Annotated in this window: 107 protein-coding genes and 4 pseudogenes (1 of these 111 running past the window's edge); 77 read left to right on the top strand and 34 right to left on the bottom strand. The window is 50.8% G+C overall.

Annotation, left to right across the window (positions count from 1 at the left end):
- The 8 genes and pseudogenes from FDX11_RS00330 to FDX11_RS00365 form a co-directional block, all read left to right on the top strand.
- Window positions 1-60, top strand: partial view of a type I restriction endonuclease subunit R gene (locus FDX11_RS00330; RefSeq protein WP_137397295.1) — the final stretch only. The gene continues 3,225 nt to the left of window position 1, outside the view; the window shows 60 of its 3,285 coding nt (coding positions 3,226-3,285); its start codon lies off the left edge, out of view; it ends in the stop codon at window positions 58-60.
- The gene (locus FDX11_RS00335; protein ID WP_001290574.1) at window positions 57-812 is read left to right on the top strand and encodes a M48 family metallopeptidase; all 756 of its coding nucleotides are present in this window, start codon (window positions 57-59) and stop codon (window positions 810-812) included. Before FDX11_RS00330 ends, FDX11_RS00335 begins: the two co-directional genes overlap by 4 nt.
- Window positions 813-898: 86 nt before the next feature.
- A pseudogene (locus FDX11_RS25605) lies at window positions 899-1,533 on the top strand (IS1-like element IS1A family transposase); the annotation flags it as partial.
- Between the two features lie 14 nt (window positions 1,534-1,547).
- Window positions 1,548-1,727: pseudogene (locus FDX11_RS25610) on the top strand (IS1 family transposase); the annotation flags it as partial.
- Window positions 1,728-1,915: 188 nt separating this feature from the next.
- Window positions 1,916-1,984 carry a hypothetical protein gene (locus FDX11_RS25680; protein WP_353653208.1) on the top strand — a complete coding sequence of 23 codons (69 nt, stop codon included), beginning with the start codon at window positions 1,916-1,918 and terminating at the stop codon, window positions 1,982-1,984.
- Window positions 1,971-2,900, top strand: a complete 930-nt coding sequence (locus FDX11_RS00355) for a DNA-processing protein DprA (protein WP_045896958.1) — start codon at window positions 1,971-1,973, stop codon at window positions 2,898-2,900. The genes FDX11_RS25680 and FDX11_RS00355 overlap by 14 nt, the downstream gene beginning before the upstream one ends.
- A complete protein-coding gene (locus FDX11_RS00360) occupies window positions 2,897-7,573 on the top strand; it encodes a RecQ family ATP-dependent DNA helicase (protein WP_137397261.1) in 4,677 nt (1,558 codons plus the stop codon). Before FDX11_RS00355 ends, FDX11_RS00360 begins: the two co-directional genes overlap by 4 nt.
- A complete protein-coding gene (locus FDX11_RS00365; RefSeq protein WP_032469931.1) occupies window positions 7,570-8,058 on the top strand; it encodes a hypothetical protein in 489 nt (162 codons plus the stop codon). Before FDX11_RS00360 ends, FDX11_RS00365 begins: the two co-directional genes overlap by 4 nt.
- A 186-nt stretch (window positions 8,059-8,244) precedes the next feature.
- Here FDX11_RS00365 and FDX11_RS25685 read toward each other — a convergent pair whose 3' ends face one another.
- From FDX11_RS25685 to FDX11_RS25690, 4 genes are all read right to left on the bottom strand, one after another.
- A complete protein-coding gene (locus FDX11_RS25685) occupies window positions 8,245-8,373 on the bottom strand; it encodes a transposase (protein WP_097761820.1) in 129 nt (42 codons plus the stop codon).
- A 10-nt stretch (window positions 8,374-8,383) separates the two neighbouring features.
- The gene (locus FDX11_RS25315) at window positions 8,384-8,782 is read right to left on the bottom strand and encodes a hypothetical protein (RefSeq protein ID WP_244590913.1); all 399 of its coding nucleotides are present in this window, start codon (window positions 8,780-8,782) and stop codon (window positions 8,384-8,386) included.
- Between the two features lie 60 nt (window positions 8,783-8,842).
- A protein-coding gene (locus FDX11_RS00385) for an IS3 family transposase (protein WP_201304748.1) occupies window positions 8,843-9,978 on the bottom strand; the annotation gives its coding sequence in 2 pieces (ribosomal slippage) (window positions 8,843-9,732 and window positions 9,732-9,978; 1,137 coding nt in all).
- Window positions 9,979-10,473: 495 nt separating this feature from the next.
- Window positions 10,474-10,818, bottom strand: a complete 345-nt coding sequence (locus FDX11_RS25690) for a hypothetical protein (protein WP_137397262.1) — start codon at window positions 10,816-10,818, stop codon at window positions 10,474-10,476.
- A 204-nt stretch (window positions 10,819-11,022) separates the two neighbouring features.
- Between FDX11_RS25690 and FDX11_RS00400 the strand changes: the two genes are divergently transcribed.
- The 6 genes from FDX11_RS00400 to FDX11_RS00425 all read left to right on the top strand — a co-directional run bounded on the left by FDX11_RS00400 (window position 11,023) and on the right by FDX11_RS00425 (window position 15,008).
- A complete protein-coding gene (locus tag FDX11_RS00400) occupies window positions 11,023-11,712 on the top strand; it encodes a DUF1571 domain-containing protein (RefSeq protein WP_137397263.1) in 690 nt (229 codons plus the stop codon).
- Between the two features lie 12 nt (window positions 11,713-11,724).
- Window positions 11,725-12,195 (top strand): SRPBCC family protein, encoded by a 471-nt coding sequence (locus FDX11_RS00405; RefSeq protein ID WP_137397264.1) that lies wholly within the window; start codon window positions 11,725-11,727, stop codon window positions 12,193-12,195.
- Between the two features lie 208 nt (window positions 12,196-12,403).
- Window positions 12,404-13,546, top strand: a complete 1,143-nt coding sequence (locus tag FDX11_RS00410) for a transglutaminase-like domain-containing protein (protein WP_137397265.1) — start codon at window positions 12,404-12,406, stop codon at window positions 13,544-13,546.
- A 108-nt stretch (window positions 13,547-13,654) separates the two neighbouring features.
- Entirely contained in the window at window positions 13,655-13,855 is a 201-nt protein-coding gene (locus FDX11_RS25320; RefSeq protein ID WP_249360704.1) for a hypothetical protein, read from the top strand.
- Window positions 13,852-14,133, top strand: a complete 282-nt coding sequence (locus FDX11_RS00420) for a heavy-metal-associated domain-containing protein (protein WP_003833910.1) — start codon at window positions 13,852-13,854, stop codon at window positions 14,131-14,133. The genes FDX11_RS25320 and FDX11_RS00420 overlap by 4 nt, the downstream gene beginning before the upstream one ends.
- A gap of 209 nt (window positions 14,134-14,342) precedes the next feature.
- A complete protein-coding gene (locus FDX11_RS00425; protein WP_137397266.1) occupies window positions 14,343-15,008 on the top strand; it encodes a YecA family protein in 666 nt (221 codons plus the stop codon).
- Between the two features lie 26 nt (window positions 15,009-15,034).
- Here FDX11_RS00425 and tyrP read toward each other — a convergent pair whose 3' ends face one another.
- Window positions 15,035-16,246 carry a tyrosine transporter TyrP gene (tyrP, locus tag FDX11_RS00430; RefSeq protein WP_079939952.1) on the bottom strand — a complete coding sequence of 404 codons (1,212 nt, stop codon included), beginning with the start codon at window positions 16,244-16,246 and terminating at the stop codon, window positions 15,035-15,037.
- Between the two features lie 225 nt (window positions 16,247-16,471).
- Here tyrP and FDX11_RS00435 point away from each other — a divergent pair, with 225 nt between their 5' ends.
- Window positions 16,472-16,711 carry a YecH family metal-binding protein gene (locus tag FDX11_RS00435; RefSeq protein WP_003034586.1) on the top strand — a complete coding sequence of 80 codons (240 nt, stop codon included), beginning with the start codon at window positions 16,472-16,474 and terminating at the stop codon, window positions 16,709-16,711.
- Window positions 16,712-16,756: 45 nt separating this feature from the next.
- Here the strand turns inward: FDX11_RS00435 and ftnA are convergent, their stop codons facing one another.
- Together ftnA and yecR are read right to left on the bottom strand one after the other, a co-directional pair.
- Window positions 16,757-17,254, bottom strand: a complete 498-nt coding sequence (gene ftnA, locus FDX11_RS00440) for a non-heme ferritin (protein WP_079939951.1) — start codon at window positions 17,252-17,254, stop codon at window positions 16,757-16,759.
- A gap of 194 nt (window positions 17,255-17,448) precedes the next feature.
- A complete protein-coding gene (gene yecR, locus FDX11_RS00445) occupies window positions 17,449-17,784 on the bottom strand; it encodes a YecR family lipoprotein (RefSeq protein WP_137397267.1) in 336 nt (111 codons plus the stop codon).
- A gap of 267 nt (window positions 17,785-18,051) precedes the next feature.
- Between yecR and FDX11_RS00450 the strand changes: the two genes are divergently transcribed.
- On the top strand, window positions 18,052-18,690 hold the full coding sequence (locus FDX11_RS00450) for an RpiB/LacA/LacB family sugar-phosphate isomerase (RefSeq protein WP_003034591.1): 639 nt from the start codon (window positions 18,052-18,054) through the stop codon (window positions 18,688-18,690).
- 33 nt (window positions 18,691-18,723) lie between these two features.
- Here FDX11_RS00450 and FDX11_RS00455 read toward each other — a convergent pair whose 3' ends face one another.
- Entirely contained in the window at window positions 18,724-20,145 is a 1,422-nt protein-coding gene (locus FDX11_RS00455) for an MFS transporter (RefSeq protein WP_137397268.1), read from the bottom strand.
- Window positions 20,146-20,274: 129 nt separating this feature from the next.
- Here FDX11_RS00455 and FDX11_RS00460 point away from each other — a divergent pair, with 129 nt between their 5' ends.
- The gene (locus FDX11_RS00460) at window positions 20,275-20,526 is read left to right on the top strand and encodes a DUF2766 family protein (protein ID WP_137397269.1); all 252 of its coding nucleotides are present in this window, start codon (window positions 20,275-20,277) and stop codon (window positions 20,524-20,526) included.
- A gap of 139 nt (window positions 20,527-20,665) precedes the next feature.
- Here the strand turns inward: FDX11_RS00460 and FDX11_RS00465 are convergent, their stop codons facing one another.
- Window positions 20,666-21,169, bottom strand: a complete 504-nt coding sequence (locus tag FDX11_RS00465; protein ID WP_003034597.1) for a non-heme ferritin-like protein — start codon at window positions 21,167-21,169, stop codon at window positions 20,666-20,668.
- Between the two features lie 553 nt (window positions 21,170-21,722).
- On the opposite strand from FDX11_RS00465, the gene FDX11_RS00470 reads away from it, so the two are divergent.
- The 6 genes from FDX11_RS00470 to otsA all read left to right on the top strand — a co-directional run bounded on the left by FDX11_RS00470 (window position 21,723) and on the right by otsA (window position 28,608).
- Entirely contained in the window at window positions 21,723-22,280 is a 558-nt protein-coding gene (locus FDX11_RS00470; protein WP_137397270.1) for a DJ-1/PfpI family protein, read from the top strand.
- Window positions 22,281-22,595: 315 nt separating this feature from the next.
- Window positions 22,596-23,585, top strand: coding sequence for an arabinose ABC transporter substrate-binding protein (locus FDX11_RS00475; RefSeq protein WP_079939946.1), 990 nt, complete (start codon window positions 22,596-22,598; stop codon window positions 23,583-23,585).
- A gap of 132 nt (window positions 23,586-23,717) precedes the next feature.
- A complete protein-coding gene (gene araG / locus FDX11_RS00480; protein WP_137397271.1) occupies window positions 23,718-25,232 on the top strand; it encodes an arabinose ABC transporter ATP-binding protein AraG in 1,515 nt (504 codons plus the stop codon).
- A 14-nt stretch (window positions 25,233-25,246) separates the two neighbouring features.
- Window positions 25,247-26,233, top strand: coding sequence for an L-arabinose ABC transporter permease AraH (gene araH / locus FDX11_RS00485; RefSeq protein ID WP_137397296.1), 987 nt, complete (start codon window positions 25,247-25,249; stop codon window positions 26,231-26,233).
- A 175-nt stretch (window positions 26,234-26,408) separates the two neighbouring features.
- On the top strand, window positions 26,409-27,212 hold the full coding sequence (otsB, locus tag FDX11_RS00490) for a trehalose-phosphatase (RefSeq protein ID WP_137397272.1): 804 nt from the start codon (window positions 26,409-26,411) through the stop codon (window positions 27,210-27,212).
- Window positions 27,187-28,608 (top strand): alpha,alpha-trehalose-phosphate synthase, encoded by a 1,422-nt coding sequence (gene otsA, locus FDX11_RS00495; protein ID WP_123267402.1) that lies wholly within the window; start codon window positions 27,187-27,189, stop codon window positions 28,606-28,608. Before otsB ends, otsA begins: the two co-directional genes overlap by 26 nt.
- A gap of 17 nt (window positions 28,609-28,625) precedes the next feature.
- Here otsA and uspC read toward each other — a convergent pair whose 3' ends face one another.
- Window positions 28,626-29,054, bottom strand: a complete 429-nt coding sequence (gene uspC / locus FDX11_RS00500) for a universal stress protein UspC (protein WP_123267401.1) — start codon at window positions 29,052-29,054, stop codon at window positions 28,626-28,628.
- 793 nt (window positions 29,055-29,847) lie between these two features.
- Between uspC and flhD the strand changes: the two genes are divergently transcribed.
- From flhD to cheW, 6 genes are all read left to right on the top strand, one after another.
- Window positions 29,848-30,189: a flagellar transcriptional regulator FlhD gene (gene flhD, locus FDX11_RS00510; RefSeq protein WP_003034622.1), complete on the top strand. Its 342-nt coding sequence runs from the start codon at window positions 29,848-29,850 to the stop codon at window positions 30,187-30,189.
- A complete protein-coding gene (gene flhC, locus FDX11_RS00515) occupies window positions 30,186-30,770 on the top strand; it encodes a flagellar transcriptional regulator FlhC (protein ID WP_008785071.1) in 585 nt (194 codons plus the stop codon). Before flhD ends, flhC begins: the two co-directional genes overlap by 4 nt.
- Window positions 30,771-30,894: 124 nt before the next feature.
- Entirely contained in the window at window positions 30,895-31,782 is an 888-nt protein-coding gene (gene motA / locus FDX11_RS00520; RefSeq protein ID WP_016153442.1) for a flagellar motor stator protein MotA, read from the top strand.
- Window positions 31,779-32,708 carry a flagellar motor protein MotB gene (gene motB / locus FDX11_RS00525; RefSeq protein WP_123267400.1) on the top strand — a complete coding sequence of 310 codons (930 nt, stop codon included), beginning with the start codon at window positions 31,779-31,781 and terminating at the stop codon, window positions 32,706-32,708. The genes motA and motB overlap by 4 nt, the downstream gene beginning before the upstream one ends.
- A gap of 4 nt (window positions 32,709-32,712) precedes the next feature.
- On the top strand, window positions 32,713-34,749 hold the full coding sequence (gene cheA, locus FDX11_RS00530; RefSeq protein ID WP_137397273.1) for a chemotaxis protein CheA: 2,037 nt from the start codon (window positions 32,713-32,715) through the stop codon (window positions 34,747-34,749).
- A 20-nt stretch (window positions 34,750-34,769) separates the two neighbouring features.
- Window positions 34,770-35,273, top strand: a complete 504-nt coding sequence (gene cheW, locus FDX11_RS00535) for a chemotaxis protein CheW (protein WP_003034638.1) — start codon at window positions 34,770-34,772, stop codon at window positions 35,271-35,273.
- A 76-nt stretch (window positions 35,274-35,349) separates the two neighbouring features.
- Here the strand turns inward: cheW and FDX11_RS00540 are convergent, their stop codons facing one another.
- Window positions 35,350-36,609, bottom strand: a complete 1,260-nt coding sequence (locus FDX11_RS00540) for a dicarboxylate/amino acid:cation symporter (RefSeq protein WP_003833882.1) — start codon at window positions 36,607-36,609, stop codon at window positions 35,350-35,352.
- A 407-nt stretch (window positions 36,610-37,016) separates the two neighbouring features.
- Between FDX11_RS00540 and tar the strand changes: the two genes are divergently transcribed.
- The 11 genes from tar (at window position 37,017) to FDX11_RS00595 (ending at window position 50,078) form a co-directional block, all read left to right on the top strand.
- Entirely contained in the window at window positions 37,017-38,672 is a 1,656-nt protein-coding gene (gene tar / locus FDX11_RS00545; protein ID WP_123267398.1) for a methyl-accepting chemotaxis protein II, read from the top strand.
- A 43-nt stretch (window positions 38,673-38,715) separates the two neighbouring features.
- Window positions 38,716-40,317 carry a methyl-accepting chemotaxis protein IV gene (gene tap / locus FDX11_RS00550; RefSeq protein WP_137397274.1) on the top strand — a complete coding sequence of 534 codons (1,602 nt, stop codon included), beginning with the start codon at window positions 38,716-38,718 and terminating at the stop codon, window positions 40,315-40,317.
- A 19-nt stretch (window positions 40,318-40,336) separates the two neighbouring features.
- Window positions 40,337-41,209, top strand: coding sequence for a protein-glutamate O-methyltransferase CheR (gene cheR, locus FDX11_RS00555; protein ID WP_003833874.1), 873 nt, complete (start codon window positions 40,337-40,339; stop codon window positions 41,207-41,209).
- Entirely contained in the window at window positions 41,206-42,255 is a 1,050-nt protein-coding gene (locus FDX11_RS00560; protein ID WP_003833872.1) for a chemotaxis response regulator protein-glutamate methylesterase, read from the top strand. The genes cheR and FDX11_RS00560 overlap by 4 nt, the downstream gene beginning before the upstream one ends.
- Window positions 42,256-42,272: 17 nt before the next feature.
- A complete protein-coding gene (gene cheY, locus FDX11_RS00565) occupies window positions 42,273-42,662 on the top strand; it encodes a chemotaxis response regulator CheY (protein ID WP_003034656.1) in 390 nt (129 codons plus the stop codon).
- Window positions 42,663-42,672: 10 nt separating this feature from the next.
- Window positions 42,673-43,317 carry a protein phosphatase CheZ gene (gene cheZ / locus FDX11_RS00570; protein ID WP_003034659.1) on the top strand — a complete coding sequence of 215 codons (645 nt, stop codon included), beginning with the start codon at window positions 42,673-42,675 and terminating at the stop codon, window positions 43,315-43,317.
- Window positions 43,318-43,475: 158 nt separating this feature from the next.
- Window positions 43,476-44,627 (top strand): flagellar biosynthesis protein FlhB, encoded by a 1,152-nt coding sequence (flhB, locus tag FDX11_RS00575; protein WP_079939875.1) that lies wholly within the window; start codon window positions 43,476-43,478, stop codon window positions 44,625-44,627.
- On the top strand, window positions 44,620-46,698 hold the full coding sequence (gene flhA, locus FDX11_RS00580) for a flagellar biosynthesis protein FlhA (protein WP_003034666.1): 2,079 nt from the start codon (window positions 44,620-44,622) through the stop codon (window positions 46,696-46,698). The genes flhB and flhA overlap by 8 nt, the downstream gene beginning before the upstream one ends.
- Window positions 46,698-47,090 (top strand): flagellar protein FlhE, encoded by a 393-nt coding sequence (flhe, locus tag FDX11_RS00585; RefSeq protein WP_061381096.1) that lies wholly within the window; start codon window positions 46,698-46,700, stop codon window positions 47,088-47,090. The genes flhA and flhe overlap by 1 nt, the downstream gene beginning before the upstream one ends.
- A gap of 261 nt (window positions 47,091-47,351) precedes the next feature.
- Window positions 47,352-48,938 carry an MFS transporter gene (locus tag FDX11_RS00590; RefSeq protein ID WP_137397275.1) on the top strand — a complete coding sequence of 529 codons (1,587 nt, stop codon included), beginning with the start codon at window positions 47,352-47,354 and terminating at the stop codon, window positions 48,936-48,938.
- Window positions 48,939-50,078 (top strand): glycoside hydrolase family 105 protein, encoded by a 1,140-nt coding sequence (locus FDX11_RS00595; RefSeq protein WP_137397276.1) that lies wholly within the window; start codon window positions 48,939-48,941, stop codon window positions 50,076-50,078.
- On the opposite strand, the pseudogene mrdA reads toward FDX11_RS00595, so the two are convergent.
- Both mrdA and argS read right to left on the bottom strand, forming a co-directional pair.
- A pseudogene (mrdA, locus tag FDX11_RS00600) lies at window positions 50,050-51,961 on the bottom strand (penicillin-binding protein 2). The gene FDX11_RS00595 and the pseudogene mrdA overlap by 29 nt on opposite strands.
- Before the next feature lie 182 nt (window positions 51,962-52,143).
- Window positions 52,144-53,877 carry an arginine--tRNA ligase gene (argS, locus tag FDX11_RS00605; RefSeq protein WP_079223710.1) on the bottom strand — a complete coding sequence of 578 codons (1,734 nt, stop codon included), beginning with the start codon at window positions 53,875-53,877 and terminating at the stop codon, window positions 52,144-52,146.
- A 238-nt stretch (window positions 53,878-54,115) separates the two neighbouring features.
- On the opposite strand from argS, the gene FDX11_RS00610 reads away from it, so the two are divergent.
- Window positions 54,116-54,682 (top strand): VOC family protein, encoded by a 567-nt coding sequence (locus FDX11_RS00610; RefSeq protein WP_042307793.1) that lies wholly within the window; start codon window positions 54,116-54,118, stop codon window positions 54,680-54,682.
- Between the two features lie 2 nt (window positions 54,683-54,684).
- Window positions 54,685-55,431: a copper homeostasis protein CutC gene (cutC, locus tag FDX11_RS00615; protein ID WP_061381099.1), complete on the top strand. Its 747-nt coding sequence runs from the start codon at window positions 54,685-54,687 to the stop codon at window positions 55,429-55,431.
- A 235-nt stretch (window positions 55,432-55,666) separates the two neighbouring features.
- On the opposite strand, the gene cmoB is transcribed toward cutC, so the two are convergent.
- From cmoB to FDX11_RS00720, 21 genes and pseudogenes are all read right to left on the bottom strand, one after another.
- A complete protein-coding gene (cmoB, locus tag FDX11_RS00620; RefSeq protein WP_038641441.1) occupies window positions 55,667-56,635 on the bottom strand; it encodes a tRNA 5-methoxyuridine(34)/uridine 5-oxyacetic acid(34) synthase CmoB in 969 nt (322 codons plus the stop codon).
- Entirely contained in the window at window positions 56,632-57,375 is a 744-nt protein-coding gene (cmoA, locus tag FDX11_RS00625) for a carboxy-S-adenosyl-L-methionine synthase CmoA (RefSeq protein ID WP_042307799.1), read from the bottom strand. Before cmoA ends, cmoB begins: the two co-directional genes overlap by 4 nt.
- Window positions 57,376-57,415: 40 nt before the next feature.
- Window positions 57,416-57,811, bottom strand: coding sequence for an MAPEG family protein (locus tag FDX11_RS00630; RefSeq protein ID WP_003833847.1), 396 nt, complete (start codon window positions 57,809-57,811; stop codon window positions 57,416-57,418).
- Between the two features lie 51 nt (window positions 57,812-57,862).
- Window positions 57,863-58,636 (bottom strand): DUF72 domain-containing protein, encoded by a 774-nt coding sequence (locus FDX11_RS00635; RefSeq protein ID WP_137397277.1) that lies wholly within the window; start codon window positions 58,634-58,636, stop codon window positions 57,863-57,865.
- Window positions 58,615-59,928, bottom strand: a complete 1,314-nt coding sequence (locus tag FDX11_RS00640) for a site-specific integrase (RefSeq protein ID WP_047400034.1) — start codon at window positions 59,926-59,928, stop codon at window positions 58,615-58,617. The genes FDX11_RS00635 and FDX11_RS00640 overlap by 22 nt, the downstream gene beginning before the upstream one ends.
- A gap of 55 nt (window positions 59,929-59,983) precedes the next feature.
- Complete coding sequence (locus FDX11_RS00645) at window positions 59,984-60,220, bottom strand: excisionase family protein (RefSeq protein WP_019077032.1); 237 nt, start codon at window positions 60,218-60,220, stop codon at window positions 59,984-59,986.
- A 148-nt stretch (window positions 60,221-60,368) separates the two neighbouring features.
- Window positions 60,369-60,731, bottom strand: coding sequence for a hypothetical protein (locus FDX11_RS00650; protein ID WP_023063003.1), 363 nt, complete (start codon window positions 60,729-60,731; stop codon window positions 60,369-60,371).
- Window positions 60,731-60,901, bottom strand: a pseudogene (locus FDX11_RS25325) (ATPase); the annotation flags it as partial. The gene FDX11_RS00650 and the pseudogene FDX11_RS25325, both read right to left, overlap by 1 nt.
- A 287-nt stretch (window positions 60,902-61,188) precedes the next feature.
- On the bottom strand, window positions 61,189-61,401 hold the full coding sequence (locus FDX11_RS25215) for a hypothetical protein (RefSeq protein WP_071701002.1): 213 nt from the start codon (window positions 61,399-61,401) through the stop codon (window positions 61,189-61,191).
- Window positions 61,398-61,622, bottom strand: coding sequence for a hypothetical protein (locus FDX11_RS00665; RefSeq protein ID WP_047400042.1), 225 nt, complete (start codon window positions 61,620-61,622; stop codon window positions 61,398-61,400). The genes FDX11_RS25215 and FDX11_RS00665 overlap by 4 nt, the downstream gene beginning before the upstream one ends.
- Window positions 61,619-62,185 (bottom strand): hypothetical protein, encoded by a 567-nt coding sequence (locus FDX11_RS00670; RefSeq protein WP_016150517.1) that lies wholly within the window; start codon window positions 62,183-62,185, stop codon window positions 61,619-61,621. The genes FDX11_RS00665 and FDX11_RS00670 overlap by 4 nt, the downstream gene beginning before the upstream one ends.
- Window positions 62,182-63,012 carry a Bro-N domain-containing protein gene (locus FDX11_RS00675; protein ID WP_016150516.1) on the bottom strand — a complete coding sequence of 277 codons (831 nt, stop codon included), beginning with the start codon at window positions 63,010-63,012 and terminating at the stop codon, window positions 62,182-62,184. Before FDX11_RS00675 ends, FDX11_RS00670 begins: the two co-directional genes overlap by 4 nt.
- Window positions 63,013-63,023: 11 nt before the next feature.
- Complete coding sequence (locus FDX11_RS00680; RefSeq protein ID WP_016150515.1) at window positions 63,024-63,602, bottom strand: hypothetical protein; 579 nt, start codon at window positions 63,600-63,602, stop codon at window positions 63,024-63,026.
- On the bottom strand, window positions 63,599-64,021 hold the full coding sequence (locus FDX11_RS00685) for a hypothetical protein (protein ID WP_016150514.1): 423 nt from the start codon (window positions 64,019-64,021) through the stop codon (window positions 63,599-63,601). Before FDX11_RS00685 ends, FDX11_RS00680 begins: the two co-directional genes overlap by 4 nt.
- A complete protein-coding gene (locus FDX11_RS00690; RefSeq protein WP_080100509.1) occupies window positions 64,014-64,244 on the bottom strand; it encodes a hypothetical protein in 231 nt (76 codons plus the stop codon). The genes FDX11_RS00685 and FDX11_RS00690 overlap by 8 nt, the downstream gene beginning before the upstream one ends.
- Window positions 64,244-64,600 carry a hypothetical protein gene (locus FDX11_RS00695; protein WP_032948002.1) on the bottom strand — a complete coding sequence of 119 codons (357 nt, stop codon included), beginning with the start codon at window positions 64,598-64,600 and terminating at the stop codon, window positions 64,244-64,246. The genes FDX11_RS00690 and FDX11_RS00695 overlap by 1 nt, the downstream gene beginning before the upstream one ends.
- Window positions 64,601-64,699: 99 nt before the next feature.
- On the bottom strand, window positions 64,700-64,993 hold the full coding sequence (locus tag FDX11_RS00700; protein WP_137397278.1) for a hypothetical protein: 294 nt from the start codon (window positions 64,991-64,993) through the stop codon (window positions 64,700-64,702).
- Window positions 64,994-65,054: 61 nt separating this feature from the next.
- Window positions 65,055-65,480 carry a hypothetical protein gene (locus tag FDX11_RS00705; RefSeq protein WP_016150509.1) on the bottom strand — a complete coding sequence of 142 codons (426 nt, stop codon included), beginning with the start codon at window positions 65,478-65,480 and terminating at the stop codon, window positions 65,055-65,057.
- Window positions 65,477-65,668, bottom strand: a complete 192-nt coding sequence (locus FDX11_RS00710; RefSeq protein WP_016150508.1) for a hypothetical protein — start codon at window positions 65,666-65,668, stop codon at window positions 65,477-65,479. Before FDX11_RS00710 ends, FDX11_RS00705 begins: the two co-directional genes overlap by 4 nt.
- Complete coding sequence (locus FDX11_RS00715; RefSeq protein ID WP_016150507.1) at window positions 65,665-65,868, bottom strand: hypothetical protein; 204 nt, start codon at window positions 65,866-65,868, stop codon at window positions 65,665-65,667. The genes FDX11_RS00710 and FDX11_RS00715 overlap by 4 nt, the downstream gene beginning before the upstream one ends.
- A gap of 280 nt (window positions 65,869-66,148) precedes the next feature.
- On the bottom strand, window positions 66,149-66,856 hold the full coding sequence (locus FDX11_RS00720) for a helix-turn-helix transcriptional regulator (protein WP_016150506.1): 708 nt from the start codon (window positions 66,854-66,856) through the stop codon (window positions 66,149-66,151).
- A 114-nt stretch (window positions 66,857-66,970) separates the two neighbouring features.
- On the opposite strand from FDX11_RS00720, the gene FDX11_RS25695 reads away from it, so the two are divergent.
- The 35 genes from FDX11_RS25695 to FDX11_RS00890 all read left to right on the top strand — a co-directional run.
- The gene (locus FDX11_RS25695) at window positions 66,971-67,189 is read left to right on the top strand and encodes a carph-isopro domain-containing protein (protein ID WP_032948000.1); all 219 of its coding nucleotides are present in this window, start codon (window positions 66,971-66,973) and stop codon (window positions 67,187-67,189) included.
- A 1-nt stretch (window position 67,190) separates the two neighbouring features.
- Window positions 67,191-67,400 carry a DUF4222 domain-containing protein gene (locus tag FDX11_RS00730; protein ID WP_016150505.1) on the top strand — a complete coding sequence of 70 codons (210 nt, stop codon included), beginning with the start codon at window positions 67,191-67,193 and terminating at the stop codon, window positions 67,398-67,400.
- A complete protein-coding gene (locus FDX11_RS25220) occupies window positions 67,393-68,415 on the top strand; it encodes a hypothetical protein (protein WP_016150504.1) in 1,023 nt (340 codons plus the stop codon). The genes FDX11_RS00730 and FDX11_RS25220 overlap by 8 nt, the downstream gene beginning before the upstream one ends.
- 106 nt (window positions 68,416-68,521) lie before the next feature.
- On the top strand, window positions 68,522-70,393 hold the full coding sequence (locus FDX11_RS00740) for a toprim domain-containing protein (RefSeq protein WP_137397279.1): 1,872 nt from the start codon (window positions 68,522-68,524) through the stop codon (window positions 70,391-70,393).
- A 2-nt stretch (window positions 70,394-70,395) separates the two neighbouring features.
- Entirely contained in the window at window positions 70,396-70,719 is a 324-nt protein-coding gene (locus FDX11_RS00745) for a hypothetical protein (protein ID WP_071701013.1), read from the top strand.
- The gene (locus FDX11_RS00750) at window positions 70,716-71,498 is read left to right on the top strand and encodes an antitermination protein (protein WP_137397280.1); all 783 of its coding nucleotides are present in this window, start codon (window positions 70,716-70,718) and stop codon (window positions 71,496-71,498) included. The genes FDX11_RS00745 and FDX11_RS00750 overlap by 4 nt, the downstream gene beginning before the upstream one ends.
- Window positions 71,499-71,692: 194 nt before the next feature.
- Window positions 71,693-71,887, top strand: coding sequence for a hypothetical protein (locus FDX11_RS00755; protein WP_137397281.1), 195 nt, complete (start codon window positions 71,693-71,695; stop codon window positions 71,885-71,887).
- A 174-nt stretch (window positions 71,888-72,061) separates the two neighbouring features.
- The gene (locus FDX11_RS00760) at window positions 72,062-72,391 is read left to right on the top strand and encodes a phage holin, lambda family (RefSeq protein WP_099530457.1); all 330 of its coding nucleotides are present in this window, start codon (window positions 72,062-72,064) and stop codon (window positions 72,389-72,391) included.
- Window positions 72,378-72,797: a structural protein gene (locus FDX11_RS00765; protein ID WP_057064503.1), complete on the top strand. Its 420-nt coding sequence runs from the start codon at window positions 72,378-72,380 to the stop codon at window positions 72,795-72,797. The genes FDX11_RS00760 and FDX11_RS00765 overlap by 14 nt, the downstream gene beginning before the upstream one ends.
- 2 nt (window positions 72,798-72,799) lie before the next feature.
- Window positions 72,800-73,330, top strand: coding sequence for a DUF2514 domain-containing protein (locus FDX11_RS00770; protein WP_137397282.1), 531 nt, complete (start codon window positions 72,800-72,802; stop codon window positions 73,328-73,330).
- Window positions 73,327-73,776, top strand: a complete 450-nt coding sequence (locus tag FDX11_RS00775) for a hypothetical protein (protein ID WP_137397283.1) — start codon at window positions 73,327-73,329, stop codon at window positions 73,774-73,776. The genes FDX11_RS00770 and FDX11_RS00775 overlap by 4 nt, the downstream gene beginning before the upstream one ends.
- Before the next feature lie 53 nt (window positions 73,777-73,829).
- On the top strand, window positions 73,830-74,078 hold the full coding sequence (locus FDX11_RS00780) for a hypothetical protein (RefSeq protein ID WP_249360705.1): 249 nt from the start codon (window positions 73,830-73,832) through the stop codon (window positions 74,076-74,078).
- Between the two features lie 59 nt (window positions 74,079-74,137).
- Window positions 74,138-74,347: a hypothetical protein gene (locus FDX11_RS00785; RefSeq protein ID WP_137397284.1), complete on the top strand. Its 210-nt coding sequence runs from the start codon at window positions 74,138-74,140 to the stop codon at window positions 74,345-74,347.
- Between the two features lie 146 nt (window positions 74,348-74,493).
- Entirely contained in the window at window positions 74,494-74,784 is a 291-nt protein-coding gene (locus FDX11_RS00790) for an HNH endonuclease (protein ID WP_137370986.1), read from the top strand.
- A 12-nt stretch (window positions 74,785-74,796) separates the two neighbouring features.
- Entirely contained in the window at window positions 74,797-75,006 is a 210-nt protein-coding gene (locus tag FDX11_RS00795) for a serine acetyltransferase (RefSeq protein WP_137370987.1), read from the top strand.
- A 120-nt stretch (window positions 75,007-75,126) separates the two neighbouring features.
- Window positions 75,127-75,561, top strand: coding sequence for a hypothetical protein (locus FDX11_RS00800; protein ID WP_097475620.1), 435 nt, complete (start codon window positions 75,127-75,129; stop codon window positions 75,559-75,561).
- 9 nt (window positions 75,562-75,570) lie between these two features.
- Entirely contained in the window at window positions 75,571-77,103 is a 1,533-nt protein-coding gene (locus FDX11_RS00805) for a terminase large subunit (RefSeq protein WP_137397285.1), read from the top strand.
- Window positions 77,104-77,105: 2 nt separating this feature from the next.
- Window positions 77,106-78,383: a phage portal protein gene (locus FDX11_RS00810; protein WP_137397286.1), complete on the top strand. Its 1,278-nt coding sequence runs from the start codon at window positions 77,106-77,108 to the stop codon at window positions 78,381-78,383.
- Window positions 78,384-78,400: 17 nt separating this feature from the next.
- Window positions 78,401-79,069 (top strand): HK97 family phage prohead protease, encoded by a 669-nt coding sequence (locus FDX11_RS00815; protein WP_234625718.1) that lies wholly within the window; start codon window positions 78,401-78,403, stop codon window positions 79,067-79,069.
- 11 nt (window positions 79,070-79,080) lie between these two features.
- Window positions 79,081-80,244 (top strand): phage major capsid protein, encoded by a 1,164-nt coding sequence (locus FDX11_RS00820; RefSeq protein ID WP_097475624.1) that lies wholly within the window; start codon window positions 79,081-79,083, stop codon window positions 80,242-80,244.
- 36 nt (window positions 80,245-80,280) lie between these two features.
- On the top strand, window positions 80,281-80,523 hold the full coding sequence (locus tag FDX11_RS00825) for a hypothetical protein (protein WP_137370991.1): 243 nt from the start codon (window positions 80,281-80,283) through the stop codon (window positions 80,521-80,523).
- Complete coding sequence (locus tag FDX11_RS00830; RefSeq protein WP_249360706.1) at window positions 80,492-80,797, top strand: head-tail connector protein; 306 nt, start codon at window positions 80,492-80,494, stop codon at window positions 80,795-80,797. Before FDX11_RS00825 ends, FDX11_RS00830 begins: the two co-directional genes overlap by 32 nt.
- A gap of 60 nt (window positions 80,798-80,857) precedes the next feature.
- A complete protein-coding gene (locus tag FDX11_RS25050) occupies window positions 80,858-81,043 on the top strand; it encodes a hypothetical protein (RefSeq protein WP_157921312.1) in 186 nt (61 codons plus the stop codon).
- 2 nt (window positions 81,044-81,045) lie between these two features.
- Window positions 81,046-81,378 (top strand): phage head closure protein, encoded by a 333-nt coding sequence (locus tag FDX11_RS00835; protein WP_137370993.1) that lies wholly within the window; start codon window positions 81,046-81,048, stop codon window positions 81,376-81,378.
- Window positions 81,371-81,856, top strand: coding sequence for an HK97-gp10 family putative phage morphogenesis protein (locus FDX11_RS00840; RefSeq protein ID WP_137349862.1), 486 nt, complete (start codon window positions 81,371-81,373; stop codon window positions 81,854-81,856). Before FDX11_RS00835 ends, FDX11_RS00840 begins: the two co-directional genes overlap by 8 nt.
- Window positions 81,853-82,218, top strand: a complete 366-nt coding sequence (locus FDX11_RS00845; protein ID WP_137397287.1) for a DUF3168 domain-containing protein — start codon at window positions 81,853-81,855, stop codon at window positions 82,216-82,218. Before FDX11_RS00840 ends, FDX11_RS00845 begins: the two co-directional genes overlap by 4 nt.
- 50 nt (window positions 82,219-82,268) lie before the next feature.
- On the top strand, window positions 82,269-82,769 hold the full coding sequence (locus FDX11_RS00850; protein ID WP_137370995.1) for a phage tail tube protein: 501 nt from the start codon (window positions 82,269-82,271) through the stop codon (window positions 82,767-82,769).
- A gap of 38 nt (window positions 82,770-82,807) precedes the next feature.
- A complete protein-coding gene (locus FDX11_RS00855; RefSeq protein ID WP_137397288.1) occupies window positions 82,808-83,293 on the top strand; it encodes a phage tail assembly chaperone family protein, TAC in 486 nt (161 codons plus the stop codon).
- 195 nt (window positions 83,294-83,488) lie between these two features.
- Window positions 83,489-85,909, top strand: a complete 2,421-nt coding sequence (locus tag FDX11_RS00860; RefSeq protein ID WP_137397289.1) for a phage tail tape measure protein — start codon at window positions 83,489-83,491, stop codon at window positions 85,907-85,909.
- Window positions 85,909-86,247, top strand: a complete 339-nt coding sequence (locus tag FDX11_RS00865; RefSeq protein ID WP_104651402.1) for a phage tail protein — start codon at window positions 85,909-85,911, stop codon at window positions 86,245-86,247. The genes FDX11_RS00860 and FDX11_RS00865 overlap by 1 nt, the downstream gene beginning before the upstream one ends.
- Complete coding sequence (locus tag FDX11_RS00870) at window positions 86,244-86,999, top strand: phage minor tail protein L (protein WP_137397290.1); 756 nt, start codon at window positions 86,244-86,246, stop codon at window positions 86,997-86,999. The genes FDX11_RS00865 and FDX11_RS00870 overlap by 4 nt, the downstream gene beginning before the upstream one ends.
- 1 nt (window position 87,000) lies before the next feature.
- The gene (locus FDX11_RS00875) at window positions 87,001-87,711 is read left to right on the top strand and encodes a C40 family peptidase (protein ID WP_137397291.1); all 711 of its coding nucleotides are present in this window, start codon (window positions 87,001-87,003) and stop codon (window positions 87,709-87,711) included.
- Between the two features lie 29 nt (window positions 87,712-87,740).
- Window positions 87,741-88,154 (top strand): hypothetical protein, encoded by a 414-nt coding sequence (locus FDX11_RS00880; RefSeq protein WP_024262609.1) that lies wholly within the window; start codon window positions 87,741-87,743, stop codon window positions 88,152-88,154.
- Between the two features lie 58 nt (window positions 88,155-88,212).
- Complete coding sequence (locus FDX11_RS00885) at window positions 88,213-88,803, top strand: tail assembly protein (RefSeq protein WP_137397292.1); 591 nt, start codon at window positions 88,213-88,215, stop codon at window positions 88,801-88,803.
- 54 nt (window positions 88,804-88,857) lie between these two features.
- Window positions 88,858-91,709 (top strand): host specificity protein J (locus FDX11_RS00890; RefSeq protein ID WP_137397293.1); only part of this gene is annotated, 2,852 nt, incomplete at its 3' end.

Below are 91,709 nucleotides of genomic sequence, written 5' to 3' on the forward strand. Positions count from 1 at the left end.
GTAAACCGTATTGTGGAAACCATCATCCAGATACTGCGCGTTGGTTTGATGAAATCATGAGTGAAAAAGAATCGCCATCAATGAAAGCGTTACGCATTGTCTATGGTGATGAGGTCATCGTCGTACAGTGTGTTCCGCGTCAGGTCGTAAAGGGCAGGGTGCTCATCAAGGTTTATCCGGACTGCCGGGTTGTGGCCTCTGTACCGCCTGAAACACCGGAGCACGAGGTATTGTCTGCGCTGAAAAAACGTGGGCGCTGGATATACCAGCAACTGCGTGATTTCAGGGAGCAACAGACACACATTGTTCCGCGTCAGTATGTCAGCGGAGAAAGCCATTATTATCTCGGTAAGCAATATCAGTTGAAAGTGACAGAAGACGCTACTGTGCCGCAACGAGTGAAAATGTTGCGTGGGCGTCTGGAAGTGACTGTCAGACACAAATCGGCAGAAAAGATTAAAGCCTTGCTGGCTGAATGGTATCGGGAACGTGCCAGAGATGTTTTTCAGCGCAGGCTTGATTTACTGATTCCGCAGACCCTTTGGGTCAGTGAGCGTCCTCCGATACGTCTGCGGGCGATGCAAACGCAATGGGGCAACTGTTCAGCAAAAGGCTGTCTGACCCTGAATCCATGGCTGGTTAAGGCATCCTCAGAATGTATCGATTATGTTTTGCTACATGAGTTATGCCATGTGGCTGAGCACAACCACAGCGAGGAGTTTTACCGTCTGATGGGGCAGGTTATGCCGGGCTGGGAAAAGGTTAAGAAGCGACTGGATGGTATGGCTGGGATGTTGTTGGCAGATATGTAGTTTCTAACTTATTCCAATGGGCTCATTTGTCGGTGATGCTGCCAACTTACTGATTTAGTGTATGATGGTGTTTTTGAGGTGCTCCAGTGGCTTCTGTTTCTATCAGCTGTCCCTCCCGTTCAGCTACTGACGGGGTGGTGCGTAACGGCAAAAGCACTGCCGGACATCAGCGCTATCTCTGCTCTCACTGCCGTAAAACATGGCAACTGCAGTTCACTTACACCGCTTCTCAACCCGGTACGCACCAGAAAATCATTGATATGGCCATGAATGGCGTTGGATGCCGGGCAACAGCCCGCATTATGGGCGTTGGCCTCAACACGATTTTACGTCACTTAAAAAACTCAGGCCGCAGTCGGTAACCTCGCGCATACAGCCGGGCAGTGACGTCATCGTCTGCGCGGAAATGGACGAACAGTGGGGATACGTCGGGGCTAAATCGCACCAGCGCTGGCTGTTTTACGCGTATGACAGGCTCCGGAAGACGGTTGTTGCGCACGTATTCGGTGAACGCACTATGGCGACGCTGGGGCGTCTTATGAGCCTGCTGTCACCCTTTGACGTGGTGATATGGATGACGGATGGCTGGCCGCTGTATGAATCACGCCTGAAGGGAAAGCTGCACGTTATCAGCAAGCGTTACACTCAGCGCATTGAGCGACATAATCTGAATCTGAGACAACATCTGGCAAGGCTGGGACGGAAGTCACTGTCGTTCTCAAAATCGGTGGAGCCCGCCTGAAGGGAAAGCTGCACGTAATCAGCAAGCGATATACGCAGCGAATTGAGCGGCATAACCTGAATCTGAGGCAGCACCTGGCACGGCTGGGACGGAAGTCGCTGTCGTTCTCAAAATCGGTGGAGCTGCATGACAAAGTCATCGGGCATTATCTGAACATAAAACACTATCAATAAGTTGGAGTCATTACCATGGTGGGTTACCACCAAACGAATCAGAAAACCGATACTGGAAAAACTCTAACGCGGTGGCCAGTTTTAGTTGACCACAACACTTGCCGTGGGGTATATCTACTTATAGAGATTGACTTTATTGTGTTTTCGGTCGAATACAAGTAAATTTGTGGTTAATGGACTAGAATTTGTTGTGTTTTTGGAGTGGATGTGAACATAGTAGATGCTCTTGTTGTCAAGAGGCTAATGAACGTTGGTGATGAAACTGTTCTGTCCATCTTAAAGTTTTCAGCGTATAGCGGAGTGGCAACACTCGAAGAACTGGCACACCACTCCTCCAATCTAAAAATATCAAACGGTAAATCTCGAGCAACTCTCGAAAGCTTCTTAGATACTGCGAACTTCCAAGCTCTCAGGGTCGAAGTACAAGCTGAGATTGATTCGTTCAAAAATAAAGGTGTTGAGATTGTTCTCTTCGGTACGAAAACCTATCCAATTGCGTTATACGGTCTCCCGAAACCTCCTCCTTTTCTATACTGCAAAGGCAATCTGAACCTCTTAGATAATAGGCTTTCATTAGCGGTTGTAGGCACTCGTGAAAACACCCCCAAGGGGGAAACCATAACGATTAAAACTATTCAAAAGTTTGCGACTTATGGCTTCACGATAGTCAGTGGACTTGCACTGGGTATCGATACAATTGCTCATCGCGCGGCATTAGACGCCAAAACACCAACGATTTCTGTTCTTGTCGATGTGGAGTCTATTTCTCCCGCAAGTAATCGGGAACTCGCTAAGGAAATATTGGACGAGGGCGGACTTCTAGTTGCAGAGAATGCACCAGGAACCAAAGCAATACCTGCGTTCTTTGCTAAGCGAGACAGGATACAAGCAGGTTTATCTACTGCCGTCTTTGCTATTGAAACTTCGATAGATGGTGGGACGATGCACGCAGTCAAATCTGCTATCTCTATGATGCGTCCTGTCTTCGTTCCTGACGCACATAAAGCTAAGTATCCAGATCTTACTATCAAGGCAATTTCAGGAACTCAACAGCTAGTTAACGAAGGGAGGGCGATACCCTACACGAGCGAATCTTATGAAGATATTCGTCTTCAATTAGAAGATATCGCGAGTTCATTTAGGTCGTTGAAAGCAAAAGGTGGCCTGCTGTGATAAAGGTCATCGTCCTCGATCTTGATGACACGCTTATTGATACATCAAGCCTCGAACCACTTCGGTCAGCTGGCCGATGGAGAGACATACCCAGGTACTTTAATGGTTGTGTCATCTATCAGGACGTTGTCGGCCTTGTTACAACGGCTCGGTCGGTTGGAATCAAGGTTGCTATCTTCTCGAATGCGCCTTCGAACTACGTTCAGGGGCTACTCAAACACTTCAGTATCACTGTTGATTATGTAGTAGCCTACCATGATGTAACGCAGCATAAGCCGAGCCCTGAGGGCGTTACTCGTATTCTCGAGTACTTCGGTGTTAGCGCCGACGAGTCAATTTATTTAGGAGATAGTAACCTAGATCGAGACGCTGCTTCCAATGCAGGAGTTGAGTTTTTCTCAGTAGATTGGGGTTCTGCCTCGGAGATCGATTCGTCACATAAGGGAATAAGCGGTCTCACCGAGCTTATTGGAAAAAACTCGACGCGGAGCTCTGCAAGAACTGGACGTTCTGAGTTAATACAATCTGGGAATAAACTTCATCTGGGATTCTATTTAGATGGTATCAAACAGGAAGTTTGGTCTTTCAAAGATAACAAGAATACTTCTGTTCGCCGCTGGGTTAACAAGACTGTTGAGCTAGCTCCTTCATTCCCAGCCATAGATATAGTTGTTCGAGCGTTAGGTCACGCTGAGCTTAGGGCTGAAGATGGCGATAAAGCATTAGATACCTTGGGCAAATCGCTGGCTGTTGCTTTAGGGGCTTCTTACCAACCTAAGATATTAGAGAAAGATCACGTATTAGATAAATCGACTAATTGCACTGCAGCACAAAGACTCCACCAGGTCAGAGGTGCCTATAAAGCCGATTTTGATTCAATAGAAGCTAATTCAAATCCGACATTTCTGATCGTTGACGACGTATTAACTTCGGGGGCTACAACTGATGAGATAACACGCTGTCTATCTCAAGCTTTTCCGAATTCAAGTATTTACATTTTTACGTTGGTTAAAACTCTCTATAGATTGGAGCTAGGCACTGACAGCCAAGAACAACAACACAATAACCAACTGTTTTCAGATTTGTACAACCCAATCATCGACTCGCTGGCGGACGAAAGTGAACTATCTAGACATGTCAGGTCGAAGTCTAGTAGCAGGCTTGTAAGCAAGAAGTTTTCTGCTAACTACGCGAGAACCAACCATAACTTCATTTTCCACAATCTTCTCCAGTATTCTATCTCGTCTGAAACGGCGTCTGGACAGCTATTTGCAGCAATTCAAGTTCTTAAGAATATGCTTCAGAGAGGGAAGCCAACAATAGCCTCGCGGAAACTGAGGAAGGCATTTGGCATTGAACTGGAGAAGAGCGGTCTTAATACATCAGCTCAGGCTCTTGTGTCAGATAAGCCAGTTTTTTGGAATAGATTGATTCGAGGCAACAAGCATTCTGGGTACTACCCAGCGAAAAGGTTTTTTGATGAGCTGATTCCAAAGTATTTCGGTGAGTACATTTTTGTAAAACAACTAATGCTCCCTGAAGTTCAGATTTACGATATGACTCAGGTCTACGTTGAACAATTCCAGAACCGACAGGTAGATTTTTACATTCCTCAAGTTGGTTTAATTATTGAGATAGATGGTCAACAGCACCAAAATTCTCAGCATTTAGATGAGATGAGGGATGCGTTTACTGAAACCTTGGGACTGAAGACAGTTCGTTTCACTGTTCAAGAAGTGGCATCTGAGAATCAGTCATTTATCAGTAAGATAAATTCGATTATTTCTCAAATTCAGATCGTTGATAGTCTAGAGCGAAATGGTGTCCTAACGCCTCCTAATGGTATTTCTTTATTGAATTACCAAGAGGCTTATGAAAATGGAGTCGATGTTACTGACTCGCGATTGAGGCTGACCTCGGCGTTGCGTTTCCAGATACTGTTATTAGAGCTTCTTGAACGAGGTCAGATCAGACTAGGGGAGTTGAAAAAACTATTCATAGTCAATCGTGATGGAACTGATTTTGCTGAAGCGGCACTGGACGACCTGAACGATTTGTTATCGAATATCTTTCGTCTCATCGGCATTGAAGAAAAGCGAATTGAGGTTGCGCTGATCGAATCAGATGAGCTTCCGAGCGAACGGTCTGGTGAAAATATATTCATCGACTTCAGCTTACTGGAGCGTTATGACGATTCCTTTCAAGTTAACCAAGACGTCATATATTCACGTACGGATTACTTCGATTTCTATCGAAACTTCGAAGATTCTGATGCTGTTTCAATAGAAACCAGTCAATTGATTGACTATGACTTTTTCGAGCTTTCATGTAGTAACCCCATTACCTACAAGCTAGATCTTAGCCCAGGCAGCGAGCAGCGAGAGTCGCTGAGATACTTCCTCAGCAACCTGTTTCTACCATACCTAGAGGATGTAGATTTCAGGGAAGGGCAGGTTGGTATCATAGGATCTGCACTTTCGAAAAACGGCACAATAGGATTGCTGCCTACAGGTTCGGGTAAGTCGATTTGTTACCAGCTGTCTGCGGTCCTGCAACCAGCCGTTAGCTTTGTCGTGTGCCCGATAAAAAGTTTGATGTATGACCAGAAAGCAGATTTGGATAGCATCGGCTTCACTCGAAGCAATTTTATTACAAGTGATTTGAAGGCAGGAGAGAAGGCCAAAGTTCAGAGAGATTTCGGACGTGGTAAGTACTTCTTCGTTTTCATATCGCCTGAGCGATTCCAAACCCATGCGTTTAGAAAAGAGATGTTGGCTATCGGACTAGATCTCTCATTTGCCTACGCGGTGATCGATGAAGCTCACTGTTTGTCTGAGTGGGGACATGATTTCAGGACTTCTTATCTGAACCTGGCAAATACAATCGAACGGTTTGCTCCTAGTGCAAGTTATATAGGCCTAACGGCAACAGCATCAGTTAACGTCTTAAAGGATATTCAAACAGAGTTTGATATCCCCGATGATTTTGTCCGTACCCCAATGGACTTCACTCGCGAGGAACTCTCATTCCACGTTATCGACGATAAAGGCCTTAAAGGTGATGCAGTCGTCAAGCTTGTTTCTGAAATGGAGGGTAAATGGAATTCCGATCGGGAAGACGGCAATAAGGCGGGGATCATATTCACACCTACCGTCAACGGAGCTAAGGGTTGTCATAGCTTAGCGGGCCGAATTTCAACACTCTTGAAGATGGATGTTAGATATTTTTCGGGGTCGGCTCCGAAAATGGGTGGATTGCAGGGAGAGGCTTTCGATAGGTATAAGCGCCAAGTTCAAGACGAATTTAAAGAAAATAAATACCGCCTACTTACTGCCACTAAGGCATTCGGAATGGGCGTGAATAAGGGGAATATTGCCTATACGATTCACTTCGGAATACCTGGGTCGATGGAGGCCTTGTATCAGGAAGCAGGCAGGGCCGGGCGAGATAAAAAACTGTTCAAGGAAGTACCCGCAGATTGCTATGTGCTTCTCACAAAAGAGCCCAATTCAGCTATTCTCGACAAGATTTGGGACGCTAGCACGAACGTCAAAGATCTGAAGGAGTACGTGAAGTCATTGAGTCGCGATAGCGACCTGAACACAAATCTATTCCTGATGACAAACGGCTTGGACACAATCAATGATGAGTTCAAGTTGATGGCAAATGTATACGAATTCTTTAAGTACAATCAGGAACACAACACGGTGATCATTACTGCCAGGCAGTTTGGTACGGAAAAGTTTAAATTGGAAAAGGCTATCTACCGTCTTTCTCAATTAGGTATTGTCTCTGACTGGGTAATCGAAGACTTTTTTAATGGAACGCTCTATGTCGAGTTCCAGTGCCTATCGGAAGAAGGCCTGGAAAAGAAAATTGAGCATACCGTCAGAAAGTATGATCCTGAGTTTAAGCTCGCTGATGTGTTCAGTAGTGATAACCAGTACTACAAAATTCTCTGCGACAAGCTGAGAAAAGGGTCTATCGATAAATCGCAATTTATCTTTCTTGTTCTTTTACTTTGGTCCTATGACCATTTTGTCTACAACCGCCGCCAGTCACAGAAGAACGTTTATGAACACTGTAGTTCATTTGCTGAAGGCAGGATGGATGGCAAAGAATTTAAGGAGAAGTTGGAGGGTTATTTCAGACACGACAAGTCGAGCCAACTTTTGCTCTATATGGCTGAGAATTCTGCATCGGCGAAGTTATGGCCATCAGTTTTTTTTGAAACTGATGAAGAAGAGGGCACGGAACATCTAGTAGGCAGCGAGAAGATGACGATCCTACGAGGTCAGATTTCTCGATTCCTAGAGTCATACAAAGATAATGCATTCTTGAACTACTTGAGTGGTGTGCTGCGACTAGCTTCCGATGAGTTTGATGATGCAGATGGAGAGCGAAGAATGGCATCGTCATTTGATCGGTTGATCAGTGATAATAGGGATGAAGCACTAGAGCTGGTCCGAAAAACTATGCAGCTAAAGCCAATGTTCTCTGAAAATGCGCGAAGCCGCTTTGCTCGTTTGGTCCATGAGAAATTTGATGATTTGGATTTTCTTGAGGAGGTAAATGAAGAGCTAGGAGATCCGTTCTCCTATCACACTTTGTTAGCTCCACTAGCAATTAGACTTGAAAAACTTACCAGCCTATACAAGGGGATTAATTGGTGAATGACATACAGAAACTACACCGGGTAATCGATTCACTCGAAGAGCAATCGACGCAAGTGGCAGAGTTTAATGGCCTGTTGAGCGCCGTCAACGATGCAAGAACTGAGATAGAGGCAGCGAAATCAACGCTCGCAAGTCTAGCTTATGAACAGGCTGAATTGGTTACGAAGAACTCGAATAAATTTGAAGAGTTTGACGGTCGCCTTACGTCACTGAATGATCTTCTAGGCCAGATCAAAGATGAACAGTTGAAACTAAGGCGTGAGGTTGCAGCCTTGAAGTTTGTAACACCTGATCAGTTTGAACAAGGCTGCACAGCAATTGATAGCCGCATTGCTAAACAATTAGCGGAATTGAAAAGCAAGTTAGAGGCAGCGGTGGAGTCTCAGCAAAGATCGATAAGCGGGCTACGAACCATAGTTGTTTTAGGTATCTTGGTGTTGGCTGGAGGTGTCGGATTCTTGGCTATGAATATGGTTCTTTAATTTTTAGATTGTCATTCAGTTTTTAATTGTAATCAATAAGTTGGAATACAGAATCGAGCCAAGCTTTGAACTTTGCTAAGATAGGCAATACTTTTTCTTGTCGAAGTTGGTAGCGTTCATCTGGGGTTAGGTTTTTACTTTTCGCCTATTGTGCCAATGCGTAGAGTTTGCCGATATAACTTTTTGCTATATTCGCTCGGCCTTTAACGCGCTTTTCTGATTTAACGCATTTTCATATTTACGTCTAGCATGTGCCCAGCAACCAACAGGGAATATCCCGTCAATATTGTCGTAAGCACTGTAACCATCACACAATCAGAATTTTTCAAAATCCACGAACTTCAAGCGATACCTCATCCATAGTTTTTATGTTTAAACTGCTATAAATGCACAGGTTCACATACAACAAGTCATCATTATCGATTTGATTTATTTCGTCGAGTATTGATTCATGTTTCCAGCCAAATATTGGTATTTGATGTCGTTGTTTCCAATTTTTTATATATTTAGCTCCGATTTTAGGTGTTATAGCTACATCCACAGTAAAACGTACTCTGGTTGTCTTGGTAAATTTCTCGGGCAAATCGTTTTGCCTGACTGAACGATGTGGGGTGTTCTGCAAATGCAGGGATAGGGAAGGTGCGAATAAGCAGGTCATTTCTTCCCAAGCTGACTCGCTGATTAAAATTTCGCGGATCTGGGCCGATTTTTTTCCCGCAAACACATCGAATCAGCCTATTTAGGCTATTTGGACTGACCCCACGCCCGTAGACAAATTCTGTCCTCACGACGAGGCCTGTTCGAAGGCCTCCGGACTGACGCCGCCGAGGTGACTGTGGCGCCGGGCCCGGTTGTAGAACACTTCAATGTAATCGAAGATATCCGCCCGGGCTAGATCCCGGGTTTTGTATATTCTCTTCCTGATGCGCTCTTTTTTCAGTGAACTGAAGAACGATTCGGCCACCGCATTATCCCAGCAGTTGCCACGCCGGCTCATGCTCGGGACCAGGTTATTAGCCCGGCAGAAGCGCTGCCAGTCGTCACTGCCGTACTGGCTTCCCTGGTCTGAGTGCACGATGACCTCGCCGTCGGGTTTACGTCGCCAGACCGCCATCATCAGTGCATCCAGCGCCAGTTCGCGTGAGAGAGTGGGCTTCATCGACCAGCCCACCACGTTACGGGCGAAGAGATCGATAACCACCGCCAGATACAGCCAGCCCTGCCAGGTGCGGATATAAGTAATGTCGGTGACCCAGACCTGATTGGCCCGGACAACAGTAAACTGCCGCTGCACGCGATTAGGGGCAACCACTGAAGGTCTGCCAGCGATACGACGCGGCGCTTTATAGCCGCGCACGGCTTTAATCCGGTTCAGTTGCATAATACGGCCCACCCGGTTTTTACCGCAGGTTTCCCCGATTTCGTTCAGGTCGCCATGAACCCGCCGGTAACCGTATACGCCTCCGCTCAGTGAATAGGAGTCACGGATAAGCGTCAGCAGACGCTGATTATCTTTATCACGTGCCGAGACCGGGTTATGCAGCCACGCGTAGAACCCGGCCCGGGCGACATCCAGTACCCGACACATTGTCATCACACCCCATACAGTGCGGTGCTCATTGATAAAGCGGTACTTCAGTCGGGCTCCCTTGCAAAGTACCGCGCGGCCTTTTTCAGGATATCCCGTTCTTCTTCGGTACGTTTTAGCTGCGCCCGTAGTTTCAGGATCTCGCTTTTGGCTTCCAGTAAATCCCGGGCATGCTGCTCGCTGTTATCCGGTTTGATAGCCCGTAGCCACTTGTAGAGGCTGTGGGCAGAAACGCCCAGACGGTCAGATACTTCGGCAACGGAATAACCGCGTTCCGTTATCTGTCGGACGGCTTCTTCCTTAAATTCAGGTGTAAATCGTGGTGTGCCCATATGCTCCCCCTATACTCAAACTATAGGGCAGGATCGTCTACCGGGGTGGGGTCAGTCCATTACTAACTGACAGTTGTACCGAATACTGGGGGCAGGTCAAGCTCTTTAGCTTGTGTGGCAACAACCTCCTTTACAGGACCAGGTAGACGATTACCCTGTGCTGTTTCTGTGCTCAACGCAATCTACGGCTATCCATTTTCTGCCAGTGGTTGCAAAGACGACCATTCAACGGCAGCAAAGTTTCGCAATGCACTGCTATGTAACTCATTGATCCTACGTAGAATTTAAAATCCCTCGGCGTTCGCGCTGTGTGGGTTCAAGTCCCACTCCGGGTACCATGGGAAAGAACAGAATAATCAAAGCAATAAGCAGTGTCGTGAAACCACCTCCGGGTGGTTTTTTTGTGCCTGTTTTTTAAAAGCCATAGATACCTTGCGTCAGGTAGCCTGCCAGAAACGCAAACTGCCCTCTATATACTCACTATTGCTAATCAATCTATCGCCGAATCGGTGCGTTAAACATAAAGCCCCCTCGGGCTGGGTTGTTGATAAACCCATCGCGGGCGGGATTGTAGTTGTGGTCCTGGAAACCATTCATCAGGATGGGATCGCCAAAGCCATCCTGTATCGCCAGCTGTCTGTGGATTCGGTTTCGTGCCCTGAGCGTGAAAGCGAAATCATCCGTCCCGCCAATGATGATCACGCCATTACCAGCTCGAAGTGCCGTGCTTAACTCTTGCTCTCTGACGGCCTGGTTTTGTAACGCACTGGCTGTGGCAGACGATGACGCCAGCATCAGTAATATGAGAACGGCGCATGAAAATACCGATGGCAGTTTCATGATTAATACCTATTAAAAGTATGGCTATTAAAGTATAGCTTTATGTTGTCATCTCAACTGAAAACATAACCAATAATGTAAACCTTCTGTCCATACTGAGTCTGAGGGGCCGGAAGAGCCGTGCCATGCAGTTAAGAACTATAATAAAACCAGTCGACAGGTGATGACTTCTGTTTGCAGACAGGGCTGGTTCAGGGGGCTGTTATGAACATTTCATCTTTTCCGATAGTTATGTTCGCAGCATTGCTCACCTTGAGTTGTTCAGCATGTTCGGTGGAAAAAGGGGGTATCTTTTCGCAGAATGTCAGGGATACGGATCCCATAGCATTTTCTCAACAGTCATTTAATAATCTGACGTCTTATCAGGTCATGATGCGCTCCTCGTCGCCATCCGGTGAAAGCAAAATTATTCTCTATAGCTTTCAACAGGCTGGCTATGTGCGGATGGATTTCACCCAACCGCATTCAGGTGCGGTACTTATCTTTAATCCTGTCAGCGGTAAAGTGACGTTATGGCCATTTGGTGTGGGTACGTTGCCCATTTTGCACCTGTCGCCTACTAATTCATTGATCCAGGATGAGCGTGGTCATCGGGTGGATCGCTCTGATATCGGCGTGTTGTTGGGCAATATTCGTCATCTGCAACGTGAAGGGGCAACGACCACTATTGGTAAGGAAAACCTTGCAGGACGGGCGACGACGCACGTATCTGTGGTTGGGCCTGGAACAATGGCGGTTGATGGTGTTCACCGCTATGACGTCTGGCTGGATAATTATCACGGACTCCCTGCCAAAGTGATCAGCTATGCGCCAGATGGGCAGCGATTAGAAACCGTGTTTCTGGATACTATGGTCATTAACATCCGTTTTCCTGCCAATTTCTTCTCGCCTTGAGGAGCCCGCTCTATGGCTGACTATCAGTTTTTCACCGTCTGGCGGGTTGAGGCTTCAATTCAGGAAGTATGGGATGTTTTATCTCATCCCGATCAGTGGCCTGAATGGTGGGGAAGTCTGGAACGCATCGTTGAGATTAAAAAAGGTGATATACAGGGCATTGGGGCGCTGCATCGTTATACCTGGAAAGGAGCGCTTCCTTATCGCTTAACCTTTGACATCAATGTGTTGAATATTTTGCCTTGCTCACTGCTTGTAGGGCAAGCCAGTGGAGCGGTTGAAGGGCGAGGCGTGTGGTCTTTTTCTGCCAATGGTGCAGAGACTATCGTCAGATATGACTGGAATGTGCGTACCACGATCCGCTGGATGAATTATCTTGCCCCGCTGGCAGCACCTGTATTTCGCTGGAATCACGATATGGTCATGCGCGAGGGGGCCAGAGGGCTAGCCCGTAAGCTGGCAACGAATGTCTATATTTTCTGAACTCGCCCTCACGGCTGTACTTTTTGCCTGTCTATGGCTTACTATCTGTCGCGCAGTTTCTTATTTCATTCACAGTTAACAGGTCTGTTATTGATGAATAACCTCCATCGGCTCACCTTTTTATGTCAGCGTCTGTCTGCTGTGATGATCGCATACGGTTTTTACCTTCTTAGCCGTAGCCCAACTCTTACAACATGGACAGACAGCAATGCAACGTCGACAATTTATCAAAAATAGCGTTCTCCTTTCCGCCGCCGGTTTAGTCGGTCCTGCGGTTATTAGCCAGACGGTTCACGCCGCTGAGCCATCCGTTGCACCCGTCGCGCGTCGGCGCTTTGTGTTATCCCAGACTTATAAACTTAACCCTCCTAAGGGATCGAGCGGCGTAGTGAAACTGTGGATCCCGCTTCCGGTAGACACCGCGTTTCAACAAATGACGGCCCTTGCCTTCAGCGGAAACTACAAGCAGGCGTACGTTACCACTAATAATACTTATGGCGCGAAAACGCTGTTTGCCACCTGGCCTGACTCGCAGGGCGAACTGTTGATTAACGTTGATATCGACATTGAAACCGCCGACTGGGAACCGCTGAAGCAGGACGCGTTGAAAACCTGGCAAGCGCCGGAGCAGATTATTTATCCGCTGGATGTAAAACCGTACCTGCTGCCGACGACACATACCCCAGTTGATGGGCAGGTTCTGGAAACCGCGCGTAAAATTACCGGTAATGAGCAGGATCCGCTGAAAAAAGCGCGCCTGATTTACGAGTGGGTGAGTAGCCATATGGAGCGCGATAACGACGTTATCGGCTGCGGCACGGGGGATGTGGCGGAGATCTTAAAAAGCGGTAAGCTCAAAGGAAAATGCACCGACATGAGCTCTGTTTTTGTGGCTCTGGCACGGGCCAGCGGCATCCCGGCGCGGGAACTGTTCGGCATCCGTCTGGGCAAAGCCAATAAGCTCGAACGTTACTCGAAAAGTGCTTTTGGCAAAGCAGACAGTGCAGGGGTTGCCGATGTGAGCGGCGGACAACATTGCCGCGCCGAATTCTATCTGGCCGGTTACGGCTGGTTACCGTGCGATCCTGCTGATGTGACCAAAATGCGTCTGGCAGAGAAAAAATCGCATCAGGATGCCGATGTCCAGGCGGTAAACACTTACCTGTTTGGTAACTGGGAAATGAACTGGGTTGGATTTAACTACGGGCGTGATTTCGAGCTGTATCCGGCAACGGAGCAGGGCGCGATGAACAACTTTGGCTATCCTTACGCTGAAGTCGATGGCGACCCGATCAATTTCTACGATCCTAAAGCGTTCTCCTACAGCTATGTCGCCACAGAACAACGCTAAAGGGGCGGGACTCACCCTGTTGACGGCCGCTGCGGCTGCCGTCCGCTGCTCTATCTGTTGTTTGGTATTTCGGCGGCGAGCTTTGCTGTCTTCACCCGGTTCGAGTTCTTGCGAATTCCCCTGATGCTGGTGTCATTGGGCTTATTACTGCGCGTTTTCTGGCTGCTCTATTTTTCCAAACGACTGTGGTGCTCCGGGTGGTTAACGCTGAAGCAAGCGCGCATTCTCTACTGGTGCGCGCTGGCGTTGATTTTGCCGGTGCTATTTTATCCAACGCTCGTTGCCTGGTTTTATGAGGTATTTGAATGAAAATCTTCACATTAGTTGCATGCTTGTTGCTGCCGCTGTGGGCTCAGGCGGCTAACCAAAAAGTGGTGCTGGATATACAAAATATGACCTGCTCGCTGTGCGTTATTTCGGTCAATCAGGCGCTACGTGAAACCGACGGTGTGATTAAAGCCAAATCCTCCCTAAAAACCCGACAAGCAGAAGCGATTGTACCGGAAGGTTTCCCAACCGATACTTTACTTAACGCGGTGGCGAAAACGGGCTATACCGCAACGCTCAACCGTATTGAACAACAGTAAACCACCTGCGGGTGGTTTTATTGTTTTTTCCCGGTATGATGCCCGGCGGCTTAGTGTTCTCTTTTGTGCGTTAACTTCCGGAATTCCCCTCGTTTCCTGTTAACCTGAACAGGCGGCAGCTGTATGCCGCATATGCCCATTTGTATCTGTTATCCCTCCAGCCATGTAGGATGATCACAGGCAAGATTTTTTGACTAAGGAAAAGCGTTATGAAAACGGGACCATTAAACGAGAGCGAACTGGAATGGCTGGATGATGTACTGACTAAGTACAATACGGACAAGGCTATTCTGGATGTGTCAGAACTGGATGGTTTGCTGACGGCGGTGCTGAGTTCACCGTATGAAATTGAACCAGAGCAGTGGCTGGTCGCGATTTGGGGCGGCGCGCAGTATGTCCCTCGCTGGTCCTCCGAAAAAGAAATGACGCGTTTCATGAACCTGGCGTTTCAACATATGGCGGATACGGCCGATCGTCTGGATGAATATCCTGAGCAGTTTGAGCCGCTGTTTGGTTTGCGTAAAATTGACGAGCATGAACTGACCATCGTTGAAGAGTGGTGTTTCGGTTATATGCGCGGCGTCGCACTGTCAGACTGGTCTGCGTTACCGGACACGCTAAAACCAGCACTTGAGGCTATTGCGCTGCACGGTACGGAAGAGAACTTTGCGGTGGTTGAGAAACTAACGCCGGAAGCATTTGAAGAGAGCGTGGACGCCATCCGCTTGGCTGCGCTGGACCTGCATGCTTACTGGATGGCGCATCCTCAGGAAACGCCGGTCAAAGTACCAGTGAAGGTGGATGCCAAAGTAGGGCGTAATGACCCTTGCCCGTGTGGCAGCGGCAAGAAATATAAGCAGTGCTGTTTGCATTAACAGAAAGGGGCGAAAGCCCCTTTGTTTTAACCCACTTCCGGTAGTAATCCTGCTGCAATAGAAAACTGTACTGCTATCACCACAATGCCGCACAAAAATACCAGTGCCAGCGCCGGAGCACCGCCTGTTACGCGGTAGTTGGCCTGCGGATTATGTTTTCTGCTCTGCCAGGCCAGCATCGAAGGAATGAGCAGCGCCAGCACCGCCAGGGCAACGCCCGCATACCCCAGCGCCATGACAAAGCCACGCGGATAGAACAGCGCGAATGCCAGCGGCGGCAGGAAGGTCACCACGCCGGTTTGCATTCTTCCCGCTACGGTATTGCGGCGCTGGAAGAGATCGGCCAGGTAGTCAAATAATCCCAATGCAACGCCGAGGAAAGAGGTTGCCAGCGCGAGGTCGGCAAACAGATGCACCGCCAGTTCGACGTGCGGCGAAGCCACGACTTCACGCAATGCCTGCAATAAGCCGTTTAAGCCTGCGTGGTTGGCTAAAAGCCCCATGAACGTTGTCGAGTTAATGCTGCCAAGCGTCGCCAGTTGCCAGAAGATATAGGCGACCAGCGGAATAGCGCTACCCGTAATAAACACCCAACGCAGTTTACGAATGTTGCCGTTCATATAGCTGACGATACTGGGAACACTGCCGTGAAAACCGAATGAGGTGAAGATGACCGGGATCGCGGAGAGCGCCAGCCCCTGTTGCAGCGGCAGCGTAAGCAGGTTCACTTTATGAATATGCGGCATTAACAGAGCCAGCATCGCCACCAGGAAGATTATCTTGGCACTGAATAGCAGACGGTTGAACAGATCGACCAGCGAGGTCCCAACACAAACCACGCCACCGGCAACAAAGGTGAACAGCAGTACGCCTGTTGTCGGGGATATATTTGTTCCAGTCCAGTCGCTGATGCTGGAGGCCAGCAGTTCACCTGCGCCACTGATATACGCTGCCGTCAGGGCATACATTAAAAACATCATGCTAAAGCCCGTTACCCATTGCCCGTAACGGCCAAGATAACGTTTTGCCAGCGTACCCAGCCCGGTGTCTGCCGGGACATGTTGATACACTTCAAGCAGCAACAGTGCGGTGTAGCACATCAGTGCCCAAAGACTGACTAACAACACCAGCGTGACGCTAAACCCCACGCCTGCCGCAGCCAACGGCATTGCCAACATACCGGCACCAATCGTGGTTCCCGCCACGATAAAAATACTACCCAGGGTTCTGTTTTTCACGCTTTCCTCTGTCCCAGAGATAATCAACGGTTATATCTGCGGCGCAGGTTAAGGCAAAACGCTATTTTCGTCAAATCACCGTTACAATGACTGTACATTAATATTTACAGCATTTTGACCATTAAGATGTATAACAAATGACATTTATCTGCGGAAAAACCTGCGTTAGCGCAAAGCGGCGCCGTGCGGTTCACATTAGGCTACGGACTTTATTAAGGAGGTTGTATGGAATCTATTCACGGTCACGAAGTGCTTAACATGATGATTGAATCTGGTGAGCAGTATTCAAATGCCAGCCTTGAAGCGGCGATTACGGCACGTTTCGGCGAGCAGGCGCGTTTTCACACTTGTTCTGCGGCGGATATGACGGCAGGCGAGTTGGTGGCGTTTTTAGCGGCGAAGGGAAAGTTTATTGCAAAAGAAGACGGCTTCTCTACGCACGAAAGCAAGATCTGCCGTCACTGATTTTAATGGGTAATGATGGCGGGTTGCCTTCATTACCCCAAAATATTAATTCTGTGTATCAAGCGTAGCCAGTTCTTTATCGATGAAATAAAGACCTTCGCCGCTTTTTCCTGCCAACGACAGCTTATCAATAACAGATTTAAATAATTTCTCTTCTTCATGCTGCTCGGCAACATACCATTGCAGGAAATTAAAGGTTGGATAATCCTGATGGGTCATTGCCGCGTGTGCCAGCTCATTAATTTTCTGGGTGATCAGCTGCTCGTGTTCGTAAGTAACACGGAACAGTTCGTCCAGAGACGCATATTCAGCAAAGGGTGAAGAAACGGTATTAATACGCGGCAAGCTGCCGGTATCGGTCAGGTAGTCGAACAGACGCTGCATGTGCGTCATCTCTTCCTGGGCGTGACGGCGCAAAAACGCGGCGGCACCTTCGAAGCTGTGATAGCTGCACCACGCGCTCATCTGTTGGTAGAGCAGAGATGAATATAATTCAAGGTTCATTTGCTCATTCAGTTGGTCGATCATTTCTGCTTTCAGCATGGTTCTGCTCCACAAACGTTATTATATATTGACGTGGCGTCACTATAATTTGTTATTTAATTATTTGCAAAAGGTAAAATAATAAATTTATTTATTAAAAATACGAATGGGAATAAAACGCATTAACGCTATTAAACAGAGGATATAAATAATAAAAGGACAGAAGACCAGCAATAATGTGCTGGTCGGAAATATTAATAACTCAAGGAAGGCGACTGGGGTACCGCGACGCCGTGGCACTGCCACGCGAGCGTAATTTTGGTATTCAAACATAAAGAACCGGCATATACGCTACAGGTTGACACCGGCTGACCAAACGCTTCTGCGCTGGCATAGCCCAGGCGCTGACACTCTTTGGTGGCTGTCCCTTGGGTAACATAGCTATCGGTACGTGCCGTTTGTAACATGGCCTGATTATAAGTCAGGCGAACCACACCAGTGATGGCGCTGGCTTCGCTGACCTGTGCCTGTTTTGTAATTGTGCATCCTGTCAGCACGAGCGGCAAAAGCGCCAGGATAAAAGTCTTCATGAGATCGCTCTGAAAGTTCGAAGATACACTATCATGGCATACAGAGGCCCTCATCAATGGCTTGAATAGCCCGAAGATCACCTGCGATTAATCACAACGAGGTCATTTGTTTGAGGCAATTCTGAACTGTTCAGACAAGAATGTGAGCGCAACTTTGTTTTTTAAAACCAAATTTCATTAAATTTGAAAGTGTAATTGCAAAATAGTAATGTGGCTGAATGTTATGACTTTCAGCGGGCTACCGCGGCGCATTCAGGAGAGTACAGAATGAAAATTGCATTGATGATGGAAAACAGTCAGGCAAGCAAAAATGCCATCATCCATAACGAGCTTAAAGCCGTTGCGGATGAGAAGGGTTTTCCGGTCTATAACGTTGGGATGAGCGACGAAAATGATCATCATCTGACCTACATCCATTTAGGAATTATGGCCAGCATCCTGCTTAATTCCAAAGCTGTAGACTTTGTTGTTACAGGCTGCGGTACGGGCCAGGGGGCAATGATGTCACTAAATATTCATCCGGGTGTGGTGTGTGGTTATTGCCTCGATCCTGCAGATGCGTTCTTGTTCTCTCAGATCAACAACGGCAACGCGCTTTCTCTGGCATTCGCCAAAGGTTTTGGCTGGGGTGCTGAGCTGAATGTGCGCTATATGTTTGAAAAAGCGTTCACCGGGCGTAACGGCGAAGGCTACCCACCGGAGCGGAAAGAGCCTCAGGTGCGTAACGCCGGTATTCTGAATCAGGTGAAAGCGGCTGTGGTAAAAGAAAATTATCTGGACACGCTGCGCGCGATCGATCCTGAACTGGTAAAAACCGCTGTATCAGGCCCGCGCTTCCAGCAGTGCTTCTTTGAAAACTGCCAGGACAAAGCAATCGAAGCGTTTGTACGCGAGGTGATTGGCTAAATCCTGTTGGCCCGGCGGCGTTCACCCTCCGGGCTACCTGTTCTTATTCGATACTGCGCTTCCTGCATCACGGGTGAGCCGCAGCGTATCCACCATACCTACCAGACAAATAATGGCAATAGCGACAAAGGCCAGCCGGAAACTGATCCCCGGAATATTGCCCAATGCCAGCCTTTCACTGACCACATCGCCAATGCGGATGCCAATAGCGGCTAAAGAAATGCCTAATCCCACCGCTAATTGTGTCGCCGTACTGAACAGCGTATTCGCGTAGCTCATTTGTGCCGCGGGGACGTCCGCGAAGGCAAGCGTGCTGACGCCGGTAAACTGAATTGAGCGGAACACGCCGCCCAGATACAACACCAACAAAATAACCCACACGGGGGTTTGCGGCGTAATTAATGCACAGGCCAGCAGCGCCAGGACGTTAAGCGCACCGTTAATCAACAGCAGTTTCTTAAAGCCCAGCCAGCGTATCAACGGTGTGGTGGCAGGTTTAATTGTCAGATTGCCGACAAATACCGCCAGCACCAGCGAACCCGCGTGAAAAGCGTTCATGCCAAAACCTACCTGAAACATTAACGGCAGCAGAAACGGCACGGCGCTGATAGAGGCACGAAACAGCGAACCGCCATACATGGTGACGCGAAAAGTAGGGACGTTCATGGCATCAAGGCGAATCATTGGCCAGGCGGTGTGACGAAAATGATATAGGGCAAACAGAAAGGTCACTGTTCCTAGCGCCAAAAGTCCGGCGGTCAGCCAGCCCTGAGGCTGTTGGGTTCCCAGTAACTCCATGGCATACACCAGGCTTACCATCGCAACAGAGGTTGCGATAAATCCAGTTATATCAAATGGGCGGCGCTCGTCGTCATGAATATCCGGGATAAAACGTAGCGCCAGCGCAATCGCCAGTATTCCAAGCGGTGCATTAATGAAAAAAATCCAACGCCAGTTGGCATAGCTGGTAATGAATCCGCCAAGGGGAGGGCCAATGATGGGCGCGACTAACGCGGGCCAGGTCAGGGTCGCAATAGCGGTGATCAACTGATGTTTAGGCGTGGTGCGCAATACCGCGAGTCGGCCAACAGGAACCATTAGCGCGCCACCTACACCCTGTAAGATTCGCATGGCGACAAAGCTCTCAAGGCTTTCGGAAAAACCGCATAAAACCGAGGCGAGAGTAAATATCGCCAGCGCCAGGGTAAACACTTTTCGGGCGCCGAAGCGATCCGCAATCCAGCCGCTGGCGGGAATCAGCACCGCGAGGGTGATCAGATAGGCGCTGATACCTATGTTCAGGTCAACCGCCTGTACGCCAAAACTTTTCGCCATGTCGGGCAGAGCGGTGGCAATCACCGTGCCGTCAATAAACTCCATAAAGAAAGCCCCGGCAACAAGTAATGCAGCCGGGGATAGACCGCGTTTGTTCTCAACCGCTAAATGTTCACTCATGTTGTGCTTGCCATCTCAAAAGAAACTGACTGGAACTTTTTTTATTTTCAGCGCATTCGTAATGCCTGCGCGGCTATCGTTTCGTTCGTTGAATGGGTACTATGACGACCTTTCTAAAAGGAGCTCACTATGTCCCAAACACTGAATGCCGATCAGGAACTGCTCTCGGACGTTGTTGCCTGTCAGCTGGTTATCAAGCAGATTCTGGATGTTCTTGATGTTATTGCCCCAGTAGAAGTTCGGGAAAAAATGTCCAGCCAGCTGAAAAGCATCGATTTCTCCAGCCATCCTGCAGGCACCGATCCGGTCACTATGCGCGCAATACAAAAAGCGGTTGCCTTGATCGAGTTGAAATTCACGCCGCAGAATGAATCTCACTAAAATAAACCGTTGTTTCAGGTTTTAGAAAGGTTTTTTTGCGCCTCGTAGAATGAGAGGCGTGAGCGTAGAGATAATTTAGCGCCAGCCGGATAAGGTGCGTCGCATCGTTATCCGGCATTAACATGATGAAAATTGAAGATTAGTGATGTTGATAGTTCACGACGTTCAGCAGGTGCTTATCGGTTTGTGCCATGCACAGTCCCGCACGTTTAGCGCTGCGGACTTCATCAAGAATCGTCTGTAACAGCACGCCATCCTGCTGCTGCTCTTTTTCCAGATCGTGGAGAAAATCAATGGTTGTTGCATCATTCAAGGCTTCTGCTTCATTGGTTAAGCGAGATAGCTTGCTGTAACGCTGTTGGTATTCATCCAGCGTTTTCTGAAACAGTTCTTCAAGGGAAGTTAGTTCATCACCCGGAACATCGATAGCCTTGACGATGGGGTTAGCCCCGGCACTTTTCATAAAATTAAACATACGCATCATTTGAGTCACGTTACCTTGCGCCTGGGTGCGTAGAAAGGTTGCGGTGCCAGTCAGGCTGTGTTCGTAGCACCATTCACTGAGATGCAGGTAAAGATTCGATGCGTAGAACTCGAGGTTCATTTGTGTGTTGAGTTTATGAACAATTCCAACTGCAGCCATATCAATATCCTTATTTCCAGAAAGGGGGATGTACGTTACTTACGTCAGTGCAACGGGCTGCCGCTACACTTTACCTCTACGTACAATTAAAACTGTTAGCAGAATAAATCCGTTCCGCCGGTCCTTTAGTGATCACGAATTATATTCGCTCCCGATCGAGATTCAGCATAACGCCTGTCCCAACATAAGAAAATCCTTAAATCTGCGTATTTATGAATTTTTACATATTGTCATAGCAATATTAGTGATTTTTCTGCTTGTGCATATAAGTCATGTGAATGTAAGAGGTTGATATTTATATAATTAAAGCGAAATATTGATATTGAAATGGTGTTTCATATCACGAAATTGAATTTCACAATCAGGTATTGTCTGTCACCAGATGATTATCTGCTCTTAGGATGAAGAAATTTCACCATTGAGATGTGTGGTTGAACGTTATCTGCTGACTAATTTTTTGCGCCAGATCAGTTTTGTGGAAATTAATAAAGTTAAGCACCTGAATGATTCGGTATTTATTGTTAGGTGTATTTGGAAAAATCGAGGAGTGTGTATGAAAAAGGTTGCCGTGCTACTGGCACCTGGTTTTGAAGAGGCGGAAGCCATTGTTACCATTGATATTCTGCGCCGCCTGCAGATCGAAGTTGAAACACTGGCCTGCGCCGAGTCCCGTGCGGTGGTGAGTTACCATGACGTGCCGATGGTGACGGACAGCACGCTGGCTGTGCGCCAGACGGATCTTTACGATGCCGTTGTGTTACCCGGCGGGCCGCAGGGCAGCGTTAATCTTGCCGCCAGTGAGGCTGTCATCCAGTTTATCGCTCGCCATGACGAGGCAGGAAAACTCATTTGCCCGGTGTGTTCTGCGGCTGCGCGCGTGCTGGGTGGCAACGGCCTGCTGAAGGGGCGTCACTACGTGTGTTCGGGGGATCTGTGGCAAAACGTCACGGATGGGGAATATATCGATGCGCCGGTTGTGGAAGATGGCAACCTGATTAGCGGTAAAGGGTTAGGGCATATTTTCGATTTTGCTTTCACGCTTGCGGCGCGTCTATTGGGAGATGACCTTCCGGTTCGCGACCACGCTGACCACATTTATTACCGATGGTAATCATTCTCCCGAATGCTTCGGTATTCGGGAACAAGGATTCGTTGGCTGACCTTATGGACTAATCTGCTACCTCTCTTTTTTCCCGTCGACAAAATCGCGTTTTTTTATGTCATTTCCCGCTGAATTTATGTACGCAATTACTGTAATTCTGTGGTGTGATGCCGCTCTCTTATGGAGAATCAATTTCCCGCTAAAAATACTCTCAGCACTGGCATTAATCTTATCAATAAAAGGTAATGCCTTGTTTTACGTCCGAATTACAAAAAATCGTCTGATTTTACCCTACATAAAAGAACGTTAAAGCTGGAGTTAACCATGCACAAATTCACTAAAGCGCTGGCTGCCATCGGTCTGGCTGCCATTATGTCACAATCCGCTATCGCTGAATCCATGAAGCTCGGTTTCCTGGTCAAACAGCCGGAAGAACCGTGGTTCCAGACGGAATGGAAATTTGCCGATAAAGCCGGTAAAGACCTTGGTTTTGAGGTGATTAAAATTGCCGTTCCGGATGGCGAGAAAACCCTGAACGCCATCGACAGCCTGGCTGCAAGTGGAGCAAAAGGGTTTGTGATTTGCACGCCAGATCCAAAACTGGGGCCAGCCATTATGGCTAAAGCGCGTGGCTACGATATGAAAGTCATTGCCGTCGATGATCAGTTTGCCAACGCGAAAGGTAAGCCGATGGATACCGTACCGCTGGTGATGATGGCGGCAACCAAAATTGGTGAGCGCCAGGGTCAGGAGCTGTACAAGGAGATGCAAAAACGCGGTTGGGATGTGAAATCCTCCGCCGTAATGGCCATTACCGCCAACGAACTGGATACCGCACGTCGTCGTACTTCTGGCTCAATGGAAGCACTTAAAGCCGCAGGCTTCCCGGAAAAACAGATTTACCAGGTCCCAACAAAATCGAATGACATCCCCGGCGCATTCGACGCCGCCAACTCCATGCTGGTTCAGCATCCTGAAGTCAAAAACTGGCTGATTGTCGGCATGAACGACAACACCGTGCTGGGTGGCGTACGTGCGACCGAAGGGCAGGGCTTCAAAGCGCCAAACGTGATTGGTATCGGGATTAACGGCGTTGACGCGGTTAGCGAACTGTCTAAAGGCGAAGCGACTGGGTTCTACGGCTCACTGCTGCCAAGCCCGGACGTGCACGGCTACAAATCCAGTGAAATGCTCTACAACTGGGTAACGAAAGGTGCAGAGCCACCGGCATTCACTGAAGTGACAGATGTGGTGCTGATTACCCGCGATAACTTCAAAGAAGAGCTGGCGAAGAAAGGCTTAGGCGGTAAGTAACAGAAATGCTGCCATGTTGCAGGCCGGAGAAGGCGAAGCCGCCATCCGGCGCAATGCCCGGTGGCGCTGTGCTTACCGGGCCTACGTCCGGCGGTTTTCCTGGCCGGCAAAATCCTGACTCACGGAGACGTTATGCAACAGTCTACCCCGTATCTATCATTTCGCGGCATTGGCAAAACGTTCCCGGGCGTTAAGGCGCTGACGGATATCAGTTTCGACTGCTATGCCGGACAGGTGCATGCGCTGATGGGCGAAAACGGCGCCGGGAAATCAACACTCTTAAAAATTCTCAGCGGTAACTATGCGCCAACGACGGGATCTTTGACGATCCGCGGACAGGAGGTTTCGTTCGCGGATACCACTGCCGCACTCAATGCCGGTGTCGCCATTATTTATCAGGAACTTCATCTCGTCCCGGAAATGACCGTTGCCGAGAATATTTATTTAGGGCAGTTACCGCACAAAGGCGGGATTGTGAACCGCTCGCTGCTGAACTATGAAGCAGGAATCCAGCTGAAGCATCTGGGAATGGATATTGATCCCGATACCCCATTGAAATACCTCTCCATTGGTCAGTGGCAGATGGTGGAGATTGCAAAAGCGCTGGCGCGAAACGCCAAAATTATCGCCTTTGATGAACCCACCAGCTCCTTGTCGGCTCGCGAGATTGAGAATTTATTTCGCGTCATCCGTGAGCTGCGCAACGAAGGACGCATCATTCTGTACGTTTCGCACCGTATGGAGGAGATTTTTGCCCTCAGCGATGCCATTACCGTGTTTAAAGATGGTCATTACGTCAAAACGTTCACGGATATGCAGCAGGTTGATCATGATGCGCTGGTGCAGGCGATGGTCGGGCGCGACCTCGGAGATATCTATGGTTGGAAATCCAGGCCGTATGGCACAGAGCGTCTGCGGCTGCATGAAGTCAAAGCTCCAGGCGTGCGTACGCCAATCAGTTTATCTGTGCGAAGCGGTGAAATTGTCGGGCTATTTGGTCTGGTGGGGGCCGGACGTAGCGAATTAATGAAAGGGTTGTTCGGCGGTACGCGTATCTCGGCGGGCCAGGTATTTATTGATGAACAGCCTATCGATATCCGTAAACCAAGCCATGCCATTGCAGCAGGGATGATGCTGTGCCCGGAGGATCGCAAAGCCGAAGGGATCATTCCGGTCCATTCAGTGCGCAACAACATCAACATTAGTGCACGGCGTAAGCATGTTCTGGGGGGATGCGTGATCAACAACGGCTGGGAAGAGACCAATGCCGATCACCATATTCGTTCACTCAACATCAAAACGCCGGGTGCAGAGCAACTGATCATGAACCTCTCCGGCGGTAATCAACAGAAGGCTATCCTTGGTCGTTGGTTATCGGAAGAGATGAAAGTGATTTTGTTGGATGAGCCTACACGCGGCATTGATGTGGGCGCCAAGCATGAAATTTACAACGTGATTTATGCCCTCGCAGCGCGCGGTGTGGCCGTATTGTTTGCTTCCAGTGACCTGCCGGAAGTGCTCGGTGTCGCCGACCGTATTGTGGTGATGAGAGAAGGCGAAATTGCCGGTGAGTTACTTCATGAACAGGCGGATGAGCGCCAGGCGTTGAGCCTTGCTATGCCTAAAGTCAGCCAGGCTGTAGCCTGAATAAGGAGAGTATGATGTCTTCCGTTTCTACATCGGGTTCTGGCGCAGAGAAGTCGGCGCTAAATCTGGGCCGCATTTGGGATCAATACGGCATGCTGGTGGTGTTCGCCGTGCTGTTCCTGGTTTGTTCCCTCTTTGTGCCAAACTTCGCTACTTTCATCAACATGAAGGGGTTAGGGCTGGCGGTATCGATGTCGGGTATGGTTGCCTGCGGGATGCTGTTTTGCCTGGCATCCGGTGATTTCGACCTGTCTGTCGCATCTGTGATTGCCTGTGCTGGTGTTACCACTGCCGTGGTCATTAACATGACCGAAAGTCTGTGGATTGGCGTGGCTGCCGGGCTGCTGCTCGGTATTCTGTGTGGTCTGGTGAATGGGTTCGTGATTGCGCGGTTAAAAATTAACGCCCTGATCACTACTCTTGCGACAATGCAGATTGTACGTGGTCTGGCCTATATTATCTCCGACGGCAAGGCAGTCGGAATTGAAGACGAGCGTTTCTTCACACTCGGCTATGCTAACTGGTTTGGTCTGCCGGCGCCTATCTGGATCACAGTGGTTTGTTTTATTGTCTTTGGCTTACTGCTGAACAAAACCACGTTTGGGCGTAATACGCTGGCCATTGGGGGCAATGAAGAGGCGGCACGCCTGGCTGGGGTTCCGGTTGTTCGTACCAAGATTATTATCTTTATTCTATCCGGTCTGGTCTCCGCCATTGCCGGGATTATCCTCGCATCGCGTATGACCAGCGGCCAGCCCATGACCTCAATCGGTTATGAGTTGATCGTGATTTCAGCCTGCGTGCTAGGGGGCGTTTCGCTTAAAGGCGGCATCGGAAAAATCTCATATGTGGTGGCCGGGGTGCTGATCCTGGGTACAGTTGAGAATGCGATGAACCTGCTGAATATCTCTCCGTTCGCGCAGTATGTAGTACGCGGCCTCATCCTGCTGGCGGCGGTGATCTTCGACCGTTACAAGCAAAAAGCGAAGCGTACCGTTTGATGATTTAAACCCCAACTTTTTAGTCTAGCTTCTGCCCATCGCCAGCCGCTACCCGGCTGGCGATTGTTTTTCCAAATGGCGAGCATGGTCACACTGTCTATACTTATATCCGTCATACATCATCTATACGCCGCGATCCGCGTGGCGTTCTGACCATGATGAGGAGGATAACCGGGTGACAGCATCACTGATCTTACCCCCTGAACAATCTGCAAACTGTGCTTATTTTTTTGATCTCGATGGGACACTTGCTGAGATTAAACCCTTTCCCGACCAGGTCGTTGTCCCTAAGACAATCCTGCAATGTTTACATCAGTTAGCGACGCATAATGCGGATGCGCTGGCATTGATTTCAGGGCGCTCAATGGCTGAGCTTGACGCACTCACTACTCCGTTTCGTTTTCCGCTTGCCGGAGTGCATGGGGCAGAACGCCGTGATATCAATGGTCAAACGCACATAGTACATCTGCCTGAAGGTATCGAGCGTGAAGCCGGGGCGTTATTACACGCAGCGTTGGTGACGTTACCGGGGACAACGCTGGAAACCAAAGGCATGGCGTTCGCGTTGCACTATCGCCAGGCACCCGAACACGAAGCGGCGCTGATTACCCTGGCTGAACACATCACGCGTAGATGGCCGCAACTTGCTCTGCAGCACGGAAAATGTGTCGTGGAAATAAAGCCTAAGGGCAGCAATAAAGGCGACGCGATAGCTGCATTTATGCAGGAAGCGCCTTTTGCAGGCCGGATCCCTGTGTTTTTCGGTGATGACCTGACAGATGAAACAGGATTTGCTGTGGTTAACCGCGCTGGTGGTATTTCCGTAAAGGTGGGGATCGGGCCGACGCAGGCGACATGGCGTTTGGATGGCGTGAGTGATGTCTGGCGCTGGCTGGAGCAAATTAACTCTTCGCAGCAAGAATCGAAAGCAACGAATAACAGAAGAGGTGGCTATGAGTCGTTTAGTCGTAGTATCTAATCGTATCGCCTCACCAGATGATAAAGGGAGCGCGGGTGGGCTCGCGGTCGGTGTACTGGGCGCGTTAAAAGCTGCTGGTGGTTTGTGGTTTGGCTGGAGTGGTGATACAGGTAATGAAGATAAACCGTTAAAAAAGGTCACGCGTGGCAATATCACCTGGGCCTCGTTTAATTTGAGTGAGCAAGATTACGAAGAGTATTACTGCCAGTTTTCAAATGCCGTTTTATGGCCTGCGTTTCACTATCGCCTCGATTTGGTACAGTTTCAGCGCTCTGCCTGGGAAGGCTACCAACGGGTTAATGCCTTACTGGTGGATAAACTTCTGCCGCTGCTTGGCGATGACGATATTATCTGGGTTCATGATTACCATCTGTTGCCGTTTGCCTGCGAGTTACGTAAGCGAGGCGTGAGTAATCGCATCGGTTTTTTCCTGCATATTCCTTTTCCGACGCCGGAAATTTTTAATGCGCTCCCCCCACATCAGGCGCTGCTTGAGCAGATGTGTGATTTCGATTTACTCGGTTTCCAGACCGAAAACGATCGTCAGGCTTTTCTGGACTGTCTCGCAGCCCAGACTCGGGTGTCCACGCATAAAGATAAGCACCACCAGGCATGGGGAAAAGCGTTTCGCACTCAGGTCTATCCCATCGGTATTGAACCTGATGAGATTGCACGACAGGCGTCCGGACCGCTGCCGCCAAAACTGGCACAGCTAAAAGCGGAGCTTAAAAATGTGCAGAATATTTTCTCCGTGGAGCGTCTGGATTACTCCAAAGGCTTGCCGGAGCGCTTTCAGGCCTATGAGGCTTTACTGGAACATTATCCGCAGCACCACGGTAAAATTCGCTATACGCAAATAGCGCCGACTTCGCGTGAAGAGGTGCAGGCTTATCAGGATATTCGCCACCAACTGGAAACAGAAGCAGGGCGAATCAACGGCAAATATGGGCAACTAGGCTGGACGCCGCTTTACTATCTGAACCAGTACTTTGATCGTAAATTGCTGATGAAGATCTTCCGCTACTCTGACGTAGGATTGGTGACCCCGTTGCGCGATGGTATGAACCTGGTGGCAAAAGAGTTTGTGGCCGCACAGGATCCTGCTAATCCTGGTGTGTTGGTGTTATCGCAATTTGCCGGGGCGGCGAATGAGTTAACTTCCGCGCTTATTGTTAATCCTTATGATCGGGATGAAGTGGCAGGCGCATTAAACCAGGCGCTGACGATGCCACTTGCTGAGCGTATTTCCCGCCACGCTGAGATGCTTGAAACGATCATTAAAAATGATATCGACAGCTGGCAGGCGCAGTTCATTTGCGATCTGGAAAAAGTGTCCCTACGCCAGAGTAAACAGCCATTGCCAGGTAACGTTTCTTCCTGCTCTAAACTGGCGTGACCTTCAAAAAATGAAGATCAATCTCCAGCCAGCGGAACTAACAGAACGTCCACCTGGCTGGCTCCGACCACGCTTTTCGCTGAACAGGACGCGCGCGAAAAAAAACTGTGGTTATGGTTGCCGTAAATGACCAGATCAACAGCGTGTTTACGGCAGACATCCAGGATATGTTCATTCAGAGCCCCATAGGTAATGAAGGTATGTTCAATGGGGTATTCTGCTTCTTTGCTGAGCTTGTCGATAAAATCCTGAGTCTCCTCCTGCATCACTTCACGCAGGTCTTCCAGCATGGGGGCAGCAAACTGGTTATACAGTTCGGGGTCTGAGACCAGTGTAATCAGGCTAATTCGGGCGTTGACAGGGCGAGCGATAGAAACCGCCTTGGCTAACAACTGCTGACTTTCAGGGGTGGCGGCAACAGCAACAAGAATGTGCGAATAGCTCATAACTCGCTCCTTTTTTTCAAGAATTATGAGAGGATTTTTCAGCTTTACTCAGCTTACTCCATACTGCAACGTTTCCTTCCTTCATAGTGTGAATGTCATCGTGATTATTCATTAATTATTCTTATAAATAGAATAATCGATTCATATTGGTTGCAGATATGTTCAGGTAACTTAAGTAAAACTCACTGCTAATGAAAACAATGTGTTAATAAAAAACAAACATATTTTAACATTTAAGCGGTTATCACTGTCTGGTATTAATTAATCAACCTTATTATTTAAGTCTTTGTTTACAAAGCATTTAATTAAAATGGTGTTTTGCATTAAATATGTGATCCAACTCGCTATTTCACGACGTGATATTAACGTTTGTGAACAAAATACTATTCGCTTTTAATGAAAGAATATTCGTACGCCAGGAATTGAAATGAACAATGCGGGGTCAAAAAATAAGCAAAGTAAAAGCCGCGCTGATGGATTTATGTTAAGTGTTTGGCTGGTTTATGTGATCTCGATCACATATTCTTTAATTTCGCAGCATAGCTCCGTTGTATGTGTAACTGACGGCGGGTAGAGTTGCGTCGAATTAGGAAAAATCTTAGACATTTGTAAGAATTGATGTGAGCTTGTAAGGGACGCTGCCTTCTTAAAAGGGAATGTTTAGACAACGCGTAAGTGTCGTCACGCTGCTATGTATTTGACCTTTTGCTTTTTTTTACCGGGCCTTCCCGGTGACATCACGGGGTGCGGTTTTGCCGCATGAAAACAATGTTGGTTATTATGGATGCAAATAATGCATACATCCGAGTTGCTGAAACACATTTATGACATCAATTTGTCATATTTATTGCTTGCACAGCGTTTGATCGTTCAGGACAAAGCATCTGCGATGTTTCGCCTTGGTATCAGCGAGGAAATGGCGGACACGTTGGCAACATTAACACTTCCTCAAATGGTCAAACTGGCCGAAACAAACCAACTGGTATGTCATTTCCGTTTCGACGATCACCAGACTGTTACTCGCCTGACGCAAGACTCCCGCGTTGACGATCTTCAGCAAATTCATACCGGTATCATGCTTTCAACACGCCTGTTAAGCGACATTGATGATGCAGCACGTAAGAAAAGGGCTTGATGATGAGCGAAAAAAGCATTGTTCAGGAAGCGCGTGATATCCAGTTAGCAATGGAATTAATCACATTGGGCGCCCGTTTGCAAATGCTGGAAAGCGAAACGCAATTAAGCCGTGGTCGACTTATCAAGCTGTACAAAGAATTACGCGGTAGCCCTCCGCCAAAAGGGATGCTGCCGTTCTCCACCGACTGGTTTATGACGTGGGAACAAAACATTCATGCTTCAATGTTTTGCAACGCATGGCAATTCCTGCTCAAAACCGGTTTGTGCAGCGGCGTGGATGCCGTGATCAAAGCGTACCGTTTATATCTTGAGCAGTGCCCGCAGCCGGAAGAGGGGCCGCTGCTGGCGCTAACTCGCGCATGGACGCTGGTTCGTTTTGTCGACAGCGGATTGCTGGAGTTGTCCCAATGCAATTGCTGCGGTGGGAATTTTATCACCCACGCACACCAACCCGCAGGTAGCTTTGCCTGCAGTTTATGTCAGCCGCCATCACGGGCCGTAAAAAGACGTAAACTTTCCCAGAATGCTGCCGATATTATTCCACAACTGCTGGATGAACAGATCGAACAGGCTGTTTAACTGATACGGTGTGGATAAACACTCCAGCAGCGGTAAGCGATTACCGCTGCTTTTTTTTGTCCTGACCTTACGTTAATTGCCCGACTGCGCATCCTGTCATAGTCAATTGCGAAAGGATGATGTCGTGCTTATCTTATTAGGTTACCTGGTTGTTATTGGTACAGTTTTCGGCGGTTACATGATGACCGGCGGACACCTTGGGGCACTCTATCAACCGGCTGAGCTGGTGATTATCGGTGGCGCGGGTATTGGGGCATTCATCGTCGGCAATAACGGGAAAGCCATCAAAGGGACGATGAAAGCGATCCCGATGCTTTTTCGTCGTTCAAAATACACCAAAGCGATGTATATGGATCTGCTGGCGCTGCTGTATCGCCTGATGGCCAAGTCACGTCAGCAGGGCATGTTCTCGCTTGAACGCGACATCGAAAACCCCAAAGAGAGCGAAATCTTCGCTAGCTATCCGCGCATTCTTGCGGATGCCGTAATGCTTGATTTCATTGTCGATTATCTGCGTTTGATCATCAGCGGCAATATGAATACGTTTGAAATTGAAGCGCTGATGGACGAAGAAATTGAGACTCACGAAAGTGAGGCCGAAGTTCCGGCTAACAGTCTGGCAATGGTGGGTGATTCATTACCGGCGTTCGGCATTGTGGCGGCGGTCATGGGGGTTGTCCATGCGCTGGCTTCTGCCGATCGTCCGGCGGCTGAGCTGGGTTCGCTGATTGCGCATGCGATGGTAGGGACGTTCCTCGGTATTTTACTGGCCTATGGATTTATTTCTCCGCTTGCCAGCGTTCTGCGGCAGAAAAGCGCTGAAACAACCAAAATGATGCAGTGCGTGAAGATAACGCTGCTCTCCAATCTGAATGGTTACGCGCCGCCAATTGCCGTCGAGTTTGGTCGTAAGACTCTGTATTCCAGCGAACGACCATCGTTTATCGAGCTGGAAGAGCATGTTCGTGCGGTGAGAAATCCAACTGCGCAGCAGACGACCGAGGACGCATGAAAAATCAGGCCCATCCCATTATCGTTGTAAAGCGACGCAAACATAAAGGTCACGGTGGTGGGGCGCATGGTTCGTGGAAAATCGCCTACGCCGATTTTATGACCGCGATGATGGCCTTCTTTCTGGTGATGTGGCTCATTTCTATTTCCAGCCCTAAAGAATTGATCCAGATTGCCGAATATTTCCGTACGCCGCTGGCCACAGCAGTGACCGGGGGAAATCGTATTTCGAATAGCCAAAGCCCGATTCCAGGCGGCGGGGATGATTACACCCAGCAGCAGGGCGAGGTGAACAAGCAGCCGAATATTGATGACCTGCGAAAACGTATGGAACAAAGCCGCTTGAGCAAACTTCGCGGCGATCTCGATCAATTGATTGAATCCGATCCCAAACTGCGAGCGCTGCGTCCGCATTTAAAGATTGATTTAGTTCAGGAAGGGCTGCGGATACAGATTATCGACAGTCAGAATCGCCCGATGTTTAAGACCGGTAGCGCTGAAGTTGAGCCGTACATGCGCGATATCCTGCGCGCGATTGCTCCGGTGCTCAACGGGATCCCTAACCGGATTAGCCTTTCCGGTCACACGGATGATTACCCTTACGCGAATGGTGAGAAAGGGTACAGCAACTGGGAATTGTCCGCCGATCGCGCAAATGCATCGCGTCGCGAGCTGGTTAGCGGCGGTCTGGATGATGGAAAAGTATTACGTGTGGTAGGTATGGCCGCCACGATGCGTCTGAGCGATCGCGGTCCCGAAGACGCTATCAACCGCCGTATTAGCCTGCTGGTTCTCAATAAGCAGGCAGAAGAGGCCATTTTGCATGAAAACGCTGAAAGCCAGAATGAGCCGGTAAGTGTCTTACAACGGCCAGCGGAACTCCCGCCGGTAAGCGTTCCCACATCGCCACCAGCCAATCCGAGGTGATAGCGTGAGCATGGATATTAGCGATTTTTATCAGACATTTTTTGATGAAGCTGACGAACTGTTGGCTGATATGGAGCAACACCTTCTTGATTTGGTTCCTGAAGCCCCGGATTCCGAACAGCTGAATGCCATTTTTCGTGCAGCGCACTCGATTAAAGGCGGGGCGGGCACCTTCGGCTTTACCATTTTGCAGGAAACGACCCATCTGATGGAAAACCTGCTGGATGAAGCGCGGCGTGGCGAGATGCAGCTCAATGCCGACATTATCAACCTGTTTTTGGAAACGAAAGATATTATGCAGGAACAGCTCGACGCCTATAAAAGCTCAGTGGAGCCTGATGCCGAAAGTTTTGAGTACATCTGCCAGGCATTACGGCAGTTAGCGCTCGAAGCGAAAGGTGAAACCGCACCGGCAGTAGTCAACTCAGCAAAACTGAGCGTTGTTGACAGCGCCGCGATGCAGGAAGAGGCGGTTGCAAAGCCAGAATCCGCCAGTGAAGAGAGTAAAAAACGCATTACTCTCTCGCGTCTGAAAGCCAGCGAAGTGGATTTACTGGAAGAGGAACTGGGGAATCTGGCGACCTTAACCGATGTGGTAAAAGGTAGCGACACGTTATCAGCAACGCTTGATGGCAACCTTGCAGAAGATGACATCATCGCGGTGCTCTGCTTTGTCATTGAAGCTGACCAAATTGAATTCGAAACCGTCAGTGCAGCGCCTGTGGCAGTTGAACCTGAAGAGGTGGCTGTTGTCACTGAGCCGCAGCCGGTTGCTGTGGCACCTGCGGTGAAAGCTACCGCCAGTGAAGCACCACATAGCCGCGTGGAACGTGAAAAACCAGCCCGCGCCAGCGAGTCGACGAGTATCCGCGTAGCGGTTGAAAAGGTTGATCAGCTTATTAACCTGGTCGGTGAGTTGGTGATCACGCAGTCGATGCTGGCCCAGCGCTCTAACGAACTGGATCCTGTCAATCATGGCGATCTCATCACCAGTATGGGTCAGTTACAACGTAACGCCCGAGATTTGCAAGAGTCGGTGATGTCGATTCGTATGATGCCAATGGAGTATGTGTTCAGCCGTTTCCCTCGTCTGGTGCGCGATCTGGCCGGTAAGCTGGGTAAACAGGTCGAGCTGACGCAGGTAGGTAGCTCAACCGAACTCGATAAGAGCCTGATTGAACGCATCATTGATCCGTTGACGCACCTGGTGCGTAACAGTCTCGACCATGGTATCGAGCTGCCGGAAAAACGCCTTGAATCCGGCAAAAGCCCAATTGGCAATCTGACGCTTTCCGCGGAGCATCAGGGCGGGAATATTTGTATTGAAGTGACCGATGATGGCGCTGGCCTGAACCGCGAACGTATCCTGGCTAAAGCTGTCTCTCAGGGCATGCCGATCCACGAAAACATGAGCGATGACGAAGTGGGTATGTTGATCTTCGCGCCAGGCTTTTCGACCGCCGAACAGGTGACGGATGTTTCCGGACGCGGCGTGGGTATGGATGTGGTAAAGCGAAATATCCAGGAGATGGGCGGCCATGTTGAGATCCAGTCTAAACAGGGACAGGGGACTACTATTCGCATTCTGCTGCCGCTGACGCTGGCGATCCTCGACGGGATGTCCGTGCGCGTGGCGGATGAGGTCTTCATTCTGCCACTGAATGCCGTGATGGAATCGCTGCAACCGCGCGAAGAAGATCTCCATCCACTGGCCGGAGGAGAGCGCGTGCTGGAAGTGCGTGGCGAATATTTACCGCTGGTTGAGCTGTGGAAAGTCTTCGAGGTTGAAGGCGCAAAAACAGAAGCAACTCAGGGCATTGTAGTGATTTTACAAAGTGCAGGACGTCGCTATGCGCTGCTGGTCGATCAGTTAATTGGCCAACACCAGGTGGTGGTCAAAAACCTGGAAAGCAACTACCGCAAAGTACCAGGTATTTCTGCTGCAACGATCCTCGGCGACGGCAGCGTCGCGCTGATTGTCGATGTCTCTGCATTGCAGGGGTTAAACCGCGAACAACGTGTGGCGATCACAGCCGCCTGATTGAGTGAGAAGGGAATAATATGACCGGTATGAGTAATGTAACTAAACTGGCCGGCGAACCGTCAGGTCAGGAATTCCTCGTGTTTACGCTGGGGGATGAAGAGTACGGTATCGATATCCTGAAAGTGCAGGAAATCCGTGGTTATGATCAGGTAACGCGCATCGCTAACACACCTGCGTTTATCAAAGGTGTCACGAACCTGCGTGGTGTGATTGTGCCTATCGTCGACCTGCGCGTGAAATTTAGCCAGAGCGATGTGGATTACAACGAAAACACCGTGGTGATTGTGCTGAATCTGGGTCAGCGGGTGGTTGGGATTGTGGTAGACGGCGTCTCGGATGTCCTGTCGCTGACGACGGATCAAATCCGTCCGGCACCAGAGTTTGCGGTCACGCTGTCGACGGAATATTTGACGGGATTGGGTGCGCTGGGTGACCGGATGCTGATTCTGGTCAACATTGAGAAGCTGCTGAACAGCGAAGAAATGGCGCTGCTGGATATTGCCGCTTCCCACGTCGCATAATCGCCATAACTCATCCGGCCTACAATGATTGCTGTTGTAGGCCGGATTAGCGTAGCGTATCCGGCAGATTTCCCTCTTACGCTTCCCGCTCAACCAGCTCCGGTTCTTCTTCCAGTAAACCTTCATCCTGCGCCAGCATCGCCGTTGCAATCCCGTTACCTAATACGTTGATTGCTGAACGTCCCATATCCAGGAAGTGGTCAATTCCCATCAGTAACAGGATCCCGGCGACCGGAATATTAAAGCTCGGGATGGTTGCAGCCAGCACCACCAGTGCTGAACGCGGCACACCGGCAATCCCTTTGGACGCCAGCATCAGCGTCAGCATCAGGACGGTGATTTCTGCGAAGGAGAGGTGAATATTATAGGCCTGCGCGATAAACATGGAGGCAAATGAACAGTAGACCATGGAACCAACCAGGTTAAACGAATAACCGATAGGCAGCACGAATGACACGATGTTGGGTGAGCAGCCAAATTTAGTTAATTGCTCCAGCGTTTTCGGATAAGCGGCCTCAGAGCTGCTGGTAGTGAATGCGACCAGAACCGGGTCTTTCAGCATGCTTACCAGGCGAAATACCTCTTTTTTCAGCATGACATAACCCACCGCCAGCAGAACCAGGCAGGTCAGTAAAATCGCCACATAGTAGCCGCCGATAAACGACGCATAGTTAAGCAGGATCCCCAGCCCCTGGGTGGAGATGACGGAAGAGATGGCGGCAAAAATAGCCAGCGGTGCAACGTACATCACGTAGCCGGTCACTTTCAGCATAATGTGGGAAACCACATCCAGCGCCGCAACCAGCGGGGCGTTGAATTTCTCACCAAGGGATGCGCCACCAATACCGAAGAACATCGAGAACACCACAATTTGCAGGATCTCATTGTTAGCCATCGCTTCGGCGATACTGGTTGGAATGGTATGCGTCAGAAAACCTTTCAGGCTCATGCCGCCCACGGCGAGACCCGTGTCGGTGGCTTCCAGTGGGATCGCCAGGTTCAGCCCGCTGCCGGGTTGCTCAAGGGAAACCACAAACAGACCGACCAGAATAGACAATATAGAAGAGCTGATAAACCAGATCATCGCTTTCCCGCCCACACGACCGATGGTGGACGTTTCCCCCAGACGCATAATACCAACGGTCAGGGTGCTGAATACTAAAGGCGCGATCACCATCTTAATCAGACGTAAAAAGATGTCGGTGAGAAGCGTAATATTATCGGCCCAGGCGGTTACAACGCCGGGGGAGGCATAAGAGTGGATCACCGCACCCGACAGGATCCCCGCCAGCATGAAGATCACGATAAACAACGTGAGTTTGTTTGCATTTGCCACTAAAAAGCCCTCAGTAAGGATTTAACATTTATTGATCGGTTACTCATTTTTTATACTTATTAAGTGGTAACGAAGTATTCATCATATAAATTGGATTAAAGCGTAAGCGGATACAACTTTTTTTAATTTTTTATCCATTTTGTTGTGGTATTTACAAAGTGATTGTGTGATCTCAATCACACAAAAAAGCGTGTTTCAGCCAATCTGACCGTGCTCACCGATGAATATAAATGTTATTTGCATGATAATTATGGTGTTTTTATGTGAATGATTTGTGGTTGTTGCGCACCCGTTTTTACCTTCCCCTCGCCAGGCTTCACATCCCTTCAGGATTTCCTTTTCGCAAACGTAAAGTTATCTCAGCCACTGCCGATAACGTTGATAACTCGTTTTCAGGAAGGTGCCTTATGTTTAACCGTATCCGCGTTGTCACAATGCTGATGATGGTGCTGGGGGTTTTCGCACTGCTACAGCTTGTTTCCGGTGGTCTGTTGTTTTCTTCATTGCAGCAGAATCAGCAAAGTTTTGTTATTTCTAACGATCTTCGACAGCAGCAAAGTGAACTCACCTCAACATGGGATCTGATGCTGCAAACACGAATCAATTTAAGCCGTTCTTCTGCGCGCATGATGATGGATGCGTCTAACCAGCAAAGCAGCGCCAAAAACGATCTGCTGAAGAATGCGAAAGCATCGCTGGCACAGGCTGAAACGCATTACGCAAAATTTAAAAACATCACACCGTTGCCGGAAATGGCAGAAGCCAGCGGCAACGTTGAGGAAAAATATCAGCAGTACCATGCGGCCCTGGCTGAACTGGTTCAGTTTCTGGAAAGCGGCAATATGGACGCCTACTTTGCGCAGCCTACGCAGGGAATGCAAAACGCGCTCGGCGAGGCGCTGGGCAAGTACGCCAGCGTTAGCGAAAAGCTTTACGTTCAGGCATTTGATCAAAGCGCGCGGGATTACCATTTCGCCCAATGGCAGCTTGGCGTGCTGGCCGTCGTGCTGGTACTGATTCTGGTGGTGGTCTGGTACGGCATCCGTCATACCCTGCTTAATCCTCTTTCCCGCGTTATTGCCCATATTCGGGAAATCGCCAGCGGTAACCTGACCGCAACTCTCACCGTTAGCGGTCGTAACGAAATCGGCGAGTTGGCCAGTACGGTTGATCATATGCAGCGCTCGCTGACGGAAACCGTCACCCTGGTGCGTGAAGGCTCTGATGCGATTTATTCCGGTACCAGCGAAATTGCCAGCGGAAACACCGATCTTTCATCTCGTACGGAACAGCAGGCGTCTGCGCTGGAAGAGACCGCAGCCAGCATGGAACAGCTGACCGCAACCGTGAAGCAAAACGCGGACAACGCGCGTCAGGCCTCGCAACTGGCGAAAAGCGCGTCTGACACCGCGCAGCATGGCGGCAAAGTGGTTGATAGTGTGGTGAACACCATGCACGAAATCGCCGATAGCTCGAAGAAAATCGCCGACATCATCAGCGTCATCGATGGTATTGCCTTTCAGACCAACATTCTCGCACTGAACGCGGCGGTTGAAGCAGCACGCGCCGGTGAGCAAGGCCGCGGCTTTGCCGTGGTGGCGGGCGAAGTGCGTAATCTGGCAAGCCGCAGTGCGCAGGCGGCAAAAGAGATCAAAGCGTTGATTGAAGATTCCGTTTCCCGGGTTGATACCGGTTCTGTACTGGTGGAAAGCGCAGGGGAAACGATGAACGACATCGTCAATGCCGTGACGCGGGTGACCGATATCATGGGTGAGATTGCCTCAGCCTCCGACGAGCAAAGCCGGGGGATTGATCAGGTTGCGCTCGCGGTCTCTGAAATGGATCGCGTTACGCAGCAGAACGCCTCTTTGGTACAGGAGTCAGCTGCCGCAGCGGCCGCTCTTGAAGAACAGGCCAGTCGCCTGACGCAGTCGGTATCGACTTTCCGTCTTGCGTCACGTCCAGCCTCGACAAAACCACGCGATACACGATTACCAGCGGCCCCGAGCGCATCCTATCCGCGCCAGAGCATTGAACAAGATACGAATTGGGAAACATTTTGACTGATAGTTAAACCGCGGCCAGTGCCGCCCGATGGGAGCGTTGATGTTTAATCGTATTCGAATTTCGACCACGCTGTTTTTGATTTTAATCCTCTGCGGTGTTTTGCAGATTGGCAGTAATGGCTTGTCCTTCTGGGCATTTCGGGACGGTTTTCAGAACCTGAATCAGGTCGAACGGAGTAATCAGCAACGCGCTGCGCTGGCACAAACCCGCGCTGTGTTATTACAGGCCAGTACGGCCCTTAATAAGGCAGGGACGCTGACCGCCCTGAGCTATCCGCCAGAGGACATCAAAACGTTGATGACCCTCGCGCGAGATAGCCTGGCGCAGTCTGAATTGATGTTTAAACGCTTTATGGCGACGTCGGATTCTACGGAACAAGGAAAGGCGCTGTTTGGTGCAACGGAGAATAGTTTCAGCCAGTGGCACAGTGCTCTCACGCATCAGGCCACCTGGCTTGAAAATAATCAGTTGTCAGATTTTCTGACCGCGCCGGTGCAGGCGGCTCAGGATGCTTTTGATGCGAATGTGAATGCGTGGCAGAGCAACATTGACAGCGTGTTGCAAACGGCAGGGGAGCAGAGTCAGCGCAATTATCACATGTCGGGGGTGATTTTCGCCACCATGGTGGTACTGGCGGCACTGCTCACCAGCGGTGCGCTGTTCTGGTCGCGCAAGATGATCGTTCAGCCGCTGGCGATTATTTGCAGCCATTTCGACAGTATTGCCGCGGGAAATCTGGCACGACCGGTAGCGGTTTATGGGCGCAATGAGATCTCGGCTATTTTTGCCAGCCTGCAGAAGATGCAAAAGGCGTTACGCGAAACGGTAAGTGACGTTCGTCAGGGCAGCGCAGCCATGCATAGCGGTATTTCAGAAATCGCGATGGGCAATAACGATTTATCTTCGCGAACCGAACAGCAGGCGGCCGCGCTGGCACAAACGGCAGCCAGCATGGAACAACTGACCGCCACAGTCGGCCAGAACGCTGATAACGCGCGTCAGGCGTCAGGAATTGCCAAAAGTGCAGCAGACACAGCGCATAAAGGTGGCGAGCAGACGTCCCGGGTTGCCAGCACCATGCATGAGATTTCCGCCAGCTCGCAGAAAATTGGCGACATTATCGGGGTGATTGACAGCATTGCCTTTCAGACCAATATCCTGGCGCTGAATGCCGCAGTAGAGGCTGCCCGAGCGGGGGAACAGGGGCGCGGTTTTGCCGTTGTTGCTGGAGAAGTGCGCAATCTGGCCAGCCGGAGCGCACAGGCAGCAAAGGAAATTAAGGGACTGATTGAGGAGTCTGTCACCCGGGTTCAGCAGGGATCGCAACTGGTGGATATGGCGGCGCGCACGATGACAGAAATTGTCAGCTCCGTTACCCGGGTGAACGACATCATGGGGGAGATTGCCTCGGCGTCCGATGAACAACGCAGAGGCATTGAACAGGTGGCGCAGGCCGTCAGCCAGATGGACTCCGTGACGCAGCAAAACGCCGGGCTGGTTGAAGAGGCCGCATCCGCCACCGGACAACTCGCCACGCAGGCCGATCATCTTTCTGCCTGTGTCGCATTTTTTAAGCTTGAAGAGCAAAACGTAGCAAAACAAGAGTTGGCGCAGCCGCAGGTTGTGCCCGTTGTATCCTGAATGTGATTGAGAAGGCGCTATGACATCATCTCTGCCCTCCGGGCAAACGTCATTATTGTTACAGATGACACAGCGCCTCGCGCTGTCTGACGCGCATTTTCGTCGGATATGTCAATTAATCTACCAGCGTGCGGGGATCGTACTGGCCGACCATAAACGGGACATGGTGTATAACCGCCTGGTCCGCCGTCTGCGAACCCTGGGACTGGATGACTTTGGTCGCTATCTCAGCATGCTGGAAGCTAACCAGAACAGTGCTGAGTGGCAGGCTTTTATTAACTCTCTGACCACCAACCTGACCGCGTTTTTTCGCGAAGGGCATCATTTTCCGGTGCTGTCAGATCATGCTCGTCGGCGCAACGGTGAATACCGCGTCTGGAGCGCGGCGGCGTCAACCGGAGAAGAACCCTACAGCATTGCGATTACGCTTGCCGATACCTTAGGTATGGCACCGGGCCGCTGGCGTGTTTTTGCCAGCGACATTGATACCGAAGTGCTGGAAAAGGCCAGAAACGGCATTTACCGCCTCGATGAGCTAAAGACGCTGTCACCCCAGCAGCTGCAGCGTTATTTCATGCGCGGCACCGGACCGCATGAAGGGCTGGTACGTGTTCGGCAGGAACTGGCAGGTCATGTTGAGTTTTCCAGCGTGAACTTACTGGATAAGCAGTACAACGTGCCAGGCCCTTTTGATGCCATATTTTGCCGTAACGTGATGATCTATTTCGATAAAACGACGCAGCAGGACATTTTGCACCGTTTTGTTCCTCTTCTTAAACCCGATGGGCTGCTGTTTGCAGGTCATTCAGAAAACTTTAGCAACCTCGTGCGCGAGTTTAGCCTGCGTGGACAGACCGTGTATGCGCATGCGCCAGGTAAGGATAAAGCATGAGTAAAATCAGGGTGTTGTCGGTAGATGATTCTGCATTGATGCGCCAAATCATGACCGAAATTATTAACAGCCACAGTGATATGGAAATGGTGGCGACGGCGCCGGATCCGTTAGTCGCCCGGGATTTAATCAAAAAATACAATCCCGATGTCCTGACGCTGGATGTGGAAATGCCGCGCATGGACGGCCTCGACTTTCTTGAGAAGTTGATGCGCCTGCGTCCGATGCCGGTGGTGATGGTTTCTTCACTGACCGGTAAAGGTTCAGAGGTCACGCTACGGGCCCTGGAGCTGGGGGCGATTGATTTTGTCACCAAACCGCAACTGGGGATCCGCGAAGGAATGCTGGCGTATAGCGAGATGATTGCGGAGAAAATCCGCACCGCATCGCGGGCAAAACTGGCGGCCCATAAGCCCATGGCGGCACCGACGACTTTGAAAGCGGGGCCGTTACTCAGTTCGGAAAAACTGCTGGTGATTGGCGCCTCAACCGGAGGAACAGAGGCAATTCGCCATGTACTCCAGCCATTGCCGCTTTCAAGTCCCGGTATTCTTATTACCCAGCATATGCCGCCTGGATTTACCCGTTCGTTCGCCGAACGTCTGAACAAACTGTGTCAGATAACCGTGAAAGAAGCAGAAGACGGAGAGCGCGTACTCCCGGGGCATGCATATATCGCGCCGGGTGACAAGCATATGGAACTGGCGCGCAGCGGCGCGAACTATCAAATCAAAATTCATGACGGTCCGCCGGTTAATCGGCATCGACCCTCAGTGGATGTGCTGTTCCATTCGGTGGCGAAACATGCGGGGCGCAATGCCGTCGGGGTGATCCTGACCGGTATGGGCAACGATGGCGCAGCCGGAATGTTAGCGATGAACCAGGCGGGAGCCTGGACCATTGCGCAAAACGAAGCAAGTTGTGTGGTGTTCGGCATGCCGCGCGAGGCCATCAATATGGGTGGCGTAAGCGAAGTGGTCGATCTTAGCCAGGTGAGCCAGCAAATGCTGGTGAAAATTAGTGCCGGACAGGCAATACGTATTTGAATCAGGAGTTTATTTTTATGGCGGATAAAGAGCTTAAGTTTTTGGTTGTGGATGACTTTTCCACCATGCGTCGTATCGTGCGTAACTTGCTCAAAGAGCTGGGATTCAACAATGTTGAAGAAGCTGAGGACGGCGTGGATGCGCTGAACAAGCTACAGGCTGGGGGTTTCGGTTTTGTTATTTCTGACTGGAACATGCCGAACATGGATGGGCTGGAACTGCTGAAAACCATCCGTGCCGATGGCGGGATGGCTTCTCTGCCGGTACTGATGGTCACGGCAGAAGCCAAAAAAGAGAACATCATTGCGGCAGCACAGGCAGGTGCCAGTGGCTATGTCGTGAAACCGTTCACAGCGGCGACGCTGGAAGAAAAACTGAATAAAATCTTTGAGAAACTGGGCATGTGAGGGTGTGATGATGATGCAACCACAAATTAAACCTGCTGACGAGCACTCTGCAGGGGACATCATCGCGCGCATCGGCAGTTTGACCCGAATGCTGCGCGACAGCTTGCGTGAACTGGGGCTGGATCAGGCCATTGCCGAAGCGGCAGAAGCGATTCCCGATGCCCGCGATCGTCTCGATTACGTTGTACAGATGACCGCTCAGGCGGCAGAGCGCGCGCTGAACAGTGTAGAAGCTTCGCAGCCGCATCAGGACGCGATGGAAAAAGGTGCCAAAGACCTGACCAAACGCTGGGATGAATGGTTCGAAAATCCGATCGAACTGTCCGACGCTCGAGAACTGGTCACCGATACCCGTCAATTCCTTGGTGATGTGCCCGGACATACCAGCTTTACCAATGCCCAGTTGCTGGACATCATGATGGCGCAGGATTTCCAGGATCTCACCGGACAGGTCATCAAGCGCATGATGGATGTTATCCAGGAAATTGAACGTCAGCTGCTGATGGTTCTGTTGGAAAACATTCCGGAACAGGGCGCTCGTCCAAAACGTGAAAACGAAAGCTTGCTTAACGGCCCGCAGGTTGACGCCTCGAAAGCTGGCGTAGTGGCAAGTCAGGATCAGGTTGACGACCTGCTGGATAGCCTCGGGTTCTGATGAGTATTTGCCGGATGTGAGGCGTGGACCTCTCATCCGGCTTACGCGCAATTCTGCTTAAAGCCATAAATCCCGTCTTTTTTACCGCTTACTCTTCCCATTGCTGGATAGCTGTTCTGGCATCATTCTCGCCTATATCTTTATCCAGGGTCTGATGCGTGGCAGAAGAAAGCGACGACGACAAAACAGAAGCCCCCACACCCCACCGACTTGAAAAAGCACGGGAAGAAGGGCAGATCCCCCGATCCAAAGAGCTGACCTCACTACTTATTTTGCTGGTGGGTGTGTGCATTATCTGGATTGGTGGGGAGTCGCTTGCCCGCAGACTGGCTGGCATGCTGTCGACCGGATTACGTTTTGACCACAGTATGGTCAACGACCCGAATCTGATCCTGAGCCAAATCATCCTGCTGATTAAAGACGCGATGATTGCGCTGTTGCCGTTGATTACCGGCGTCGTTCTGGTGGCACTAATCTCCCCGGTGATGCTTGGTGGCTTGATTTTCAGCGGTAAATCCCTGCAACCCAAATTCTCTAAGCTGAATCCGTTACCGGGCATTAAGCGCATGTTTTCCGCGCAAACCGGCGCAGAACTGCTCAAAGCGATACTGAAGTCCACGTTAGTGGGAAGCGTGGCCGGATTTTATCTCTGGCATAACTGGCCGGCGATGATGCGTCTGATGGCGGAGTCACCGATTACGGCGATGGGCAACGCCCTGGATTTAGTCGGTATGTGTGCACTACTGGTGGTGCTTGGCGTCATTCCGATGGTGGGGTTCGACGTCTTTTTCCAGATCTATAGCCATCTGAAAAAACTGCGTATGTCGCGTCAGGATATCCGCGATGAATTTAAGCAAAGCGAAGGTGACCCGCACGTTAAGGGCAAAATTCGTCAAATGCAGCGCGCGGCCGCTCAGCGTCGTATGATGGCGGATGTACCAAAAGCAGACGTTATTGTCACTAACCCTACGCACTACTCAGTGGCGTTGAAGTATGACGAGAACAAAATGAGTGCCCCGAAAGTTGTCGCTAAGGGGGCCGGACTGGTTGCGCTGCGCATTCGTGAAATTGGCGCAGAGCACCGTGTTCCTACGTTAGAAGCGCCACCACTGGCGCGTGCGCTCTATCGCCATGCTGAAATAGGTCAGCAAATACCGGGTCAATTGTATGCCGCCGTTGCCGAAGTACTGGCATGGGTATGGCAGCTAAAACGCTGGCGTCTGGCTGGCGGCAAGCGTCCACCACAACCTGAAAACCTTCCGGTGCCTGAAGCACTGGATTTCATGAACGAGAAGAATACTGATGGCTAATCTGGTCGCGATGCTGCGTCTGCCCAGCAACCTGAAATCCACGCAATGGCAAATCCTTGCCGGACCGATCCTCATCCTGCTGATCCTGTCGATGATGGTGCTGCCGCTGCCGGCTTTCGTCCTCGATTTGCTGTTCACCTTTAACATTGCGCTGTCGATCATGGTGCTGCTGGTGGCGATGTTCACCCAGCGTACGCTGGAGTTTGCCGCATTCCCGACGATTTTGCTGTTTACCACATTATTACGTCTGGCCCTGAACGTCGCGTCGACCCGTATCATTTTGATGGAAGGACACACCGGCGCGGCGGCGGCGGGGAAGGTGGTTGAAGCCTTTGGTCACTTCCTGGTGGGCGGTAACTTCGCGATCGGTATCGTGGTCTTCGTGATTCTTGTCATCATTAACTTTATGGTAATCACTAAAGGTGCAGGACGTATCGCCGAGGTAGGCGCGCGCTTTGTACTGGACGGAATGCCCGGCAAGCAGATGGCGATTGATGCGGATTTGAATGCCGGTCTGATTGGCGAAGATGAAGCCAAAAAACGACGCTCGGAAGTGACCCAGGAAGCGGATTTTTACGGCTCAATGGACGGTGCGAGTAAATTCGTCCGTGGAGACGCCATCGCCGGTATTTTGATCATGGTGATCAACGTAGTCGGCGGTCTGTTAGTTGGGGTGTTGCAGCATGGTATGAGCATGGGCAGCGCTGCGGAAAGTTATACCCTGCTGACCATCGGTGACGGGCTGGTGGCACAAATTCCTGCGCTGGTTATCTCTACCGCGGCGGGCGTTATCGTGACCCGCGTGAGTACCGACCAGGACGTAGGTGAACAGATGGTGACCCAACTGTTCAGCAACCCCAGCGTTATGCTGCTCAGTGCGGCGGTACTTGGACTTTTGGGCCTGGTTCCGGGCATGCCGAACCTGGTGTTTCTGATGTTTACTGCCGCATTACTGGGCCTGGCCTGGTGGATGCGCGGTCGTGAGCAAAAAGCGCCGGATGAACCGCAGCCGGTGAAAATGCCGGAAAACAACTCCGTGGTGGAAGCCACGTGGAACGACGTGCAGTTGGAAGATTCGCTGGGCATGGAGGTAGGTTACCGCCTGATCCCAATGGTGGATTTTCAACAAGATGGTGAGTTGCTGGGGCGAATTCGCAGTATTCGTAAGAAATTTGCCCAGGATATGGGCTTCCTGCCGCCGGTGGTACATATCCGTGACAACATGGATCTGCAGCCGGCCCGCTATCGAATTTTGATGAAAGGGGTGGAAATTGGCAGCGGTGACGCCTATCCGGGACGCTGGCTGGCCATTAACCCAGGTACTGCCGCCGGGTCGCTGCCGGGTGAGAAAACGGTCGATCCGGCTTTCGGACTGGACGCTATCTGGATTGAGAGCGCATTGAAGGAACAGGCGCAGATTCAGGGCTTTACGGTGGTTGAAGCCAGTACCGTTGTCGCTACGCATCTGAATCACCTGATTGGTCAGTTTGCCGCGGAGCTGTTCGGGCGCCAGGAAGCGCAACAGCTCCTGGACCGCGTCTCACAGGAGATGCCAAAGCTAACCGAAGATCTGGTCCCTGGGGTTGTGACGCTGACCACACTGCACAAAGTACTGCAGAACTTACTGGACGAAAAAGTACCGATTCGCGATATGCGCACCATTCTCGAAACGCTGGCTGAACATGCGCCGCTGCAAAACGATCCGCATGAGCTTACTGCGGTAGTCCGTGTTGCGCTGGGGCGCGCCATCACCCAGCAATGGTTCCCGGGTAATGAAGAGGTTCAGGTTATTGGCCTGGATACCCCGCTTGAACGTCTGCTGCTGCAAGCATTACAGGGCGGCGGCGGTCTGGAGCCTGGTCTGGCGGACCGGCTGCTGGCCCAAACCCAGGAAGCGCTCTCCCGCCAGGAAATGTTGGGCGCGCCGCCGGTATTGCTGGTTAATCACGCGTTACGTCCGTTACTGGCACGCTTTTTACGTCGCAGCATTCCGCAGTTGGTGGTGTTATCGAACATGGAGCTTTCTGATAACCGCCATATCCGCATGACGGCGACTATTGGAGGTAAATAATGCGTAACTTACTGTGGCTGTTGTTGTTTCCTCTGGCGGTACAGGCAGCCGGAGAAGGGGCATGGCAGGCAAGCGGGATGGGGATCACCTTAAACCACCGTGGTCAGTCAGCGTCGTCTGCACCTCTGGTTCCGAGCCAACCAGTCTCGGGTTTGATGACCTTAGTGGCGTGGCGCTATGAGCTTAATGGCCCAACTCCTGCAGGGTTACGTGTGCGTTTATGCTCTCAGTCTCGTTGTGTCGAGCTGGACGGGCAAAGTGGCACCACCAACGGGTTCAATAATGTTCCTGCCATTGAACCTATGCATTTTGTCTGGGAAGTTCCTGGCGGCGGTCGCCTGATCCCCGCCTTACAAGTACAGAGCAATCAGGTGATTGTGAACTATCGTTAACGCCTCTCTTCATTAGGCCAGCAGCAGAAACTGCTGGCTGCTTCGCAATTTTAGCCCTCCGCTTTGATTAAAAAGAAACGCTGTTTTATAAAATTGGTGACATACGTTGCCGGACTCTTTGTGCTGTTGCCATTTCGCGAACATCCCTGGCAGAAACAGAAAGGTTTCACTTGCTGTTAGCTTTTACTGTGACCCTGAAAGGACGCCCAATATCAATGCGAGGATTGCGGGGCCTCCCAATAATGTGCAGGGGTAACGGCAATGAAGACACGTAAAATCGGATTGGTTAACTATTTTGCCTACGGTTCGGGGGATTTTTTAGGCGCAGGCACCACGGCATTAACCGCCGCCTGGCTGCTCTATTTTTACACTACGTTTTGTGGTCTGACGCCTATCGAGGCGACCTTCATTTTTGCCACCGCCAGGGTGCTGGATGCCGTGGTTAGCCCGTTAATGGGTTTTTTAACCGATAACTTTGGTTCCACCTGGCTCGGTAAACGCTTCGGGCGACGTAAGTTTTTTATTCTGTTGGGGATCCCCTGCGTCTTTAGCTACTCGCTGATGTGGGTGGGTGACATGGGATTCTGGTATTACCTGCTGACCTATCTGATTTTTGACGTGGTCTACACCATGATTCTGGTGCCTTATGAAACGCTGGTGCCCGAAATGACCGATGACTTTAAACAGAAAACCAAGTTTTCTGGCGCACGTATTTCGATGGCGCAAATGTCAGCTATTCTGGCCTCGTTCTTACCCGGCGTTCTGCTAACGCTGTTTGGCAAAGATAACCCGGTGTCTTTTTTCTATGCCAGCCTGGTGTTCTCTGTGCTGTGCGCGCTGATGCTGACTTTCGTCTGGTTCTTTACCTGGGAGCGCCCACGTGCTGAGTGGACTGAAGCCGCGCTGCGAGCCGAAGAAGAGAAGAAAAAGCTGACCTTTAGCCAAAGCATGAACCGCCTGTTCGTTGAACTGAGTTCAACACTGCGCATCCGTATCTTCCGTCAGCATTTAGGAATGTATCTCGGCGGCTATATAGCGCAGGACGTTTTTAACGCCGTCTTTACTTACTATGTGGTGTTTGTGCTGATGCAGGAAGCCTCGATGACGTCAAACCTGCTGGGAACGATGGCTATCTTCCAGTTTATTGCCGTTATCGCCATGATCCCATTGTGTATCCGCTTTGGACCCGCGCCATCATACCGGATGGTCGTTGTCCTGTTTGGCGCGAGTTCTCTCTCTTATGCGCTGCTTTACTATGCCGGGTTAAGCGATGTTTATTCTCTGTTGCTGCTGGTCTCTGCCATTGCGGGCCTGGGACGCGGCGGGATCAATTATGTTCCCTGGAATACCTATACCTATATTGCCGATGTTGATGAAGTGATTACCGGCCAGCGCCGGGAAGGAATTTTCGCTGGCATCATGACGTTAACGCGTAAGGCGTCCCAGGCGGGAGCGGTGATGCTGGTAGGGATTGTCATGCAGATGTCCGGTTTTGTCTCCGGTCACAACGTACAACCCGCGGCGGTCAGCCATACCATTCTGTTAATTCTGAGCTGCGGTACGCTAATTGTTCTGGCGCTGGGTTTCCTGGTTTCCCTGCGCTTCAAACTGAACCTGCAAACCCACAGCACCCTACGTGAAGAGACCGCAAAAATGCGTGAGTCCGGGCGGCCTGTGCTGGAAGGACTTTCCGCTGAGGGACGCGCCACCGTAGAGATGCTGTCCGGCATGCCATATGAATCACTTTGGGGTAACAACAATATTGGTTACCTGAATCGTAATAAACCAGCGGCACCGAAACTGGAAAAGGGCGCCGCATTGAATTCGACATTGACAGAGGTGAAGTAAATGATTGTTTACCCGGTTAAATACAGCCCATTGTTGCGCCAACCAGACCATTTTATTGCCAGGGATGAATTAAAAGCGTTGATCAAAAAGGTGACGCATAACCTGGTCAATATTCATGACGAGACCGGCGAGTTCTTGCTACGTCTGGACGATGGACGCGTTATTGATACCAAAGGTTGGGCGGGATGGGAGTGGACGCACGGCGTCGGCTTGTATGGGATGTATCAGTATTATCAGCAAACCGGCGATGAAACGATGCGCGATATCATCGACAGCTGGTTTGCCGATCGTTTTGCCGAAGGTGCAACCACCAAAAACGTCAACACGATGGCACCGTTTTTAACGTTGGCATATCGCTATGAAGAGACGCGTAACCCCGCGTATCTGCCGTGGCTCGACAGCTGGGCGGAGTGGGCAATGCATGAGATGCCGCGTACCAGATTCGGCGGTATGCAGCACATTACGCTGGCGGAAGAGAATCACCAGCAAATGTGGGATGACACGCTGATGATGACGGTTTTGCCACTGGCGAAAATCGGCAAGTTGCTCAACCGTCCAGAATATATTGAAGAAGCAACCTATCAGTTCCTGCTGCATGTGCAGAACCTGATGGATAAAGAGACGGGGCTGTGGTTCCACGGCTGGAGTTATGAAGGACAGCATAATTTTGCCAACGCTCGCTGGGCGCGTGGCAACAGCTGGTTAACTATCGTGATCCCGGACTTCCTCGAACTGCTCGATTTACCAGAAAAAAGTGCCGTTCGCCGCTATCTGGTGCAGGTTCTGCACGCGCAAATCGCGGCGCTGGCTAAGTGCCAGGATGAAAGTGGATTGTGGCACACGCTGCTGGACGATTCGCAGTCGTATCTGGAAGCGTCAGCCACCGCCGGATTTGCGTATGGGATCCTCAAAGCGGTACGTAAACGCTATGTCGGCCACGAGTATGCTGCGGTGGCCGAAAAAGCCATCAGAGGCATTGTGCAACATATCTCACCAGAAGGAGAATTGTTGCACACCTCGTTTGGTACCGGAATGGGGCACAATCTCGATTTTTACCGCAATATCCCGCGGACCTCCATGCCATATGGACAGGCAATGGCGATACTGTGCCTTACCGAATACTTGCGTAAGTATTTTTGAACTCGTTGGCAGATGCCGCTAACGGACCTGCTTGTTGGGGCACCTCTGTTTGCGCGGCATTATCCTGCGGCGCAAACAGATGATCCATGATTTGCCGCATGACCGGCGCGGCGGTTACGCCGTCGCTGCGCCACGGCGACTTTCGGGTTCTTATAGGGCGCAAACGCGGTATAAAACACATGGTCGCGCAAACGGACCGGAATCATTTTCGCATTGTAGGTCTGATTTTCTTTCAGGCTGAAGACCTGTGATGTGCCACTTTTCGCCGCAATGCCGTAAGGTGCGGTGTGAAAGAACTTATACCCGGTGCCGTTTGGTTCATTTGCCATGCCGAACATCGCCTGACGCACCAGCCCCCAGTAGGGTGACGATGCAGAGGCGATTTGCGACGGTGCTTCAGGAGCCTGGTACGGTGTGTGGGTTTTGCCGCTTTCTTCATCAAGTAGCAGGTGAGGGGCGATGACTTTGCCGTTGTTAATCAGTGCTACCATAGCCTTTACCATCTGGATTGGCGTGGCAATCCAGTAGCCCTGGCCGATACCGACAGAAATGGTATCCCCTTGATACCATGCTTTTTTATGTACTTTCTGCTTCCATTCGCGGCTCGGGAGCAGGCCGTTATACTCCTCATCAAGATCGATACCGGTCGGTTTACCGTAACCAAACTGGCTGAGCATGCTGTTAATCCGGTCGATCCCCATCATATACGCCACCTGATAGAAGAAGGTATCGGCGGATTCTTCAATCGCTTTGGTGACGTCCAGCATACCGTGACCGGTTTTTTTCCAGTCACGATAATGCCGCTCGGTGCCGGGGAGCGTCCAGGTGGGGGCACCGAAGAAACTGGTCTGCGGAGTGATGACTCCGTCCAGTAAAGCAGACATCGCCATGTAAGGTTTGACCGTGGAGGCGGGAGGATACAGCCCCTGCGTGACGCGGTTGATTAAAGGCAGGTCTTTATCCTGCAGCAGCTTGTTATAGTCCTGATAGCTGATGCCTTTGACAAACGGATTGGGGTCATAGCTGGGGTTTGAGACCATCGCCAGCACGGAACCGTCGTGCGGATCTTCCACCAGTACTGCCGCACGCTGGCCCGCCAGAAGACTCTCAATGTATTGCTGTAAATGTAAATCCAGCGTCAGATGGATATCTTTTCCGGCAACGGGCGGCACATCCTTGATCAAGCGGACGATGCGTCCGTGGTTATCGACTTCCACCTCCTGATAGCCGGTTTTTCCATGCAGTTCGTTTTCGTAATAGTGCTCAATACCCTGCTTGCCGATGTTGTGATCGGCGGCGTAGTTTTCTGCCAGACCTTTTTTATCCAGTGCTTTCAGATCGTTGTCGTTGATTTTTGAAACATAGCCAAGGACATGCGCCAGTGCGGCCCCATAGGGGTACTGGCGGTCTTCATAGCTATTGATATTGACGCCACTGAAATGAAACTGGTTAACCGAGAAACGGGCGATTTCTACATCGGTCAGCGCATTTTTTAGCACTACCGGGCGATAACGGCTGCTGGATTTTAGCTCATGGCGGAACTGGTCAATGTCATCCGGGGTGAGGTCAACGATCGGCGTTAACTGCCTGATTAGGGCATCCATATCGCTGATTTTATAAGGTGTAACGGAAATGTCGTACCAGGTTACGTTGCGCACCAGCGGGATGCCGTTGCGATCGTAAATCATGCCTCGCGTTGGGGCGACTGGCAGCATTTTGATGTCGTTTGCATCCGACCGGGTGGTGTAATACTGGTGCTGACGGATTTGTAGGTTGTAGAGATTGTAAATCAGGATGCCAAAACAGATGACCACCACGCCAAAGGCCACTATTACACGCCGCTGGAAGAGTTTTTCTTCCGCCTCAAAATCTCTGAATGTCATTGACCCGTACCCGATTAATTCGCCGCCTAATGATACGGAGGCTCAAACGGGATGACAGGCCAAATATGTTCCATATCTCTACGGAAATGTGTCATTCCTTGTGAGTTGTTACAGATAGCCTGTTACGGAAATAAAAAAGGCCTGAGTCCGCGTTACAGACTCAGGCCTCAATCCTTGCGAACTTACATGCGTTCTACGGTTTCGATACCCAGCGTATCCAGACCCAGCTTCAGGGTTTTCGCCGTCAGCTGCGCCAGCTTCAGACGGCTGTTACGAATCTCTTCGTTCTCAGCGCTGAGGATAGGGCAATGCTCGTAGAAGCCGGAGAACAGACCCGCTACATCGTACAGGTAGGCACACATCACGTGCGGAGTACCTTCACGGGCAACAACGGTGAGCGTTTCTTCAAACTGCAGAAGACGAGCGGCCAGTTGGGCCTCGCGATCTTCACGGATAATGACCTGCGCATTTGCCAGCGCGTTCTCGTCGATATCCGCTTTACGGAACACGGACAGTACGCGGGTGTAGGCATACTGCATGTACGGCGCGGTGTTGCCTTCGAACGCCAGCATATTGTCCCAGTCGAAGATGTAGTCAGTGGTACGGTTTTTGGACAAGTCCGCATATTTCACCGCGCCGATACCGACCGCATTCGCCAGCTTTTCCAGCTCATCGGCAGGCATATCCGGGTTCTTCTCAGCCACCAGACGACGCGCGCGTTCCAGCGCTTCATCCAGCAGATCGGCCAGTTTAACCGTACCGCCCGCGCGGGTTTTGAACGGCTTACCGTCTTTACCCAGCATCATACCGAACATGTGGTGTTCCAGCGGCACGGAATCCGGCACATAGCCAGCTTTACGGACGATGGTCCAGGCCTGCATTAAGTGCTGATGCTGACGGGAATCGATGTAATAGAGAACGCGGTCGGCATGCAGCGTTTCGTAACGATATTTGGCGCAGGCAATGTCGGTGGTGGTGTAGAGATAGCCGCCATCTTTTTTCTGAATGATAACGCCCATCGGTTCGCCTTCCTTGTTCTTATACTCATCAAGGAATACGACGGTAGCGCCTTCGCTCTCAACGGCCAGGCCCTTAGCTTTCAAATCGGCCACGATACCTGGCAGCATCGGGTTGTACAGGCTTTCACCCATGACGTCGTCACGGGTCAGCGTGACGTTCAGGCGATCGTAAGTTAACTGGTTCTGCGACATGGTAATGTCGACCAGTTTGCGCCACATCTCACGGAAATATTCGTCGCCGCCTTGCAGTTTAACAACATAGCTACGGGCGCGTTCTGCGAAGGCTTCATCTTCGTCGTAATGCTTTTTCGCGTCACGGTAGAAACCTTCAAGGTCAGCCAGCGCCATCTCTCCGGCGTTTTCTTGCTGCTGTTTTTCCAGCCATGCGATCAGCATACCGAACTGAGTACCCCAGTCGCCGACGTGATTAGCACGAATAACATTGTGGCCGAGGAACTCCAGTGTACGCACCGCAGCGTCACCGATGATGGTGGAACGCAGGTGACCCACGTGCATCTCTTTCGCCACGTTAGGCGCGGAGTAGTCAACAACAACGGTTTGTTTAGCCGGTTGAGTTACGCCCAGACGATCGGAGGCCAGCGCCTGCTGAACATGCTGCGCCAGAAATGCCGGATCGAGAAAAATATTGATAAAGCCCGGGCCAGCAATTTCAACCTTGCTGGCAATCCCGTTGAGATCCAGATGAGTCAGCACCTGCTCAGCCAGTTGTCGCGGCGCCATACCCAGTTTTTTAGCGACAGCCATCATGCCGTTGGCCTGATAGTCACCGAACTGTATTTTTGCTGACTGACGAACCTGCGGTTCGCAATCTGCAGGCGCGCCTGCAGCAATCATGGCCTGACTGACTTTTTCTGAGAGAAGAGCCTGAATATTCACCGGAATACCTTACATTTATGAAGCGGGATAAAATTCACCGCGCCAGTTTAAGAATTTAGGGCGGGAGTATACTGCAAATGCCCGTTGTCGTCAGCATCGCGAGTACTGTGCGCTGTCGGAAATGAAAGCAACGCAATTACGTATAATTATGCATATTGCGTTCGAAAAAAACAGCGGTTGGATGGCGCAGCGCAACAGAGTAAATTAGCGGCTTTGAACATGGATATGAGCTTTTATTATGGCGAACTGGCAAACAGTTGCAGAACTGCATGATATTTCCGCAGATTTACCGCATTTCGCGCAGGCGTTAACGGAACTTTCCACCCGTCTTGGTCTGGATGTCACACCGCTTGAAGCCGATCACATTTCTTTGCGTTGTCATCAAAATACTACCGCAGAGCGCTGGCGTCGTGGATTTGAGCAGTGCGGTGAATTATTGTCAGAGAACATCATCAATGGCAGACCCATTTGCCTGTTCAAACTCCATGAGCCGGTTTGCGTCCTGCACTGGACATTTTCTATCGTAGAGCTGCCGTGGCCGGGAGAAAAGCGTTATCCACATGAAGGTTGGGAACATATTGAGATTGTCCTGCCGGGAGATGCGGAGACGCTGAATGCTCGAGCGTTGGCGCTGCTTTCCGATCAAGGCCTGAGTCAGCCGGGCATCTTTGTGAAAACCAGCTCACCGAAAGGAGAACGGGAGCGCTTACCGAATCCTACGCTGGCGGTCAGCGATGGCAGTGTGACGATAAAGTTTCATCCGTGGTCGATTGAAACCATTGTGGCAAGTGAGCGACAGGAGTGAACATGGCCTTACTGGAAGTTTGCTGTTACAGCATGGAATGCGCGCTTACGGCGCAGCAAAACGGCGCGGATCGCATTGAGCTTTGCGCGGCGCCCAAAGAAGGGGGCTTAACGCCGTCACTGGGCGTATTGCGTTCGGTTCGCCAGCATGTGGCTATTCCCGTCAACCCTATTATCCGCCCACGTGGAGGGGATTTTTGTTATACCGACGGTGAATTCGCGGCAATGCTGGATGATATTGCGATGGTCAGAGAACTGGGATTTCCAGGGCTGGTGACCGGTATTTTAGATGTGGATGGCAATGTCGATATGCCGCGCATGGAAAAAATAATGGCTGCTGCCGGTCCGCTGAATGTCACTTTTCATCGGGCGTTTGATATGTGCGCTAACCCACTCAATGCGCTACAAAAACTCTCTCAATTGGGCATCGCCAGGGTACTGACTTCCGGGCAAAAATCAGATGCAGTGCAAGGTTTAACAAAAATAATGGAACTTATTGCGCTGGCGGGTGCTCCAATCATTATGGCCGGAGCGGGGGTTCGCGCCTCGAATTTGTCCCTGTTCCTGGATGCTGGAGTGCAGGAAGTCCATAGTTCTGCCGGAGTATGGCTGGCTTCCCCAATGCGTTATCGCAATTCGGGGTTGTCGATGTCTTCGGATACGCAGGCGGATGAGTATTCTCGCTATGCGGTAGACGGAGCGGCGGTTGCTGAAATGAAAGCAATCATGGCACGCCATCAGGCCAGCTGATTTTTACCGTTGCATCATGTCGCCCAATATGATGCTTGCTCGTACCAGGCCCCTGCAATTTCAACAGGGGCCTTTTTTTCTCCTTCATATTTCAAGCCGCAGCAGCGTTAGCCGCCTCGCGCACCCCGGTCACGTAGTTATCTACGCTCCCGGGGATTTGCTGCGTTGCCGCCTTGCTGCAACTTGAACTATTTTGGAGAAACGGTGCTATACGTAACGGTCATTCGGCAATCCATTACGGCTTACGCGCAATCAATACCGCACGTAATGGGGCGGGGTAGCCTTCTACCGTTTTACTGTGGTCGTTCGGGTCGAGGAAATCGGCCAGCGATTCGGTTATCATCCACTCGGTGCGACGCTGCTCTTCGGTAGTGGTGACGCAGACATCGGCGATGCGTACATCAACAAATCCGCATTTTTCCAGCCAGTTTTTTAGCGCCAACGCAGACGGGATAAAATAGACGTTACGCATCTGCGCGTAGCGGTCACCCGGCACCAGTACGGTATTTTCATCACCCTCGACTACCAGCGTTTCCAGTACCAGTTCACCCTCTTTAACCAACTGATCTTTCAACTGCCACAGGTGTTCCAGCGGGGAACGTCGATGATACAGCACGCCCATGGAAAACACGGTATCAAAGGCGTTGAGCGCCGGAAGCTGTTCAATACCCAGCGGCAGCAGATGCGCACGCTGATCGTTGCCCAGCAGTTTACGCACCGCTTCAAACTGGCACAGGAACAATTGCGTAGGATCGATGCCCACCGCCAGGTGCGCCCCCGCGCCAATCATACGCCACATGTGATATCCGCTGCCGCAGCCGACATCGAGAATGGTACGCCCGGTAAGATCCGATAAATGCGGCAGGACGCGATCCCATTTCCAGTCTGAGCGCCATTCGGTATCGATATTGACGCCGTACAGCGAGTATGGCCCTTTCCGCCATGGCATCAGGTTCCGCATCAGAGTGTCGATGCGTTTGAGTTGACCGTCGCTGAGCGGTTGCTCGCTTTCTGCGGTGACGCTATGCAGTAAGTCCAGACGATACGGCGTTAACTCTGGCAAAAACTCCACCGCATTCGACCACTGCTTAAATAAGCCATGCTGATCGCGCTGCCAGGCAGCGATTTGCGCCGGAAGCGTTTCCAGCCAATGGGAAAGGTGATTTTTGGCAATCAGTTGATAAAAGTTACCAAAGTCGATCATGCGCTGACCTCAGCTTTCAGCGCCACCAGGGAACCAAAGTTGAAGCACTGGAACCACAATTCGCTGTGCTCAAAACCAGCCTGATGCAGGCGCGCTTTGTGTGTTTCTACGGAGTCGGTCAACATCACGTTCTCCAGCATGCTGCGCTTCTGGCTGATTTCCAGTTCGCTATAGCCGTTTGCGCGTTTGAAGTCGTGGTGCATGTTGAACAGCAGCTCGCCAACTTGAGCGTCTTCGAAACTGAATTTTTCCGACAGCACCAGCGCGCCACCGGGATTCAGTCCCTGATAAATCTTATCCAACAATGCCTGGCGCTCAGCTGGCTCAAGGAACTGCAGGGTAAAATTCAGCACCACCATCGAGGCGTTTTCGAGAGTAATGTCGCGAATATCGCCTTCGATGACTTCAACCGGAGTAGGGGCCTTATAAGCGTCAATATGGCGACGGCAGCGCTCCACCATCGCCGGGGAATTATCAATGGCAATAATTTTGCAATTCTCGTGATGAATATTGCGACGCACTGAGAGCGTCGCCGCGCCCAGAGAGCAGCCGAGATCGTAGACCTGCGTGTTGGGTTGGACGAAACGTTCGGCCAGCATGCCAATCATCGAAATGATATTGGAGTAGCCGGGAACGGAACGCTGGATCATATCCGGGAAGACTTCAGCTACCCGTTCATCAAAGGTCCAGTCACCCAGACTGGCGATAGGCGCAGAAAAAAGCGTGTCGCGGTGAGACATAACGTAAAAATCCGGGAAAAATAAAGTGGCGTATTGTGCGCTAATGCAGGGAGAAAACCAACTCCCAGGGCATATACCAAAGATTCGCCAGCACCATTAGCAACAGCGAACACCAGGTCGCGCTCATGCCTGAACGCCGCCAGCGGAAAAGCCGGTGGTGGAATCCGTAATAATGCATCAGTCGTCCGGCAATCAACATCAGTCCGCAAATATGCACCATCCACGTTTCTGCGCCGTTCATTTCCATAAATAACAACAGCACTAACGCGACAGGAATATACTCCACCGCATTACCATGAATACGGATAGCGCTTTGCAGTTCGCTAAAACCACCGTCACCATAAGCAACGCGGTACTGCATACGCAGGCGAACGACGTCAAATGAGAACTTTATTAACAATAACGCACCCAATACGGCATAAAGCGCGCTTACCATACAAACTCCCTTTAAAATGGCAGATGGCACTCTCTATGATAGGTGGCAATTTCAGAAAAGAGAAGATTGCTGTGGAATAGACGGTGCTGATCCGATCTCTGGCAGGGCGTTACGTAAATCCGCCCATAACGTGTCTACAAGCTCCGGGGCCTGCGCGATATCCGGCGTATGCAAAAATAAATACGGCGTCGTGGACTGTTGCCACAGCGCCAGTTTGGTTAACCAAACTGCAAATAACTGTCGGTTTTGTGCCATATCATCGCTACCGATAAAACGCACCATCGGATGATTGGCTGTTACCACTGCATGAACCGGAACCTTTGGTTTCTTACGCTGAGCTTCTCGTACCGCTTCAGTATGCGGGATGGCGGCATGCACCGGGCGACTGTCTAAAATCACCCGGTTTACACCTCGCTCATGCAGGCCGCGATTCAGTTGCTGCTCGGCTTCGCCTTTGGCAAAGAAATCCGGATGGCGAACTTCGACACCGTAGGTAAAAGATTTGGGGAGCGCATCAAGAAACGGCCACAGAGCGGACAGGTCGCGTGGGGCAAAGGTGGCGGGTAATTGCAACCAGTATTGCCCGATGCGCGCTTCCAGCGGCGACATGCGCGTTAAAAATTCCTGTACCAAATCATCACAGTTACGCAACGCGGCCTGATGTGAAATGGTGGCCGGAAACTTAAAACAAAATCGAAACGCATCGGTGGTTTGTGCATGCCAGCGGGTGACAATCTCGGCTTTTGGCAGCGCATACAGCGTGGTATTGCCCTCCACACAGTTAACATGACGGGCGTTAGGGGTTAACTTACTGATTTTAATAATCCTCTACTGCTAGTTTGTGGTCTATGGGGCATCAATGGGGCAAAATCACCCAGCTTCTGATTCAGCATTGCGATCTGCTCTGCGTTATTGTCTGCCATCCATGCGCCGTACACATTGAAAACCATTTGCGCACTAGCGTGCCCCATCTGACTGGCTATAAAGCTTGGATTGGCGCCAGCGGCCAGTGACCAGCACGCGTAAGTGTGGCGCGACTGGTAAGCTTTTCGATGCCTGATCCCCGCCTTTTTTAACCCTGCGTCCCACGAGTCACCAAACGAATCAACCTTGTAGATAACCCCCACATCCTTACTTCGACGGACTATCTTAGGGTTAAAGACAAATGTACAGCTGTGCTGCGTTGTTCGACCATATTCACGCAATTGCACGTTGATGTGATACTGCTGCCCGAGTCTAGTCATTTCCATCTGATTCCTTAACGCATCGATGGCTGGCTGAATGAGGTGTATCACTCTATCCGTACTGGCGTCCGTTTTCGGTAGTGTGAACTCGCCCAGTTTTGTATAATTACGGCGAATTGTTATTGTACCCGCTTCAAGGTCTATATCTTCCCATGCCAGGGAAACCAGTTCTCCGTGACGAACACCTGTGTACACCGCCAGTGACCACATGTTTTTCGTCTGCTGATGCCGGCACGCATCTATCAGACGGATGAATTCATCACGGCTGAGCGGATCTGGCTCCACCCTGGCCCTTTTTAATGGCTTTATTCCATCAAAGGGATTTGCCTTTATGTACCCATTATCGGCGGCGAACTGGAACATTCCGGCGATAGTCGTCATGTAGTAATTGACGGTGACCGCGCTCCGGCCCTTAACAGGGATCCTGCCCTTTGCCGCGCACTGATAACCCATCAAAAGCTCTTTCCTGATGTACAGCAACTCTTCTTTCTCAATCGCTGTCACTAGTCGGGTAGCCCCGATCAGCGGTACAACAACTGCCACGACCGACTCGTACCGTTTGTGCGCGTTCGCGCTGATTTCCATCTTTTTCAGATCCAGCCACTTCTCTTCGAGTTCTTTCACTGTGATTTCTTTCTTGCCCAACCCAAAAATTTTAAGGTTAGGTGAATCTGGAAACCGTTCAGCATAATCAAAGCTTCCCGTGCGGATGGCAAAGCATACCGACACCCGCAGTTCCCCGGCGATCTTCCTGTTCTTAGCGGTGTCAGGGACACCGAGGTTTTCCCTGACGCGCTTACCTTTAAAATTAAACCAGATGCGCAGACTGCCACCGTGGTTTTCGACGCCTGTTGGATATGTGATTTTATCCATTAATACCTCCAGACGCCCAAGAGCGATACGAGCTTACCTTTTTCATGGCATCAAATCATCCTGGCTGCTTGCTTTTCATTGAAGCGACCCAGGCATCTACAGCCTTTCTGTTATACATGCACTCACTGGAAGGTTTTGGATTCCCGTCAGGTGATACGTGGATATACTCCCTCCCAACCATCCAGCACTCTTTTCTGGCCCGGAGGATGGTACCGGGCTTGAGCCCGGTCACCGCGATCAGAACACTTTCACAAACCCAATCGTTAGGAGCTAACTGAATAACATTGCTCATATACCCGCCTCACACCACGTTCAGGCCACGGCAGTGGCACCACGTTTCGAACATTCGTTTAACCACTTCCCGGCAGTAGAATCCTTCCTGATCCCTCGAGAGGTCGTAGCGGTTTCCGTACCGCTGACGAACCCAGATTTCAAATGCCTTATTCAATTGATCCCTCCAATTTTTCATCAACCCGACGAACGCAACGCTCAAACGACGACGGCGTAACAATCTTTTTCAACTCAGCAACCAGGTAATCGTTGTGTCGCTGGTGGAGTTGCATGTTGTTTTCTTTTTCAATCTGGCGGAGAACAGCAAGACGGGCTGTGATGATGCGACGCTTCGCTTTTACAACCCGTAAGGCATTCTCTGCCTTTTTGCGCCACGCACTCCATTCACTACTACTGTTTGAGTTGGACAACTGGTCTTCAATGCTCAGTTGTGTTTCTTCAGCGATTACCAGTTGCTGGAGGCAGTCATTTACAGAGTTCAGATTGTCTGTATTGATAAATGATTTTTGCATCACTTCACCTCCACACCGATCCCTGCGATAACACAGGCTCGTTCTATAGCTTCTTTTACCCAGCGCTTATAGCTTTCCGGATGGAATACCTCGCTTTTCCCGGTACCGCTCCAGAACGCTTTTGACGTAATATCTGGCAGGGTGATGGTCAACGGTTTACCAGAAGTGACATCGCTAACCACTCTCTCCCAGCGGTCGCCAGTCTGCGATTCAAGACGCTGAATTAACTCCCCAATACTTAAAGGGGCGATCAACTGCTGGCGTAAGCGCTGAATCTCCTCAGCCATGTAGTAGCCTGTTTTGCTCCAGGTATCCACATCATCACCGACCATTTCTGGTTCCATGGTCGCCATCAGAACGGCGTCGTGATAGTTCTGGCTGCCACTGGTAATCGCAACAGCGTAGGTGTCACTGTTTTCGCGCTTATGGATAAGCACGACAGGGTTAGTGATTTTGCTCATTCCGCTGTCTCCCGCTCAGCTTCGATGATGGCATCTACAGCCATCACCAGGGTTTTGGCGAGGTCGTCGTAATCCTGCCATGCATCATTGCTAAAAAAATTCGTGAGCATTACTGGCGCTATCTGCACAACGAGGTGCTGGCGATAGGTCATGCCACGGGGAGTATCGATGCGCGGGCATGGGTAAGCTGAATGCTGGTCTTTGCTCATCGTGTCGCCTCTCGTTGAATTGTCTTGTAGGCTCGCAACATATCGCGAGATTTTCCGGACAAAACCGTCTTCATGAAGAACATTCCACTACGGTTTGCAACTATTCCTGGTGTGCAGAGCAGCGTGGCGTCTACCACGCGGTTATGTTTACGGAACTCAAACACAGTGCTGGTGATCACGATGTTCGCTACGGCGCCATAGTCCTGATATTCGATTTTCATGCCAGATGCTCCTCAATAATTTTGAAAGCATCATCACGGCATGGCATCACGACGAACTCAGGATTACCGTATGCAGTGTTGATCACTGGATCGAACTGAATGCGAACCGCTCCAGCCTCACCGGAAGGGCGTAACTGGATGGGAATAAACTTCCGCTCGCGACCAAACATCTTTTCCGGATAACTGAGGTATTCAGCCTGGATAACCGGATTGATACTGAAATCCACTTTTTTCGGGATGACGCGTTCCATATCAGGAAAGCGACCATCAACAAGTTTGATGCCGGTGATCGAAATCCGGCGTTCGAATGCGTCGCGGTGAATGGCAAACGCTTCTTTGTTAAATACCAGTTCAGTGGTTTCCGCTTTCGCCGGAACCGGCCCTTCAAACTGGACGATGATGTTTTTCTTCGTCCGGATGCCGTGCTCCATGCGCAGGGCTACATGCCCGTTAGTCGACTCGATATATTTCGGAGTGATGTGCACACCATTCAGGTAGTAACGGACATCATTTTTTGCTGCGCATACCAGAGCTGCGCGAATAAGTTTCGACTGGAGGATCATGCTTCCACCTCCACGAAGATCTCTTTCGGATCCTTACGCAGAACGAAGCCACCAAATTCAGGATGTTGCCAGCGCTTGCGTTTACCGCTTGGGCGAACGGATTCTTCCAGCAGCACCTGAAATGCGTGAATGAACGATTCATGATGTACGCACAGCCCACGAACTCCCGGCAACTGTCTGGAGGGCAGGTTTGCGAACTGAACAAGACGACGGCACGAAGGATCGGACAGACTGGTTTCCCATGACACTTTGTGTACCGGAACGAATTCGGCATCGGTATTCACGAATTCAGTCGAACTAATGCGCCGTTGTGGTAGAGAGGAAGATACAGGCGAAGCAGCAACCAGGTTGGCGCCACTCACTTCCATTACTGCTTTCATCGTCGCTGATGCGGTTGCTTCGGCCACAACGCGGGCCAGTGAAAGAATGTCATGGTTCATGCTGATTTCTTGCTGGTGTGATTTAGCTACTGGCACTTCTTTGCTGTATGTGCCTGTGGTCATGATGGCAGGGAGTACATCCTCACAAACCCAGTCCTGTACGCGTTCAGCCGATGGAAGCTGGCTTCGCAGGATAAGGCGGAACAAGTCGGCCTGACCCGCCAGCTGAGTACCGCGCGGTTTTTCACCAAAACCCAATTCTAACGATTCGTTATAATCAAGTTTAATCAACGCCTTGCAGTGGTCTTTCAGGGCTTTTGCCGGGTTCGTATAACCGAGGGATTTAGCCAGTTCTACAGCGTCAAATGCTGGCCTTCCCTCATAAAGAATTCCGCTCATCGAAAAATTGAGTTCTTCTGAGCTAAAGGTCATAAGTTGTTTATTCATCGTTATTTCCCTCAGTGCATAACTGGCATTTCTGGCATGCCGTTGGCGTTAATCTCTCCGATGTAGTCATCGTGAAGCATCTCAAGTCCTTTTCGCCCAAAGGGTGACATCCTGAATCCGCACCCAGGATCCGCAATCACCATGTCCTGATACATGCGAAGGGCTAGGGCTGAACCCTCGCAAACGCCATATTTCTCTATGGCGATGCTTTCCACATGGTTAGCGAGAGAAAAACGCAGTGGACCGGGGTAGATACTCAAATTTCCTTTCTTACCCGAATAAATAACTGCGATATCAACGCCGCCGTCACCGTTAGGAACCTCAACCATGCCGTTCTTATCCTTCTCTTCATTGATGAATACTGTTGCCACCAGCCAGCGCCAAAGGGTGAGTTGTTTCTCTGCGGTCAAAGTTATCCAGCCCGCCATCGCTGCTTCCCATATGCAGGCCAACATTCGCATCCCCTTAGAGTTCCTTAGGTCATATCGACCATTGTCCAGCCCACTGATCACCACTTGATAACCGATAGTTCGACGGCCAATTTTTATGCCAATTGATGTTGCTTCCGGGATGATTTTGTTATCTCTCATCGGATCCCCTCCGGCTTGCAAGCCTGCAGCTCATCGACCTCTTTGGTGTATCGGTCGTGCATTGAGTCCCATTTCTCACACCATTTCGTCATGTCACGCTTAATGGCCAGAATGCGACGAAGACGTCGAACACAGCGCTGGTGGGCTCCGATGTACTCAACTGTTACACCTCCTCGCTGCCAACAATTCAGTTCTGGATTGAGATGGTGGACGGCCTGCACATCCGGGTAGCGCTGCTCGAAGCTGGAACGACTGAAAGCTTCGGTGGTCATGAAGAACGCCAGATAGCGGATCGCCGTATCCCGTGTGAAGCATTTTTTAGTGCGCCCGTGTCGTACTGCCACGAACAAAGGGCCAACTGGCGTATCATGTTTCTGTAACGCGAGGTCTATCGCGCTTACGGTACGGTTGTCAGTCATTCGATATTTCCTCAAGACGTAGCTCCATTTCGCGAGCCATTTCGATAAAAGTGTCCAGTGCGCAAATATGTTCGTCGTCGAGCAGCCGGCGGTCGCATGTCACACGCCCTTTTTCGATGTAAAGAACCACGCGTCCGGTGAAATCCGGAAGCACATGCAGATCCACGTTGAGGACTTGGGGGTGGATCTGCATTCCGTGCATAATTGTTTGTTGTGAGGCCATCAGTTAATTCCTCCACATACGTATTTCTCTTTCGCGTGTTTAATTAATTCCGCAAAAATCTCGTCAACAATCATCTTTCCTGTTTCGGTCAGATATTCGGTGTGTCCATTGATATCGACGCTTTTCATATACGTCTGGCGAAGAAATGTTTCCGCTTCTGTGTTGAATTCAGTCCGAGCCTGTTTTTCGAAGCGCAGCAAAAGTTTCATCATTGATTCTTCGTTAATCTCGATAACCTGAATATTGTTATCGGGCATATTTACGGATAGGCAATAACCTCCTGTCTTACGCTTCATTCGATTTAATGTCGCAATAGCAATGCGGCGGCGATAAATTTCAATGGTGTTGTTTTTCATTGTCATTACCGCCCGTAAGCCTTGCGCAGAAAAAGGTTTGCAATATGCAGATAACTATTTCCATAAGAGGCAAAAAGTTTTGCTGTGTTGTGTGCTGCTTTATCTTTCAGAAACGTCATTATTGCCCCCCCCTTTTTTTGAGGTGTTCTTCATGGTCATTTGGGTCATGAAGCAAAGCTCATTAAGTAACGAGGTGAATCTTCCTGCTACCTTCACATCAGTGCGTGTGATTGCGGGCATAAGTAACTGGGTAAATTCAGCACGCAGCTCATGCGCATATTTATTGGCACACTCTGCTGTTTTGTGGGCTTTATTTATGTAAAGAAAGTCGCCATCCTGATTGGCTGGATGGACTTTGTTATTCACGATTTCACTTCTGACGATAATATTCATTTGCATTTCCTCAGGGTGAGTGATGCCACACCAGTTAAGGCGTTAATTATTTATTTGTTAATTACGAGTTTATTTTTTCAGCTTTCTTGCTGATTACTTCTTGTAGCTCGTCGAGCTTTTCAAAAACGATAGTCAGAGTTCCTATTGCAGATAATTCCTGCGGAATGCAGTCCATCGCATTACAAACCGCCATTTTGCAGTTTCCGGCTTCTGTAGCCCAGTTGTTAAGCACGCCAGATGTTAATCTCTTGCTTGCACCTGCGGATAAATTATTGGCGCTGGCGTTCCGGGTAATGCTTTCCGGGGGTAGCATAGTGACGTATTCATTAACACCATCCAGTGTTTTCTGCATTGAGCGAATAAGGCATGCAATTGCGTTATCGGCTTCTGGCGGAAGCTCGTAGTTACGATAAATAACCTCAAGTAACGAGGTGTTTTCCACAATATCAGCTGCGACACTTTCGACTATTTCGACGGGAGTTTTCATTTTCTATTCTCCATTGCGTGATCATGAGCAGCCTCAGCGTATTGCTTTGCTAAGTAAAAAATACAATCACCAAGATCCGATTTTTCTTCTATATCGATAACCGAAATAATTAATCCAGTTTCAATCATCGCGGCTATCTGACGAAAAGCGGTTTCCGGCTCTAGGGTGAGCCCTTTGAAGGTTTTCATTGGCGTTTCTCAGATTCGTTCTGGTGGGCCTCATTTGCATAATTACAAACAAATGCAAGGAGGGTGTCGCTGATTTCACGATACTTGTCATCGTTAGTTGCAGATAACAAACTAGCAGCTTCAATGATTAAGGACATATTCTTGAAAGCATCGCGTGGGCGAGTGGATAGCCCCTTAAATGTTTTTATCGCTTCTGTCATTTCCTATCACCTCTACGTTAACTTGATGGGTGAATGATAGAACTTGCTATTACTTATTGCAATAGGTATTGCTATATGTATTGCTATTATTTTTTATGTGATTGATATCAAAAATAAAAAACAGGTATTGGCATTTGTTGAATTGCGGATAGCGTCCAACGTTGTGAAATTATGGGGAGCTGAATAGGTAGCGAGTGAGGTAAATAAAAACCCGGCACGGCGGCCGGGTTGGACTCTATTCACTTTCTGTTGCTGGGAGTGTCATTGTCTTTTCCCTGGTTTAACCATGCTTTCTGTACGTCTGTGGCATGCTGCCGATCACCTTTCCGAATATGAATATTTTGTTCATCTCTTCTTTCTCGATTGGGTCCCATGGTCGATAGGTATGGTTGTCAGAGATAACCAAGAGCTTGTCTTTCATCTTCTGCAAACGCTTAACGTGCGACGTATCGTCGTATATGAATGCGTAAATACCGTCGCCGTCAAAGTGTTGAACGCTGATATCGACGAAAAGCAGATCACCAGGTTCAATTGTTCCGGACATGCTATCGCCGCGAACGTTGATGATGCGTATCTGTTCCTGTTTTCGTCCGTTAAACATTTGACGTGCATCTTCAACTGAGTATTCCACGGAGCGCAACACCTCCACGAATTCGCTGTTAATTATTCCTGGGCCTGCACTAACCGTGAGGTCTAGTACGTCAACTCTGAAGATGTTTGGGTCTGTTTTGTTGGTAATTTCGGAGGTTGCTCGTTTGGCATCAACTCTCATTGGACCAGTCCCGTTTGACAACCACTCCGAGCGAACACCTAAAGCATTCGCTATTTCAACGATTTTTGTTGTTCCTCTGGCATTGCCAGATGTTATGCGCCATATGGTTGGCTGAGCCATATCTGCTGCTTTGGCTAATTGCCCTTGGCTCATGCCCATCTCATTCATTGCGTAATTAAGTCTGTCAGCCAGTGTCTTAAGTTTACTCTCTTGCATTTTTATAGCCTCCGCTATTGCATTCTAGTCTCGCATGATAAACAAGTCTATTGCTCATTCCAATAGCAATTGCTATTATCAATCGATAGCAATCATATGGAGTGGGTAAAGAAAATGAAATCAGCAATTGAGAGAGCTATTGACGCTGCTGGCGGGGTTAATGCTTTAGCCCGCGCGATAGGTGTTAAGCAGCCATCCGTTTCTCGCTGGAGGAAGGTTGGTGTTGTTGGGGTGGATCATGTGCCTGATGTTTCAGCTTTGACTGGAATCCCAGCGTATGAGTTAAGGCCGGATAAACCTAAATTATTCCCACATCCCTCCTCAGAGGTGTGACATGTCACACGCGAACACATCACAAGATCCGATTAAGTCACTCGATATCGATTATCGCGATCCGCGCGGTGTTGTTGTGCATGTCACTGGCTGGAATCGTGATAAGCAGCAGGTGTATTTCACCAGGCAGAATTACCCGCATGAATGCATGCAGCCTGTCTGGAAGTTTCAACAATATTTTACGAAGGTCTCGGAGGCGCAAAATGCGTGATTACGGAAAGGTGTCTCCTCACTTCTGGATTGGCAGAACAGGTAAAGAACTGCGCCAGGCTGGGCCTGAGTCCCAGCTTGTGGCTTTGTACCTGCTTACCAGTCCGCACGCCAATATGATCGGTCTTTATTACATGCCCCTTGCGTTCCTGTCTCATGAGACTGGACTAACCATAGAAGGGGCTAAGAAGGGGCTTAATAGCGCCATTAAAGCCGGGTTTTGTAAGTACGACGAGCATTCTGAAATGGTGTGGGTTATCGAAATGGCAACGCACCAAATCGGCGAGGCATTGAAACCCGGAGACAAGCGTTGTGCTGGGGTGCAGAACGAGTACAACAAAGTGTCAGATAATCTTTTCCTTTCAGAGTTTTACGAGAAATATTCGAAGCAATTCAATATGACTTCTTCCCGCAATAGTGAGGCTCAGATCCCGCAAGAAGTCGAAGGGGCTTCTAAGGGGCTTGCAAGCCAAGAGCAGGAACAGGAGCAGGAGGAAGAACAAGATCAAACTAATTTGTCCGATTCGAATCGGACCGATGTTGATAATTCTGGCGAATCGAAAGCTCAGCCTGCACAGGAAAAACCTGATTCAGAATCTGATGGTGCTGAAGAATCAGATCCAGTCGATGCCGCTTTCGAAAATATTTTTTGGGGTGCAGGCCTGAGGAAAGATGCCAAGGTCAAGGCCCGATCCGCCTTTAAAACCAAATACCGTGACTGGAAAAAAACAAACCGAGGTACTCCTGATAGCTTCGCCGTAATGCTGGCTGAAGATATCCGGATCCGGGCAAAAGCGCAGCAAATGGGATTCGACAAACTCCTCCCAGCCTCATACCTGAACGGTGAACGCTGGAACGACGAAAAACCAGCGCCAGAGGATGTGCAGGCTACATCGAACAGTTCCGACGGGCAGAACAGGGAATCCTGGGCAACACAGTCCACCGACGGATCCGCTGAAGTGTTTGTTAACTACGCAGCCCTTGAACGAGCTAAGCGCGGGAGTTATCGCCCATGAAATCATTCCTCAAGCGTGTGCTGGTGGCTGGATATAATCACGGCGTTCTGAGCGAGGGATTCGTGACATGGTGTTTTGTTAAATTTGATTTACGGAGTGAGTGAGCATGACGCCCGCCGAACTTTCAGAAAAATTATGGGACAACGCCGAAAGGGTTGCAAAGTACCTGCTGCCAAAAGGTCACCTGGAAGGCAAAGAATGGTGTGTTGGGAATACCAACGGTGACGCCGGAAAGAGCCTTAAAATTAACATCGGTGGCAAAAAAACGTGGGCAGACTTCGCCAGCGGCGACAGTGGTGATCTGCTTGATTTGTGGGTGTTGGTACGCAACTGCCAGCTGCATGATGCGATGCGTGAGGCAAAAGAATTTCTCGGTCTGAAAGACGACGATCACCATTTCGAGGCGAAGAAAAAAACATTCTCCAGGCCGACGAAGAAGGGCGTGAAAAAAGCGAGCAATTGTTACGATTACTTGGCTACGCGTGGAATCACCCGCGAGACGGCGGATCTGTTCCGTGTGTCTGATGCGGTGGTCTGGTATCACGATGAAAATCGCGAGGTGCCCGCGGTTGCATATCCTTACATCCGGAATGGGGAATTATTGCAGGTTAAGCGCATTGGCACCGAACGCCCGAATGGTAAAAAACTGATCATGGCTGAGGCGGATTGTGAACCCTGCCTCTTCGGCTGGCAGGCCCTGGACAAATCCACGCGTCTGGTCGTTCTGTGCGAAGGCGAGATTGATTGTATGACCTTCACGCAGCTTGGTTACGACGCACTTTCTGTTCCCTTTGGCGGTGGCAAGGGTGCCAAACAGCAGTGGATTGAATATGAGTACCACAATCTGGATCGCTTTCAGGAGATCTGGCTTTGCCTGGATAACGACGATGTCGGCCGTGAAGCTGCAAAGGAAATTGCCAGACGACTTGGCGAGCATCGCTGCCGCCTAGTTGAACTCCCGCACAAGGATATCAACGATTGCCTGATGAGCGGCATGGACAGTGAGTCCATCCTGGAGCACATGGAGCGCGCTAAATTTTTCGATCCAGATGAACTGTGCTCGGCAGGTGATTTACTTCAGGAAACCATTGAAGCGTTTGAGCATCGCGATGTTGGCTTGTTCACCAGCCCATGGACCTCGCTGAATTACAATTTCAAATTTCGCGCCGGAGAACTGACGCTGGTAAATGGCGTGAATGGTCACGGCAAGACCGAACTGGTTGGCCATATCGCAGTTGCTGCTATGAATCAGGGGATTCGGACGTGCATCGCCTCTCTGGAACTGAAGCCAGGGAAAATGTTGGCCCGCCTGACGCGGCAGACTATCTGTACCGCATCACCGAAACGCGAAGAAATCGTTATGACGAACGAATGGTTCTCCGATCGTCTGTGGGTGTTCAAACTCACCGGCACCGCGAAAGCTGGCCGTCTGCTGGAAATCTTCGCCTATGCCCGGCGTCGGTATGGAATCGATCTGTTCGTTATCGACAACTTGGCGAAATGCGGGCTCGATGAGGAGGACTACGGCGGACAGAAAGAATTTATCGACACCCTGTGTGACTTCAAAAACGAACATAACTGTCACGTCCTTCTGGTGACGCACGCCCGCAAAACCAACGAAGCGGCACCGACCGGGAAAATGGACGTCAAAGGCACCGGCGCATTAACCGATATGCCTGATAACGTTATGTCCGTCTGGCGCAACATTCCCCGCGAACTGGCACAACGTAAGGCTGAAAAAATGGGATACGAAAGCCTGGATAAGGATGAGCAGGCAGCGCTCCAGATGCCAGCTTCAATGATTCGCCTGCTCAAACAACGCGAAGGTGAGGGGTGGGTTGGTGATATTGGCGCAAATTTTGATACCCGTTCACACCAGTTTCTGGAAGGAGAAAAACAACCATTTAACTATCTGGTCGGTAAGCCTCAGAGCGAGGTGGATCTTGAATGGGAAGCAGGCAACGTTACGAGGTACTGAGCATGACAAACGAAATTTTAAAAGAAGCCATTGAAAACTATCAGCACCTGAAATCGCAGGTTCGCCAGCAGGAAGAAGAAGACGATGGCATTGAGTATTTCGGTGGGGTTGATACGGATTTATTTGAACGGTTCATGTTTGCCAAAAGTCAGCTTCAGGAGCTGATTAACCCCGATGATTATTTTGCGATGAAGGATAAGGTGTCGCACCTTAACAACGAGATCGGGGCGCTGATACTAGAAAATATCATTCTTAAAAATGAGGTCGCCAGGTTAGGCGGCGATACTGATTTTTTGGGTAATGTGGACGTTGAGGGGAAAGCATGAAACTGGAAGCATCACTCAAACATTTCAGCCCTCAGGGGATGCATATCAGCGACGACGTGAAAGGAACCTCTCCGGATCGTCTCACCGGCACTGATGTTATGGCTGCTATTGGCACCACCAGCAGCCGCGCACGGTTTGGCTTGGCGGCGTTCTTTGGTAAGGCGGGGATCAGCAAAACTGATGAACAACTGGCGGTTCAGGCGCTGGCGCATCATGCAATGGAATCAGCCCCGAAGAATGTCAGAAAGGCCGCAGGGAGCGAGCTTGGATGGTGTATGCAGGTGCTGGCGCAATTTGCCTTTTCTGAATACTCGCGTTCTGCGGCCACCAGCGTGATGTGTCACACCTGCAACGGTAGTGGTCTTATTTCTCAGTATGAGGACGTGGTTAAGTACCCTGGATTATTCAATCATGATGGTGATGAAATTGTCGCCACTGACATTAAACGCGAACTTGTGAAACGGCTCTGTATTGTTTGCGATGGAAAAGGCGAAATAAAAGCACGCTGCCGTTGCGGTGGAAAGGGCGAGGTACTCGACCGCAAAGCCACTAGCGAGCGCGGCGCACCGGTGTTTAAAACCTGTGAGCGATGCTCTGGTAATGGATTTTCTGCTATCTCCTCGGCGACGGTACACCGTGCCATTCTGAAGCGTCTCCCGGACCTCCATCAATCCTCATGGTCACGCAACTGGAAACCCTTCTATGAAATGCTGGTGGATACACTGCGGCAGGGGGAGCGTCGTGCGGCGGTAGAATTTGAGAAGGCAACAACTTATTAATATGATCGGAGCAAATGGCGACACTTTTTTGCACGTTAGTGTTGACTTTGCATAAAATTGTCCTGTATGCTTTCCATCGTGGGATATTACGCCTACACGACATCAAACCCGCCTCGGCGCGGGTTTTTTTATCCCCTTCAAGGATTTTACTCAGCACGTTTGCTATGTTGTGTTTTTTAACTGAGGGTCAGTTGATGAGCGCAGATGAAAACTTGTTGAGTAAAATCCAGGAAGTACGGACGGTAGATGATGTGGAGCAAGTCAATTTGGGCCTTTCTAAAGGCTGGGTGATTTTGAAGATCACCGAGAGCTCTACAGTCTGGGAAGATGGCAGCAAAAGCAGTCTTGTTACATATCACATGGGTAAGCCGAAGGCATTGCCGGTCTGATCAAGCCTTACTAAATCCAAAATTTCAATCATATATAGGTCACCTCACGGTGGCCTTTTTCATTTCAGGATCACGGGAATCATCCGCTACGTGCTTTGTTGATAAATCCAGCCCGTGAAGCCTGACCCTTACTACAAACAGCACCCGCTAACTATGCGAGGTGAGGCTATGAAAATGAATGACAAAAACCCTGAATTCTGGGCTGCGGTTTTGACCGGACTCAAAAATGCGTGGCCCCAGATTCTGGGGGCGTCAATGGCCGGACTCATTGCCTATGGTCGTCTGATATATGACGGAGCAACACGAAAAAATAAATGGCTTGAGGGCGTCCTTTGTGGCGCCCTTTCTTTATGCATCACCAGTGCGCTTGATGTGGTTGGCCTTCCTGTATCGATATCACCGTTCGTCGGTGGTGTGATTGGATTCGTCGGCGTAGACAAACTGCGTGAAATCGCTATCAGCGCACTCAAAAAAAGGGCAGGGGTGAACGATGATCACCAGTAATGTTTCCCGCGGTATCCGCAACAATAATCCCGGCAATATCCGCTGGGGTGACGAATGGCAGGGTCTGGTACCCAAAGCACAGCGTACAGATAAATCATTTTGCCAGTTCACCACATCTGAGTATGGTGTCCGGGCGATGATCATCATCCTGCGCAATTACCAGCGTAAACACGGTCTGAACACGGTAAGCGGCATTATTAAACGCTGGGCACCGCCGAATGAGAACAACACACAGTCGTATATCAATAGCGTGGCTCAGGCGACGGGCGTTTCCCCCGACCAGCGCATCGATACCAGCGACAGCCGTTTCATGATGAAATTGCTACAGGCAATCATTAAGCACGAGAACGGTAGCCAGCCTTACGGATTCGATACGTTTGTTCGCGCATTCGAACTGGCGGGGTAATCATGAATATCGCGCTGGTGGAACAATACTGGAAACCACTGGCGCTAATATTGCTGGTGGTAGGTGCGTTTATCACCGGAAGTGTCTGGAGTGATCGGGGCTGGGAAAAGAAGTGGGCCGAACGTAATAGCGCGGAATTATCACAAAAAGTGAACGCGCAAACCGCCGCCCGCATGATTGAACAAGGGCGAATTATTGCCCGTGATGAGGCTGTAAAAGATGCACAAGCACAAGCCGAAAAATCTGCTGCCACTGCTGCTGGCCTGTCTGCCACTGTTAGCCAGTTGCGCACCGAAGCAACAAAGCTTGCCGCCCGCCTGGACGCCGCAAAGCACACCACAGATCTTGCCGCTACCGTCAGAAGCCAGACAACCGACGCCACCGCAGGAATGCTCGCCGACATGCTCGGAGATATTGCAGCAGAAGCTAAACGTTATGCTGGAATCGCTGACGAACGCTACCGGGCTGGAATGACATGTGAACGCATTTACGATTCGGTGAGAGAGTCAAATAACAGCAAGGTCAAACTATGAACGAACAAGCCAATAAAATACTCATTGATCTGCTGCAGAAAGCCGCCAATGGCATCGATGCAGCAGTATCATTCAGCCAGGCGCAAATACCCGACGTTATTCATCAGTTGCTTGTGTGGAATTTTATCCACAGTGTGATTATCACTGTAATGGCATTGATGAGCATTCCTTTGGTCATCTGGCTTGTCAAAAAACAGTTGCGCAAAGTGCAGATCGGAACCTTTGGTAATGAAGGGTACTCGTGGGACAAAGGCAACCCAAAGTATTCAGCAACGCTGATATGGGACGCTAAAGGCGATCTGAGCTTTTTAATTTTGCCATTGGTGGTTTTTATCATTATCTGGGGCGCGAGTGTACTGAGCATTCTGACGAATCCCACCTGGCTGAAAATATGGCTCGCGCCGAAACTCTATCTTATTGAGTACGCAGCATCATTGGTGAAGTAATCATTACAGCAGGCATTCTCTGAGTGCCTGCGATAATGCAATGCATGGGGGAAATGATGAAAAAGTTAAAAGTTACGATTGCTCACCTTGAGGAATACTGTGATGGAATTATTCAAGGCGCGACAGTTAATTTCCAGGTAATTCAGAATGGACGGGTGCTGGCTGAAGACTCACTATCTGGTAAGGCGACGCACCCATTCTCGAAAATGTATGATGTTAACGCCTGTGATGATGCTATTAACGTTACTCATGACCGCCCTGATTTGACATGGTTAACGATTACCGCAGAGCTTGTTGAATAACATTTGTTTTGTTTCCGCAATTGAATAGCATGATATCCGGGTACCCAAAGGAGATAACTATGTTTGTTGCGGAAGGTTTAAAGCCCGATCTTGATAATAAAGGATGGGTTAAAGGGTGGGGTGTTGTTCGTAATGCCCCCTGGCATTTAGTCGGTGTTTACGCCACCAAAGACGTTGCTGAAACAAAAGCAGCTTCACTCGGTGCGGGTTATGAAGCCCATTACGGCTCTCACCGACTCGATAGTGATGATTTCGTCTACAGCACGTAAGTAGCACCATCTGACGGTCTGGCCTCGCTTATGCGGGGCTTTTCTATGCGCATCGCACGCGCACATCAAAGAAAGTCTTTCAGCTGTGAGCCTGGGCACGCCGTTAGCCGGAATTGGCGATTTAGCAATGCAGAGGGAGATTAACTATGGCATCCAATTCACCTTGGCATAGCCTCTACAATTCCAAGCGTTGGTACCGACTCCGCTATCACCAGCTTCAGAAGCAACCCCTTTGTGAGTTCCACCTCCGGCGCAATCAGGTGATAGCGGCAACGATCGTTGACCATATCACCCCGCACAAGGGAGATGAGTCACTCTTCCATGATCCCGATAACCTCCAGTCGCTTTGCAAGCGCTGCCACGACTCGGTAAAGCAGAGGATGGAGAAGGGCGGAACGGTCACCGAGTTCGATAATGAAGGCCGTGTTATCTGGTAACAGGAGAACGCAATGCAAGACCTGAAGATTGAATACCGCGATGGCAAACTGCTGGAGCTGAGCATTGATGGCATCTGCTTCATGTCAGTTACCGCGATCAGTCTCAACCATGAGGCGGGCAAGACGCTGCCAGTGGTCAACCTGACCATACCTCTCGGCGTCGGCAAGCGATTATCGCCAGCCAGTCCCGGCCCTCAAAACCTGCGCATCATTGAGAAGTGAGATGGATTCTCATTTGCACCCATTGATACCTGGGGGGAGGGGCAAAACTCTGGCGGCAACATCTTAAAGACCGCGCCCTCAACTCTTTTTTTAAAAACGTCCAGAAAAAAGGAAAAACCGATGGCACAGCGAGGCAGAAAGTCTCTGGCTGCGACGTCTGCTGTCTCGTTGCCGGCACTGGCTGAAAGCAGGCTGCAGCCGTCCATTCATCTGAGCGATCCGGAAATTAATGTATGGGTAAGGCTCGTTAATGACAATCCAGCCAGTTCATTCACTGAAACTCATCGAGACATGATGGAGATGTACTGCCGCCATGTTGTTCAGGCCAGAATAATCACCACTCAGCTTGAAGAGTTTGAACTGGAGTGGCTATCGCGCGAGGACGGACTTAAGCGGTACGACAAGCTTCTTGCCATGCGCGAGCGTGAAGTGCGCTCGGCATCTTCACTGGCAACACGTTTAAGGATCACCCGCCAGGCTACTGCCGACCCAAAAACAGTTGGCCGCGCGCACAACAATCTGGCTCGGGAGAAAAAACCCTGGGAAATTGATTAAGGCTCTTTGATGGCAAAAAAAAATCTGACAAGAGCCGAGAGAAATATTCTCTGGTGCGAAAGAAATATTGTTATTCCTGAAGGAAAGTTCGTGGGCCAGCCACTGAAAATGGCTGAGTTCATGAAGGATGATTTTAGGGCTATTTTCGATAACAAGCATGGTACACGTCGCGCAATTATCAGCCGTGGGCGAAAGAACGCCAAAACGGTAGAGACCGCCATGCTGATGCTGCTCTACCTGGTGGGGCCGGAGGCGGCGCCGAACTCGCAGCTGTATTCTGCCGCACGCTCGCGTGACCAGGCGGCCATTCTGTTTAACCTGGCCTCAAAAATGTGCCGGATGAATCCAGTGCTCATGCAGTACGTGGCGATCAAAGATTCAGCAAAAGAAATTCACTGCCCTGAACTGGGTTCTTATTATCGGGCGCTGAGCGCAGAGGCCACGACTGCCTATGGTTTCTCGCCTCGATTTGTCGCGCATGATGAACTGGGGCAGGTTCGTGGGCCCCGTGATCCCCTTTATGAAGCACTGGAAACTGCGACTGCTGCTCAGGATAACCCTATCTCGGTGATTATCAGCACTCAGGCGCCCGATGCGAGCGATCTACTCAGCCTGCTGATTGATGATGGGCTGACCGGTGCCGATCCGCGAACGGTAGTACGGCTGCAGACCGCGCCGGAGGATATCGATCCTTTCTCTGTCGAAGCCATCCGGCTGGCAAACCCGGCCTTCGATGTGTTCATGAACCAGAAAGAAGTGCTGGATATGGCTGCCAGCGCGAAGCGCCTCCCGTCACGACAGGCTGAGTTTGAGAACCTTGTGCTGAATCGCAGGGTTGAAGCTAAAAGTCCTTTCGTCAGTCAGACAGTTTGGCACATGAATAAAGAAGAACCCGGCGAACTGGCAGGGGCTACCGTCTGGGGCGGGCTGGACCTTTCCAGTGTCTCGGACCTTACCGCACTGGTACTCAACACAACCCAGGGTGATGTGCACTGTAAGTTCTGGCTACCTGAAGAGGGGCTGGCGGACAAGGCGCGTAACGATCGAGTGCCTTATGACATCTGGGCCAGGCAGGGTTTTCTCAATACGACACCCGGAAAGGCCATTGAATATGCATTTATTGCGCGCGAACTGCGGCGCGTTTTCGACATTTGCAATGTCAGGGCGCTGGCGTTCGACCGTTACAACATGCGTTTCCTTCGCCCACATCTAATAGACGCAGGATTCACGGAAACTGAGCTCGAGCGGTTCGTGGAATTCGGACAGGGCTTTGTCTCCATGTCACCTGCGCTGAGGGAGCTGGAAGCCAAGCTACTCGGAGCGCAGCTTAAACATGGCAACCATCCGATCCTCGAAATGTGCGCCAAAAACGCCACGGTTATTTCTGATCCCGCCGGAAACCGAAAGTTTGTGAAAGGTAAATCAAGCGGGCGTATCGATGGAATGGTTGCTCTGGCGATGTCAATCGGCGCCCAGACGAGTGATGAGGTGGAGGATCCAGGCGACGTCAATGATTTCATTTATAACTTCTTGAGCGTGTAAAAATGGCAGATACCGATTACAGCATTGACCTGCGAACGCGATCGCCATTCTGGGCGCGCATGGCCTCCATCCTGACAGGGGGCCGCCTTGTGACGCCTGACAAGGGCTCGCAGATGGCAGGAACGTCCGCGCACGGTGTAGTTGGCGACTCCGTAGTGACTGACGAGCGAAATATGCAAATCAGCACTGTGTGGGCATGCATCAGGCTTATCTCTACCGTGACCGCATCATTACCCCTTGATGTCTACCAGACCAAAGACAATCAGAGAAGCAAGGTACCTGGCACACACCCTCTCGCGAGGTTACTGCGCTTCCGTCCCAACAATTTCATGACCGCGCTGGAGTTTCGTGAGGCCATGACCATGCAGCTTTGTGCTTATGGAAACGCCTACGCGCATGTGGAGCGAAACAGCGTCGGCGACGTTATCAGCATGGTTCCGCTGATGAGCGCCAATATGGAAGTGCGGCTCAGTGAAAACGGCAAAACCATTATCTACCGCTATCGCCGTGACACGGAATACGCCAACTTTTCACAGAAAGAAATTTTCCATCTTAAGGGATTTGGCTTCAACGGACTGACCGGCCTGTCTCCGCTGGCGTTCAGCGCGAAGTCTGCAGGTGTCGCCATTGCCATGGAAGACAATCAGCGTGAGTTTTTCGCAAACGGCGCGAAGTCTCCTCAGATCCTGATGACCGATGGCAAGGTGCTTACCAAAGAGCAGCGTGGACAGCTGGAGGAAAACTTCAAGGAGATTGCTGGCGGCCCGGTTAAAAAGCGCCTCTGGATCCTGGAGAGCGGTTTTACGACTCAAGCCATTGGTGTCTCTCCTCAGGACTCGGAAATTCTGGCCGCGCGAAAGTTTCAGGTTGCCGAGCTGGCGCGGTTCTATGGTGTGCCGCCGCACCTGGTCGGTGATGTGGAAAAAACAACATCGTGGGGCTCGGGGATTGAGCAGCAAAACCTGGGCTTTCTCCAGTACACCCTCAAGCCCTATCTCGATCGGTGGGAGTACAGCATTGAACGCTGGCTGGTTAAAGAGTCCGAACAGGGCACTATTCACGCTGAGCATAACCTCGATGGGCTGCTGCGCGGTGATTCAACAAGCCGGGCATCGTTTATGCAGATCATGGTTAACACCGGGATCCGAACCGTTAACGAAGTGCGGCGACTGGACAACCTGCCGCCTCTGCCAGGGGGGGACGTTGCCACCCGCCAGTCGCAGAACGTACCCATTACCGACCTTGGAACAAACAATAAGTCCCTCAATGAAGGGACTTAATTTTTATGGGGGCCATGATGCCTGACATTCACAAAACACTGGCTTTTGACCAGACCGAAATTAAGTTCACCGGCGACGGTGAAAGCGGCATCTTTGAGGGGTACGCCTCCGTTTTTAATAATACTGATTCTGACGGCGATATTATCCTTCCCGGCGCATTCAGCGGTGTTATTTCCGGTCAGAGCCGTAAGGTGGCGATGTTCTTTAACCATCAGACGCGCGCTATCCCGGTCGGCAAATGGGATTCCATGCATGAGGATGAAAAAGGTTTGTTTGTCCGTGGGCAACTCACTCCAGGACTAAGCCTCTCTGAAGACCTGAAAGCGGCGATGAAACATGGCACCGTTGATGGGATGTCAGTGGGATTCTCTGTCGGCCCTGATGATTACACCGTTGGTTCGTCCGGCCTCATCTTCAAAAATATTTCGTACCTGCGGGAAATCAGTGTCTGCACTTTCCCGGCCAACGAGCTGGCGGGTATCACCGCCATGAAGTGCATCGACAGTATCAAAACCATTCGTGACGCGGAGGCCTGGCTGAGGGATTCAGTCGGTTTAACGCGCGCAGAAGCGCAGGCATTTATTGCCCGCGTGAAGTCCGCAGGCCGGAGCGAGTCCGGTAGCGGCGACATTGACGCGCTGGCACAGCGCATAACTTCATTTGCCGCTAATCTGCGGAATGCATAACGGAGTACCACATGTCTGAATTAGCAACCCTCGAAAAAGCGATTGAGAATTCACAGAAAGAAGTGAAAGAACTCATCGAAGAGCAGCGTAAATCCATCAGCCAGAACGGTGAAATCAACAAACAGCTGCAGACCGACCTGACCAAAGCGCAGGAAGAGCTGAAAACCACCGGCTCCCGCCTGTTCGATCTGGAACAGAAGCTGGCGGGAAACTCGCCTGACCAGACCACCCAGAAGTCCTTTGCGGAGCGCGTTTCTGAAGACCTGATGAAAGGCTGGGACGGCTCCCGTACCAAAGCGAAAGTCACCAGTTTCGATAAGGCGATCGGTTCTGGCGCTGCATCCGCCGGTGTGCTTGTACAGCCCCAGCAGGTACCTGGTATTCTGATGCCGGGCCTGCGTCGCCTGACCGTTCGTGACCTGCTGGCACAAGGGCGCATCACCAGTAACGCGCTGGAATATGTGCGTGAAAATGTGTTTACCAACGCCGCCGCACCGGTTGCTGAAGGCACCCTCAAACCAGAGAGTAATATCACGTTCACCAAAGAAACGGCGAATGTGAAAACCATTGCCCACTGGATCCAGGCATCACGCCAGATTATGGATGACGCCCCGGCGCTGCAGTCCTATATCAATTCCCGCATGATGTACGGTCTCGCGCTGGTGGAAGAGAATCAGATGCTTAACGGTGATGGCACCGGCGACAATCTCCAGGGGTTGAACGTGGTGGCGAACGAATACGAAACCGCACTTAACGCGACCGGGGATACTGGTGCTGATGTTCTGGCGCATGCCATCTACCAGGTGTCGCTAAGTGAGTTCGAAGCCGACGGCATCATTCTCAACCCGGCTGACTGGCATCGCATCGCATTGCTGAAGGACGCCAATGGCAATTACATCCTCGGCGGCCCTCAGGCGTTTGCGTCGAAAGTGCTCTGGGGCCTGCCGGTTGTATCAACCACTGCGCAGACGGCAGGAAAGTTCACCGTTGGTGCATTTGGCCTGGCGTCTCAGGTGTGGGACCGCATGGATGCCACTATCGAGATCAGTAACCAGGATCGCGATAACTTCGTTAAAAACATGCTGACCATTCTGTGCGAAGAGCGTCTGGCGCTGGCGCACTACCGTCCCGCAGCTATCGTCACTGGCGATATTGCGATTTCTTCCGGCGAATAACAGCAGGGCGCGGTCAGAAATGGCCGCGTTTACGATATGAAAATTAAAGCTCTCCGTATGTTCTCACATTACCACCTCGGTACGGTATCTCAGGGCGAGAGCCGGGTGGTGAAGAAAGAGATCGGCGACGCGCTGGTGAAACTGCACCTCGCCGAAGAGGTTGAGCCCGAAAAGGCAAAAACCTCCGATCCTGAAAAGCCTGTAAAAACCAAAGCCGGGGGTAAAGGTGGAAATAAGCGCGGAGCAGATGGCGCTGATAAAGACGCATCTGAGGGTTGATAGTGACGCTGAAGATTCGCTAATCACCGCTTATACATCAGCGGCCGTCGATTATGTTGAGCAGTTCTGCGACGGCGCGCTGGTGGAATCGTTAACGCCGCCGGAGGAAGTGGAAATGCCACCTCGTGAGATCCTGTTTACTCCCGGTATCTGGGCAGCAATGCTTTTGCTGATTGCACACTGGTATGCGAACCGCGAAGCAGCAGCGCAGAACCTCACGGAAATGCCTTTAGGTGTTGAGGCGCTGTTAATACGGCACCGGAGGTGGCACTGATGGCATGTTCCGGGTGCGCCGCCCGTCGAGAGTGGCTTAAAAAGTGGATGAAAATCGCCTATGAACGAGCAACAGGTAAAAAATCTGCTGGCAGCAATGACCGCGCAGACCAACGCAATGAACCGCCTGGCGGAGTCAAATGAAGCCCTGGTCGCTTTACTCTATCAATCCCTCGCTGATGACATCGAAACGACAACGTTAGATTCCCCGGTGCCGACCTACCTAAGCGGAAAGCCCAGGGGGTAGCGATGCAGGCTGGAAAGCTCAATAAACGAATCACGCTTCAGAAGCCTGTTAAAACCCAGAGCCCTGTTACCGGTGCAGTAGTTAGTGGATGGGCTGATGTGGCTGAGCTTTGGGCTAACGTTGCCGATTTGTCAGCCCGTGACTTTGTTGCCGCGCAAGCGGGGCAGAGCGAGGTAACAACGCGGATCACTATCCGCTGGCGTGATGATGTCACGGATAAGCATCGCATTCTTTACCGTGGGCGTGTTTACGACATTCAGGGTGTACTGGAAGATGATAAAAGCGGACGGGAATATCTGACGCTACCCTGCTCGCGAGGTGTTAACGATGGCTGATGGCATTGATTTTAGTATAACCGGGGTCGATTCACTTCTGGGGAAGCTGGACAGTATCAGCGATGATCTGCGCCGCCGTGGTGGTCGGGCAGCACTTCGTAAGGCGGCAAATGTGATTGTCGACAGAGCGAAAACGAATGCTTCCAGGATTGATGACCCATTAACCGGACGCAGCATTACTGCCAACGTGGCGATGCGATGGAACGGTCGCCTCTTCAAAAAAACCGGTAATCTGGGATTTCGGATTGGGGTTCTTCATGGTGCGGTCCTCAAAAAACATCCTGACCTTGGTGAGAATGCGCCGACACCACACTGGCGACTAATTGAGTTCGGTACCGAAAATGTGCGAGCGCAGCCGTTTATGCGCCCGGCGGCAGAAAGCAGTGTTAGTGAGGTGATAAACGTTTTCGCCTCTGAATACGAAAATTCTATTGACCGCGCCATCAGGCGCGCAGCGAAAAAAGGAATGCTTCCGTGATTGCGCCGATCTTTATCGTCTGCGCCGCAAGCCCTTCGGTGGTTGCACTGCTGGGCGGTGACACACTGCGCCTGTATCCGTTCGGCCAGCAGGACGACAACGTGGTCTATCCCTATGTGGTCTGGCAGAACATCACCGGTTCTCCGGAGAACTACCTTGCCCAGCGCCCTGACGCAGACTTTTTCACGCTGCAGGTGGATGCATATGCCGACACAGTGGATGAAGTGATTGCCGTGGCCACGGCGCTGCGGGATGCCATTGAGCCGCACGCGCATATCACGCGCTGGGGCGGACAGGAAAGAGACCCCGAAACAAAACGCTATCGCTATTCGTTCGATGTGGACTGGATAGTCAATCGATAAGAACCTTCCCAACCGGCCTTGAGCCGGTTTTTTTATAACCGGAGATAACAATGTCTGTATTGACGCAAGGTACGCAGCTCTTTGTGCTCGTAAAAGGCGCGGTGAGCGAAGTTGAATGTATCACTGCATTTTCACCCGGCAGCAATCCGGCTGACCAGATTGAAGACACCTGTCTTTCTGAACGCTTTGATCGCAGCTATAAGCGTGGTCTTCGAACGCCTGGCACAGCATCACTGACGCTTAACGCTGATCCTAAAAATACCAGCCACATCATGCTCTACAACCTGTCCATTTCGGACGACGAAGAGGATCAGGACCTGACGTTCGCGATTGGATGGTCAGACGGAAACGCATCGCCAACTGCTGCTGAAGATGGTGCATCCGGTGCAGTCGATGGCCTGGTGCTACCTGACAGCCGCACATGGTTCGTATTCAAAGGCTATGTGTCCGACTTCCCGTTTGATTTTGCAGCAAACACGGTTGTTTCTACTTCTGCATCTGTCCAGCGCTCCGGCTCTGCTGTATGGGTGCCAAAAGTCGTGACCCCATAAAATCAGGGCGGCAACGCCCTTATTAATCAGGATTAATAATGAAATTAACACTTGATGCACTCAAGGAGTCCGGCGCGTTTACCGGTCGCCCGGTTGAGAAAGAAATCACCTGGACTCAGGGCGATAAAAAAATCACCGCGACCGTGTATGTTCGCCCGATGGGTTATCACACAGCAACGTCCGATGTGCTGGCTTTTGGGGGTAAGGTCGATGGTGTGGCAGGGCGTATCGCCGCATCCATCTGCGATGAACAGGGTAAACCCATCTTCACCCCGGCTGACATTACTGGTGAGGCCGATCCTGAACGTGGTGCACTGGATGGCGGCCTGACGGTTGCGCTACTGTTGGCTATTCAGGAAGTTAACGATCTGGGAAAGACTTCGAGCTCAGCGCCGAAGACGAATTCTGGTGCGAGCTCGTCCTCAACGGAATCGGAGGTAAAACGATCGCCGAAGCGCGTGAGTCGCTCTCATTCAAAGAGTCCCAGCTCTGGGCAAAATACCGGGAAAGATATGGAAGCCTGAACCCGATGATGCGGGTTGAGTGGGGGGCTGGGCTGGTGGCCAGCATGATAGCCAACGTCAACATAGACCCCAAGCATCCACCATTCACTCCCACCGATTTCACACTGCACTTCACCAAAGTCAAAGCTGCAAATGAGCCTATCTCGTTAGAGGAGGCCAGAGCCAGCTGGACCTAACACCGCCAACGGAGAGTTTATGGCTTCCAAATCACTGGGCACGCTGACGATCGACCTGATCGCCAAGGTGGGCGGTTTTATCTCCGGCCTCTCACAGGCTGAGCGAGCTTCACAAAAATGGCGTAAGCAGGTAAAGGAGGATGCCGCTGCTGCTGCAGTTGCCATGACCGGATTTGCAACAGCCGTCGGTGCCGCCGCCGTCGGAGCCGGGGTGGCTGGGTATAACCTGCTCAAAACCACTTCACGCCAGATAACCGAGTCTGACCGCTGGGCAAAATCACTCAACATGTCCACGCAGTCTCTGTTGGCCTGGCAATATGCTGCAGAAAAAGCAGGTGTATCCGGGGATCAGATGGCTGACATCTTTAAAGATGTCGGAGATAAAATCGGCGATGCTGTTCTTAATAAATCTGGTGAGGCAGTCGGCGCCCTGGACTCTCTTGGGTTGTCGGCTAAGAAACTGGCCGGAGAATCTCCCGATAAACAACTGCTGGCTATAAGTGACGCACTGGAGAAAGTTAAGTCCAACGCCGAGAAGACCACCATCCTCGAAAGCCTGGGCAATGACCTGTCGAAGCTGCTGCCGCTTCTGGACAATGGCAGTGAAAAACTGCGTCAGTACATGGATGCTGCGAAAAAATTTGGCGTGGCGCCCGATGACGCAGATATCGAAAAGCTGGTTAAAGTTAACGCCCTGTTTGAGGATATGGAGACGCAGGTCAACGGCGTCAAAATTGAACTTGCGACGGGACTTGCCAGCGTAGATTTGAGTGCACTTCAGAAATCCATTGGAGATATGGGGGATGTATTTAAAGACCCGGCTGTTATTCAGGGGCTGACTGATCTTGTTGGTGGGGTGGTAGACCTGGCCACCTGGCTGGTAAAGGTGGGGGCCGAAGCCGGAAAGCTGATAGACCAGTACAAAGGCGGCAAATCGGTAGGTTTGAATGCCTCAATTCCCGAAATTGAACGTCGCATCAAGAACCTGAATGCCGATCTCGATGATAAAGGTGTGCTGGCGAGTTTCAACAGAATTGGGATGGATGTGTCAGGTAAACAGGCCGAAAGGGCTGAGCTCCAGAAGCGTCTGGCCTTTTTGAAAAACTCCCAGTCCACGCTTCCGGAAATAAAACTACCCGAGCCAGTCAAAACAAATTATAGCCTTGGCGCCGGGGAGACAAACGGTAAGCCGCAAAAAAATACCTCTGGTCAGAAACTGGATTCAGCATTTAAAAGCGCTGAGCGCAGTTACATGCGCCAGATTGAACTGATCGATACCACCGGCAAAAAAACTGCTGTGGTGACCGAGCAGCAAAAACTGCAGTTCGATATAGCTGACGGCAAGCTGCAGGGGCTTAACGAAACGCAGAAAAAGCGACTTGCGTCTCTGGCTCAGGAAGTTGATCGCCTGAATGCCGTCAAAAAAGCTAATGAAGAAAACGCGAAGGTAGCTGCGTTCGTCGCGGGTCTGCAGGCCCAGAACAATAATGCACGTGCGGACTTAAGCGTGGACACGCAGGGGGCTGGTCTCGGCAATAAACAACGCGAGAGGCTGAGAGAGCGACTGAGTATTGAACGCAGCTACCTCGATCAGCAGCGTGACCTGCAAAAGCAGTATCAGTCCGGTGATATAAGCCAGACGGTTTATGACCGGGAAACTCAGGCCCTGAAGGATGCGCAGTCTGAAAGGCTCGAAGTTCAGGAGGATTACTACCAGAAAGTCGATGCGCTACAGGCTGACTGGGTAACCGGCGCCCGGGACGGACTTGCCGACTGGGTGGATGATTCCACGAACTATGCAATGCAGGCGGCCGACGTCATGAAAACGGCACTCTCAGGGATCAGCAGCAACATTGTCGAGATGCTCAACGGCAATAAAGCGAGCTGGAAAGACTGGGGTATCAGCGTTCTGAAAATCATCGAACAGGTGATGGTAAATATGATGATCGCGAACGCGGTCAGCTCCATCGGCTCTTTGTTTGCTGGCGCATCTACTGGAGGTACCACGCCATCCGGCGCTTATAACAATGCAGCCGCAAATCTCGATCTCAACGCCAAAGGCGGCGTTTACTCTTCAGCCGATCTCAGTCAGTACAGTAACTCTGTCGTCAGTTCACCGACGTTGTTTGCGTTTGCAAAAGGTGCCGGCCTGATGGGAGAGGCGGGGCCTGAAGCCATTATGCCTCTTACCCGCGCGTCTGATGGTTCACTCGGTGTCCGCGCCGTGGGAAATGGCGGCGTCACGCCAGGTAGTGGAGGGGCACCACAGGTATATATCACCATTGATGGCAACGGAAATACGGCCACTCAAGCGACATCTGGCTATGAACAATTCGCGAAAGATGTGGGTTCTTATACAGATAGGCGTTACAGGGATCTAATAATGAGAGATTTAGCGCCGGGCGGTGCGATCTGGAACCTTGCAAAAGGAGGCCGCTGATGGCTCTTGAAACATTCAGCTGGTGCCCACGCATCAACGCGGAGCAGGAGGTAACGTTTCGCCGGCGGTCCGCAAAATTTGGTGACGGATATGAACAGGTGGCCGGTGACGGCTTAAATCCGCGTTCACAAAAGTGGAATCTACAGTTTACCGGTACCGAAGCGTATATCGGGGCCATTAAAAACTTCCTCGATCGTCACCAGGGCACAAAGTCTTTTCAGTGGCACCCACCGCTTGAGCCGCTGGGGTTGTATCGCTGTGATACTTACACTCCGTCGCCGCTTGGTGCTGGGCTCTTCAACCTTTCAGCAACTTTTGAACAGGCCTATAAACCATGAGTCTTAACGCAGATTATCAGAAGCTTGAGCCTGGCGATGAGGTCAGGCTTTTCGAAGTAGATGGCACTGCATTTGGTACAGGTGAGGTGTTACGTTTCCACAGCTACAGCCTCGCACATACTGAAGCAGAAATAACGGCGGCCGGAGGTGATGAAAACAAGCTTCCGGCCAAATCAATCTGGTGGCAGGGCGAAGAATATAAAGCGTGGCCATGCCAGATTGAGGGGATCGAGGCTTCTACTTCGGGAAGTAGTGCGCAGCCAAAACTTTCGGTTGCTAACCTCGACAGCTCGATCACCGCTCTTTGCCTGGCTTACGACGATATGCTGCAGGCGAAGGTGACGATACATGACACCCTTGGTAAGTATCTCGATGCGAGAAACTTCACCGGAGGCAATCCGACAGCCGATCCGACCCAGGAGAAGCTGAAGGTTTTCTACATCGATGCAAAGAGTAGCGAAACTAACGAGGTGGTTGAGTTCACGCTGTCCAGCCCGATGGACCTGCAGGGGCTAATGATACCGACGCGACAGCTTCATTCCCTGTGTACCTGGTGCATCCGGAATAAATATCGTACCGGCGACGGCTGCGACTATGCCGGCACCCGCTATTTCGACAAAAACAACAACCCGGTCAGCGATCCGTCGCTGGATGAATGCAACGGCACGCTAACGGCCTGCAAACTCAGATTCGGCGAAAATAACGAACTCTCGTTTGGTGGCTTCCCGGGCACATCTTTGATCAGGAGCTGATATGCGTCAGAAAACCATCGATACGATTATGGCGCATGCTGCAGCTGAATATCCTCGCGAGTGTTGCGGTGTGGTAGCGCAGAAAAGCCGTGTTGAACGCTATTTCCCGTGCCGGAATCTTGCCGTAGTGCCGGAGGACAATTTTGTCCTTTGCCCCGAAGACTATGCAATTGCTGAGGACTGGGGAACGGTGATCGCCATCGTTCACAGTCACCCTGACGCCACAACGCAACCGAGCGAACTGGATAAAGCGCAATGCGACGCAACGCTTTTACCCTGGCACATCGTGAGTTGGCCTGAGGGGGATTTGCGCACCATCCAGCCGCGTGGGGAACTGCCGCTGCTGGAGCGTCCGTTTGTGCTTGGTCACTTCGACTGCTGGGGGCTGGTTATGAGTTATTTCCGGCAAACTCACGGCATTGAATTGCACGATTATCGTGTGGATTATCCCTGGTGGGAAAACGACTATCCGGACAACTTCTATCAGGATTGCTGGTATGAGTGCGGATTCCGTGAATTCGACGGGCCACCGAAACCAGGCGATATGGTGATCATGCAGGTCCAGGCTGAAAAGTGGAACCACGCGGGAATTTTGCTGGAGGGCAATATGCTGCTGCATCACCTGTACGGACACCTAAGCCAGCGCGTGCCGTATGGTGGCTACTGGCAGGAAAGGACGATGAAGGTTCTACGTTACAAATCTCTGTGCTAACCTTTTGTAAAACCAAAGGGGATAGGGATATGAAAAGAATTTTAGTTTTTACCTCCATCTTAATGGTTGCCGGTTGTGCAACTAAGCCGGTGACAAATGAACAAGCACAGGATGTTCCTGCAAAACAGGTTATCAGCAATACACTGCTAGTTAAAAAAGAAGGGACTGGCAAGGTAATAATCAAACGAGACTCTGGTTTTATGGGCAGCGCCTGCATGACCCGAGTTTATGTTGATGGCAAGGAGGTCGCAGACTTAGACACAGCTCAAAAGGTAACGGTCTATCCCAAAATTGGAGATCATATCTTTAGCGCTTGGCCCAAAGGTATGTGTGGCGGAGGCATGAGCGAACAGTCGGGTAAGGTGACAGATACTGGAGTATTGATGTTTAGAGTTGGTTACGGAACCAACGGTGATTTTGGTATCTACCCTACAGCATTTTGAATGCAGCAATTATATATAACCTCGCTCAGGCGGGGTTTTTTATTATTAAGAGGTTTATATGTCTGAAGTAATGACTCGAATTGAGCTCGGCGGCGAACCCGGTAAAATATTTGGTAAAACTCATTGGCGACTTATCAGTAAAGTTTCTGAAGCAGGTGTAGCACTCGCAAAAACAATCACCGGGTTTGAAAGTTATATGGTAAACAGCAAGCGCCGCGGACTAACCTTTGCCATTTTTAAAGGAAAGAAAAACATAGGAGTTGATGACCTAGGTTTTCCGGTAACTGGTGAAGTGGTCAGGATTGTACCGGTTATCATCGGAAGCAAAAAGGCTGGTTTACTTCAGACAATATTGGGTGCTGTTATTGTTGCAGTAGGTGCCATTGCTACATTTGGTTTTGCCCAGGCTTGGGGTGTAAATGTAATGATGGCTGGTGGAGCTATGATGGCGGGTGGCGTCGTCCAGATGTTATCTCCTCAACCAACCGGATTAGCCAGCAAACAAAGTGCTGATAACCGTGCATCCTACGCATTCGGTGGAGTAACCAACACAGCAGCGCAGGGTTATCCCGTCCCTCTGGGATATGGTAAGCGTCGAATCGGCGGGGCAATTATTTCTGCCGGAATTTATGTCGAAGATCAGCAGTAGATAACTAACCTTTTTTTCTGGCCACCTTCTGGTGGCTTTTTTTATGGGCGCAATATGGCTACAGAAAAAGTGTTAAAGGGCCGCAAGGGCGGCAGCTCAAGTTCCCGAACCCCTACCGAACAGCCTGATGATCTGCAATCTGTAGCGAAGGCAAAAATCCTCGTTGCGCTTGGTGAAGGGGAGTTTGCAGGGCAGCTAACCGGCAAAGATATCTACCTGGACGGAACGGCACTGGAGAATGCTGACGGCTCCCAAAACTTCAGCGGCGTAACGTGGGAGTTTCGCGCGGGAACGCAGGCGCAAAAATATATTCAGGGTATTCCCGGTACCGAAAACGAAATCAGCGTGGGAACTGAGGTATCAAGCGCTACAGCCTGGACGCGCATGTTTACCAATACGCAGCTTTCAGCAGTTCGCCTGCGCCTGAAATGGCCATCGCTTTTCAAACAAGAGGACGACGGTGATCTGGTCGGTTACTCGGTTAATTATGCGATTGACCTGCAGACGGACGGAGGGATATGGCAGACGGTACTCAATACCAGCGTGACCGGAAAAACGACGTCTGGTTATGAGCGCAGCCACCGTATCGATTTACCGCAGGCTGGAAACACTTGGACAATACGCCTGCGTAAGATTACCGCTGACGCCAACAGCGCGAAGATCGGCGACACGATGACGCTGCAGAGCTTCACTGAGGTTATTGACGCCAAGTTACGATATACAAACACAGCGTTACTCTACATCGAATTCGATTCAAGCCAGTTTAACGGCTCTATCCCGCAGATCTCCTGCGAACCCAAAATGCGCGTGATCCGCGTTCCAGATAACTACAACCCTGAAACCCGCACTTATAGCGGTACATGGACCGGTGCGTTTAAGTGGGCATGGACGGATAACCCAGCGTGGATTTTTTACGATCTGGTTGTTTCTGACCGCTTTGGTCTGGGCCACCGACTCACTGCGGCGAACATCGATAAGTGGACGCTGTACCAGGTGGCCCAGTATTGCGATCAGATGGTACCAGACGGCAAAGGTGGCAACGGGACCGAACCACGTTATACCTGCAACGTGTACATTCAGGACCGGAACGACGCCTACACAGTCCTGCGTGATTTTGCCGCTATCTTCCGTGGCATGACCTACTGGGGCGGGGATCAGATTGTTGCGCTTGCCGATATGCCGAGAGATGTGGATTACAGCTACACGCGCGCTAACGTTATTGGCGGTCGCTTCACCTATTCGAGCAGCACCACGAAAAGCCGCTACACCACAGCGCTGGTTTCATGGTCAGACCCTGGGAACGCTTATGCCGACGCGATGGAGCCGGTATTTGAGCAGGCGCTGGTGGCGCGGTACGGCTTCAATCAGCTGGAAATGACAGCCATCGGCTGCACCAGACAGTCAGAGGCGAACCGAAAGGGGCGCTGGGGTATTCTCACCAACAACAAGGATCGCGTTGTTTCGTTTGATGTCGGGCTGGACGGAAACATTCCGCAGCCGGGCTACATCATCGCCGTGGCAGACGAGCTGCTTTCCGGAAAGGTTATGGGCGGACGCATCAGCGCCGTTAACGGTCGCGTTATCAAACTTGACCGCGTAGCAGATGCAGCAGCAGGTGATCGCCTTATTCTCAACCTTCCCTCCGGTGCGTCGCAGAGCAGGACCATTCAGGCCGTGAACGGTGAATCAGTCACGGTCACCACGGCATACAGTGAGACGCCTCAGGCCGAAGCTGTTTGGGTGGTTGAATCGGACGAGCTCTACGCGCAGCAGTATCGTGTTGTCAGCGTCTCCGACAACGGGGATGGCACTTTCTCAATCACCGGCGCTTCCCACGATCCGGATAAATATGCCCGTATTGATACCGGAGCCATCATTGACCAGCGGCCGGTGAGTGTGATCCCGCCGGGTAATCAGTCGCCGCCAGCCAACATCGTGATCAGTTCGTTTTCAGTGGTTCAGCAGAATATCAGCGTCGAAACCATGCGGGTGAGCTGGGACCAGGCGCAGAACGCTATAGCCTATGAGGCACAGTGGCGCCGTAATGATGGTAACTGGGTAAACGTGCCGCGCAGCTCCACCACGTCATTCGATGTTCCGGGCATTTACGCAGGGCGCTACCTCGTGCGTGTGCGTGCCATTAATGCCGCTGAAATTTCCTCTGGCTGGGGCTATTCCGAAGAGAAAACGCTGACGGGCAAGGTGGGAAATCCACCGAAACCTGTCGGCTTTGCGACAACGCCGATCAACTGGGGGATTCGTCTGAGCTGGGGATTTCCGGCTAACACCGGGGACACACTGAAAACGGAAATTCAGTACACCGCGAACAGTGATTTCTCTAATCCTCTTTTGCTGTCGGATGTGCCTTATCCGTCTGCCGAATACACCCAACTGGGGCTGAAGGCGGGGCAGGAATTCTGGTACCGCGCGCAGCTGGTAGACAGAACGGGTAATGAATCCGGTTGGACCAACTGGGTTCGTGGTGAATCCAACGCGAATGCTGACGACTACCTGGGCGATATTGCTGATGATTTCCTGACGTCTGCCGACGGTGATCGCCTGACAAGCGACATTGATACCAATCTCGAAGCTGCATTGCAGAACGCGCTGGCCAACCATGGAACCGTAGAGCACCAGTGGGCGCAGTACGGCGAGGTGCGCGCGGATATTCTGGTGGTTAAAACGACCATTGCACAGGTCGATAAGGCCATGGCTGAAATGTCGACGCAGGTGCAAGCGCAGTTCAATAATGTAACTGCCGCACTGGAGGACAAGCTTACTGCCGTGGTTGATGCTACCGGAGCCTCTGCGATTTACACCCTCAAAACTGGGGTCCGGATTAACGGTGTGATGTATAACGCCGGAATGTCCATTGCGGTGCTGGCCGAAGCGGGTAAGCCGGTAGT

This window comes from Citrobacter sp. wls714 (assembly GCF_005281025.1).
Taxonomy (GTDB): Bacteria; Pseudomonadota; Gammaproteobacteria; order Enterobacterales; family Enterobacteriaceae; genus Citrobacter; species Citrobacter werkmanii.

Excerpts from the sequence above, each read along its gene's own strand:
- FDX11_RS00335 (WP_001290574.1), top strand. The coding sequence starts at position 57 with ATGAGTGAAAAAGAATCGCCATCAATGAAAGCGTTACGCATTGTCTAT.
- FDX11_RS00355 (WP_045896958.1), top strand. The coding sequence starts at position 1,971 with ATGAACGTTGGTGATGAAACTGTTCTGTCCATCTTAAAGTTTTCAGCG.
- FDX11_RS25690 (WP_137397262.1), bottom strand. The coding sequence starts at position 10,818 with ATGAAACTGCCATCGGTATTTTCATGCGCCGTTCTCATATTACTGATG.
- FDX11_RS00400 (WP_137397263.1), top strand. The coding sequence starts at position 11,023 with ATGAACATTTCATCTTTTCCGATAGTTATGTTCGCAGCATTGCTCACC.
- FDX11_RS00405 (WP_137397264.1), top strand. The coding sequence starts at position 11,725 with ATGGCTGACTATCAGTTTTTCACCGTCTGGCGGGTTGAGGCTTCAATT.
- FDX11_RS00410 (WP_137397265.1), top strand. The coding sequence starts at position 12,404 with ATGCAACGTCGACAATTTATCAAAAATAGCGTTCTCCTTTCCGCCGCC.
- FDX11_RS00420 (WP_003833910.1), top strand. The coding sequence starts at position 13,852 with ATGAAAATCTTCACATTAGTTGCATGCTTGTTGCTGCCGCTGTGGGCT.
- FDX11_RS00425 (WP_137397266.1), top strand. The coding sequence starts at position 14,343 with ATGAAAACGGGACCATTAAACGAGAGCGAACTGGAATGGCTGGATGAT.
- FDX11_RS00435 (WP_003034586.1), top strand. The coding sequence starts at position 16,472 with ATGGAATCTATTCACGGTCACGAAGTGCTTAACATGATGATTGAATCT.
- ftnA (WP_079939951.1), bottom strand. The coding sequence starts at position 17,254 with ATGCTGAAAGCAGAAATGATCGACCAACTGAATGAGCAAATGAACCTT.
- yecR (WP_137397267.1), bottom strand. The coding sequence starts at position 17,784 with ATGAAGACTTTTATCCTGGCGCTTTTGCCGCTCGTGCTGACAGGATGC.
- FDX11_RS00450 (WP_003034591.1), top strand. The coding sequence starts at position 18,052 with ATGAAAATTGCATTGATGATGGAAAACAGTCAGGCAAGCAAAAATGCC.
- FDX11_RS00455 (WP_137397268.1), bottom strand. The coding sequence starts at position 20,145 with ATGAGTGAACATTTAGCGGTTGAGAACAAACGCGGTCTATCCCCGGCT.
- FDX11_RS00460 (WP_137397269.1), top strand. The coding sequence starts at position 20,275 with ATGTCCCAAACACTGAATGCCGATCAGGAACTGCTCTCGGACGTTGTT.
- FDX11_RS00465 (WP_003034597.1), bottom strand. The coding sequence starts at position 21,169 with ATGGCTGCAGTTGGAATTGTTCATAAACTCAACACACAAATGAACCTC.
- FDX11_RS00470 (WP_137397270.1), top strand. The coding sequence starts at position 21,723 with ATGAAAAAGGTTGCCGTGCTACTGGCACCTGGTTTTGAAGAGGCGGAA.
- FDX11_RS00475 (WP_079939946.1), top strand. The coding sequence starts at position 22,596 with ATGCACAAATTCACTAAAGCGCTGGCTGCCATCGGTCTGGCTGCCATT.
- araG (WP_137397271.1), top strand. The coding sequence starts at position 23,718 with ATGCAACAGTCTACCCCGTATCTATCATTTCGCGGCATTGGCAAAACG.
- araH (WP_137397296.1), top strand. The coding sequence starts at position 25,247 with ATGTCTTCCGTTTCTACATCGGGTTCTGGCGCAGAGAAGTCGGCGCTA.
- otsA (WP_123267402.1), top strand. The coding sequence starts at position 27,187 with ATGAGTCGTTTAGTCGTAGTATCTAATCGTATCGCCTCACCAGATGAT.
- uspC (WP_123267401.1), bottom strand. The coding sequence starts at position 29,054 with ATGAGCTATTCGCACATTCTTGTTGCTGTTGCCGCCACCCCTGAAAGT.
- flhD (WP_003034622.1), top strand. The coding sequence starts at position 29,848 with ATGCATACATCCGAGTTGCTGAAACACATTTATGACATCAATTTGTCA.
- motB (WP_123267400.1), top strand. The coding sequence starts at position 31,779 with ATGAAAAATCAGGCCCATCCCATTATCGTTGTAAAGCGACGCAAACAT.
- cheW (WP_003034638.1), top strand. The coding sequence starts at position 34,770 with ATGACCGGTATGAGTAATGTAACTAAACTGGCCGGCGAACCGTCAGGT.
- tar (WP_123267398.1), top strand. The coding sequence starts at position 37,017 with ATGTTTAACCGTATCCGCGTTGTCACAATGCTGATGATGGTGCTGGGG.
- tap (WP_137397274.1), top strand. The coding sequence starts at position 38,716 with ATGTTTAATCGTATTCGAATTTCGACCACGCTGTTTTTGATTTTAATC.
- cheR (WP_003833874.1), top strand. The coding sequence starts at position 40,337 with ATGACATCATCTCTGCCCTCCGGGCAAACGTCATTATTGTTACAGATG.
- FDX11_RS00560 (WP_003833872.1), top strand. The coding sequence starts at position 41,206 with ATGAGTAAAATCAGGGTGTTGTCGGTAGATGATTCTGCATTGATGCGC.
- cheY (WP_003034656.1), top strand. The coding sequence starts at position 42,273 with ATGGCGGATAAAGAGCTTAAGTTTTTGGTTGTGGATGACTTTTCCACC.
- cheZ (WP_003034659.1), top strand. The coding sequence starts at position 42,673 with ATGATGCAACCACAAATTAAACCTGCTGACGAGCACTCTGCAGGGGAC.
- flhA (WP_003034666.1), top strand. The coding sequence starts at position 44,620 with ATGGCTAATCTGGTCGCGATGCTGCGTCTGCCCAGCAACCTGAAATCC.
- flhe (WP_061381096.1), top strand. The coding sequence starts at position 46,698 with ATGCGTAACTTACTGTGGCTGTTGTTGTTTCCTCTGGCGGTACAGGCA.
- FDX11_RS00590 (WP_137397275.1), top strand. The coding sequence starts at position 47,352 with ATGAAGACACGTAAAATCGGATTGGTTAACTATTTTGCCTACGGTTCG.
- FDX11_RS00595 (WP_137397276.1), top strand. The coding sequence starts at position 48,939 with ATGATTGTTTACCCGGTTAAATACAGCCCATTGTTGCGCCAACCAGAC.
- FDX11_RS00610 (WP_042307793.1), top strand. The coding sequence starts at position 54,116 with ATGGCGAACTGGCAAACAGTTGCAGAACTGCATGATATTTCCGCAGAT.
- cutC (WP_061381099.1), top strand. The coding sequence starts at position 54,685 with ATGGCCTTACTGGAAGTTTGCTGTTACAGCATGGAATGCGCGCTTACG.
- cmoB (WP_038641441.1), bottom strand. The coding sequence starts at position 56,635 with ATGATCGACTTTGGTAACTTTTATCAACTGATTGCCAAAAATCACCTT.
- cmoA (WP_042307799.1), bottom strand. The coding sequence starts at position 57,375 with ATGTCTCACCGCGACACGCTTTTTTCTGCGCCTATCGCCAGTCTGGGT.
- FDX11_RS00630 (WP_003833847.1), bottom strand. The coding sequence starts at position 57,811 with ATGGTAAGCGCGCTTTATGCCGTATTGGGTGCGTTATTGTTAATAAAG.
- FDX11_RS00640 (WP_047400034.1), bottom strand. The coding sequence starts at position 59,928 with ATGGATAAAATCACATATCCAACAGGCGTCGAAAACCACGGTGGCAGT.
- FDX11_RS00645 (WP_019077032.1), bottom strand. The coding sequence starts at position 60,220 with ATGAGCAATGTTATTCAGTTAGCTCCTAACGATTGGGTTTGTGAAAGT.
- FDX11_RS00650 (WP_023063003.1), bottom strand. The coding sequence starts at position 60,731 with ATGCAAAAATCATTTATCAATACAGACAATCTGAACTCTGTAAATGAC.
- FDX11_RS25215 (WP_071701002.1), bottom strand. The coding sequence starts at position 61,401 with ATGAGCAAAGACCAGCATTCAGCTTACCCATGCCCGCGCATCGATACT.
- FDX11_RS00665 (WP_047400042.1), bottom strand. The coding sequence starts at position 61,622 with ATGAAAATCGAATATCAGGACTATGGCGCCGTAGCGAACATCGTGATC.
- FDX11_RS00670 (WP_016150517.1), bottom strand. The coding sequence starts at position 62,185 with ATGATCCTCCAGTCGAAACTTATTCGCGCAGCTCTGGTATGCGCAGCA.
- FDX11_RS00675 (WP_016150516.1), bottom strand. The coding sequence starts at position 63,012 with ATGAATAAACAACTTATGACCTTTAGCTCAGAAGAACTCAATTTTTCG.
- FDX11_RS00680 (WP_016150515.1), bottom strand. The coding sequence starts at position 63,602 with ATGAGAGATAACAAAATCATCCCGGAAGCAACATCAATTGGCATAAAA.
- FDX11_RS00685 (WP_016150514.1), bottom strand. The coding sequence starts at position 64,021 with ATGACTGACAACCGTACCGTAAGCGCGATAGACCTCGCGTTACAGAAA.
- FDX11_RS00690 (WP_080100509.1), bottom strand. The coding sequence starts at position 64,244 with ATGGCCTCACAACAAACAATTATGCACGGAATGCAGATCCACCCCCAA.
- FDX11_RS00695 (WP_032948002.1), bottom strand. The coding sequence starts at position 64,600 with ATGAAAAACAACACCATTGAAATTTATCGCCGCCGCATTGCTATTGCG.
- FDX11_RS00700 (WP_137397278.1), bottom strand. The coding sequence starts at position 64,993 with ATGAATATTATCGTCAGAAGTGAAATCGTGAATAACAAAGTCCATCCA.
- FDX11_RS00705 (WP_016150509.1), bottom strand. The coding sequence starts at position 65,480 with ATGAAAACTCCCGTCGAAATAGTCGAAAGTGTCGCAGCTGATATTGTG.
- FDX11_RS00710 (WP_016150508.1), bottom strand. The coding sequence starts at position 65,668 with ATGAAAACCTTCAAAGGGCTCACCCTAGAGCCGGAAACCGCTTTTCGT.
- FDX11_RS00715 (WP_016150507.1), bottom strand. The coding sequence starts at position 65,868 with ATGACAGAAGCGATAAAAACATTTAAGGGGCTATCCACTCGCCCACGC.
- FDX11_RS00720 (WP_016150506.1), bottom strand. The coding sequence starts at position 66,856 with ATGCAAGAGAGTAAACTTAAGACACTGGCTGACAGACTTAATTACGCA.
- FDX11_RS25695 (WP_032948000.1), top strand. The coding sequence starts at position 66,971 with ATGAAATCAGCAATTGAGAGAGCTATTGACGCTGCTGGCGGGGTTAAT.
- FDX11_RS00730 (WP_016150505.1), top strand. The coding sequence starts at position 67,191 with ATGTCACACGCGAACACATCACAAGATCCGATTAAGTCACTCGATATC.
- FDX11_RS25220 (WP_016150504.1), top strand. The coding sequence starts at position 67,393 with ATGCGTGATTACGGAAAGGTGTCTCCTCACTTCTGGATTGGCAGAACA.
- FDX11_RS00740 (WP_137397279.1), top strand. The coding sequence starts at position 68,522 with ATGACGCCCGCCGAACTTTCAGAAAAATTATGGGACAACGCCGAAAGG.
- FDX11_RS00745 (WP_071701013.1), top strand. The coding sequence starts at position 70,396 with ATGACAAACGAAATTTTAAAAGAAGCCATTGAAAACTATCAGCACCTG.
- FDX11_RS00750 (WP_137397280.1), top strand. The coding sequence starts at position 70,716 with ATGAAACTGGAAGCATCACTCAAACATTTCAGCCCTCAGGGGATGCAT.
- FDX11_RS00755 (WP_137397281.1), top strand. The coding sequence starts at position 71,693 with ATGAGCGCAGATGAAAACTTGTTGAGTAAAATCCAGGAAGTACGGACG.
- FDX11_RS00760 (WP_099530457.1), top strand. The coding sequence starts at position 72,062 with ATGAATGACAAAAACCCTGAATTCTGGGCTGCGGTTTTGACCGGACTC.
- FDX11_RS00765 (WP_057064503.1), top strand. The coding sequence starts at position 72,378 with ATGATCACCAGTAATGTTTCCCGCGGTATCCGCAACAATAATCCCGGC.
- FDX11_RS00770 (WP_137397282.1), top strand. The coding sequence starts at position 72,800 with ATGAATATCGCGCTGGTGGAACAATACTGGAAACCACTGGCGCTAATA.
- FDX11_RS00775 (WP_137397283.1), top strand. The coding sequence starts at position 73,327 with ATGAACGAACAAGCCAATAAAATACTCATTGATCTGCTGCAGAAAGCC.
- FDX11_RS00780 (WP_249360705.1), top strand. The coding sequence starts at position 73,830 with ATGATGAAAAAGTTAAAAGTTACGATTGCTCACCTTGAGGAATACTGT.
- FDX11_RS00785 (WP_137397284.1), top strand. The coding sequence starts at position 74,138 with ATGTTTGTTGCGGAAGGTTTAAAGCCCGATCTTGATAATAAAGGATGG.
- FDX11_RS00790 (WP_137370986.1), top strand. The coding sequence starts at position 74,494 with ATGGCATCCAATTCACCTTGGCATAGCCTCTACAATTCCAAGCGTTGG.
- FDX11_RS00795 (WP_137370987.1), top strand. The coding sequence starts at position 74,797 with ATGCAAGACCTGAAGATTGAATACCGCGATGGCAAACTGCTGGAGCTG.
- FDX11_RS00800 (WP_097475620.1), top strand. The coding sequence starts at position 75,127 with ATGGCACAGCGAGGCAGAAAGTCTCTGGCTGCGACGTCTGCTGTCTCG.
- FDX11_RS00805 (WP_137397285.1), top strand. The coding sequence starts at position 75,571 with ATGGCAAAAAAAAATCTGACAAGAGCCGAGAGAAATATTCTCTGGTGC.
- FDX11_RS00810 (WP_137397286.1), top strand. The coding sequence starts at position 77,106 with ATGGCAGATACCGATTACAGCATTGACCTGCGAACGCGATCGCCATTC.
- FDX11_RS00815 (WP_234625718.1), top strand. The coding sequence starts at position 78,401 with ATGCCTGACATTCACAAAACACTGGCTTTTGACCAGACCGAAATTAAG.
- FDX11_RS00820 (WP_097475624.1), top strand. The coding sequence starts at position 79,081 with ATGTCTGAATTAGCAACCCTCGAAAAAGCGATTGAGAATTCACAGAAA.
- FDX11_RS00825 (WP_137370991.1), top strand. The coding sequence starts at position 80,281 with ATGAAAATTAAAGCTCTCCGTATGTTCTCACATTACCACCTCGGTACG.
- FDX11_RS00830 (WP_249360706.1), top strand. The coding sequence starts at position 80,492 with ATGGCGCTGATAAAGACGCATCTGAGGGTTGATAGTGACGCTGAAGAT.
- FDX11_RS25050 (WP_157921312.1), top strand. The coding sequence starts at position 80,858 with ATGAACGAGCAACAGGTAAAAAATCTGCTGGCAGCAATGACCGCGCAG.
- FDX11_RS00835 (WP_137370993.1), top strand. The coding sequence starts at position 81,046 with ATGCAGGCTGGAAAGCTCAATAAACGAATCACGCTTCAGAAGCCTGTT.
- FDX11_RS00840 (WP_137349862.1), top strand. The coding sequence starts at position 81,371 with ATGGCTGATGGCATTGATTTTAGTATAACCGGGGTCGATTCACTTCTG.
- FDX11_RS00850 (WP_137370995.1), top strand. The coding sequence starts at position 82,269 with ATGTCTGTATTGACGCAAGGTACGCAGCTCTTTGTGCTCGTAAAAGGC.
- FDX11_RS00855 (WP_137397288.1), top strand. The coding sequence starts at position 82,808 with ATGAAATTAACACTTGATGCACTCAAGGAGTCCGGCGCGTTTACCGGT.
- FDX11_RS00860 (WP_137397289.1), top strand. The coding sequence starts at position 83,489 with ATGGCTTCCAAATCACTGGGCACGCTGACGATCGACCTGATCGCCAAG.
- FDX11_RS00865 (WP_104651402.1), top strand. The coding sequence starts at position 85,909 with ATGGCTCTTGAAACATTCAGCTGGTGCCCACGCATCAACGCGGAGCAG.
- FDX11_RS00870 (WP_137397290.1), top strand. The coding sequence starts at position 86,244 with ATGAGTCTTAACGCAGATTATCAGAAGCTTGAGCCTGGCGATGAGGTC.
- FDX11_RS00875 (WP_137397291.1), top strand. The coding sequence starts at position 87,001 with ATGCGTCAGAAAACCATCGATACGATTATGGCGCATGCTGCAGCTGAA.
- FDX11_RS00880 (WP_024262609.1), top strand. The coding sequence starts at position 87,741 with ATGAAAAGAATTTTAGTTTTTACCTCCATCTTAATGGTTGCCGGTTGT.
- FDX11_RS00885 (WP_137397292.1), top strand. The coding sequence starts at position 88,213 with ATGTCTGAAGTAATGACTCGAATTGAGCTCGGCGGCGAACCCGGTAAA.